The sequence below is a fragment of the Ruminococcus sp. AM43-6 genome (assembly GCF_003461785.1).
GTDB lineage: Bacteria > Bacillota > Clostridia > Oscillospirales > Ruminococcaceae > Hominimerdicola > Hominimerdicola aceti.
This window is the reverse complement of record NZ_QTXU01000012.1, coordinates 1-83,078: the sequence shown is the minus strand read 5'-3', so window position 1 is coordinate 83,078 and position 83,078 is coordinate 1. Positions and strand designations below refer to the sequence as shown.

At 43.3% G+C, this 83,078-nt stretch carries 71 protein-coding genes and 4 tRNA genes; 54 read left to right on the top strand and 21 right to left on the bottom strand.

Translation table 11 applies throughout. From position 1 onward, the window contains the following. The 4 genes from DW938_RS14980 to DW938_RS08255 all read left to right on the top strand — a co-directional run. On the top strand, positions 1-182 hold a 182-nt coding region (locus DW938_RS14980), incomplete at its 5' end, for a hypothetical protein (RefSeq protein WP_207660695.1). 15 nt (positions 183-197) lie between these two features. Next, positions 198-614 (top strand): anti-sigma factor antagonist, encoded by a 417-nt coding sequence (locus DW938_RS08265; RefSeq protein ID WP_117876325.1) that lies wholly within the window; start codon positions 198-200, stop codon positions 612-614. 4 nt (positions 615-618) lie between these two features. Continuing rightward, positions 619-1,035, top strand: a complete 417-nt coding sequence (gene spoIIAB, locus DW938_RS08260) for an anti-sigma F factor (RefSeq protein ID WP_117863155.1) — start codon at positions 619-621, stop codon at positions 1,033-1,035. A 1-nt stretch (position 1,036) separates the two neighbouring features. Further along, positions 1,037-1,702, top strand: coding sequence for a sigma-70 family RNA polymerase sigma factor (locus DW938_RS08255; RefSeq protein ID WP_118124468.1), 666 nt, complete (start codon positions 1,037-1,039; stop codon positions 1,700-1,702). A 36-nt stretch (positions 1,703-1,738) separates the two neighbouring features. On the opposite strand, the gene DW938_RS08250 is transcribed toward DW938_RS08255, so the two are convergent. Next, the gene (locus DW938_RS08250; RefSeq protein WP_181984394.1) at positions 1,739-3,148 is read right to left on the bottom strand and encodes a helix-turn-helix transcriptional regulator; all 1,410 of its coding nucleotides are present in this window, start codon (positions 3,146-3,148) and stop codon (positions 1,739-1,741) included. A gap of 209 nt (positions 3,149-3,357) precedes the next feature. On the opposite strand from DW938_RS08250, the gene DW938_RS08245 reads away from it, so the two are divergent. Beyond that, on the top strand, positions 3,358-4,347 hold the full coding sequence (locus DW938_RS08245) for a 2-hydroxyacid dehydrogenase (RefSeq protein WP_118124466.1): 990 nt from the start codon (positions 3,358-3,360) through the stop codon (positions 4,345-4,347). 96 nt (positions 4,348-4,443) lie between these two features. Here DW938_RS08245 and gdhA read toward each other — a convergent pair whose 3' ends face one another. Continuing rightward, the gene (gdhA, locus tag DW938_RS08240; RefSeq protein ID WP_117876322.1) at positions 4,444-5,796 is read right to left on the bottom strand and encodes an NADP-specific glutamate dehydrogenase; all 1,353 of its coding nucleotides are present in this window, start codon (positions 5,794-5,796) and stop codon (positions 4,444-4,446) included. 410 nt (positions 5,797-6,206) lie between these two features. On the opposite strand from gdhA, the gene nth reads away from it, so the two are divergent. From nth to DW938_RS08215, 5 genes are all read left to right on the top strand, one after another. After that, positions 6,207-6,833 (top strand): endonuclease III, encoded by a 627-nt coding sequence (gene nth / locus DW938_RS08235; protein ID WP_117876321.1) that lies wholly within the window; start codon positions 6,207-6,209, stop codon positions 6,831-6,833. 66 nt (positions 6,834-6,899) lie between these two features. Further along, on the top strand, positions 6,900-7,436 hold the full coding sequence (locus DW938_RS08230; protein WP_118124465.1) for a DUF5662 family protein: 537 nt from the start codon (positions 6,900-6,902) through the stop codon (positions 7,434-7,436). Positions 7,437-7,447: 11 nt separating this feature from the next. Beyond that, positions 7,448-7,651, top strand: a complete 204-nt coding sequence (locus DW938_RS08225; RefSeq protein ID WP_038670658.1) for a hypothetical protein — start codon at positions 7,448-7,450, stop codon at positions 7,649-7,651. Positions 7,652-8,001: 350 nt separating this feature from the next. Next, a complete protein-coding gene (locus DW938_RS08220) occupies positions 8,002-8,277 on the top strand; it encodes an HU family DNA-binding protein (RefSeq protein ID WP_022286828.1) in 276 nt (91 codons plus the stop codon). Positions 8,278-8,309: 32 nt separating this feature from the next. Beyond that, on the top strand, positions 8,310-8,717 hold the full coding sequence (locus DW938_RS08215; RefSeq protein WP_118124464.1) for a DUF6465 family protein: 408 nt from the start codon (positions 8,310-8,312) through the stop codon (positions 8,715-8,717). A 177-nt stretch (positions 8,718-8,894) separates the two neighbouring features. On the opposite strand, the gene DW938_RS08210 is transcribed toward DW938_RS08215, so the two are convergent. Further along, a complete protein-coding gene (locus tag DW938_RS08210) occupies positions 8,895-9,449 on the bottom strand; it encodes an SH3 domain-containing protein (RefSeq protein ID WP_118124463.1) in 555 nt (184 codons plus the stop codon). A 344-nt stretch (positions 9,450-9,793) separates the two neighbouring features. On the opposite strand from DW938_RS08210, the gene DW938_RS08205 reads away from it, so the two are divergent. After that, entirely contained in the window at positions 9,794-10,993 is a 1,200-nt protein-coding gene (locus DW938_RS08205) for a 6-phosphofructokinase (protein WP_118124462.1), read from the top strand. Between the two features lie 363 nt (positions 10,994-11,356). Further along, positions 11,357-13,984 carry a valine--tRNA ligase gene (locus DW938_RS08200; RefSeq protein ID WP_118053647.1) on the top strand — a complete coding sequence of 876 codons (2,628 nt, stop codon included), beginning with the start codon at positions 11,357-11,359 and terminating at the stop codon, positions 13,982-13,984. Between the two features lie 139 nt (positions 13,985-14,123). Here DW938_RS08200 and ileS read toward each other — a convergent pair whose 3' ends face one another. The 4 genes from ileS to DW938_RS08180 all read right to left on the bottom strand — a co-directional run bounded on the left by ileS (position 14,124) and on the right by DW938_RS08180 (position 20,720). Beyond that, a complete protein-coding gene (gene ileS, locus DW938_RS08195; protein WP_118124461.1) occupies positions 14,124-17,273 on the bottom strand; it encodes an isoleucine--tRNA ligase in 3,150 nt (1,049 codons plus the stop codon). Between the two features lie 364 nt (positions 17,274-17,637). After that, entirely contained in the window at positions 17,638-18,411 is a 774-nt protein-coding gene (locus DW938_RS08190) for a putative ABC transporter permease (RefSeq protein WP_207722524.1), read from the bottom strand. 237 nt (positions 18,412-18,648) lie between these two features. Next, the gene (locus tag DW938_RS08185) at positions 18,649-19,839 is read right to left on the bottom strand and encodes a hypothetical protein (protein ID WP_118124460.1); all 1,191 of its coding nucleotides are present in this window, start codon (positions 19,837-19,839) and stop codon (positions 18,649-18,651) included. Between the two features lie 221 nt (positions 19,840-20,060). Continuing rightward, positions 20,061-20,720 carry a Crp/Fnr family transcriptional regulator gene (locus tag DW938_RS08180; protein ID WP_118124459.1) on the bottom strand — a complete coding sequence of 220 codons (660 nt, stop codon included), beginning with the start codon at positions 20,718-20,720 and terminating at the stop codon, positions 20,061-20,063. A 142-nt stretch (positions 20,721-20,862) separates the two neighbouring features. Here DW938_RS08180 and DW938_RS08175 point away from each other — a divergent pair, with 142 nt between their 5' ends. Next, the gene (locus tag DW938_RS08175) at positions 20,863-21,555 is read left to right on the top strand and encodes a 4Fe-4S binding protein (RefSeq protein WP_022286663.1); all 693 of its coding nucleotides are present in this window, start codon (positions 20,863-20,865) and stop codon (positions 21,553-21,555) included. A gap of 94 nt (positions 21,556-21,649) precedes the next feature. On the opposite strand, the gene DW938_RS08170 is transcribed toward DW938_RS08175, so the two are convergent. Beyond that, on the bottom strand, positions 21,650-22,822 hold the full coding sequence (locus DW938_RS08170) for an FprA family A-type flavoprotein (protein ID WP_118124458.1): 1,173 nt from the start codon (positions 22,820-22,822) through the stop codon (positions 21,650-21,652). A gap of 96 nt (positions 22,823-22,918) precedes the next feature. Then, entirely contained in the window at positions 22,919-23,914 is a 996-nt protein-coding gene (locus DW938_RS08165) for an asparaginase domain-containing protein (protein ID WP_118124457.1), read from the bottom strand. 531 nt (positions 23,915-24,445) lie between these two features. Here DW938_RS08165 and DW938_RS08160 point away from each other — a divergent pair. Then, a complete protein-coding gene (locus DW938_RS08160) occupies positions 24,446-25,756 on the top strand; it encodes an alpha-amylase family glycosyl hydrolase (protein ID WP_022286667.1) in 1,311 nt (436 codons plus the stop codon). A gap of 322 nt (positions 25,757-26,078) precedes the next feature. Here DW938_RS08160 and DW938_RS08155 read toward each other — a convergent pair whose 3' ends face one another. Beyond that, a complete protein-coding gene (locus tag DW938_RS08155; RefSeq protein ID WP_118124456.1) occupies positions 26,079-28,235 on the bottom strand; it encodes an Ig-like domain-containing protein in 2,157 nt (718 codons plus the stop codon). A 496-nt stretch (positions 28,236-28,731) separates the two neighbouring features. Between DW938_RS08155 and DW938_RS08150 the strand changes: the two genes are divergently transcribed. Further along, complete coding sequence (locus DW938_RS08150; RefSeq protein WP_118124455.1) at positions 28,732-30,249, top strand: glycoside hydrolase family 43 protein; 1,518 nt, start codon at positions 28,732-28,734, stop codon at positions 30,247-30,249. A gap of 50 nt (positions 30,250-30,299) precedes the next feature. Here DW938_RS08150 and putP read toward each other — a convergent pair whose 3' ends face one another. From putP to DW938_RS08135, 3 genes are all read right to left on the bottom strand, one after another. Further along, positions 30,300-31,850, bottom strand: coding sequence for a sodium/proline symporter PutP (putP, locus tag DW938_RS08145; protein WP_117876309.1), 1,551 nt, complete (start codon positions 31,848-31,850; stop codon positions 30,300-30,302). Positions 31,851-32,125: 275 nt separating this feature from the next. Beyond that, the gene (thrS, locus tag DW938_RS08140; RefSeq protein WP_118124454.1) at positions 32,126-34,072 is read right to left on the bottom strand and encodes a threonine--tRNA ligase; all 1,947 of its coding nucleotides are present in this window, start codon (positions 34,070-34,072) and stop codon (positions 32,126-32,128) included. Between the two features lie 132 nt (positions 34,073-34,204). Continuing rightward, positions 34,205-34,561, bottom strand: a complete 357-nt coding sequence (locus tag DW938_RS08135; protein ID WP_051706305.1) for a hypothetical protein — start codon at positions 34,559-34,561, stop codon at positions 34,205-34,207. Between the two features lie 612 nt (positions 34,562-35,173). Here DW938_RS08135 and rny point away from each other — a divergent pair. The 13 genes from rny to rpiB all read left to right on the top strand — a co-directional run bounded on the left by rny (position 35,174) and on the right by rpiB (position 49,271). Then, a complete protein-coding gene (gene rny / locus DW938_RS08130) occupies positions 35,174-36,739 on the top strand; it encodes a ribonuclease Y (RefSeq protein ID WP_038670686.1) in 1,566 nt (521 codons plus the stop codon). A 160-nt stretch (positions 36,740-36,899) separates the two neighbouring features. Beyond that, positions 36,900-38,399 carry a hypothetical protein gene (locus tag DW938_RS08125; RefSeq protein ID WP_118124453.1) on the top strand — a complete coding sequence of 500 codons (1,500 nt, stop codon included), beginning with the start codon at positions 36,900-36,902 and terminating at the stop codon, positions 38,397-38,399. Positions 38,400-38,806: 407 nt separating this feature from the next. After that, a complete protein-coding gene (locus DW938_RS08120) occupies positions 38,807-39,676 on the top strand; it encodes a prohibitin family protein (RefSeq protein WP_117857446.1) in 870 nt (289 codons plus the stop codon). A gap of 198 nt (positions 39,677-39,874) precedes the next feature. Further along, a complete protein-coding gene (locus tag DW938_RS08115) occupies positions 39,875-40,159 on the top strand; it encodes a hypothetical protein (RefSeq protein WP_022288001.1) in 285 nt (94 codons plus the stop codon). A 15-nt stretch (positions 40,160-40,174) separates the two neighbouring features. Then, positions 40,175-41,275 carry a hypothetical protein gene (locus DW938_RS08110; RefSeq protein ID WP_117927654.1) on the top strand — a complete coding sequence of 367 codons (1,101 nt, stop codon included), beginning with the start codon at positions 40,175-40,177 and terminating at the stop codon, positions 41,273-41,275. 17 nt (positions 41,276-41,292) lie between these two features. Continuing rightward, the gene (locus tag DW938_RS08105) at positions 41,293-42,012 is read left to right on the top strand and encodes a hypothetical protein (RefSeq protein ID WP_118124452.1); all 720 of its coding nucleotides are present in this window, start codon (positions 41,293-41,295) and stop codon (positions 42,010-42,012) included. A 55-nt stretch (positions 42,013-42,067) separates the two neighbouring features. Further along, positions 42,068-43,528: an SPFH domain-containing protein gene (locus DW938_RS08100; protein ID WP_118124451.1), complete on the top strand. Its 1,461-nt coding sequence runs from the start codon at positions 42,068-42,070 to the stop codon at positions 43,526-43,528. Positions 43,529-43,734: 206 nt separating this feature from the next. Beyond that, entirely contained in the window at positions 43,735-45,405 is a 1,671-nt protein-coding gene (locus DW938_RS08095) for a formate--tetrahydrofolate ligase (protein WP_118124450.1), read from the top strand. A 310-nt stretch (positions 45,406-45,715) separates the two neighbouring features. After that, complete coding sequence (locus tag DW938_RS08090; protein WP_242992453.1) at positions 45,716-46,894, top strand: DUF3810 domain-containing protein; 1,179 nt, start codon at positions 45,716-45,718, stop codon at positions 46,892-46,894. Then, entirely contained in the window at positions 46,894-47,691 is a 798-nt protein-coding gene (locus tag DW938_RS08085; protein WP_118124449.1) for a hypothetical protein, read from the top strand. Before DW938_RS08090 ends, DW938_RS08085 begins: the two co-directional genes overlap by 1 nt. A 4-nt stretch (positions 47,692-47,695) precedes the next feature. Beyond that, a complete protein-coding gene (gene tsaE / locus DW938_RS08080) occupies positions 47,696-48,151 on the top strand; it encodes a tRNA (adenosine(37)-N6)-threonylcarbamoyltransferase complex ATPase subunit type 1 TsaE (protein ID WP_118124448.1) in 456 nt (151 codons plus the stop codon). Then, the gene (tsaB, locus tag DW938_RS08075; RefSeq protein WP_118124447.1) at positions 48,132-48,821 is read left to right on the top strand and encodes a tRNA (adenosine(37)-N6)-threonylcarbamoyltransferase complex dimerization subunit type 1 TsaB; all 690 of its coding nucleotides are present in this window, start codon (positions 48,132-48,134) and stop codon (positions 48,819-48,821) included. Before tsaE ends, tsaB begins: the two co-directional genes overlap by 20 nt. 12 nt (positions 48,822-48,833) lie before the next feature. Next, complete coding sequence (gene rpiB, locus DW938_RS08070) at positions 48,834-49,271, top strand: ribose 5-phosphate isomerase B (RefSeq protein ID WP_022287992.1); 438 nt, start codon at positions 48,834-48,836, stop codon at positions 49,269-49,271. A gap of 210 nt (positions 49,272-49,481) precedes the next feature. Here the strand turns inward: rpiB and DW938_RS08065 are convergent, their stop codons facing one another. Continuing rightward, on the bottom strand, positions 49,482-50,780 hold the full coding sequence (locus tag DW938_RS08065; RefSeq protein WP_022287991.1) for an O-acetylhomoserine aminocarboxypropyltransferase/cysteine synthase family protein: 1,299 nt from the start codon (positions 50,778-50,780) through the stop codon (positions 49,482-49,484). 644 nt (positions 50,781-51,424) lie between these two features. Between DW938_RS08065 and DW938_RS08060 the strand changes: the two genes are divergently transcribed. Continuing rightward, positions 51,425-52,000: a biotin transporter BioY gene (locus tag DW938_RS08060; protein WP_118124446.1), complete on the top strand. Its 576-nt coding sequence runs from the start codon at positions 51,425-51,427 to the stop codon at positions 51,998-52,000. After that, complete coding sequence (locus DW938_RS08055) at positions 51,981-52,412, top strand: DUF1284 domain-containing protein (RefSeq protein WP_051706313.1); 432 nt, start codon at positions 51,981-51,983, stop codon at positions 52,410-52,412. The genes DW938_RS08060 and DW938_RS08055 overlap by 20 nt, the downstream gene beginning before the upstream one ends. A gap of 75 nt (positions 52,413-52,487) precedes the next feature. Here DW938_RS08055 and DW938_RS08050 read toward each other — a convergent pair whose 3' ends face one another. The 6 genes from DW938_RS08050 to DW938_RS08025 all read right to left on the bottom strand — a co-directional run bounded on the left by DW938_RS08050 (position 52,488) and on the right by DW938_RS08025 (position 58,093). After that, on the bottom strand, positions 52,488-52,916 hold the full coding sequence (locus DW938_RS08050) for a thioesterase family protein (protein ID WP_038670708.1): 429 nt from the start codon (positions 52,914-52,916) through the stop codon (positions 52,488-52,490). Positions 52,917-52,996: 80 nt separating this feature from the next. Then, complete coding sequence (locus DW938_RS08045) at positions 52,997-54,130, bottom strand: DHHW family protein (protein ID WP_118124445.1); 1,134 nt, start codon at positions 54,128-54,130, stop codon at positions 52,997-52,999. Positions 54,131-54,145: 15 nt separating this feature from the next. Then, positions 54,146-55,561, bottom strand: coding sequence for an MBOAT family protein (locus tag DW938_RS08040; protein ID WP_118124444.1), 1,416 nt, complete (start codon positions 55,559-55,561; stop codon positions 54,146-54,148). Positions 55,562-55,574: 13 nt separating this feature from the next. Further along, the gene (locus DW938_RS08035) at positions 55,575-56,090 is read right to left on the bottom strand and encodes a DUF4358 domain-containing protein (protein WP_118124443.1); all 516 of its coding nucleotides are present in this window, start codon (positions 56,088-56,090) and stop codon (positions 55,575-55,577) included. Between the two features lie 17 nt (positions 56,091-56,107). Next, positions 56,108-56,971 carry a GDSL-type esterase/lipase family protein gene (locus DW938_RS08030; RefSeq protein WP_118124442.1) on the bottom strand — a complete coding sequence of 288 codons (864 nt, stop codon included), beginning with the start codon at positions 56,969-56,971 and terminating at the stop codon, positions 56,108-56,110. A 213-nt stretch (positions 56,972-57,184) separates the two neighbouring features. Beyond that, complete coding sequence (locus DW938_RS08025) at positions 57,185-58,093, bottom strand: nucleotidyltransferase (protein WP_118124441.1); 909 nt, start codon at positions 58,091-58,093, stop codon at positions 57,185-57,187. Positions 58,094-58,343: 250 nt separating this feature from the next. Between DW938_RS08025 and DW938_RS08020 the strand changes: the two genes are divergently transcribed. The 23 genes from DW938_RS08020 to DW938_RS07910 all read left to right on the top strand — a co-directional run bounded on the left by DW938_RS08020 (position 58,344) and on the right by DW938_RS07910 (position 80,475). Further along, the gene (locus DW938_RS08020; RefSeq protein WP_118124440.1) at positions 58,344-59,108 is read left to right on the top strand and encodes an SDR family NAD(P)-dependent oxidoreductase; all 765 of its coding nucleotides are present in this window, start codon (positions 58,344-58,346) and stop codon (positions 59,106-59,108) included. Between the two features lie 195 nt (positions 59,109-59,303). Continuing rightward, positions 59,304-60,239, top strand: coding sequence for an NPXTG-anchored protein (locus tag DW938_RS08015; protein WP_118124439.1), 936 nt, complete (start codon positions 59,304-59,306; stop codon positions 60,237-60,239). Positions 60,240-60,415: 176 nt separating this feature from the next. Next, entirely contained in the window at positions 60,416-60,970 is a 555-nt protein-coding gene (gene rsmD / locus DW938_RS08010) for a 16S rRNA (guanine(966)-N(2))-methyltransferase RsmD (protein ID WP_038670722.1), read from the top strand. After that, the gene (gene coaD / locus DW938_RS08005; protein WP_046441497.1) at positions 60,970-61,473 is read left to right on the top strand and encodes a pantetheine-phosphate adenylyltransferase; all 504 of its coding nucleotides are present in this window, start codon (positions 60,970-60,972) and stop codon (positions 61,471-61,473) included. The genes rsmD and coaD overlap by 1 nt, the downstream gene beginning before the upstream one ends. A 16-nt stretch (positions 61,474-61,489) precedes the next feature. Next, positions 61,490-61,981: a hypothetical protein gene (locus tag DW938_RS08000; RefSeq protein ID WP_022288084.1), complete on the top strand. Its 492-nt coding sequence runs from the start codon at positions 61,490-61,492 to the stop codon at positions 61,979-61,981. Between the two features lie 197 nt (positions 61,982-62,178). After that, on the top strand, positions 62,179-63,531 hold the full coding sequence (locus DW938_RS07995; RefSeq protein WP_117927671.1) for a hemolysin family protein: 1,353 nt from the start codon (positions 62,179-62,181) through the stop codon (positions 63,529-63,531). 48 nt (positions 63,532-63,579) lie between these two features. After that, positions 63,580-64,833, top strand: coding sequence for a transglutaminase domain-containing protein (locus tag DW938_RS07990; protein WP_118124438.1), 1,254 nt, complete (start codon positions 63,580-63,582; stop codon positions 64,831-64,833). Positions 64,834-64,960: 127 nt separating this feature from the next. Next, positions 64,961-65,983 (top strand): hypothetical protein, encoded by a 1,023-nt coding sequence (locus tag DW938_RS07985; RefSeq protein ID WP_118124437.1) that lies wholly within the window; start codon positions 64,961-64,963, stop codon positions 65,981-65,983. A gap of 273 nt (positions 65,984-66,256) precedes the next feature. After that, a tRNA-Val gene (locus DW938_RS07980) sits at positions 66,257-66,332 on the top strand. A 101-nt stretch (positions 66,333-66,433) separates the two neighbouring features. Continuing rightward, positions 66,434-66,510: transfer RNA gene (locus DW938_RS07975), tRNA-Asp, on the top strand. Positions 66,511-66,517: 7 nt separating this feature from the next. Next, positions 66,518-66,593: transfer RNA gene (locus tag DW938_RS07970), tRNA-Phe, on the top strand. Positions 66,594-66,596: 3 nt separating this feature from the next. Beyond that, positions 66,597-66,672 (top strand) — tRNA-Gly (locus DW938_RS07965). Positions 66,673-66,971: 299 nt separating this feature from the next. Further along, a complete protein-coding gene (locus DW938_RS07960; protein ID WP_118124436.1) occupies positions 66,972-67,985 on the top strand; it encodes a helix-turn-helix transcriptional regulator in 1,014 nt (337 codons plus the stop codon). Positions 67,986-68,264: 279 nt separating this feature from the next. Continuing rightward, on the top strand, positions 68,265-68,933 hold the full coding sequence (locus tag DW938_RS07955; RefSeq protein ID WP_118124469.1) for a M23 family metallopeptidase: 669 nt from the start codon (positions 68,265-68,267) through the stop codon (positions 68,931-68,933). 256 nt (positions 68,934-69,189) lie between these two features. Further along, positions 69,190-70,416, top strand: a complete 1,227-nt coding sequence (locus DW938_RS07950) for a class I SAM-dependent rRNA methyltransferase (RefSeq protein WP_046442066.1) — start codon at positions 69,190-69,192, stop codon at positions 70,414-70,416. 590 nt (positions 70,417-71,006) lie between these two features. After that, the gene (ppdK, locus tag DW938_RS07945) at positions 71,007-73,634 is read left to right on the top strand and encodes a pyruvate, phosphate dikinase (RefSeq protein ID WP_117857402.1); all 2,628 of its coding nucleotides are present in this window, start codon (positions 71,007-71,009) and stop codon (positions 73,632-73,634) included. A 339-nt stretch (positions 73,635-73,973) separates the two neighbouring features. Next, complete coding sequence (locus DW938_RS07940) at positions 73,974-74,390, top strand: very short patch repair endonuclease (RefSeq protein ID WP_278278285.1); 417 nt, start codon at positions 73,974-73,976, stop codon at positions 74,388-74,390. After that, positions 74,383-75,333, top strand: a complete 951-nt coding sequence (gene dcm, locus DW938_RS07935; RefSeq protein ID WP_118124434.1) for a DNA (cytosine-5-)-methyltransferase — start codon at positions 74,383-74,385, stop codon at positions 75,331-75,333. The genes DW938_RS07940 and dcm (DW938_RS07935) overlap by 8 nt, the downstream gene beginning before the upstream one ends. Before the next feature lie 6 nt (positions 75,334-75,339). Then, positions 75,340-76,461 (top strand): DNA (cytosine-5-)-methyltransferase, encoded by a 1,122-nt coding sequence (dcm, locus tag DW938_RS07930; protein ID WP_117903922.1) that lies wholly within the window; start codon positions 75,340-75,342, stop codon positions 76,459-76,461. Positions 76,462-76,484: 23 nt separating this feature from the next. Continuing rightward, complete coding sequence (locus tag DW938_RS07925) at positions 76,485-77,099, top strand: hypothetical protein (RefSeq protein WP_117903920.1); 615 nt, start codon at positions 76,485-76,487, stop codon at positions 77,097-77,099. 15 nt (positions 77,100-77,114) lie between these two features. Then, positions 77,115-78,188: an HpaII family restriction endonuclease gene (locus DW938_RS07920; protein WP_118124433.1), complete on the top strand. Its 1,074-nt coding sequence runs from the start codon at positions 77,115-77,117 to the stop codon at positions 78,186-78,188. Positions 78,189-78,215: 27 nt separating this feature from the next. Beyond that, positions 78,216-79,655, top strand: a complete 1,440-nt coding sequence (locus DW938_RS07915; RefSeq protein ID WP_118124432.1) for an ATP-binding protein — start codon at positions 78,216-78,218, stop codon at positions 79,653-79,655. A gap of 88 nt (positions 79,656-79,743) precedes the next feature. Next, positions 79,744-80,475, top strand: a complete 732-nt coding sequence (locus DW938_RS07910) for an HNH endonuclease (protein ID WP_118124431.1) — start codon at positions 79,744-79,746, stop codon at positions 80,473-80,475. A gap of 239 nt (positions 80,476-80,714) precedes the next feature. Here DW938_RS07910 and DW938_RS07905 read toward each other — a convergent pair whose 3' ends face one another. Next, positions 80,715-81,833, bottom strand: coding sequence for a DUF6076 domain-containing protein (locus tag DW938_RS07905; protein WP_118124430.1), 1,119 nt, complete (start codon positions 81,831-81,833; stop codon positions 80,715-80,717). A 399-nt stretch (positions 81,834-82,232) separates the two neighbouring features. Between DW938_RS07905 and DW938_RS07895 the strand changes: the two genes are divergently transcribed. Continuing rightward, positions 82,233-82,547, top strand: a complete 315-nt coding sequence (locus DW938_RS07895) for a helix-turn-helix domain-containing protein (RefSeq protein ID WP_118124428.1) — start codon at positions 82,233-82,235, stop codon at positions 82,545-82,547. The last annotated feature ends 531 nt before the right edge of the window (positions 82,548-83,078 follow it).

Below are 83,078 nucleotides of genomic sequence, written 5' to 3'. Positions count from 1 at the left end.
TAATTATACCACAAAAAAAGACTGCTGTCTTGCTTTTTGGCAAGATCGCAGCCTTTTTTTCTTGGGGACTTTTTTTACAGCCCCGTTTTTTTTTTTACCCTTTTTTCACCCATACGATAATGCGACAAAAAAATCCCACAGTAAGTGATAATATATTTTCAGCGGATAAAACGAAAAGATGAAAGGAATGATAAAGCATGAATGTGGAGATAAAAAACTATCCGTCAGCCAGAACTCTTGTGGCAGAGATATGCGGCGATATCGACCACCATACAGCAAAATATTTCAGGGGAGAGATAGATAAAGCCATTAGAAGCCATAATCCTCTTACCCTTATCCTTGACTATTCTCAGGTGACTTTTATGGATAGCTCAGGTATCGGACTTGTTATGGGCAGATACAAAATAATGTCAGAAATGGGTGGCGAGGTGATAGTGGCGTCGCCTCCTGCTTATATCCGAAAGGTCTTGCAGCTTGCAGGTATGCACAGACTCACAAAGATAGTTATGGATATGACCCCGTACATACAAGAGAAGAAAGCAGCTCAGGAACAGAATGAAAGCCCCGATGACAAAACAAAGGAGAGTGATAAAATTGAAACGAAAACCCCTTAATGAAATGAAAGTCAGTTTTCCCAGCTATTCTGAAAATGAGCGCTTTGCTAGAGTTGCAGTCAGCGGTTTCCTTACTCAGCTTGACCCTCAGATCGACGAGCTTGCAGATGTCAAGACCGCAGTGTCAGAGGGAGTCACAAACGCCATTGTCCACGGATACCGAAACACCCTAGGGGAGATATTCATGCAAATAAGGATATTCGAGAACAGACACGTCTACATAAAAATAAGGGATAAGGGCTGCGGTATCGCTGATATTGAGCAGGCTATGCAGCCGCTTTTCACCACTGCACCTGAGGAGGAAAGAGCAGGCCTTGGCTTTGCGGTCATGGAAAGCTTTATGGATAAAGTGAAGGTGCGCAGCAAGCTTGGAGAAGGAACTACCCTTATCCTTGAAAAAACCTTGAAAGAAAGAGTATAAAATGAGCAGCATAGTCGAGACCCCTCTTGCAGAAGAAAATCTGGGGCTTGTTCACCTGTGCGCAAATCGCTTCCGCAACCGTGGCATAGAGTATGACGACCTCTACGGTGCAGGCTGTATAGGTCTTGTAAAAGCTGCGAAAGCCTTTGACAGCGACCGTGGTGTGAAATTCTCCACCTATGCAGTGCCAGTGATATTAGGGGAGATAAAAAGGCTTTTCCGTGACGGTGGCACGATAAAAGTGTCACGGAGCATAAAAGAGCTTTCCATGCGCCTTGTAAGAGAGCGTGAGCGATTTTCAATACAGCAGGGAAGAGAACCTACAGTAAGCGAGCTTTGTGAGCTGTCAGGAGAAAGCGAAGAAGCCGTTACTCTAGCCATGAATGTCGCCCTGCCCCCTGTTAGTCTTACTGAAAGCTCAGATGAAGACGACCGCCACGGACAAATAGATATCCCTGTTGATGCTCCTGACATAGAAATTGCTGACAGGCTCTCTCTCCGTCAGGTCATAGCTTCCCTTGAAGCGGAGGATAGAAAGCTTATATACCTGAGATATTTTCAGAATAAAACTCAAATGGAAACGGCAAAACAACTTGGTATGTCACAGGTGCAGGTGTCAAGACGTGAAAAAAAGCTGCTCGCTTTAATGCGTGAACAGCTTAAATAATATCATTACAGTGGGCGGCTTTTGGTCGCCCATTTTTTACAAATAAGACCTGAGTATCTCGATAGTTTCTTCATGTGAGCAAACAGCGTCAGAATCTATAAAGTGCTGAAAATAATCCCAGAAAGCCTGAACAAGGCTCGTTTCGCTTATCTTCAAATAAGAAAAATCAGAGAAGCAGTTGTTTCTGGCAACGATGTTAAGACTTGTGTTGTCAGAAATGTTGATACAAAGATTCTTCGACACTGCAAAATAGTCGTCCTTTATTATCCTGTAGTCTGCCATGCCGTTTTCACAAAGCGATATCATTATCTGTAGCATTATCTTGCGTTCTGCAAGAGTGGGAAAAGTATATGAATTTCTCGGAAGCTCAAAAATCTCTCCCGTCGTCATAAACTCTGCAAGACCCTTTTCACTGAACAGATTTACAAATTTGTGTTCAGAAAGAGCCTTCTTGCCCATGGTGAGCTTTGCTTTTACAAATTTCTTTGCGTCAGCCGGCAAAAGTGCATGGGCGTTGTATATATCCTCTGTAAGACAAAGCATGGTGCATGGCTGAAAATCCACGCCGATGAAATTTGCGTTGTCATCGTACCAAAAGTAAACATATTCCAAAATATCCACGGCGTGGTCGAGAAGCTTTGCACATTTTGTCTTGAACTTTTCAAACTGCCGCATATAAAATTCTACCATAGGCTTAGATCTGTATATAACGCCCTCGCAATAATCACTGTCTGTTCTGATCAGAAAATTATTCGTTATCATTATGTTTGGCATGATGTTCGTGGAGTTGAAATACGCCGACGCACCCTCATAATAATAAAAAGCCTCATATTTTTCATGCTTTTGTGCAAGGTGACATATGAACGGAAAAATATCCAGATTGTATTTTGCGGTGTTTTTTTCACCTGAGGTGTTGTCAAAGAAGAACAGATGGTTTATGGCAGACTCGCTGCCTTCTGCGGCAATGGACAGCAGATTGGTAAGAAACTCTGTTGGCTGAGCGATGACCTGAATGTCAGAACCATTATGAACATCGCTGCATATAAGCACCTGCAGGTTTTTTCTAAGTTCACGTTTGTCGGTGTAGATTGATATCTCAGGCACAGAGTCAATATCAACTTCTGTCTTGAAAGTCAGAGCGTCAGGATCTTCCATGTTGGTGTTTGCCATATCGTGTATTATCTTTGACACCTGCTTACGGCGATTGTAGACATCTTCCCCCATCTCAGAAATGTTATAAAGCTCCATGAGCCTGCTTTTATCCTCTGTGGAAAGCATGAGCTGCAAGCTTATATTTTCTACAAAATCTACGCTTGGCACTTTCCTTTCCCCTTTGAGTATCTTATGAAGATATGTTCTGTCGATACCACATTTTTCGGCAAGGGCTTTTATAGTAATATCTTTTTTCTTTATGTATTCTTTGAGAAGTTCCGAAAATTGTGACATTGGCATCATATCCTTTCTGTAGAAAACAGGCATTTAAAGTATATTTAAAGTATATTTTTACATACCGATACCTATATTATATCCTATTTACGCACAATTGTCAACCTTTGATAATTTTATCTTATTAAGGCAAAAACCGTATATTTTTATAAACAGCTGCAAAAAATACAAGCGTAAAATGAAATACTTTAAAATTTGGAGGAGTTTTCATGAAAATAATATTCTATGACGCAAAGCAGTATGATATAGATTCATTTGAAAAGCAGCGAAAAAACTATCCCGATATAGAAAACGTTTACCTTGAAGCCGACTTGACGGAAGACACAGCAAGGCTTGCCGAGGGCTGTGAGGGCGTGTGTGCCTTTGTAAGCTCAACGATAACAGGCTCAGTGCTTAGACGGCTCCATGAACACGGTGTAAAGCTTCTTCTTATGCGATGTGCAGGCTATAATAATGTTGATATAAAAGCCGCCGATAAATACGGCATAACAGTGCTTAGAGTGCCTGGGTATTCTCCGGAAGCCGTGGCAGAACACGCCATGGCACTGGCACTTGCAGTCACAAGAAGAATACACAAGGGCTATATAAAGGTAAGAGAGAACAATTTCAGCCTGAATGGTCTTATGGGACTTGATTTCCATGGCAAGACCGCTGGTATAATAGGCACAGGCAGGATAGGTGCGGCAATGTGCAGGATATGCCACGGCTTTGGTATGCGTGTTATAGCTTATGACGTTTATCAAAACCCTGACCTTGATTTTGTGAAATATTATCCCCTTAGCGAAGTCCTGCGGGAAAGCGACCTTATCTCGCTCCATTGCCCGCTGACCGAGGCAAGCTATCATCTTATCAATACTGAAACTATCTCCCTTATGAAAGAGAATGTTGTTTTCGTAAATACCTCCCGAGGTGCGCTTGTAAATACCGAAGACCTTATAAAAGGTATCAGAAGCAGAAAATTCCACGGAGTGGGTCTTGATGTTTATGAGGAAGAAACAGAGAACGTCTTTGAAAACCGACAGGAGGATATCCTAGAAAGCTCCGTGACCGCAAGGCTTCTGTCTTTTCCTAACGTTATCGTCACCTCTCATCAGGGCTTTTTCACCGAAGAAGCCCTAGCCGCCATAAGCCGCACAACGTTTGAGAATGCTTGTGCTTTTGAGCGTGGCAGGATAATAAAAGAAAATCAGGTCAAATAGACGTGTGGGAACGTTCCATGCGTCTTTGAAATATAACAAAAAACGGACGGCATAAAAACCGTCCGTTTTGTATATAGCTTTGATATTACGCTCTTATTAGTAAGCGATACCCTGCCACTTCATAGCGTCAGCGACCTTCAGGAAGCCTGCGATGTTAGCACCTGCAACGAGGTTGCCTTCAAGACCGTACTCCTTAGCTGCATTGTATGAGTTGTGGAAGATGTTTGTCATGATGTTCTTGAGCTTAGCGTCAACTTCCTCGAATGTCCAAGAAAGTCTCTCGCTGTTCTGTGACATCTCAAGAGCTGATGTAGCAACGCCGCCTGCGTTAGCAGCCTTTGCTGGTCCAAAGAGAACGCCTGCATTCTGGAATACAGCGATAGCCTCTGGAGTTGAAGGCATATTAGCACCCTCAGCAACAGCAAATACACCGTTAGCTACGAGAGCCTTAGCTGACTCTTCGTTGATCTCGTTCTGTGTAGCGCATGGGAGAGCGATGTCGCACTTGATAGTCCAAATGCCGCTGCAGCCCTCGTGATACTCAGCACCCTGTACTCTGTTTACATACTCCTTGATTCTGCCTCTCTCAACTTCCTTGATCTGCTTAACAACATCGAGATTGATGCCGTTTGGATCGTATACATAACCGTTAGAGTCAGAAAGTGCAACTACCTTGCCGCCCAGCTCTGTAGCCTTCTGTGTAGCGTAGATAGCAACGTTACCGGAACCGGAGATAACAACTGTCTTGCCTGCGAATGTTTCATTCTTCATGCACTTGATCATCTCAGCTGTGTAGTAGCAAAGACCATAACCAGTAGCCTCTGTTCTTGCAAGTGATCCGCCGTATGAAAGACCCTTACCTGTAAGAACGCCTGTGAACTCGTTTCTGATTCTCTTGTACTGACCGAACATATAGCCGATCTCTCTTGCACCTGTACCGATATCGCCTGCTGGAACGTCTGTGTCAGCGCCGATATGCTTGCAAAGCTCTGTCATGAAGCTCTGGCAGAATCTCATAACTTCTCCGTCAGACTTGCCCTTAGGATCGAAGTCTGAACCACCCTTACCGCCGCCGATAGGAAGACCTGTAAGGCTGTTCTTGAAGATCTGCTCGAAGCCGAGGAACTTGATTACTGATGCACATACTGAAGGGTGAAGTCTGATACCGCCCTTGTATGGTCCTATAGCAGAGTTGAACTGAACTCTGAAACCTCTGTTTACCTGTACCTTGCCGTTGTCATCTACCCAAGGAACACGGAAAATGATCTGTCTTTCCGGCTCAACTATTCTGTCGATTATACCTGCCTCAACAAGGTCAGGTCTCTTTTCTACAACAGGAATGAGGCTTTCCAGTACCTCATATACTGCCTGGAGGAATTCCTTTTCGCCGGGATTTCTCTTCTCAACCTTCTCATAAACGCTTTCAAGATACGCATTGTTCAAAGCCATTATTAAAACTCCCATCTTATAAATTATAATTTGTGCACGGCTTTTTTTACTCATTCCGCACATCACTTTTTTATTATAGCACACTATTTTGCAATTTGCAAGTAGTAAAATGCAAAATTTCATAATTTTATTGAAATTGTATAAAAATCATAGCCTTTTTTTGAAATGTGAAGTAAAATCACGATTATAAATTCATAATTCGTGTAAAATTTCCGTGAAATGTCGACAAATCATTGCGCTGTGACCAAAGCTGTTTCAGCCTGCAAAAATGACAAAACGCATTTTTATGCCGATATAACGCACAAATCCGCTGAAATATCGTCCCTGATATGAAATTTTGGTTGACGAATCCTGCAAAAAAGTGTACAATATAAAGTAATAAAGCACTTATAAACAAAGGAGCAGTACCGATGACAAAGAAAGAACGTGCACAAATGATAGTGGAAAGGCTGGAGCAGGTCTACCCCGAGGGCATATGCTCCCTTGACTATAAAAAGCCTCACGAGCTTATGATAGCAGGCAGACTTTCTGCGCAGTGTACAGACGCAAGGGTGAATATCGTCACGAAAGAGCTTTTTGCAAAATATAAGACCATTGAGGATTTTGCTAACGCAGATGTTGCTGATATCGAGGAGATAATACGCCCATGCGGTCTGTATAAAACAAAAGCTCGCTCTATCGTAACAATGTGCAGACAGATAATGGATAACTTTGGCGGCGAGATACCTGATACCATAGAAAAGCTCACTACCCTTGCAGGCATAGGCAGAAAGACGGCAAATCTTGTTATGGGAGATGTTTTTCATAAGCCTGCGGTGGTAACTGATACCCACTGTATAAGGATATGCGGCAGACTTGGGCTTACAAAAAATAAAGAGCCTGCAAAGGTGGAAGAGGATCTGAGAAAGATTCTTCCCCCTGAGAGATCCTCTGATTTCTGTCACCGTCTTGTACTGTTCGGACGTGAATACTGCAAGGCAAGGGGAGAACGCTGTAGCGAGTGTCCCCTGCTTGATATCTGCGGCAGCAGAAAATGACCGCAGGCTGTTGAAATAATAAAGCAAAAGTAGTATAATAAGGTCACAAGATGAAATGCAGAGGAGATGAGCGTTTTGATAAAGGCATGGGAGCATTTCAAGACCATTACAAGACATCGCCACGGAGTGATAAAAAACTGCTATAAGGCAGGCATTTTGTGGCAGGGTCTGAGGCATGACCTTTCAAAATATTCCCCGGAGGAGTTTCTCAAGGGCTGTAAATATTATCAAGGCACACGTTCGCCCCATGAAGCAGAGCGTGAAGAATACGGATTTTCTTACGGCTGGATGCATCACAAGGGAAGAAATAAGCATCACTTTGAATATTGGACGGACTATGACCTGCGGACTAAGTTGATGACCCCTGTGAAAATGCCCCTTAAATATGTGAAAGAAATGTTCTGCGACAGAGTTGCCGCAAGCAAGATATATATGAAAGACAAATATGACGACGGTGCACCTCTTGCGTACTTTTTAAGAGCCAAAAAGACAAGAGCCATCCACCCTGAAACATCAAACCTTTTGGAGAAGCTTCTTACAATGCTTCGTGATAAAGGCGAGGACTACACTTTCGCCTATATAAGACATTTGAAAAAATATTAGGGGGAATTTCCGTGGGAATTTTCAAAAAGAAAACTGTCAAGCCCGTCCCTGAGGAGTGCAGGGGAATGGAGATAAAAATAATGTCAAGCACCTGCACAGGCGAGAAAACTATCGGATTTTATAACCGCAACACTCGAGAGATAATGTATCCAGAGCTTGTGAAAAGCGACAGCGATGTTGAGGCTTTTTATGAAAAATACGGATTGAAAAAATGAATTATGTTGCATGAGAGAATATATAAAAAAATGTAAATATTTAATGAACTTTGAAATGAAATATATGTAAGAATATTTTGTGGGTGATTTTTACAGAGCGCGAAAAATAGGCGTTTATAAAAAAATAATGATGTTGATCTAAAGTTAATTATGGCTAAATTATAAATACTATTTCTAACGTGTGAATAAGTACAAAAATCAAGCGGCGACTATGCCTCTTTTTTATGTAAAGCTACAAAGATTGCAAGAAAGCACGCAAAATCGGGCAAATTAATTGACAATAGGGGTCAAATACGTTATAATAACAGCATGAAAACAATGTAAAAAATTATAACGGAGGTAGATTCAAAATGACAAAAAATGATCTGATATCCGCAATAGCAGAAAAGGGCGGCTATTCTAAAAAGGAAGCAGAGCAGGCACTTGCGGCTGTAACAGAAACTATCACAGAGGCACTTGTAAAGGGCGAAAAGGTATCTATCGTAGGTTTTGGTGCATTTGAGGTAAGAGATCGTGCAGCTAAGGATTCTATTAATCCTGCAACAAAGAAGCCTATCCATGTTCCTGCAAAGAAGGTTCCTGCATTCAAGGCAGGCAAGGCTCTTAAAGAGGCTGTGGATAAGTAAATTAGTAACACTTTTAAAGGAGAGATTTCACAATGGCTGAAAAGAAGATCGCCGCTGACAAGAAGGCAGAAGAAGCTGTAAAGGAAGTCAAGGCTGAGGTAAAGTCTGCTGCTGAAAAGACAGGCGCAGCAGTAAAGGAAACAGCAAAGAAAGCTGTCAAGACGGCAGAAAAGGCAGTAAAGACCGCAGCAAAGGCAACAAAGGCAAAGAAGGAAACTGTAAAGAAAGCAGTTGAGGCTGAGATAAAGGACGAGGTATTCGTTCAGTTCGCAGGCGTAGAGGTAAATGTTGAAGCTGTAGTGGCTGCTGCAAAGGCTGACTACAAGGCAAAGGGTCACAGAACACCAAAGACAGTTTCAGTATACATCAAGCCTGAAGAGGGCGTTGCTTACTACACTGTAAAGGGTGTAGGCTCAGAGGATTACAAGGTAGAACTCTAATTGTAACATTTGTGTGTAGGGGCGAACAGCGTTCGCCCACTATTTAACACGTTCTATCTATATGATAAGCTACATCAAGCGGAGGACAACACCTCCGCTTTTTTGCGTATATAAACAGAAAGTGCAGCATATTTCCATGCTGCACTTTCTGCGTTATTTAAGAAATCATAAAACACATTACTGTGGTGGTGTCGAGAAGAATGTCTGCCATGCGTAGCCCTTTGTGCCATTATATTCAACATAATACCAGCCGTTTTCGTTGCGGTAGTATTTGCAGGTCGCACCCGATGGGATAGTAAGAAGATTTTCACTGCTCGATGTAGGCTGTGGGTGGAGATAAACTGCACTTATGCACTGGATATCACCAACAGCGTCACCGTTGTCATCTTTAACACCGTCATATGGATCTTCGTCAGGCTCAGTGGCCTTTTTGGACTTTTTAGATGTTTCCTGCGGCTTTTCCGAAGTGGTGGTGGTCTTTGGCGGAATGTATTCCGTAGAAGTTATCGTACCGGTCTTTTTCGGAGTGGTGTTGGTGTTCACAAAAAGAGTTTTTGCAAATATCATTATTACTATGGCTACCACAAGTACAGTCAGCAGTATCGCTATTATTCCCTTTACAGTAGGAGTGAGCCAAGTGGAGCCTTCCTGCTGCTGAGGTCTGTTCTGACCCTGCGGTCTGCGATCCTGTTCAGGACGATAGTAGCCTTTATTGTTTCTGTTGTCAGGCATTATTTATATTCTTCCTTTCGGTTCATTGACTAGAGTTCGACACATTTCGTGTCTATATCTTTAATTATACAAAATATAAACTGTTCTGTCAATTAAAATTCGGTTACGATTTACATTTACTTTATAACAATATGGTGTAAATCGGGAGGCGTTTTTATGTAATAGATGTGAAAATTATCAAAGTGGATAGATATAACGTTTTCTTGAAGGCTTGTTTTGTTACAAAGGGAAAAAATATGTTAATAAATTTTCATAACCCTTTTATTTGTATATATAATATGCTATAATAATAACAAATATGAGAATTTTAATATTCTCAGTAAGCTGTAAGGAGATTGATGATAATGAATATTGCCGTTGCACAATCAGGAGGACCTACCTGCGCTATCAACGCTTCATTGGTGGGAGTTTTCAAACAGGCTGTGAAAACACCACAGATAGACGCCGTTTTCGGCTCGCTCAATGGTATCGAGGGTATCATAAACGACCAGCTCATAGATCTTAAGCTTGTTATAAAAACAAACGAAGATATGGAGCTTCTAAGACAGACACCGTCAACAGTTCTCGGCTCATGCCGTTATAAACTTCCTGATGTTGAGGAGGGCGGTGAAACATATGAGCGTATCTTGAACTGCCTTGAAAAGCATAGGATAGAAGCTTTCTTTTATATCGGAGGAAACGATTCTATGGATACCGTGGCAAAGCTTTCCGATTATCTTGCGGCAAGAAATTCAAAGATAAGAGTTATAGGCATACCAAAGACTATAGATAACGACCTGCCTGTAACAGACCATACACCAGGCTTCGGCTCTGCCGCAAAGTATGTTGCCGCAACGGTTCAGGAGATAATCCGTGACAGCTCGGTTTATTCTATCGAGTCCGTCACTATCGTTGAGATAATGGGCAGACACGCTGGCTGGCTCACAGCTTCCACCTGCGTACTCAGAGCAAATGACGAGATAGCCCCTCACCTTATCTATCTCCCTGAAAATAACTTCACCGCTGAAAAGTTCCTGGAGGACGTAAGAAATCAAATGGCAAAGCATAAAGCCGTTATCATCGCAGTTTCCGAGGGCGTAAAGCTTAAGGGCGAGGAAAATAAGCCGAGAGTTGTGGATAATTTCGGTCACGAGTATCTCTCTGGCATAGGAAAGACCCTTGAACAGCTCGTTAAAGAGAATATCGGCTGTAAAGTCCGTTCTATTGAGCTTAACGTTATGCAGAGATGTTCTTCTCATATCTGCTCAAAGACGGATATAGACGAAGCCGAGGAAATAGGCTCAGCAGGCGTAAGAGCGGCTCTTGCAGGGAAAACAGGTAAAATGATGATATTCAAGCGTATCAGCGACGTGCCTTATGTTGTGACCGTTGACAGCGTTGATGCCCATGATGCTGCAAATAAGGAAAAATTCTTCCCTGCCCAGTGGTTAAGCGATGACGGCAATGACGTAAATCCGGAAGCCGTAAGATACTTCCTGCCACTTATCCAAGGCGAGGTAAAAATAGCAATGAAAAACGGTATGCCCGTTCATTTCAAGCTGTAAGCGTAAATTCGTTTTTATGCAAGTTGTAGGGGACGGCGCCCTCGATGTCCCGCTTGTTTAAGCCTTTTTCAACATTCTCAGCAGAGCAGTTTCAAGCTGTTCTGCTTTTTTCGTTCCATACCGTCATCAGCCCTTGACAATTCGGTGCAAAAGTGAGATAATATTATAATAGGTGCAGTGATGCCATATCATGCGGAAAGGAAAGAATATAATGTGTGATCTCAAATTCAGCTTTCAAATGAAATTCACAGTTCCGTTTCGCAGACAGCCTAAGACACGAGTCTGACGGCAAAAAGGCAACACCTCTTGGTCTTGCCACGATACTGTGATAGAAAAAATATTTGCGAAAGGAATTGTTTTATAATGAAAAAAGAGCTTTCAAAGCTTTATGAGCCTAATAAGGTAGAAGATAAGATCTACAAATATTGGCTTGACGGCGGATTTTTCCACGCTGAGCCTGATTCCAAGAAAGAGCCATACTGTATAGTTATCCCACCACCGAACATCACAGGACAGCTCCATATGGGTCATGCCCTTGATGAAACTTTGCAGGATATACTTATCCGCTGGAAGAGAATGAGCGGATATGCCGCAGAGTGGATACCTGGTACAGACCACGCTTCTATCGCAACAGAAGCAAAGATAGTTGAGGCTATGCGTAAAGAGGGCCTTACAAAGGACGATATCGGCAGGGACGGTTTCCTTGAAAGAGCATGGGATTGGAAAAAGAAATACGGCGGCAGAATAGTTGAGCAGCTTAAAAAGCTCGGCTCTTCCTGCGATTGGGACAGAGAGCGTTTCACAATGGACGAGGGCTGTTCAAAGGCTGTAAAGGAAGTTTTCATAAACTACTATAATAAGGGACTTATCTATAGAGGCGAAAGAATAATAAACTGGTGCCCGCATTGCCGTACATCTATCTCAAACGCAGAGGTTGAGTATGAAGATCAGGCTGGTCACTTCTGGCATCTGAAATATCCTCTTACAGACGGAAGCGGATATGTAGAGCTTGCCACAACACGTCCTGAAACACTTCTCGGCGATACTGCCGTTGCAGTAAATCCAAAGGACGAAAGATATAAGGATATCGTAGGCAAGACACTCACACTGCCGCTTGTTGGCAGAGAGATACCTGTTGTTGCCGACAGCTATGTTGATATGGAGTTCGGTACAGGCGTCGTAAAGATAACTCCTGCCCATGACCCTAACGACTTTGAAGTTGGTAAAAGACATAACCTGCCTGTTATCAACGTTCTTACTGAGGACGCAAAGATAGTTGACGATTATCCTGAGTATGCAGGCATGGATAGATACGAGGCAAGAAAGAAAATAGTTGAAGACCTTGAAAAGGGCGGCTTCCTTGCTTATGTTGAAGACCACGAGCATAACGTAGGTACTTGCTACCGCTGCGGAACAACTGTCGAGCCAAGAGTATCACTCCAGTGGTTCGTTAAAATGGACGAGCTTGCAAAGCCTGCAATAAAGGCTGTTGAGGACGGCTCTATCAAGTTCGTTCCTGAAAGATTTGAAAAGAACTACCTTAACTGGATGAACGATATCAGAGATTGGTGTATCTCACGTCAGCTTTGGTGGGGTCATCAGATACCGGCTTTCTATTGCGATGATTGCGGCGAAACTGTGGTAACAAAGGAAGACCATGCTTGTTGCCCTAAGTGCGGCAAGGAAATGCGTCAGGACCCTGATACTCTCGATACATGGTTCTCATCAGCACTGTGGCCATTCTCAACTCTCGGCTGGCCTGACAAGACAGAGGAGCTTGAGTATTTCTATCCAACAAACACTCTCGTAACAGGCTATGATATCATTCCATTCTGGGTATCCAGAATGATAGTTGCAGGCATGGAGAACATGAAGCAGAAGCCTTTTGATACTGTTCTTATCCACGGCCTTGTTAGAGATTCACAGGGCAGAAAGATGTCAAAATCTCTCGGCAACGGTATCGACCCGCTTGTTATCATCGACCAGTACGGTGCAGATGCCCTGAGATTTATGCTCGCAACAGGCAACGCACCTGGAAACGATATGAGATTTATCGAGGATAAGGTAAAATCCTCAAGAAACTTTGCCAATAAGATATGGAACGCCGCAAGATTTATCATGATGAATCTTCCTGACGGCTTCAAGGCTGATAAGCTTCCTGAAAACCTCAACGTTGAGGATAAGTGGGTAATATCAAAGTTCAATACTCTTGCAAAGGAAGTAAATGATAATCTTGATAAGTTCGAGCTTGGCGTAGCAGTTTCAAAGCTTTATGACTTTATCTGGGATATCTATTGCGATTGGTATATCGAGCTTACAAAGCCAAGAATAGCCGCAGGCGGTGAAACAGAGGCTACCGCACAGGCTGTTCTCGTGTGGGTAATGAAGGGTATGCTTAAAATGCTCCACCCATTCATGCCTTATATCACCGAGGAGATCTGGCAGGCTCTCGTAAATGACGGCACAGCTATCATGGTTCAGGATTACCCTGTATATGACGAAAAGCTTGAATTTGCCGATGAAGAAGCAACATTCGAGAAGATAATCGCAGGCATAAAGAGCATAAGAAACTGCCGTGGTGAAATGAACGTTCCGCCGTCTGTAAAGGCAAAGCTTTATATTGAAACTGCACAGCCAGAAGTATTCTCACAGGGCGTAATGTTCTTTGAAAGACTTGCTTCTGCGTCTGAGGTCATCATTACAGATAAGTGCGAGGAAAAGGATTGCGCCGCCGCTGTTACAGACAGTGCAAGATTTTTCATTCCGCTTGCGGATATCATAGACGTTGACAAGGAGCTTGCACGTCTTGATAAAGACAGAAAGAATGCACAGAAGGATATAGACTTCCTTAGCAAGAAGCTCAGCAATCAGGGCTTCCTTGCAAAAGCCCCTGAACAGCTTATCGAAGCCGAAAAGGCAAAGCTTGCAAAGGCAGAGGAGAAGATGTCAAAGATAATGGAATCTATCTCCGCTCTTGAAGCAAGAAAGTAATATAAAAAATCAATGGCGAGGTCTTTCACCTCGCCATTTTTTGTGTTTTATGTAGGGGGAGCTGTGCATGGCTTATAACCCAAAACAAAAAAGCAGGACAGCCCGAAAGCTGTCCTGCTTGATTTTTTATATCTCAGAATTAGTTCTTCTTTACGCCGATAGAAACCTTTTCGCCGTTGATATCCCAATCCTTTTCGTTGCCGACATTTTCGCCAAGAACGATATCGTCTGCAAGAACGTCATGAGAAATAGCCTCTCTGTTCTTGTCAACAACAGCCATAACCTTTTCGCTGCCGCTTACAGAAACAGTGATGTGATCCATTACCTCAAAGCCCGAATCCTTTCTCATTGTCTGAACCTTGCTGATAACTTCTCTTACAAAGCCCTCTTCAATAAGCTCAGGAGTGAGAACAGTGCTGATAGCTACAGTTACGCCGTTTTCAGAAAGGGTGTAGAAGCCTTCTTTCTGCTCAGACTCGATAAGAACATCATCCTTGTCAAGTGCTATCTCACCGCTTGAAAGCGTGAGTTTCAGACTGCCTGTTTCATTCAGTTCGCCCATAGCCTTGTGTCCGTCAAGCTGTGAAAGCTGTGTTCTTATCTCACCAAGCTGCTTGCCGTACTTTGGACCAAGGGTCTTGAGCTGTGGCTTGAACTTATAATCAATATATGCAGATACATCATTTGAGAACTGAACGTCCTTGAGGTTAAGCTCATCTCTGATGATGTCGATATAGTAGCTGTCAAGTGGGTGGTCTGCTGCAACGTACATCACGCTCAAAGGCTGACGGTTTTTAAGGCTTGCGCCGTTTCTTGCAGAACGTCCCAGAACAACTATCTCCAGAACTTCTTCCATGTCAGATTCAAGCTTTTCGTCTATCATGTTCTCGTCGCAAACAGGATAATCGCAAAGGTGGATACTCTCAGGAGCGTCCTTGTCAACGCTTCTAACAAGATTCTGATAGATCTCCTCAGTGATGAACGGTACCATAGGTGCTGCACACTTGCAGAGCGTAACGATAGCAGTGTAAAGAGTCATGTAAGCGTTTATCTTGTCCTGTGACATTCCCTGTGCCCAGTATCTCTCTCTGCCTCTTCTTACATACCAGTTGGAAAGATCATCAACAAACTCCTGCATAGCCTTTGCAGCCTCAGGTATCCTGTAGTTGTTAAGGTTATCGTCAGCAGCCTTTATCATAGAGTTCATCTTTGAAAGCAGCCACTTGTCCATTACAGAGAGCTTGTCATATTCTATCTCATGCTTTGTAGGGTCGAACTGGTCTATCTCAGCATAAAGCACATAGAACGCATATGTGTTCCAAAGCGTACCCATGAACTTTCTCTGACCCTCTGTTACGCCCTTGTCATGGAACTTATTAGGCAGCCATGGAGCAGAGTTTGTGTAGAAATACCACCTGATAGCGTCTGCGCCGTATTTAGCCAGTGCCTCGAATGGGTCAACAGCGTTGCCCTTTGACTTTGACATCTTCTGACCGTTCTCGTCCTGAACAAGTCCAAGCACGATAACGTTCTTGTATGGAGCCTTGTCAAATATAAGCGTTGAGATAGCAAGGAGTGAATAGAACCAACCTCTTGTCTGGTCAACAGCTTCTGAAATGAAGTCAGCAGGGAACTGTGACTCGAAAAGCTCCTTGTTCTCAAATGGATAGTGGTGCTGTGCAAAAGGCATTGAGCCTGAGTCGAACCAGCAGTCTATTACCTCTGATACACGGTGCATCTGTTTTCCACACTCAGGGCATTTGATAGTTACAGCGTCGATGTATGGTCTGTGAAGCTCGATATCATCAGGGCAGTTGTCTGACATTGACTTCAGCTCTTCGATAGAGCCGATAGAATGTCTGTGACCGCACTCACATTCCCAAATGTTCAGCGGAGTACCCCAATATCTGTTTCTTGAAATGCCCCAATCCTGAACGTTTTTCAGCCAGTCACCGAAACGTCCCTTACCAATGCTCTCAGGGATCCAGTTGATAGTGTCATTATTAGCGATAAGTCTGTCCTTAACGTCAGTCATCTTGATGAACCATGTATCTCTTGCATAGTAGATAAGAGGTGAGCCGCATCTCCAGCAGTGCGGATAATCATGCTCGAACTTAGGAGCGGCAAAAAGCTTGCCTGACTTGTCAAGGTCTTTGAGTACCTCAGGGTCAGCGTCCTTTACGAACATTCCGGCATATGGAGTTTCAGCAGTCATGTCGCCCTTGCCGTCAACGAACTGAACGAAAGGCAGATCATACTTCTTTCCGACCTTAGAGTCGTCCTCACCGAAAGCAGGCGCAATATGAACGATACCTGTACCGTCTGACATAGTTACATAGCTGTCACAGGTAACAAAGTGACCCTTTTTGCCCTGCTTCTTTGCGCTTTCGCCTGCGCACTCATAAAGCGGCTCGTATTCAATATATTCAAGATCCTTGCCCTTGTAAGTTTCAAGCACCTTGTATGCAGGCTTGTCCTCAGTTGCAAGCTTGCCGAGGACAGTGTCAAGAAGCGCTTCGGCAAGAATATAAGTGTAGCCGTCAGCGGCTTCTACCTTGCAGTAAGTTTCATCTGGGTTTACGCAAAGGGCAACGTTTGAAGGGAGCGTCCAAGGAGTTGTTGTCCATGCAAGGAAGTATTCGTCCTTGCCAACAAGCTTAAAACGAACGATAGCAGAACGCTCTTTAACTGTCTTGTAGCCCTGAGCAACTTCGTGAGAAGAAAGCGGTGTGCCGCAGCGTGGACAGTAAGGAACTATCTTGAAGCCCTTGTAAAGCAAGCCCTTTTCGTATATCTGTTTCAAAGCCCACCATTCAGACTCTATAAAGTTGTTGTCATAGGTAACATAAGGGTGTTCCATGTCAGCCCAGAAGCCAACAGTGCCTGAGAAGTCCTCCCACATACCCTTGTATTTCCATACAGACTCTTTACACTTCTTGATGAACGGCTCAAGACCGTATTCCTCGATCTGCTCCTTGCCGTCAAGCCCCAGCATTTTCTCTACTTCAAGCTCAACAGGCAGACCATGTGTGTCCCAGCCAGCCTTACGAGGTACCTGATAGCCTTTCATAGCACGGTATCTTGGTATCATATCCTTGATAGCACGAGTGAGAACGTGACCGATATGCGGCTTGCCGTTAGCCGTTGGAGGTCCGTCATAGAAAACATAGGACTCGCCCTTTTTACGGCTGTCAATACTTTTTTCAAAGATATTGTTATCGTCCCAGAACTTTTCCACTTCTTTTTCTCTCTGAACGAAGTTCAGATTGGTGTCAACCTTTTTGTACACGAAGATCAATCCTTTCTGATTTTGTAATAAACGATCAGTTACGCATAAAGATAAAATGCAATAAAAAAGGCTTCCGCCCTGAAACAGGACGAAAGCCGTAAAGCCATTCGCAAACCACCTTTTCAGCATACTGACATATGCGTTCCCTTTAACGCAGGAAAAGCGGCGAAGCTTACTTATCATACTGATTTTCAGCCTGCAACTCGGAAGTGATATTCAGCCTGAAGCTAATCATACCGCCCTCTCACTGTCGGCGGCTCGCTGAGATTTTCGCATAAAGCCTACTGTCTTCGTCAACGTTTTTTACATATGAAATCAGTATATCACCATGCTGATGTTTTGTCAATGGTTATTTTGTTAATTTTCATGTATCCGACTTTTTTATTTTTGATATAAAGTCATTGAGCCTGTGCCCACGTTGCTCCTCACGCTGTTTGTCACGATACTTTTTCAAATGCTCGCCAAGCCTTGCACCTGAGCCCATGGAAAGCATAAATCTGTATTTCTCTTTTCTCTCCTCTGAACTTTCCCTGATGTGCCGTTTGAACTCCTCGTATCTGATGACCATATCGTTCTCTTCCGCAAACGTTTTTATCTTCTCTGCCAGCTTCAGGGAATAGAATAGGTCGATAGCAAAAACACCATAGAAAAATCCAATAAAGAACGAGAACGCCAAATTATTCGCAAGCCAGTTGAGTGCGTCAAGAATGTATGGGTGTATAAAGAAATAATAGACCGCGCCCAGTGCTGCCCATATGAGAGAATACAACGGACATATTATGCCTTTATAGTTGAATTTGTTTCCAGTGTAGTCCCACAGCTTGACGTGCATTTTCACAATGAATATCTCGCCTGCAATAAGCTCTATCACTGTCATTGCAATAGCCATAAGCAAAAAAAGTATAAACTTCTGCAAAGCCGTGTTGTCAGTGTGTATAAATTTTTCAAGTCCCGCCAGCAGATAAAGGGTGCAAAGCCCGAAGCCATATAAAGGCAGATAAGGACCAATAAGAAAACCGGGGTTTATCCATTTTCTTGCTTTGTTGCTAGGCTCAAATCGTCTGAAAATAACTTCTATCCCCCAGCCTATCAGACACCCTGCAAAGAACAGGAATGCCAGAATAAGTATATTGCTCATATAAAATATCCTTTCAAGGTTTATAAAAGCATTGTACCATATTTGCCGTTATTTTTCAATACTTTCAGACGAAAAAGTTTGACTTTAATCAAAAAACATCAGCCTGCCACCACCTGTAGGGGAGCGGCGTCCTGCTTCTTTCGTTTATCGTCTGTGCTATTCTCCACTTCATTCCTCGCAAATAAAAAAGGCAGGAAACCGAAGCCTCCTGCCTTATATGATTTGAATAAGACGCTATTACATATAGCTCTTGAATTCGTTGTTTTCTTTTCTAATGCCTTCGATCTCAGCGTTTACCTGACTGATCTGAATATCAGCCTGCTCCTTCTCGGCGTTGAGTGCCTTAGCCTTTTCCTGAAGCTTAACGATCTCCTCGTAGATATCGCTTGCCTGCTTACCGAGATCCAAAGACTTTGCCTCAGTTTCAGCAATGCTTGCCTTAAGCTCGTCGATCTTCTTGTTGTTCATCTCGATCTGCTCCTGCGCAAACATACGCATTTTTTCCATTGGACTCATACCCATATTCTCGCCCTCCTCATTATTATTTGTATTTTCAGCTTCCGCAGCTTTCTTTTCAGCTATCTCGTCTTCTATAGACGGCATAGTGGACTCAGGGGCAGGTGAAACCACCATTGTGTCATCAAGGCTTATAGGCTCGATTGACGGCATCTCGACCTCGTCCATTGTAGGAACTTCCTCAGCCACAGCAGCTTCAGCCTTTGCATTTTCCTCTGCCTTAGCTTTTTCCTCAGCCTCTTTGAGAGCCTCAGGAGTAACAAGGTGAACGCTATTGTCCTCAGGAGGAACAGGAGCGGAAGCAGGTTCAGCCTTTGCAGGTGTTTCGATACCTGTTGCATACATATTGCTCTTTCTCTTTGCAATGCCGCTTGCAAGACTTGCCGCCAGCGGATCAGTTATGTTCTGAGCAGGCTCTTCCTTAGGCTCAGACGCAGGCTCTACCTTTGGGCCCTTGTATGTATTCATTCTTTTGAAATGCTCGTCCATACAGCCCTTAACAGCCTTGATATCCTCAGGATCTTTATTAAAGAATCCTGCAATATCGTTTACGCTTCTGCCTTTCTGAAGCATTGAGGCAATAGCCGCAACACTGTGATCCACAAATCCGTCATCGTCCATAGCCAGATTTACAGTTACCTTTGCAGGCTCAACATTCTCCTGCTTTTTGTTCTTCTTTCCGAAAAGCTCGCTTACAGACATATTGAAAACGCTCTTTTTTCCGTTGCCGTTTTCATCAGCACCCTCTCTTACAGGCTGTTCAAAGCTTGCATAGTCAGGGAAGTGCTTTTCAAGTATTCTCGGAACATTATCCTTAGGCATCTCCATTTCTTTTGCTATCTCAGGAATAGAGTAGCCCTCCTTATACAAACGAACGATCTTGTCGCTTATGCTTTCATTCTTCTTTGCCAAAGCAATCAATCCTTTCAATCAATTTCCCGATACCGTGGTCATTTGTAAATAAATACATTTCCGCAATAAACGTTTAAGTAATTATGAACTGTCACGGCGGCACTATATATATTATACAACACAAAGCAGGTTGTGTCAATATAAAATATGCAATTTTTCTTTAAAAAGAGCAAAAAATGAATATGGTTAAATGACTTATTATTTACATATAAATTAACAAATCACGTTCCACGAGAGCAGTTTTCAGGCAGTATAAACTCCCGACCCTTGAGAACTATCAGCCCCTCGCGGTGCATTTTTCCAAGCTCTGTTGACAGCGCACTGCGGTCAACGCAGAGAAAATCTGCAAGCTGTTGACGGTCAAAATTTGTGGTGACAATGTGTGATCCGCTTTTTTTTGCAAGTGAAGAAAGATAAGCCATAACACGCTCTCTGATAGTCCTGGGGGTTATCACTTGTATCTTTTCGTTGAGCCTGAGATTTTTCATAGCCGTTATCTTTAGAAGCCTAGCCGTCAGCGTCGAACTTTCCTTTATAATAGACTCAGGGGATAAAAACAGCACTGTGCATTGCTCCTTTGCACATACGCTCACCCCAAGCGGTTCACCTGTGCAGGCATAGACCTCTCCGAAAAGCTGTCCTGCCTCTAACGGAGCGATTATGCTCCTGCCGCCCCAAAGCTCGTCACGCTCGATAAGCGCCTTGCCCTCCAGAAGTATGCCAAAATAAGCGGTCTTGTCTCCTGCGTGAAAAATATAGCTGTTCTTGTGAAAGCTTTTTATGCCGCTGCCGTCAGGTCTGAGAAACTGAACTATTTCCTCGTCGCTCATGCCATGGAAAAGGGGAGTGCCTTTTATTATCTTAATGTATTTATTATCCATTTTATCTTCCTCATTTTTACGAAATAATTTTATGCTTTTGTTGTAATTACAACAGACTTTGCGATAAGATTATATTATAATCATAGCATAAAGTCAAGAGCTTTATGCAGAAAAAATACCAAAACTTTACGGAGGTAACCATATGATAAGACGAGTAATACAAATAGACGAGGAAAAGTGCAACGGCTGCGGAGCTTGTGCTAAAGCCTGCCACGAAGGCGCAATAGGCATGGTGAACGGCAAAGCAAAGCTTATGCGTGACGATTATTGCGATGGTCTTGGAGATTGTCTTCCAGCCTGCCCAACGAACGCCATATCCTTTGTTGAGCGAGAAGCTGCCGCCTATGACGAAAAAGCAGTGGAGGAAAACAAAAAGCGCCTTGGCAAGCCTGTTTTCCATGGCTGTCCGGGCTCAATGATGAAAACATTTGCTAAAAAGCCAGCTCCGGTAGATACCCCGTCAGCAAAAACTCCGTCACAGCTTATGCAGTGGCCTGTGCAAATAAAGCTTGTACCTGTGAACGCACCATACTTTGATGGCGCAGACCTGCTTGTCGCTGCGGATTGTACAGCCTATGCCTGCGGAAGCTTCCATTCCGATTTCATGACAGGCAAAATAACCGTCATAGGCTGTCCGAAGCTTGACGCCACAGACTATTCCGAAAAGCTTGGCGAGATAGTGAAAAGAAACAATATCCGCAGCATAACAGTAGCCCGAATGGAAGTTCCATGCTGTGGCGGAATAGAACACGCAGTAAGAAAAGCAGTCACCGACAGCGGCAAAAATATCCCCGTGGCAGTAAGAATAATCACCACAGACGGCAATGTGATATAACACAAAAGGCAGGACAAAACGTCCTGCCTTTTTCATATCTGTAGGGGAAAACAATTCGCCCTCATTTTTTTGTCAGACTTATTCCAAAAATTGCTTACTCCGCCTTAGCCATGACCTCAGCCAGCTCGCCTAAAGCCTTTTCTGAAACCTCGTTAAGCGTAGAGCGTATAGTCACAACAGGCTCAGCAATGGTAACATTCTTGAAGTTTTCCACATATCCCTTCATAACTCTTGCCGCAGTCGGAGCCCATGAGCCGTTCTCCACAAGACCTATCTTTCTGTTCTGATAGTTCTTTGATTTAAGGTGCATAAGGAAATCCTCCATAACAGGGAATACACCGCCGTCATAGCTGCTTGCCATAAGTATTATTCTGTCGTATCTGAAAGCGTCCTCAATATTTTCTGCCATGTCGCTTCTTGAAAGGTCGCTGATAACTACCTTCTCAGCACCCTTTTCTTTAAGCATCTCGCCAAGCTTTTCAGCCGCCTTTGCAGTGTTTCCGTGTATTGAAGCATACGCTACGAATACGCCCTTGCTCTCAGGCTGATAGCTTGACCATGTGTTGTAAAGTCCAAGATAGTAACCAAGATCTTCTTTGAGTATAGGACCATGTAAAGGAAGTATCATCTTTATGTCCAGTGCCGACGCCTTTTTAAGAAGCGCCTGTACCTGTGCACCATATTTGCCCACGATGTTGAAATAGTATCTTCTAGCCTCGCAAGCCCAGTCCTCATCAACATCAAGTGCGCCGAATTTTCCAAATCCGTCAGCAGAGAACAACAGCTTTTCGCTCTGCTCGTATGTCACCATTACCTCAGGCCAGTGTACCATAGGCGCCATTACGAACTGAAGCGTGTGGTTTCCAAGTGAAAGCGTGTCCCCCTCTTTTACCACAACAGACCTATCGTCAAGTCCGTCAATGGTGAAAAACTGCTTCATCATAGGGAACGTCTTTGCGTTTCCCACTATCTTCATTTCAGGATATTTCTCAGCAAGCTTTTTGATGTTTCCTGCATGGTCAGGCTCCATGTGCTGAACAACAAGATAATCAGGCTTTCTGCCGCCCAAAGCCTTTTCAAGATTGTCAAACCAAACGTCCGTTACCCTAGGGTCAGCAGTGTCCATTACCGCTATCTTCTCGTCAATGATAACATAAGAGTTGTACGAAACGCCGTTTGGCACAACATATTGGCTCTCAAAAAGGTCAATGTCATGATCGTCTGCACCAATATAAATAACTGAGTCTGAAATTTTTGTGTCTGCCATTTTTATTACCTCCGTTGTATTTTTTCTAAATATACTATTTTAATATACTTTGATTTTATCACAAGCTCAGCATTTTGTCAATAACTGAAACAATGTTTATGAGAATTTTACCTCCTCAAAGAAAAGGTCTTTCCCCATGACCTCTTTCACAGGCATTTCCTCCTGATTGTAAGCAAGCAGAAGCTTCATATAAGCCGCCACAGCTGAGGTGGTGTATATTGGTATGCTGCCTGCCTTTATTATCTCCGCCACAGTGGAGTATATAGGCACTTTTCTTTTCAGACCGCAAATATACACCATGATGTTCTTTGTTATGCACCGCTTGATAAATTCCGTCAGTGCATAGCTTTTCCCTTCTGAAACGTCAGTGCAAGCCGTCGCACTGTGATAAGGTGAGTAAAGCACCGCCGCCGTGTCCTTGTTTGGCACAAAGCACCCAAAGTCCATTGCAGGATAACCCTCTATAAAAAGAACACGCTTCCCAAATTTGACATCATTATGGAAGATCCGTTCCCTAGGGCGTGACAGCATATTCTCGCTCACTCCGCTGAAAACCGAAAAATCATTGAAGCCGTCATAACCATATACACCAAACTTGTCCCGACAGGTGTCTGCAGGTATCACCCTAGTAGGAAGCATGACCCTCTCGTACAGCGTGAAAACGCCCTTGTATTTTCCCTCTTTTATAAGACCCACCGCCGAGGTGAAGTTGAAAAGCCCGTTTGAACCTTTCTCGCCAATGGGCTTGTTGCTTGCGATAATAAAAAGGGGTATATCAAAATGCCTGAAATACATTCCAAGCAGAGCAGAAGTGTAAGCCAGCGTGTCGCTTCCGTGGGTGAGGATAACTCCTGAGTATAAAGCCGTGTCAATGCTGTTTATCTCGTGTATCATTTTCTCCCACTCCGAAAACCCCATGTTTTCGCTGAGTATATTAAGTACCTGTCGACATTCAAATTCCACATCATCGCCGTATGCACTCTTGTAAGCCTCCACAACAGCGTATTTTCCCTCACGCTCAACATCTATTATGCCGTCAGTAGTAATGCTCCCGATAGTTCCGCCTGTGAAAAGCACAAGTATCTTCTTCATATTTTTATCCCTGCCTTTACCAAAAATCAACCCTTGACATTTGTTATAAATATAATATCATTTCACGATTGATTTGTCAATAGTTGTACAAAATGCACAAAAGTGTGGATTATATTAATGAAAAATGAGTATTGAGAAATATGCCAAAGTTTGATATAATAATAAGGCAACACCGCACAAGGCACGCCTATCGGCTTTGCACGCAATCTGCTTGCAGATTTTCCGTCATATCGCACTAAAGCTCCTTGAAATACGTTAGTATTCCTGCGTCGCTTTAGCACAATCTGACGAAAAATCTGACGGCGCATCTTACGCACAATCCTTGTGCGGTGTTGCCTTTTGTTGTATTTTGTATAGTTTAACTATAGTTTCGCAGATATCTCATAAAATATAAATAAGCTGAGAAATTTAAGGACTAGAAACGTCATGCCACCCCTGTAGGGGCGAACAGCGTTCGCCCGCCCTTTTTCGGCAGATCTATATTACCTGCGAACAACATTTTCTATTAGTATCAGAAAGGAAGATAATATTATGTGGGCATACGAAAGTGTATTTTATCAGATCTATCCTCTTGGATTCTGCGGTGCGCCATTTGAGAATGACGGCAAAGAGGAAAGCAGGATATTAAAGGTAATAGATTGGATACCTCATATCAAAAAGCTTGGTGCCAACGCTATCTATTTTTCACCGGTGTTCGATTCCGACACTCACGGCTACAATACCAGAGATTACCGCAAGATAGATTGCCGTCTTGGCACAAATGAGGACTTTGCAAAGGTCTGCAAAGAGCTTCACGAAAACGGCATAAAGGTTGTTTTGGACGGCGTTTTCAATCACGTCGGCAGAGGCTTCTGGGCTTTTCAGGACGTTCTGAAAAACCGTGAGAACTCACCATATAAAGATTGGTTCCATATCAATTTCGGCGGCAACAGCAACTATAATGACGGACTTTGGTATGAGGGCTGGGAGGGTCACTTTGACCTTGTTAAGCTAAACCTTAACAATCCGCAGGTAGTGGATCATATCTTGGAATGCATAACAAATTGGGTCAAGGAGTTTGATATAGACGGACTCCGCCTTGACGTTGCATATTGCCTTGATAAAAATTTTCTCAAACGCCTCAGACAGCATTGCGATTGGCTCAAGCAGGATTTCGTCCTTATCGGCGAGCTTCTACATGGTGATTACGCTCAGTGGGTAAATCCTGAAATGCTCCATTCCTGCACGAACTACGAGTGTTATAAGGGACTTTATTCAAGCTTCAATTGCATGAATATGTTTGAGATATGCCACTCTCTGAAAAATCAGTTCGGACCTGAGAACTGGTGCAGATACAGAGGAATGCACCTGCTGTGCTTTGTTGATAACCATGACGTATCAAGAATAGCAAGCCAGCTCACAAATGAGCGTCATTTGCCACTTATCTATGGAATGCTCTTTGGTATGCCTGGTATTCCATGTGTATATTACGGCTCTGAGTGGGGAACAAAGGCAAACAAGAGCGAGGGCGATCCTGCTCTCCGTGTAAGCTTTGAAAAGCCTGAGTGGAATGACCTTACAGAGCTTATCTCAAAAATGGCAGAGGCACACAAAAACAGCAAGGCTCTCTGCTATGGCTCTATCAAAATACCTGTTCTTACCAATAAGCAGTGTATAATCGAGCGTGAGTTCGAGGGTGAGCGTGTCCTTGTTGCAATAAACGCTGACGATCAGCCTTTCACAGCCCACTTTGACGCAGGCTGCGGTCAGGCAGAGGAGCTTCTAACAGGCACTATCCATGATTTTGGTGGCGGCAGCGAGCTTAAGCCATACTCTGTAGAGTTCTGGAAAATGGAAAGATAGACCTATATGAATATAGAAAAAGGACAGCATTTTTCCAAAGTGCTGTCCTTTTTTGTGTAGCAATAAAAAATGTAGGGGCGAACATTGTTCGCTCGTTTGGTTTACCTCAATTGTGTAGCGTACCAGTCATGTATCGTAGTGGCGACTGATAGTTCACGCATTGTAGGGGACGGCGCCCTCGACGTCCCGATTTCGGAACATTACCATTTGTAAGATCGCAAAAAACTTGTGTAATTTCGCCATATATCGTAGGGGCGACCTTTGGTCGCCCGCATATCACCTATCGCTTGCTTATTTTATATCATATGTTTCTGTATCCAGCCTACCTAACAATAACCATAACCGCCTGCGAAAAAGCCCCGTAAGAAGTCTTTCCGTTCACAGTTTTGTAAGCCCTTACTTTTACCATTCTAAGTGAGTAAGGCTCAAATCCTGATACGATAGCACTCTTTTGAGAGCCACCCACCTTTGCCGACTTCACATAATCACTGCCATTTGAAGAGGAGTATATCTCATATCCGCTTGCGCCCCCAACAGCTTTCCATGATACCTCAATGCTGCCGCTGCCTGCTGATTTAGCCGTGCATGAAGCCTTCGCAGGCTTTGTGACAGCCTCTACAGCCTTTGAGTAGCTAGCCGAAACGTATTCTTTTCCGCCCGATTTTTTCACGGCCTTTACCTTGTAGCTGTACCCTTTTGCACGAGCAAGTCCGCTGTCAGTGAAGCTCACAGCCTTTACAGTTTTTATTCTCTGCCATTTCTTGCTTGTGTTGTCATATCTGTATATAGCGTAGCTGTCAGCGCCAGTTACCTTTTTCCAAGAAAGCTTAACGCTCTTTTCACCGGTGGAAGAAACTTTTAACTCCGTCACTGTGGCAGGACGAATGTTGAAGTTCACAGTTTTTGTGCCTTTGTATAAACCCTTGCCTGTTATTTTTACGCTTGCCTGACCTATGGCTGTGTTCTTTGAGTAGCTCACAGTGTAGTCAGTGTTCTTTACAAGCTTTTTGCCACCATAAATCACCGTAGGAGCAGGAGAAACTGCCTTTCCTGTGTAGCTTTGCGTCTTTATAGCCGAAATACTGCTGTCACTGATTTTACCCTTTACAGTGACGGTACATTTAACATTTTTTCCTCCTGTTGTGTATGCTGTGATAGTTGCTCTGCCAACCCCTTTTGCAGTGACCTTTCCGTCTGACACAGAAGCAATTTTGCTGTTAGAAGACTTCCAGGAAACAAAGTCCGTCAGACCGCTTCCACCACCCATTTTTGCAGAAATAACACTGCTTTTGCCCTTGTCAAGAGTCAGTGAAGCCTTATCCAATGTTACCGAAGCCGCAGGCTTTATGCTAGCCTTTATAGTTTTTGCTGAGCTGTTTCCGTATTTGTCATAAACCGTTATCTTAACGGTAAATTCACCGCTTTTTACTGAATAGTCCTCGGCAGAAACATAAGCCGAAGCCTTGCCACCCGAAAGCTTTCCGCTTGCGTATTTCTTTGCACTTTCACCATTTTTTGTAGGGTAAGCAGGGAAGACCACCTTTGAAACTCCGCTCTTGTCGCTCACATTGCAAGAAACATCAAAGCCCTTTGCTGTGATGTTCTCCACCTTTGCCCCCGATATGGTCGGCGCAGTTGTGTCAACATAAGTCTTTATGACCTGCTCAGAGCTGTTCCCGGCCTCGTCAGTAGCCGTTATGGTTGTAATATAATATCCGTCCTTGCTCCCAAGGTCAGTTACCTTTACTGAGTGTGAAAGCGAGTTCACCGCCGATGTGTAAACACGGCTTATAGTCTTTGACTTGTTGCCCTCAAAATAAGTGGATACCTTTACCGAAGCCACAGCCCTGTTGTCAGAAATATCCGCTTTAACAGTGTAGCCTTTTCCAGTGATGTTCTCACAGCCTGCGTTTGCGATAACAGGTCTTGTCGTGTCGATGTCAAGACTTTGCGCAACGCCGTTTATGTAAAGTCTGTAGAAATAGTGATTGTTAGTAAGCACCTTTCTGTTTTTCACAGTGTAAACAGTGTCATTCCAAGTCCATTTGTAGTTCTGCTCGATAAGCGTGGCTGTAGTTCCCTGACAGTCCTTTACAATGGCAACATGAGAGTAATCCTTGTCCTGCATTATGTCCCCGGCCTGCGGAGTTTTCACTTCACGAAGCTCCGCCCTTTTGCCGTAGCAGTACACGCTAGGCTTGTCGTCCACCATGTTTATGTTGTATACTGTAACGCCGAACTTTTCTTCATAAAAACGTGAAACATAGCCTGCACAGCAGTAATAACCGGTGTCGGAATAGCCGAGAACGTATTTAGCGTCAACGCCCTCAAAAGAGTCTATGACCTGATAATCATAGTCCACAGTGATGGTCTGTTCGCTGTAGCTCACCGCATTTGTCACCTGACAAAGCATTATCATCATAAAAGCACAAAATACTGCGCCCATAGCCGAAAAAACTTTTTTCAGCCCCTTTTCCATTCCAAACGCCCCCCTAACTGACAGAGTTATCTTATACGTTTTCGTATATCAACTTCATGATATCATAAAGGTTACAATTTGGCAACAGATTTTATCGCTTTTTGCCGAAATGACTAAAATATTTGTTTGTTTTCACAGGGAACACAAGTTCTATATTCAAATATATCCCCAAAATATAGACTGTTATATGCCATACGAACAAACGTTGAAGTAAAAATTACAATTTGTAACTTTTATACTGAACACGCTATCAAAAACGTTTAACTTAACATATATCCCCGCAAAAAACTGTAGGGGCGAACATCGTTCGCCCGTCAAAGCTACTATCCCACTTAGATATCCGTATCAATTGATCGCTTTACCCCAACGCAAAGATCGTAAACTGAAATTTGTTTTTCATTTGCACAAAATTTCACCGATCCTGCACGAGAAGATATTGAAAAGCCTTCTGAAATAGATTATAATGGTTGTAAAATAAAAAAACGGAGGTCACAATATGAAGTACATAAATCCGGTCATATCAGGCTTTTATCCTGACCCTAGCATCTGTAAGGCTGAGGGCAAATATTATCTTGTTTGCAGCTCTTTTCAGTTTTTTCCGGGCGTTCCTCTATATGAAAGCGACGACCTTGTGAACTGGAAGCAGATAGGCCATGTTCTCACAAGAAAAAGTCAGCTCCCATTGGAGGGCGCAGGCTCTTGGGGCGGCATCTATGCCCCAACTATCAGATACAATAACGGCAGATTTTACATGGTAACGACTAACGTCACAAATGGCGGAAACTTCTATGTCTATACTGACGATATCCACGGTGAATGGTCTGAGCCTGTTTATGTTCAGCAGGGCGGTATCGACCCGTCACTGTATTTTGAGAACGGCAAAGCCTACTTTATGTCCAATGGTGAAGACGATGAGGGCAACCATGGCGTTACACAGTGCGAAATAGATATCGAAACAGGCAAAAAGCTCACGCCAAGCAAGACCATATGGACAGGTGCAGGCGGACGTTTCCTTGAAAGCCCGCACCTCTACAAAATAAAGGGCGAATACTATCTTATGGCGGCTGAGGGCGGTACGGAATACGGTCATATGATAGTCTACGCCAAGGGCAAGACCCCTTACGGTCCTTTTGAGAATTATCCTCACAACCCAGTCCTCACAAACAGAAATCTCGGTGGATACGAGATACAAGGGTGCGGTCACGGTGATCTTGTGGAGGACGAAAACGGCAGCTTCTGGTGTGTTCATCTTGCTTTCAGAATGATAAATATGTGGGTGATGCACCACATTACAGGCAGAGAAGTCTATCTCGTACCGGTGACGTTCGACAAGAACGGCTGGTTCACAATGGGTGATAACGGCACAACTCGAAAGGAAGTCGAAACTGACAAACTCAGGGATATCAGGCAGGAGTTTTGGAAGGAATACACTTTTGAGAATACCAAAGTCGGACGTGAGTGGTGCTTTATGCAAAACCCTGACATGGGGCTTTATTATCTTGATGATCACCGTTTTGAGCTTACTCCGAATGAGCATACGATCTTTGAGGCAGACGGCTCGCCTGCTTTTGTCTGCATAAGACAGAAAGAAATGAATTTATCAGTGGAGTGCAAAGTCGAGATAACCGAGGGCGAAGCAGGATTGGTGTTCTACATGACCCCCGATCAGCATTATGAGATAGCATTAAGACGCACGGATAAAGGTGTCGAGCTGTTCCGCAGACTTTGCATAGGCGATATTCGCCATGAGGATCATGTCATAGCATTGCCGCAGGGAGAAAGCTCGGCTATGCTTTGCTGTAATGCCTCCAACTTTACATACAATTTCTCGGCGAAAACGCATTCGGGAGATATAGACTTGGGCGGAGCTCAAACGAAATTTTTGTCTACTGAGCTTGCAGGTAATTTCACGGGAGTTGTTATTGGTCTTTATGCTCAGAAATATGAGGATAAAGGCAATAAAGCGGTGTTTACGGATTTCAGATGCGAAAATAAGGAAAAGTATGATAGCTAAAAGATAAAAAACAAAAGGTCCGTGGGCGTATCCATGGACCTTTTACTTTGTTATGCTTTTTCATCACAACCGCAATTTATACCATTTTTAACATCATCAAATGCCTTCAGCATTTCCTCGGACGGCTTCTTTGTGCAAAGGCTCACAATAATGATAAGTATAAGACTTACCGCAAAACCTACTACCAATGAGTAAAGCCCCGTCTTATCACCTAAAGTCTGTCCACCTGCAAGAGGTATGTAATCCCATATTATTACCGACAGCGCACCGCTGGCAACGCCTGCTGCCGCACCTGCAAGGTTTGTTCTCCTCCAATAAAGTGACATAAGTATTATCGGACCAAACGAAGCTCCAAGTCCTGCCCATGCGTTTGAAACAAGACCCATTATACTGCTGTTAGGGTCAAGTGCTATTATGTATGCCACTACCGCTACAGCAAGAACTGTTATCCTGCTCACAAGCAGTACCTTCTTGCTCTCCGCCTTAGGTGCAATACATGAGTGGTAAATATCCTCCGATACCGATGAGGCAGTTACAAGCAGCTGAGAATCAGCTGTTGACATTATGGCGGCCAGTATTCCGCAAAGGAAAATTCCGCCGACGAATGGCAGACCGATATCGGAGTTGAATACCTTCTGTATCATTTCGATGAAAACATTCTCAGACTTGTTGTTTGCAAGTGCAGGCACAAGATAAGCCCTGCCCACGATAGCTATAAAGCAAGCGAAGCAAAGTGATATAGCACACCATACACAGCCTATGACTCTTGATTTTTTTACCTCTTTTTCAGAGCTTATAGCCATAAATCTTACCAGAATGTGCGGCATACCGAAATAACCAAGCGCCCAGCCGAGCTGAGAGATTATGTCGATGGCTGAAAGGGTCTGACCCTTTTCATCATTGAATATGTTAAGATAGTGATGTGCCTCAACACCGCTTGCAGTGATGTTGTCCATAACGTTTCCTGCTCCAACAAGGAAAAACGCAATGATAGGTATAGTCACAACTCCTGCCAGCATGAGCAGACCCTGAACAAAGTCCGTTACACATACTGCCATAAATCCGCCCATGAAAGTGTATCCCAAAATTACTACCGCACCGATAGTAAGACATATCTTGTAGTCGATACCGAATATAGAGTTGAAAAGCTTTCCGCCTGCCGAAAGAGCAGACGCTGTGTAAACAAGGAAGAATATGACGATTGCCACCGACGATACCAAAAGCATTATCTTGTGCTTGTCCTCAAATCTGTTTTCAAGATACTTAGGAAGCGTCATTGAGTTGTTCGCCCTGATAGTGTATCTTCTCAGTCTGCCCGAAACTATCGCCCAGTTAAGTATAGTGCCGATAAGCAGACCCACAGCTATCCATATCTGACCTGTTCCGAATGCGTAAACAGCGCCAGGCAGACCCATGAGCATCCAGCCTGACATATCAGAAGCCTGAGCAGAAAGTGCCGCTACCCAGCCGTTAAGTCCTCTGCCACCAAGGAAAAAGTCCTCGGAGCTTTTTGTTTTCTTCATATATGCAGCACCTATGAGAAGCATTCCTGCCAAATAGAATGCAAATGCCACAAGCGTCCAGATCATATCTGATTTCATCTATTACCTCTTTCCCGAAGCGGATTTTATCCTGTCCGCCCCATATTTTATAAACGGCAATGCCGCACAAGAGAAACTCCCCCTGTGCGGTATCGCATAAAACGTCTGTATAAAACACATTGACAGCAAAAGCCAACGGGCAAACGAAAATTGTTGTTTGGCAAGGCTCACAACAGTTTTCGCCCATACCTTAATTTGTAGGGGACGGCGCCCTCGACGTCCCGTCTGTTGCCACAGACGTCGTTTTTACGTACCTTTCGATGTTTTGCTACCAATTACTTCGCCTTAGTCTTTATCTCTTCATCAAGCTTAGCGATAAGCTCGTCAACAGGCATTGCAGGAAGCTCGCCCTCTTTTCTTGAACGAACAGTAACCGTGTTGCTGTTTACCTCGTTGTCGCCAATGATGAGCATATAAAGTATCCTCTCAAGTCTTGCAGCCTTGATCTTAGTACCAATGTTCTCATCTCTGTTGTCAACAGTAACTCTCATGCCCATAGCCGTCATTCTGTCGGCTATCTTCTGAGCGTATTCAGCATGACCCTCCTTGATAGGAAGGAGTCTTACCTGCTCAGGAGCGAGCCACAGAGGAAGAACGCCGTTGAAATGCTCAAGCATATAAGCAAGTGTTCTCTCAAAGCAGCCAAGTGAAGTTCTGTGAATGATGTAAGGAAGCTTCTTCTGACCGTCCTTGTCAACATAGTACATACCAAATCTTTCAGCCAAAAGCATATCTATCTGGATAGTAACAAGTGTGTCTTCCTTGCCGTAAACGTTCTTGTACTGAATGTCGAGCTTTGGACCATAGAACGCAGCCTCGTCGATACCGATATCGTAATCAACGCCAAGGTCGTCAAGAATAGTCTTCATTGCAGCCTGTGCGTGCTCCCACTGCTCAGCTGTGCCCTCGTACTTGTTCTTAGGGTTAGCAGGATCCCACTGTGAGAATCTGAATGTGCAGTCATCAAGCAGACCAACAGTGTCAAGGAAATACTTGGCAAGCTCCAAACAGCCCTTGAACTCCTCTTCAAGCTGGTCAGGTCTGAGAATATAGTGACCCTCAGAGATAGTGAACTGTCTTACTCTGATAAGACCGTGCATCTCGCCGCTGTCCTCATTTCTGAACAGCGTAGAAGTCTCTGTCAATCTCATTGGAAGCTCTCTGTATGAACGCTGTCTGTTAAGAAATACCTGATACTGGAATGGACAAGTCATAGGACGAAGTGCGAAGCACTCTTTTTCCTCATCATAAGGGTCGCCAAGAATGAACATTCCGTCAAGATAGTGATCCCAGTGACCTGATATCTTATAAAGATCTCTCTTTGCGAAAAGCGGAGTCTTTGTAAGCAGACAGCCCTTTGCCTGCTCGACATCTTCTACCCAACGCTGAAGAAGTTGGATAACTCTTGCGCCCTTTGGAAGCATAACAGGAAGTCCCTGACCGATACAATCAACAGTTGTGAAATATTCAAGCTCTCTGCCTATCTTGTTGTGGTCACGAAGCTTAGCTTCCTCCTGCTGTTTAAGGAACTCATCGAGCATTGAAGCCTTAGGGAATGCAGTTCCGTAAATTCTTGAAAGCTGCTTGCCGTCCTCTGCCTTGCCCCAATATGCACCTGTGCATGAAAGAAGCTTAACAGCCTTGATAGGCGCAACGCTCATTATGTGCGGACCTGCGCAAAGGTCAACGAAATCACTCTGCTTGTAGAATGAAAGCTTTTCGCCCTTATCGTCATGCTTGTGGATAAGCTCTACCTTGTAATCTTCGTGTCTTTCCTCCATGAGCTTTACAGCCTCGTCAGCAGAAAGCTCAAAACGCTCCAAAGCATAGCCTTCTTTTGCAAGCTTCTTCATTTCAGCCTGAATTTTTTCAAGGTCAGCAGGCGTAAAAGGCTTTTCCACCTCAAAATCATAGTAGAAGCCTGTGTCTGTAGCAGGGCCTCTTGCAAGCTTTGCCTCAGGATAAAGATTTTTTACAGCCTGCGCCATAAGGTGAGAAGCTGTGTGCCAGAAAGTTTCCTTACCAGCCTTTGAGTCAAAAGTCATGACCTCAAAATGGCAGTCATGGTCAACGACAGTTCTCATGTCGAAAACTTCGCCGTCCAGCTTTACACAGCAGGCAGCCTTGTAAAGTCCCATGCCGATATCCTTGATTATCTCGCTTGCAGGCATTGCCTTTTCGATCTCACGGACAGAGCCGTCTTTTAATTTCAGATTGATCATTTTTGATTCCTCCGATTTATATAATATTGTAATTCTTTATTATAACGTGCATAAACACGTTGTTTCTTTTTGTAATGCGTCACATATCACAAGTTTTTTTGTGGGCGACCTCAGGTCACCCCTACAGTCATATTATTTGAAGTTCAGCAGTTCAGTATACTGCGAAACATACACATATATCCAGAAGCAAAGAAGCACTACGCTCAGCACCGTTGAAATGTCGCTCAAAACGTGCCTTGCCCTTTTTTTGATAGCCCATTGCCTGGAGCCGTCTTTTTTCACCCTGCAAACAAGCTGAGAGAAAAATGTGTTGAACCAGTATGATACTATCCATATGGGCAGAAAGGTGAGAAACCCTTGCTTGTCGGATATAGTCCCGTTCCATGATAACCAGCAAACATATCCTGCTGCACCATAAGCGCAAAACCCAATGGTATAGCAAATGATCGCAAGGATACGCCTTGTTTTCATGGCTTTCCTGTCTTTCATAGTATCATCACCCTCTTACATAACAAAAAAGTCCCATAGGATACAAATATCCTATGGGACGATGATATCGTGGTTCCACCCAACTTCATGCGCAGTCTCCTGCACAACTCATTAGCCGCTCCTTTAACGCTGAGCCTGCGGCGTGTATTAAACGCACTCAGGGGCGGTGTCCTCACTCTGCATAGTCCTGCGCCGCTCACAGCCCGTATAAAAACGTGCGGCACTCTCTGAAAAGACCTTTCGCCGAGGGGCTTCCCCGTCAAAGCTTTCAAGTATAACTGCAAAAGACTTTATCTTTTGCTTCGACTAACATTTTAACACCTCTTCACCCGCTTGTCAAGGGGTTTGTTAGAAAATATATAATTTTGTGGATTTAACTAAAAAAATTCTTGACAACAGAGAAGTTTTATTATACAATAATATTATGCATTATAATTTTTATATAACTGAAAGATGAAGTATAGTTTTTTGTATTATTCTGATGTTTTTTATAAAATAAATTTTGCAATTTTGTATCTTTACAATTTAATATCAGGTGGATATCTTTTTTCATGCGTTTTTTACGCACAAAATATGGATATCCATACTTTCTAAGAAGGAGGAAAGCTATACATGGAACCAGGTATTGCTATTCTACTATGTGTAGTTGCTCTTGTTCTTGGTGCCGGTGTGAGCGGATTTATCTGCTTCAAACAGGGTATAAGCTATCGCAAAAAGACAGCCGAAGCTGCTGTAGGCTCTGCGGAAAAGGAAGCGGAGCGTATCGTTGACGACGCAAAGAAAAACGCTGAAACTCTGAAAAAAGAGGCATTGATCGAGGCGAAAGACGAGATCCACAAGTCACGCCAGGAAACGGAAAAAGAGCTTAAAGAGAGAAGGATCGAAGTTTCCAGACAGGAAAGACGTGTTCAGCAGAAAGAGGAGTCTATCGACAGAAAGCTCGATAATTTGGAGAAAAAGGAAGAAACTCTCCAGAACAAGCTGAAAAATGCTGACGAAAAGGTAGCTGAGGCTGACAGGATCAAGAAGTCACAGCTCGATATGCTTGAAAAGATATCTCAGTTCACTGTTGATCAGGCTAAGGATTATCTGCTTTCAAAGCTGGACGAAGATCTGGTGCATGAAAAGGCTGTGAGGGTCACAAACTTTGAAAATCAGGTGAAGGATGACTGTGAGGCTAAGGCCAGACAGTATATCTCGCTTGCTATCTCAAGGTGTGCTGCCGATCAGGTGTCTGAGTCAGCAGTGTCAGTCGTTGCATTGCCTAATGATGAGATGAAGGGCAGGATAATCGGACGTGAGGGAAGAAATATCAGAACTATCGAAACTCTCACAGGCGTTGATCTTATCATTGACGATACACCTGAGGCTATCACCATCTCGTGCTTTGATCAGGTGAGAAGAGAGGTCGCAAGGATCGCACTTGAAAAGCTTATCCAGGACGGACGTATACACCCTACACGCATTGAGGAAATGGTAGAAAAGGCTAAGCGTGAAGTCGAGCTGAAGATCAAGCAGGAGGGCGAGAGAGCTATTCTCGAAACCAATGTTCACGGCGTGAACCACGAGCTTGTTAAGCTTCTTGGCCGTCTGCGCTATAGAACGAGCTATAGACAGAACGTGCTTAACCACTCTATTGAAGTCGCTCACCTTGCAGGAATGATGGCGTCAGAGCTTGGCGTTGACGCAAATCTGGCAAGAAGAGCAGGACTGCTCCACGATATAGGAAAGGCTCTCAGCTATGAGATAGAAGGCTCGCACGTTCAGATAGGTGTTGACGTATGTAAGAAGTACAAGGAAAGCCCTGAAGTTATTCATGCTATCGAGGCTCACCATGGCGACGTTGAAACAAGAACTGTTGTTGCGGCACTTGTTCAGGCGGCAGACGCAATAAGCGCAGCTAGACCGGGAGCAAGAAGCGAGAACTATGAGAACTATATCAAGAGGCTCCAGAAGCTTGAGGAGATCTGCACGTCCTACGAGGGCGTTGAGAAATCCTTTGCTATACAGGCAGGCCGTGAGGTTCGTATCATGGTACAGCCTGAGAAGATCAACGATGAAAAAATGGTGCTCGTTGCTCGTGAGATCGCTAAGAGGATCGAAACTGAAATGGATTATCCGGGACAGATCAAGGTCAATCTTATCCGTGAGAGCAGAGCTATCGAATACGCAAAGTAAATTGTGTAAACAGCGGGCAGACTTTAGGGTTTGCCTGCTTTTTTTATTTCCCGCTCTGTTTTTAATGAGGAATGAGGAATTAAGGTATCGCCTGCGGCGATGTATTTTTAATTTTCAATCATAAAATAATAAAATATCTATGCTTTTTGGGGGATTTTTTATGTCAAAAGCAAAAGAGAAAAAAGAGGTCACTACCAATCAAGGTAAAAAGCACCTTTTCGGCAGTTCGGAAAAGTCGGATTTTATTCTGAATATGTCTGCCGAGTCCGCACAAAAGCTGTGCGGAGTTTACAGCATTATTGCTGTGCTTGTTCTGTGCGTTATCACAATTCCGTATTATTTCACACAGAATATCAAATACGGTATGGACGAAAGCGTCAACCGTACTCTTTATCTAAACGAAAAATTTATATTCTTTATATCTGCCGCTGTGCTTGCGGTCGGCTTTGTGGGATTTATCATTTTCCTTATTGCCAACATGAAAAAGCAGGTGGAGCTTAAAGACAACAAGAGCCTTATCGTACCACTTGCGGTGGTGCTTCTGTCGGTGATATCTTGCTTGCTTTCAGCGGATATCTTCACATCTTTCTACGGCTATCTCGACCGCTCCGAGGGTATGCTCACCATACTTGGCTATTGGGGACTTTTTGCCGCAGGAATGACAGTTACGGCTGACGACCGCAGGATAAAGCTTTCAGACTTTATCGTAGGAATAGGCGCATTTGAAGCTATCGTGGGAATTTTGCAGGCTATACCTGCCACCGCAAAAATAGTTCCAAACTATTTCAAAGAGATATTCTCGGGCTTCTCATCAGGCGGTATGACCTATACAAAGGAATATATCGCAACAGGCTTTTTGTGTACGCCTTTTGCATTGGCGGCAGTGCTTACAGTGATATCTGCCTTTGCACTTAATGGTATGCTCTATGATGATAAAAAGGCAAGAAAGATATTCTATGGTATCTCCCTTGCTCTTATGACAGCGGCTGATATCCTTGCCTGCGTTGTCCCTGCTATCTTGGGGCTTGGTGCGGTTTATGTTATATCTCTTATTATTGCCGCCGTAAAGTCGGGCTTTGCAAAGGATAAGAAGCCTTTTATAGCCTGCCTTGTGGCTTTTATAGTCGCAGGAGGGATCTTTGCCGGACTTTTTGCCTCAAACGAGTTCAGACTTATGGACGAGAAAATAATCTTCCATGACAGTTTCGACAGACTTTCTATCACAGGCACAGGCAGAGGCGATGATACCGAACAGTGGATATATCCTTATCTGTGGGACGACGGAATGTATACTGCCGAGCAAAACCTTATCTGGGGAACCGGTCCAGACAACTGGGGAACGATATTCGAGTCGGGTGCTATAATAGACCGCTCTTATAATGAGTATATCGACCTTTTGCAGTCAAGAGGACTCATCATTTTCGCACTTACAATAGTATTTCTTATTATGACTATAGTAAAAATGTGCAAGCTCGTAGCAGGCTTTATGAAAGGCAAAAACAGCTGGACAGGCTGTGCAGTATCAGCGGCAGTTCTTTGCTATCTGATACAGGCATTTTTCAACATAAGTTCTGTTACCTCATCACCATACTTCTGGATCGCGGCTGGACTTGTGTGGAGTTTCACAGCGGTAAAATCCAGTGCAAAGAAAAAGAGCTAACAAACCTATCTGTAGGGGCGACCTTGGGTCGCTCGCTCTCTCATCAATACATTGATAAAAAATTCGGACGCAGTAAAATGAGTCCGATTTTTTTATGCCTTTTTGCAGACAATGATATAAACATATTAGCTTTTACATATATTGAAATATGGCTATAGACCTGTGTGAAATTTTTCAACCATAAATAACGAGCGGTTTTGAGCGAGCGAGAATAGACAAGATCGCAAGAGATATAGTGAGCTAAATCAAAAAATCTGTTCACTGCTGACTTCCGCTGACTTCCCCGAACTTTGTCGGACTTTGCTAATTTGTAAGGCTTATGATATAATCATATTAAACCAAAGGACAGAAAGCCTTTGGTTAAACGGCGAGTCGAAAGGCTTTGTTTTATATGAAAGGAAAAAATCATGAGCAAAGAAAAGGTCATTGACATTTCAACAAGAAAAACAGGAAAGATCGTTGGCATTTGTGCGGCGGCAGTTGCGGCTATAATAGTGGTCGTATCCTCCGTGTCCATAGTTCCGGCAGGCTGTACGGGCGTTGTGACGACCTTCGGCAAGGTATCAGACACTGCACTCAACGAAGGATTGCATCTGAAAGTGCCTTTTGCACAGCGTGTAACAACAGTGTCAAACAAGATACAAGTTTATCAGGCTGACGCTGACGCAGTTTCAAAGGACTTGCAGACTGTGAACTCTACCATAGCGGTGAACTTCCGAATAAAGTCGGCTTCTTCTGCAAGCATTTTCAAGAATATCGGCTCAGATTACGAGAACGTTATCCTTATGCCAACAGTGCAGGAGTGTATGAAGTCGGTATGTGCAAAATATACGGCTGAACAGCTTATCACTGACAGAGCGCAGGTGGGCGAGGAAATAAAGGAACAGCTCGTTTCAAAGGTGGACGAATACGGTATCGAGATAGAGAAATTCAACATTGTGAATTTTGATTTCTCATCTGAATTTAATGAAGCCATAGAGGCAAAGCAGGTAGCAGAGCAGAATCTTTTGAAAACAAAGACCGAGCAGGAGCAGGCTATAGTTGTAGCTGAGGCGGAGGCTAAGAAAAAGGTTATTGCCGCAGACGCTGAGGCAACTTCCATAAAGACCAAGGCTGAAGCTCAGGCAGAAGCCAACAAGACTATCTCTGAATCTCTTTCAAACGAGCTTATAAAGTATCAGACCATCGATAAGTGGGACGGCGTTCTGCCTAAGGTGGCTAATGACGCAAACCCTCTGATATCTCTTGACCTTGACGAGCAGAAAACCGCTGAATAACGCTGATTCCTGACAGAACGGCTGTCAATCGTTAAAAACACCAATGAAAGGTATAAAAATATGTTTAAATGGACAAAAAAGAATTTTTTTTGAACGTTGTATGACATATTTCTTGACACGAAAAGCGTTTTCTGTTATCATAAATATATGTGAACATATTTTAGTTTTATGTAAAATATGGAGTTGGGAGGAGAAAAAATGTTGAAAAAGCTATACCGCACATTAGGCTTTGCACTTATTTCCTGCAATTTGTTTTTCACCCCTGTCATGGCATATGCCGACAGCAGTGTGAGCGTGGGAACAAATATGTGCTTTGCTATACCGGGAGGACTTATAACAGGCTTTGTGCTTGTTTCAATGAGCCGCACAAAACAGAAAGCTACCAAGGCAGATAAATACATAAAGAGTAATCTTAAACTCACTGGGCGTAACGACACCTATCTGCGTACCACCACTGATAAGACTAAGATAAAAGACGATTGATAGGGGGTACGGAAAATGGCTGTTAATATTTCTTATAAATGCCCTAACTGCGGAGCGGAGCTTTTCTGGAGCGCTGACAAAAACTGCTGGGCATGTGAATACTGCGACGGACAGTTTACTTTGAAAGACCTTGAAGAAGCAGGCGGTGACGCTAAAAAGGCTGAAGAGCTGAACAAGGATAATGTTGAAAAGCATGAAGAGGTCGATAAGGACGAATACAGTATGTCAAATGACGGAACTGTAGGAAATGACCTTGTAAAATATACCTGCTCACACTGCGGAGCGGAGATAATCACCGACCGCTCAACTGCAGCAACAGTTTGCGTTTACTGCGGAAATGCGGTAATAATGGGAGAACAGATAATAGACAATTTCTCCCCTGACTATGTTATACCTTTTAAAGTGCCGAAAAATCAGGTAATGGACGCTTTCCAAAAATTCAGCAAGAAGCCTCTTACACCGAAAGATTTCAACTGCGATAGGGTAGTGGACAAGATGCAGGGCGTTTATATCCCGTTTTGGCTCTATTCAGGAAACTGCGAAGGCTCTATTACTGCGGAGGGCATAAACACTAGAACTTGGACTTCCGGAAACTACAGATACACTGAGAAAAAGTATTATTCAGTTTACAGAAACGGAAACCTCGATTTCAAAGCTGTTCCTGTGGACGCTTCTTCAAAGACTGACGATGACGCTATGGACTCTATCGAGCCTTTTGATTACTCGGAAATGACAGCGTTCAATCCGGGTTATCTTTCGGGATATCTTGCAGAAAGATATGATGATGATAAGGATAAGTGCCTGCCTAGGGCTAAAGAACGTATCGAGAACACAACTCGTGACGAACTTAGAAATACTTGTAACTACAACAGCGTAAACGTTCAGTCATATGAAAAGCACACCGAGATAAAGGACGTTAAATACGCTATGCTTCCAACATGGCTTTTGTATACAACCTATCAGGATAAGCCTTATTTCTTTGCAATGAATGGTCAGACAGGTAAATTTATCGGAAACCTGCCTATAAGCAAGGGAAAGCTTGTGGCTTACTCGCTTCTTGGTGGCGTGGGCGGATATATTATCGGAGCTATACTTCAGATAATGGGAATATTCTAGTAGGGGGTATCAGCTAAATGCCTGAAATATCAACGGCGCTTATAATAAAAATAATAGTTATAGCGGTCGCCATAGGCGGTGGTATAGCGGTGATATATTCTGTGAAAAAAGCGGTATCGAACGCCATTGGCAGACAACTGAGCCGTGCCAACGACCTGCTAAGGACCATAAATGACGCAACTGAGGAAAGACAGAACAACGCCATGCAGTTTACTTATGTTGACCCTAATGTGGTGAACAACATAAAGAGAGATTTTCCTGACTATGATGAAAATATAGCAAGGAGCATAGTGGAAAACACTGTGATGAAATATTTTCTTGTTATAAACGGAGAAGCAAGCGAGAATCAGCTTGAATACTGTACCGAAGCGTTCAGGCAGAGAGCAGCCACGATGGCAAAAGACAACTCCTCAACGGTTACGCCAAAGCATTATGACGATATACATATCCACAAGTCGCAGGTGGCGTCTTATCATAGAGATCATGACGCTGCAACGGCAAAGTTTCAGGTATCTCTTGAATACAAGCTCAACGGGATAAAGGCACAGCACATTTATGAGGCGGATTATTCATACTATCTTTCAATGGGGATAGAGGGCGAAAACGCCAGCCTTATATGTCAGTTCTGCGGAGCGCCTGTGGATACCGCAGGCTCGGTTTGTCCTTACTGCGGTTCTGAGATACACAGCTCTGTAGAGCGCACATGGAAAGTCAGCAGGATATCCATGCTGAGATAGACAAGTTTAAAACCCCTTGGGGTGAAATAATACAGACAACGAAAGGAATTTAACTATGGGACTTATTAAGATGTTTACATCAGCAGTCGGCTCAACATTTGCCGATCAGGTAGTAGAGTACTTCAGATGTGAGGATATGTCAACTAAGATACTCTGTCAGCCGGCTACTCTTGTTAAGAGAGGAAAGACTGTGAACAACGGCACAGAGGGCGTTATCTCAAACGGTTCACGCTTTGACGTTGCGGTAAATCAGGCGGCTTTGCTTATCGAGAACGGCAGAGTACACGATTTTGTTATCGGTACACAGGAAACAGCAGGTCAGTATAAGTATGATTCAACTGTATCTCCGTCACTTCTTGGCGGCGGCTGGGGCGACCTTGGCGCTTCTATCAAGGAGATAGGCAGAAGATTTACAGCAGGCGGTCAGGCTATGAACACCATGCGTCTTATCTACATAAACCTCAGACCTCTGCCTGGAAACAAGATCGGTTTCGGCAAGATACCTTTCAGAGATGGCGAGATGAACCTCACTCTTAACGCACAGGGTCATGGTCAGTATGAGCTTCAGATCATAAACCCTATGAACTTCTATGAGAACGTTGTTCAGAACGTAAATAAGGTACTTACTGTTGACAGCCCTGACGGCGTGGCAGTTCTCGGCCAGCTTAAGGCTGACATGACACCTAAGTTCCAGAAGGCTCTTACAAGGATATCCGCTCAGAAAATACCATACGATCAGCTCGGTCTTTATCCTGATGAGCTTGCTGAAGCAATGAATGCAGAGCTTGAAGAAAAGTGGGCTACAAAGGGTGTTAAGATAACAAGCCTTGCTATTGAGCTGAACGTGGACGAAGAGTCAAAGCAGAGAATCGCAAAATTCCAGGAGGCAAAAACTGTTGGAAGTGATCCTTCAATGCTCTATGCTATGGACAGAATGTCTATCAACAAGGCAAGAGAGGCAGCGGCAAGCAACGCAAACGGTGTTATGGCAGGCTTTATGGGCATGGGCATGGCAGGCGGCATGATGGGTCAGCCAATGGACGCGACTATGTATCAGCAGCAGATGCAGCAGAACATGATGAATCAGCAGGCTGCACAGGCAGCTCCACAGCAGGCAGCTCCAGCAGCTGCACCAACACAGGCTGCACCTGAGAACGGCTGGACTTGTGCTTGCGGAACAACAAACACAGGAAAATTCTGTGCTAACTGCGGACAGCCTAAGCCTGAGCCAAAGCCGGCAGCAGACAGCTGGAAGTGTTCATGCGGCACAGAGAACACAGGAAAGTTCTGTGCAAACTGCGGTTCACCAAAGCCAGAGCAGCCGGTAGGCTGGACTTGCTCATGCGGAGCAGTGAACAAGGGCAAGTTCTGCGCTGAGTGCGGAAAGCCAAAGCCTGCATCAGAGCCGCTTTACAAGTGTGACAAATGCGGCTGGGAGCCTGAAGATCCGAAAAATCCTCCTAAGTTCTGCCCGGAATGTGGAGATCCATTTAACGATAACGATATTCAGAAATAATTCTTATAGTTATTTTGAGCCGTCCTGCGGAATGTGGGGCGGCTATTTTTTGTGGGGCGATGTTCGGAAATGTGTCGGTTTATATAGTTTGTTTACATATGAAATATTGAAATCATCACGGATATGTGATATAATATATAGCGTATGATATTTTATATGGGTCTTTACCGATATACTAAAAATTTTTCTGAAAGGACTTGATCTAAATGCTGTCAGATATCGAAATCGCAAAGCAGGCGAAAATGCTCAAAATTGGGGAGGTCGCTGCTAAGCTCGGCATCTCAGAAGATGAATATGAGCCTTATGGTCACTACAAGGCTAAGCTTTCTGAGTCGCTTTATGCTAAAACTAAAAATGATCCAGATGGTAAGCTTATTCTTGTTACCGCTATAAACCCTACGCCTGCAGGAGAGGGCAAGACCACTATTTCCGTTGGATTGGCTGAGTCTATGAACAAGATAGGCAAGAAAGCTATGCTCGCTCTGAGAGAGCCTTCACTGGGTCCTGTTTTTGGTATCAAGGGCGGTGCGGCTGGCGGCGGATACGCTCAGGTCGTTCCTATGGAAGACATCAATTTGCACTTCACAGGAGATATGCACGCTATAACTGCGGCTAACAACCTGCTCTGCGCCCTTATCGACAACCATATGCAGCAGGGAAACGAGCTTCACATTGACCAGAGAAGGATACTTTTCAAGCGCTGCCTTGACATGAATGACAGAGCGCTGAGAGATATCGTTATCGGTCTTGGCTCAAAGGTGAATGGTATTCCTAGAGAGGATTCTTTCCAGATAACTGTCGCTTCTGAGATAATGGCGATTCTTTGCCTCGCTTCCGATCTGGCTGACCTTAAGGCTAGAATTGAGAAGATACTCGTTGCTTACACAACTGACGGAAAGCCTGTTTATGCTAAGGATATAGGCGGTTGCGGTGCTATGACTGCTTTGCTGAAAGACGCTTTGAAGCCTAACCTTGTTCAGACGCTTGAGAACAATCCTGCTCTTATCCATGGCGGTCCATTCGCTAATATCGCTCACGGCTGTAACTCAGTAAGAGCCACAAAGCTTGCTTTGAAGCTTGCTGACTACACTATCACTGAGGCCGGCTTCGGCTCTGACCTTGGCGCAGAGAAATTCTTTGATATCAAGTGCAGATACGCTGGTCTTAAACCAAGTTGCGTAGTTCTGGTGGCTACTGTAAGGGCATTGAAATACAATGGCGGTGTTCCGAAAACTGAGCTTACTAACGAAAATGTTGAGGCTCTCGAAAAGGGTATCGTAAACCTGAAAACTCATATTGAGAATATGCACAAGTTCGGTGTGCCTGTAGTGGTGGCTATAAATAGATTCCATACTGATACTGAGGCTGAGCTGGCTGTTATCGAGAGAGTTTGCGGTGAAATGGGTGTTGAGTTCTCACTGGCTGAGATATTTGCTAAAGGCTCTGAGGGCGGTATCGACCTTGCGGAAAAGGTTTGCAAGACTATCGAAACAAAGCCGTCTGAGTTCAAGCCACTTTATGACGAGAAGCTCCCTATCAAGGATAAGCTTGATATACTTGCGAAAGAGATATATCGTGCAAACGGCGTGATCTATACAAAGCAGGCTGAAAAGGCTATAAAGGAGATTACTGACCTTGGATTCGGGGATATCCCTGCTTGCGTGGCTAAGACGCAGTATTCACTGTCTGACGACCCGACAAAGCTTGGAAAGCCTGAGAATTATGAGATAACAGTAAGAGATGTAAGGCTTTCAGCCGGTGCAGGATTTGTGGTAGCTTATACGGGCGATATTATGACAATGCCCGGTCTGCCTAAGAAGCCTGCGGCTTATAATATCGATTGCGATAATGAGGGCAATATCTACGGATTGTTCTAAGCCGTTTAAGTGAGGAGTGAGGAGTGAGGAATTGGCATAGCCGACCGAACAAGTCACTTTGATAGAGTAAATACCGAGCGGAGCGATTTTGCGGCGTGGCAAATGTAGGGGACGGCGCCCTCGACGTCCCGTTTTTGGGAGCGACGAGGTTTGAATTTATACAAACCATGTAGGCGACCAAGACGAGCGAACGCTGTTCGCCCCTAAACGATTTGTGCGATAAGATAATTTGTAGGTAAGCAGATAATAAGTCGGGTAAACAGGCGTGTTGAGATAGCAGAGTAAAATACATGAACCGAGGTGAGCGGCAGTGACAGATACAGCGGTGAAAAAGAGTACGGAAAGTGTGAAAATGCCTGAGAACGGCAAGAAAAAACATCTCTCTTGGCAGGTCATTGCCTGCGTTTGCCTTGTGGCAGTCAGCGTGGTGCTGAACGTGGTCGCCTGGAAAAGTACGGCGTTCTGCGACTGGTATACGGCTCACGTTTTTCCAATTTGGGAAAATACATATGGCAGGCTCACTTCGCTGTTGCCGTTTTCTTTCGGGGAATTGCTTATTGCGGTGGCAGTTTTCGGTATTCCGCTTTCGCTGGTGGCTATGCTGGTGCTTGTGATAGTCAGAAAAGGCAAGAGAAAGAAAACTGCAAAAAATTTCGGGCTTGTTTATATGTGGATAGTCACTTTTGTTGTGACGGTGCAGACCTTTAACTGCTTCGTTATTTATCATTGTTCAAGCTTTGCAGAGCTTAACGGCATACCCACTGAACAGCACACTAGGACGGAGCTTGAAGCTCTTGGCAACAAGCTTGTTACGGAGATAAATGCGCTTAGCAAAGAGGTGGAGCGTGACAGCGAGGGAAAATTCGTGCTGACCGCTGACCTTGACAAGACGGCTCAGGAGGCCATGCGTGGGCTTGGAAGCGAATTTAAAAACCTCGGGGGATTTTATGTCACTCCGAAAGCTATAAAATGCTCGTTCTTTATGAGCCAAATGGACCTTATGGGCATCTATTTCCCATTCTCTATGGAGGCGAACTACAATCAGGATATGTACAAGGCAAAACTTCCTGACACTGTTTGCCATGAGCTTGCTCATACGAAAGGCTACATTCAGGAGGACGAGGCGAACTTTATCGCCTTTATGGCGTGCGACAGATCGGATAATGCGGATTACCGCTATTCGGGCTATCTGGCGGCGCTTGGCGAGGTTAGAAACAAGATTTTTGACTACGCTTCTGACGATAAGAAGATAGAATTTGACAGCTCTATCTGCGACGAGGTGTGGGCTGATATGGAAGCAAACTGGGACTACTGGCGGAGCGTTGACGAGGCTAAGGACACTGTTTTCGACAGCGAGGCAGTGGGGGAGATATCTGACAAGGCAATGGAAAAATCTCTGAAGCTCAATGGCGTTGAGGACGGCAAGCAGTCCTATGGCAGAATGGTGGATCTTATGCTCAACTATTTTAAGAGCAAGGGTGAGCTGTGATGAAAATTCTTGCGGTCATTCTGTTTCTCGGGATAATGCTCAGTTCATGCGGAAACAAGGCGGACAGTGAAAGGCTCAATGATTCGGCTTTTACCACTACTGCGGAAAGCTCTGCAGTGGATAGTGACAGCATGGAAGTTGACGAAAGCTCGCAGGTCGGTGATGAGAGCGGTATTCAGAGCGACAGCTCGGAGGACGATATGAAGTGGCGGCTCTTTGAGGACACTTATAAGGAAACTGACAGTGGCAGGGCTGCGGAAAATTATGCTCACAACAAGGGCATAAAGATAGAGGGCTTTGTGAAATGCGGGCAGGAATATCCCCCTGTGTGCGATCTGATACTTGGCAAGAAGAGGTTCGCAGGGGTAGGCTGTGAGGTCATTGCGGCTTATAATTATCTCAAATACGAGGGCTTTGAGCCTGACATGGCAAAGCTTGCTTATGATTTTGAAAAGAATGCTCTTATTGCGGCGGACGGGTCGCTGGGGTCTAATCCTAGAAAAATAAGCGGTCTTTTTAAGGCAATGGGAGTGGGATACAAAAGATTTTATAAGGCTGAGGAGGCTCAGGCGGCTGTTGAAGAGGGCAAGCCTGTGATAGTTTCTTACCATATCGGGTTGAATATTTTCAGCGGTATCCACACGGTTTTCGCTGTTAAAGAGGAGGGCAGGCTGTATGTTTACAACTGCTACAATTCAGCGGCGGATAAGACAGAGGTGGAGAGCATTTATCAGCTTATGAATAAAAACAGCCTTTTTATTGTGGGCTACACGGAAGATGACGGTCAAATGAGGTGATAGGTTGACAAAGGTATACAAAACATCATCTGCGGCGGAAACTATCGCTTTGGGTGAGGAGATAGGCAGACGGCTGAAAGGCGGCGATCTTATCGCTTACAGCGGTGGTCTTGGTGCAGGAAAGACCACTATTACCAGGGGGATCTCCATTGGAATGGGACTTGGCGACGAGGTGACTTCGCCGACCTTTGCGTTGGTGAACGAATACCGTGTGGACAGGCTCAGCCTTATACACTTTGATATGTACCGCATAAATTCGGCGGACGATCTGGAAACTACAGGCTTTTTTGACTACATGGACGAAGACACTGTGCTTGCGGTGGAATGGTCGGAGAATATTGCTGAGGAGCTTCCTGAGGACGCTTTGAGGATAGATATTCAGCGCATTGACGAGGACAGCAGGGAGATAAGCATAACTGCACCTGAGGGAGATGATAGATTTGAAGATATTAGCTATTGACACAAGCGGAAAGGTCGCTTCAGTGGCGGTGACGGACGGAGAGAAGCTTCTTTGGGAGAAATCTGTATACACAAAGCTCACTCATTCCCAGGTGATATTGCCTATGGTGAAGCAGGCACTAGAGGAAACAGGGCTTACTTACGCTGACATTGATTGTGCGGCTATCGCAAAGGGTCCGGGGTCATACACCGGTCTTAGGATAGGCGTGGCGGCTATAAAGGGAATGTGCTTCGGCTGTGAGAGCTTAAAAAGCGCAGGAGTTTCCACTTTGCTTTCGCTGGCGTACAATTGCATAGATTTTGAGGGCAGGATAATTTCTGTTATGAGGGCAAGGCCTAAGATAGTTTACGCAGGCGATTTTGAGTGCAAAAACGGCGTTGTCACGAGGATATCCGCTGACAGAGTTTGCCCTGAGGAGGAAGTTTTTTCGGGAGAGTTTACTGAAAAGACAATGCTTGTGGGTGACTGTGCGACAGAGATAAAGGCGAAATATTTCGCTGACAACGAAAATGTTCAGCTTGCAAGCTATGTGAACAGGCTGCAGAGGGCTTCGTCACTGTGTCTTGCGGTGGAGGCTCAGCCTGAGATAATGGTTTCGGCGGACAGGCTGGAGGTATCATATTTGCAGGCTACAAAGGCAGAAAAGGATAAGGCACATAGGGATAAATAGGAGGAAATTAATATGAAAATTGCTATTGGATGTGACCATGCAGGTCCTGAGCTTAAGGCGGAGATATTGGCACATTTGGACGAAAAGGGTGTGGAATACACTGATTTTGGTATTCAGGCAGGAGAGAAAGTAGACTATCCTGACAAGGCAAAGGAAGTTTGCGAGAAAGTGGCTTCGGGCGAGTACGAAATGGGAATACTCATATGCGGAACTGGTATTGGAATGTCAATGAGTGCAAACAAGATAAAGGGAATAAGAGCGGCTTGCTGTTCGGATTATTTCTCTGCTAAGTATACAAGAGCGCATAATGACGCAAATGTGCTTTGTATTGGTGCGAGAGTGTTGGGTGCAGGCTTGGCTATCGAGCTGGTGGACGTTTTCCTTGAAACGGAGTTTGAGGGTGGCAGACATCAGAGGAGAGTGGATAAGATCTCTGAACTGGAGAAGTAGTGAGGAGTTAGGAGTGAGGAATGAGGAATTATGGTATCGCCTTGTGACGATGGATTTTTTCTGACTTTTTGCTTTATGGAGCAGGGCGGCTTGTTGTTGCCCTGCTTTTTTTATGGGTACAGAAACGGCTGACAAGCTTTTCGCCTGTCAGCCGTTTCTATATTGAGGTCTGTATTTTTAGGTAAAAACCGTAATGGCAAAAGGTTTTTATTAGATAGCGTCGAATGCTTCGCTGAGATCGTAGATGATATCGTCAATATGCTCTGTACCGATAGAAAGTCTGATAGTGTTTGGCTTGATACCCTGATCTGCAAGCTCTGCTTCGTTAAGCTCTGCGTGTGTTGTTGATGCTGGGTGGATAACCAGTGACTTAACGTCTGCTACGTTTGCGAGGAGCGAGAAGAGTTTCAGGTGGTCGATGAAGTTCTGAGCTGTCTTTGCGTCACCCTTTATCTCGAACGTGAAGATAGAACCACCGCCGTTAGGGAAATACTTCTTGTAAAGTGCCTGCTGGCTTGGATCGTCTGATACTGAAGGGTGATTTACCTTTTCTACCTTTGGGTGCTTGTTAAGGAAGTCAACTACCTTAAGTGCGTTCTCAACATGACGTTCAACTCTCAGGGACAGTGTTTCAAGACCCTGGAGGAAGATGAATGCGTGGATAGGTGAAAGTGTTGCACCTGTATCACGGAGAAGGATCGCACGGATACGAGTTACAAATGCTGCGCCGGGCGCTGCGTCTGCAAAGCTTACGCCGTGGTAGCTTGGGTTTGGTTCTGTGAGCTGTGGGAACTTGCCTGACTTCTTCCAGTCAAACTTGCCGCTTTCAACGATAACTCCGCCGATTGTTGTGCCGTGACCGCCGATAAATTTTGTTGCAGAATGGATAACGATATCTGCGCCGTACTCGATAGGTCTTACGAGATATGGAGTAGCGAATGTGCTGTCAACGAGAAGTGGGATATTGTGTGCGTGTGCGATATTTGCGATAGCTTCGATATCAACTACGTCTGAGTTAGGGTTGCCAAGAGTTTCGATATAGAGAGCCTTTGTGTTCTCCTTGATAGCCTTTTCAAAGTTAGCTGGGTCAAGCGGATCGACAAATGTTGTTGTGATGCCGTAATCAACAAGAGTGTGTGCAAGCAGGTTATATGTGCCGCCATAGATGTTCTTTGCAGCTACGATATGATCGCCTGCAAGGGCTACGTTCTCAATAGCGTATGTTACTGCTGCTGCGCCTGATGCAACTGCAAGAGCTGCTGTGCCACCCTCAAGAGCTGCGATACGTCTTTCAAAAACGTCCTCAGTTGGGTTTGTAAGTCTGCCGTAGATGTTGCCTGCGTCCTTAAGAGCGAATCTGTCAGCGGCATGCTGTGAGTTATGGAAAACGTATGATGATGTCTGATAAATAGGAACGGCTCTTGCGTCTGTTACAGAGTCTGCTGTTTCCTGACCAACGTGAAGCTGAAGTGTTTCAAATTTAAGATTTCTTTCGTTTATTGCGCTCATTTTAAATTACCTCTTTCATTAAATTGATGTTTTTTAAATCCGATAAAAATTTTTGTTACTGAACTTTATGCTGATTTTAACAGCAACACATACAGCACATACACATTCGTGAATCGTACGCTGTTTTCAGTTTCAGTATTTTTACACTCATTTTCAACGCCTCATTTCAAATTCATATTAATCCTAGTCGTTTAGTATGTTTTAGCGTATCTATACTATACCACACCCATAGAGGAATGTCAATAGGTTTAAGATGATTTTTCGCATTTTTGTGAAAACTGATATTAATTCTATCAATTTAGTAGGATTTAAGGGCAAAATGCACAAGGGGAAGTGAGAAATGAGGAATGAGGAATTGGCAAAGCTGAACAGAGTTGTGCTCAAGTACGAAGTAAAAGACAGCACCGAGCGGAGCGATTTTGCGGTGGTAGGAAGTTGCCCGAAATATTGTAGGGGGCGACGCCCTCGGTGTCCCGTTCGGAAGGGCAATGCCGTGTTTTCGCTGTTTGTTATTAAATTTGTATAAAACTATCGTTTACCGACGCCTTATAATTGTATACCGAAATAAATATTTTCGGTTGACAATAGGTTCGGTATGTGATACAATATTAATTGTCAAATAAAAAGTAAAGGATAGGTTTACAATGAATAACAATGCTAAAAACAAAACAAAACAAATAGTCGGTATCGGAGTTATGACGGCTATAATCGCTGTGCTTTCGCAGATAACTATTCCGCTTCCTACTCACGTTCCTGTTACGCTCCAGACTTTTGCTGTGGCTCTGGCAGGATATTTTCTCGGCTGGAAGGGCGGTGCTGTGTCTGCTCTGGTCTATGGTCTGCTGGGCGCTATCGGTGTGCCCGTGTTTGCAGGCTGGTCAGGCGGTTTCTCCGTTATCGTAGGGTATACAGGTGGATTCATTTACGGTTTTATCGTTATGGCTCTTCTTTGCGGTCTTGGCGCAAAATTCTGCTCTGACAAGATAAGCGGTAAGGTCATCGCTATCGTGCTTGGTATCGCAGGTCTTGCTTGCGACCACCTGCTCGGTGCTATCCAGTACGCTGTCGTTGCTAATATCTCTATTGGCAAGTCTATCCTTCTTGTTTCTGTTCCTTATCTTGTAAAGGACGTTATCTCTGTTGTTGCTGCTTACCTTATCAGCATCGAGCTTGTAAGCAGACTTGCAAAGACAGGTTGCTATGCTTACAAGAGAGCCTGAGCTTAGATTTCATCATCTGCTGTGCCTGCCGCTTTTTCAGGGAAAAGGCTACAGTGACGGTTTTTCGGTGAATATGCAGTCTGTGAAAGACAGATTGGAGAGCGAGGACACTGCGGTGCGGTTTGTGTGCAGCGGAGATATGATATGTCAGCACTGCCCAAACAGGACGGAGGACGGTTGTTTGCTTGACGGCTGTGGCGGAACGGTGGCACAGAAAGACAGCGAGGTTTGCAGACTTTCTGAGATAGAATGTCACTCAGTGGAGAATTATCGCAGTGCGCTGACAAGGCTGAGAAGCAAAATGGATAAAAAGGCATTTGATATACTATGCTCGGAATGTCGCTGGGCAAAGCTTGGTTTGTGCAGCTTTGAAAAGTGGCGTGAGGGCGTTGATGGATTGCTTTCTTCGTGACAGGTCACGTCTGTCATTTTTTTACACAAAAGTACAGCTCCTGAGAAGAAACTCGGGAGCTTTACATTTTTTTGCTTATTCTTCACTTGCCTGATATGCGGATAGGAATTTCTCGTAGATATCGGGATAATGTTTTTTTAGTCTTACAGGCTTAAGGTCGGAGGTGGTGAAGCAGTGGGAGGTGTGGGCAAGGCAGGCTGTTTTCTGAGTGGTAAGGTCAAAGACCTCGTAGTCAAGTTCATAGGCACAGCCGTTGAACTTTGACAGCTTACAGCGCACTTCAAACTCATCTCCGAAACGGACGGGATATTTATAGTGTGTTTCAACAGAGAGGACAGGGGAAACTATGCCTCTTGCCTCTATCTCGTGGAAAGGGCAGCCAAGCTGTTCCATAAGGTCAACACGGGCTTCCTCAAGCCAGCGGACGTAATTTGAATGGTGGATTATATCCATGCGGTCTGTTTCATAATAAAAGGCTTTTCTTTTGTATGGGGTAAGTGTCATTTTATGTCCTTCTTTCTGTGTGTTGTATGGGTGCGATAAAAATAGCGGGCGACCAATGGCCGCCCCTAATTGTTGCTGAGTTATTCAAGCCATATGAAGTTGTTATCGGTGTTCACAAAGTCCATATTATAAAGGAAAATGACCTTTGTTATACCGTTGTCTTTTACATACTCGCTGACGGTCTTATCCATGATGTGGTAATAACGCATATCTATCATTGTGATGTGCTTATACTTGTCGGCAAAGTATGGCATAACTGTGTTTGCGTAGCTGTCCTTTATAATAAGGACGTGTTCATCGCTTTCACCGTTTGTTTCTATTTCCGTGAGGGCAAAGTTTCCGCCCATGAATGTGGAGTATTTATCCTTTTTGGTCTTGAATGAATCGTCAAAAAGGGTGTCTGTTTGTTTGTTTTCTTCAACATAATTTACCTTTACGCTGTTGTCAGGGTTTGTGTAGAAGTGCATTTCGTCAGCAGCGGAGAAGTCTGTCGGGGCTTTTGAATAGAGTGTGCCATGAAAGTCCTTTACAGTTTCTATATTGTAGGATACCTGTGGGATCTCTTCATTCATGGCGGTCATAAGTGCGTCAAATCCCACTTTTGCTCCCTCGGCTGTCCAGTGGTGGTCGGTCTTATAGAAAACTTGCGTGGACTTTGCGGCGTCTTTGAGCTGGTCATATGGGAAGCAGAGGTTTATCCTGTCGCTGAGGATAGAGCTTATATACTTTTCGCTTTCAAGCTGATCGTCGGTCTGTGTGACCGCAGGGAGCTTGTCTGACATAACGGAAACTGCATTCGGCACAAGAAGAAAGCTTACGTCAACGGATTTATCGAGGCTGTCAGCAAAATCGTTAAGACAGCTTATATTTTTCTCGATAAGAGGTCTGTTTTCCTGATAGTCTTGGAGATAATAGCCGTCCTTGCCGAAATATACACCGTTCTGATAGTTTTTCAGAAGCGTGCGGTCGGTGACTGTTTTAAGACTCACAAGCTGGTCTTTCATGAATATCTGATCGGACATATAGCTTTCGATATCCGATGTGAACTCGCCTTTTTCAAGCTTTTTCCATGAAAATTCAGGGGCTTGCTGGAGATAGCGGTTCTCATTTTCGGAGAACTCACGATCCTCGGAAATAAAGCTTGCCACTGCAAAGCCGAATATGAACAGCAGAAAGCACACTATCATAATATAGTTTTTAAGTTGTTTTTTCATATCTGCCGTCCTCCTTTAAAATCTGAAATACAGGAACGGATTGAATGAATTACCTGCAAGGTAGGCGGTGGAAACTGCCAAAAGTGTTAATGCGAACAGCGGTTGGAGTATACAGCCGCATATCTCAGGACACTTGATCTGAAGCTTCAAGGCGAGCTTTTTAGGAAGCTGTGTTGAAGCTATCACAAGTATTACTATTGTTACTGCATACTGTGCGAGCCAGAACACTGTTTGGTGATTTATGAGAGGAAGTCCCCCTGCGCCGAACATATTTTTGAAGTTCTGTGTGAGCTTGCCGAAATCTTCATAGGAGAATATTCCCCAGCCTATGACTATAAAAAGAAGTGCGTAGAGGTGCTGGAAAAATGCAGGTATCTTTTTCAGGGCTTTGCCCAAGAAAAGCTTTTCACAGAGGAGTATCACACCGAAGTACACGCCCCATAGCATAAAGTTCCAGTTTGCACCGTGCCAGAAGCCTGTGAGAAACCATACTATCATGATGTTAAGGCACTGTCTTGCTTTGCCCTTGCGGTTACCGCCAAGTGGGATATAGACATAATCTCTGAACCAGCTTGAAAGTGACATATGCCAGCGTCTCCAGAAGTCTGTGATAGAGGTGGAGATGTAAGGGTAGTTGAAGTTCTCGAGGAAGTCAAAGCCGAACATTTTGCCAAGACCTATCGCCATATCGGAATAGCCTGAGAAGTCAAAGTATATTTGGAAGGTATAGGCTATTATGCCCAGCCAGCTTGCGGCAACGCTCAGTTCAGATTGTGCCGAGTTTGAGATAGTGTCGAAAAGCTCGCCGATAGTATTTGCGAGAATGACTTTTTTGCCAAGGCCTATGGAAAATCTCCACACGCCCTGTGCAAAATGCTCTATGCTCTCGTTACGCTTTTTGAGCTGTTCCGCAACGTCGATGTATCTTACGATAGGACCTGCGATAAGCTGTGGGAAAAGGGCAACATAGGTGGCAAGGTCAAGGAAGTTCTTCTGACTTCTTACTTCGCCCTTATAAACGTCGATAACGTATGAAAGGGTCTGGAAGCTGTAGAATGAGATACCAATAGGGAGGGCAAGACCCAAGGTCTTTATATGCGTGCCGAAAATGCTGTTTGCCGCACCGATGAAAAAGTCGGTATATTTAAAAAACAGAAGAAGCCCAATGTTCCACACAACCGCTCCTATCATTGCGATGAGCGGAGTGTATTTTTTTGCGTTTTTACGCTGTTTGTCTGCCAATAGTCCTGTTATATATGCAACGATAGTGGAAGCTATCATGAGGACGATATAAACAGGTTCGCCCCATGCGTAAAACACAAGGCTGAAGATAAACAGCACCAGATTGCGTGTTATGCGTGGGACGATATAATACGTTATCAGTACAATAGGCAGGAATGCGAACAGAAATGTTGTACTTGAAAAAAGCATATATTTATTACTCCTAGCCTATTATCTCTTTTGCTTTATCGTTATCGTTTGAAAGACAGAGGTAAACATAATTGCCGTTGGTTACAAGAACAGGGTCATTAAGCTTTGTCATTTCCTCAGGGACATAGTTTTCAAAAACCTTTTTCTGGCTTTCGACTCTTGCTGTAAGTGTATCTGCTATAGCCTTTGCACTGTCTGCGTCCTTGGCTTCAAAGCAGTCTATCTCCTCGGCTGTTCCACCTGACGAGCTTACATAGACCTTAGCCTTTGTATAGCTGTCTGTTGATATGCCGATTATCTTTTCTATCTTTGCTTCGTCAAGCTCTGCGAGCTCGTCCTTGAACTCTATGCCGTCCTTGAGCTTGTCAGCAACGGCTGTTACGTCAACGCTTTCGTTTGTCTGAGCGGCTGCCGCTGAATTTGCGGAGCTTGCTGTGCTGCTGTCGGAGCCTGAACCGCAGCCTGTAAGTGCTGCTGTGCCAATGCACATAACTGCCATAAGAGTGCAGAGTATCTTCTTTGTTTTCATAATTCTTATTTCCTTTCTTATGTGTTGTCGATTATATAGTTGAGCCACTTGTCGCAGTATTCGCTCATAAGGTGTATTCCGTCTGAGGAGGCTTCCTCCGGAAGAGTGCCGTCTGCGCCTGCTACAGCGGAGGTACAGTCAAGGTAATTTATACCTGTCTGCTGTGCCACCTCTGAGATAGCCTGATTGAATGTGGCTACATTTGTGTTATTTATGGCGTCGCCCTGCAAGCTTCTTGAAGCTGTTACAGGGAGGATAGATTCAGCATAGATAACAGCGTCAGGCTGTATCTCCTGAATTTTTGTGATAAGCTGTGTATAACAATCCTTGAAGGTGTCGATATAAGGCCAGCCAAGCTCGTTAGTGCCGAGGTTTATATACACTCTGCCATATTGTCTTTCTCCAAGAGCGTCGATAACAGTGCCTGCATTGCCGTTTGAGAGGGTGATGTTCTGTTCTGTCATAACGGTGTCGATGTGCATTCCCACAGAGCAAAGGAATGTTGCTTTTGGCTTATCGCAGTTGTTTTGCAGACCAACTGTTCGTGAGTCGCCTATGAAAACTGCGTCGGAAAGGTCGTCGGCGTCATCATGGGTAACTGAGCTGTCAGTAAGGCTTTCATCTATGCCGCTCTCATCGACCATGCTTTCTGCCTGAGAAGAGCTGTCTGCATTGCTCTCGGAGCTTTCGCTCTCTCCCACGGAGCTTGAAGCTGACATCTTCTTTGCTTCCACAGCCCTGCTGTTGCCGCTTCCTGCATGGAAGCCCCATATTGCCGCAAATGCTATGCACACAAGACAACTCAATGACACTATGCTTTGCTGTGCTGTGGCTCTTTTTTTTCTTATATTTTTCAAATTGCTACCGTGTTGGCTCTCCATTATACTACCTCTTATATTATCTCTCCTGACCTGCAAAAATGCAGATCCGTTTCAAAGATTATCATAACACATTTTACAGCCTTTTTCAAGTGCTTTTTAGTCGAATTAAGGATTTTCTTCACTTTTTACAAACAGACGCAAAAAAGTCGGGAGAATTTGTTCTGCCCGACTTATTGTTGACAAATTATTCTGTTTTATTTGTTTGAAAAAGTTTTATTTCCAAAGCTTTTCAGGATAAACGTCAGCCTCTATAAGCTTTGCGATATCGGCTTTAACGGTTGGCTTATCCTCTTTATATGTAACGCCGAACCACTTATCGTGAGTTTCCAGAAGCTTGCAGTCTGCAACACCTGTTTTTATCATTGTATCGATACCCGCAGGGAGGAGAAACTCCGCTGTCAGGCTGTCTTTATTTTCTTTCATAAAGTCTGTGAACATACCATTGAGCTTATCTATAAAGCCGTCAGGGCAAGCCCACATATTCATTGACACATAGCAGTTCTCGTCAAGCTCGGCTGTTTCTTCCTTGCCTGAATAGACATTGCCGTCATTCTCACGGCGGATATTGTAGGTTTCAACAACGTCTGTGAGCATAGAGTCTTTCACTTCACAGACGCCTCTGTTCACTGCACCGAAGTCGCTCAGAGTGTTTTTCAGTATGAAGCCTGCCATGCCGAGATGAAGCTTTTTGCGATCTGAGTTTTCATTGCAGAGAAAATCGTGGAGCTTCACAAAAGCTTCCTTGCCGTAAAAATCATCAGCGTTTATTACTGCGAAAGGCTCATTTATAACGCCCTTGCAACAGCAGACTGCGTGACCGTGACCCCACGGCTTAACACGTCCCTCAGGTACGGAATAGCCCTCCGGAAGACAGTCAAGCTCCTGATAAACGTAATCTATCTTGACGTATTTTGAGATACGGTCGCCTATCATTTTATCAAAGGCATCACGGATATCCTTTCTTATAATGAATACGACCTTGTCAAAGCCTGCCTCAACGGCGTCATAGATAGAATAATCCATTATTATCTCGCCGTTTGGTCCGAAAGGTTCAAGCTGTTTTATGCCGCCTTTGAAGCGACTTCCAAGACCTGCGGCAAGTATGCAAAGGGTACAACTCATAATTTTTTATCTCCTTGTTCTTTGTTCTTTGATTTCTCAGTTTAATTTTATTCTATTTCTTAAAATTATATTAACATTATGCCATACTTTAAAGTAAATGTCAAGAGATTTTGACATTTTTATTCAGTTTTTTGCAATGCTTTTCTGCGTATTTTACAACTTTCTTACACTTGACAGGGTGATACTAATGTGATATACTGATATGACAAAAATCAAATAATATCCCTGAAAAGGGCGGAGGATGATATAAATGGCTAAGACGGCTTTGGTAACAGGCGCAAGCTCGGGAATTGGCAGAGAGATAGCGAGAGATCTGTCTGCAAGGGGCTTTCGTGTGATACTCAGCGCAAGACGTGAGGAAAGGCTAAGAGAACTTGCGGAGGAGCTTGGTGACAACACAAGGGTGATAGTTTGCGACGTTTCCGGCAGGGAAGAATGTCTGCGGCTTTATGAGGAAACAAAGAGCGAGAAAATATCGGTGCTTGTTAACTGTGCAGGCTTTGGAGCAGTGGGCAGCTTTGATGAGCTTCCTCTGGACACTGAGCTTAAAATGATAGACACCAACATTACAGCGGTGCATATGCTTACAAAGCTGTTTTTGAAAGACTTTGTTGCCGCTGACAGGGGTTATATAATGAATATAGCTTCCTCGGCAGGGCTTATGTATGGTGGCCCTATGATGGCAACATACTATGCTTCAAAGGCTTATGTTGTGAGCCTTACCAGCGCAATATATGAGGAGTTGAGGGCGAGAAACAGCAGGGTACACGTTTGTGCGGTATGCCCGGGTCCTGTGGATACGGAGTTCAATGACGTTGCAAACTGCAAGTTCGGCGTAAGCTCCATAACACCACAGTTTTGTGCAAAAAAGGCTCTTGAGGGAATGTTCGGCAGAAAGCTCATCATTATCCCTGAGAGGTCTATAAAGGCGCTTTATGCAGGGGCTAAATTTGCTCCTAGAGGTATCGTGCTGAAAGTGACTGGAAAGGTGCAGAAGAAAAAGCTTGATAAATGACGGTTTAGTATTTTTACATAAGATAAAAAAGTTTTGTAAAATGCGAAAATTGGGCTATACTTCTAAAAATCAATAGTATAAATTGTTATGATTGCATAAGAAAACGTTATCATATTTGGTAAATCGGCCGATTGAATTTTTTCGGAAAATAAAGTACAATGTAAGTAAAGTTATTTAAGAAAGGAAGTTTTAGAAATGAAACTTACAAAGATTTTCGCAGGCATGGCTGCAGCAGCTATAGCTGCAACAGCTATGGCAGTAACAGCTTTCGCTGCTGATTCAACAGCTTACAACTATCTGTTCATCGCTACAGATATCCCATGTGAGTACAACGATAACGATGAGGCTCTTGTAAATGGTCAGGTCGTTACTTGTAAGGATCTTAAGGTAAAGATCGGTTCACAGGAGTTTAACGTAAGTGCTGCTCCTGGCAAGTCTGATTCAGACAAGCTCTGCTTCCAGATCATCAACAAGTGGAACAGCAAGTTCACATCAGAGATCACTGACTACACTGTAGCAGGCGCTGGTGAGTACATCACTATTGACTTCACAATTGAAGGTCTTGGTGACACAACAGGCAATGCTGGTGTATCTTTCCAAGCTGACGGCACTTGGGATTTCAGAAATCCAGATGACAAAGAAAAGGATAAGGTTGCACAGCCAGCTTACTTCCCTAACAAGTGCGTAGGTATCGCAGGTGGCGCAGGTGGATTCGACACAAACGTTGACTGCCAGGATACTGCTATCAACGGCGACGGCTCTTACACAATTTCTATCGCTCAGTCAGGTACTGTAAACGCTGAGGCTCAGAAGTTCGATGACGGCTCAACAAACGAGGGCTGGATATGGGCTGCTAACGCTGTTCCTGTTGCTCCTGCTACTTCTGGCACAGATTCAAACAGCAAAAAGGATGATTCCAAGACAGATTCTAAGTCTGACAGCAAGACTGATTCAAAGGCTAACAGCACAGCCGCAACAACTTCTTCAAAGACTGGTACAACAGGCACAACAACTGCTACATCTTCAAATGCAGCTTCTGACAAAACAGCAGCTACAGGCGCAACAGCAGGTATCGCTCTTGCAGGTATCGCTCTCGCAGGTGCAGCTATCGTAGTTTCTAAGAGAAAGTAATCTTAACTGAGGACTTGTTTCTTAGAGTACGTAATTAAAATAACTAAAGGGACTTCCACTGTGAAGTCCCTTTTTGTGTGTGGTATAAAAAATAAAAAAATATCGGCGAATAGTCTAGACAAATGGTAATTAATATAGTATAATGATTGTATACTTTTATTTTGGAGTTATTTTTTATGAGAGTTATTACAGGTTCATGCAGAGGAAAAAAGCTTAAAACTTTGGAGTCGTTGGATACAAGACCAACTACAGATATGGTAAAAGAGGCTGTTTTTTCCATTATTCAGTTTGATGTACCAGCAAGTTCTGTGCTTGACCTTTTTGCAGGCAGCGGTCAAATGGGTATAGAGGCTCTCAGCCGTGGGGCTAGTCACTGCGTTTTCGTGGACAGCAATCCTGAGGCTGTGGCTATCGTCAAGGATAATGTGGATTCATGCGGTTTCAATAAGGAATCCCGTGTGCTTTGCATGGATAGTCTGGAATATCTTAAAGTTGCCAAAGCCGGGCTTGATATAGTTTTTATCGACCCACCTTACAGAATGGGCATAGTTGAAAAGGCTTTGGAGCTTGTGGAGAGCAAGCTCAATGATGGTGCTATCATTGTGTGCGAGCATGAAAAGGAGCTTGAGCTTGGAGAAAGCTACGGCAGACTTAAGCTTCATAAGAGATATAAATACGGTAAGACCGCTTTGACGGTCTATAAGATACCAATGAAAGAAGTGGACTATTGATGCGTATCGCTGTTTGCCCGGGAAGCTTTGACCCTGTTACGCTGGGTCATCTGGATATAATCGACAGAGCTTCAAAGCTTTTCGATAAGGTGATAGTACTGGTGTCCTTTAATGCTAATAAATCAAGGGCTGCTTTCACACCTACAGAAAGAATGGAAATGATAATTGAAGCCACGAAGCACCTTGATAATGTGGTGGTGGATTGTTATAACGGTCTGCTGGCGGATTATCTGCAAAAAACAGGAGCTAATGCTATCGTAAAGGGCCTTAGGGCTGTGTCTGACTTTGAGTATGAGTTTCAGATGGCTCTTGCAAATAAAAAGCTTTACAATGACGCTGAAACGGTGTTTCTCACCACTACGGGAGAAAATATGTTCCTTTCGTCAAGCGTTGTAAAGGAGATCGCAAGCTTCGGCGGAGATATCACAGGCTTCGTGCCGAAACAGATACAGAGCAAGATCACTGACAGGCTCTATAAGCCTGCCAATAATATAGATCAGTAATGAAAGGGTGTTTAAAATGACGGTAGAGGAAATACTTGAACTTATGGACGAACTGCTTGACAAGTCTTCAAGCGTACCGTTTTCACAGAAAAAAATGATCGATGTTGAGCAGATGCGTGAATACATCGACAGCATAAGACTTAACCTTCCAGGTGAGATAAAGCGTGCAAAGGATATGACAAGAGATAAGAAAAATATCCTTACTGAGGCCAACAAGGAAGCCGAGGAGATCGTAAAGAAGGCTAAGGACGAGGCTAAGAAGCTTGTGGCTCAGGAGGAGATCATCAAGCAGGCGGCTGACTATGCAAAGCAGATAGCTGCAGAGGCTAACAAGCAGGCGGCTGATATCGTTGAGCAGGCTAAGGCTAAGGACAAGGCTATCCGTGAGGCACTTTCTGAAAATCTTAACAAGTCGCTTTCTGAGGCGGCTGAGGTGCTTACAAAGAGTCTTAAGGACGTAAACACTACTAGGGACGCAGTTTCCAAGATAGGTGCGGCAGAGAAATAATATTGTTTGATGTAAGCAGATGGGCTTTGCGGCTTGTCTGCTTTTTTCATAACTAAAATTGCCCATATGAAATTCAGGCAGAATGTGAAAAATTGTGACAATATCTATTGACAAAGAAGCATATGTTGCCTATAATAAATAGTATATGATTAAAAGGCGAGCTTTTTCGCCTATGTGAAAGGGACGGTATTTTTTTTATGGACGATGTCGGGCGACTGTGGACGGGAATAGGTGTTTGTGCGGCGGTAATATTGCTTATGGCTTTTCTTACCTTGTGCGAAAATGCGGCTGTGGAGTTCAATGACGCTAAGCTAAAGAAAATGGCTGAGGAGGACAAAGACCCGAAAGCTATAAAACTTGCGGCTTTGCTGAAAAGAACGGGCAGGGTAGTTGCAACAAACCTCATTGCACGTTCTATTATGATAATCGTAGTTTCGGTGGTGGGAGTCATATTCTTCTACGAGCCGATTTCTGACGGGCTTTATACGCTTTTTAACTATCAGGCACCGTATTATGTTAGCGGCATATGTTCATTTGTTATAATAAGCTGTCTGCTTGCCCTTGTTATATGCACTTTTGGCATAGGCATACCGAAAAAGCTTTGCATTTCAGGCAAGGTGGGCGAGAAGTTTATTTTAAACAACTGCGGCGTATACAAAGTGTTTCTTGCGGTATTCAGCCCATTGGCTGCTGTGAGCGGAGCGGTTTCGGCAGGAATTTTAAGGCTGTTCGGCATTAAGTCCACAAACAAGGCAGACTCTGTCACTGAGCAAGAGATACTCATGATGGTGGACGCTGTAAACGAAACGGGCGGTATCGAGGAAAGTCAGGCGGAAATGATAAGCAACATTTTTGATTTTGACGATATTGAAGTTCGTGAAGTTATGACACACCGCACAGAAATGGTTGCCATAGAAGAAAATTCCACGCTTTCGGAGGCTGTGAAGCTTGTTATAGGCGAGGGCTTTTCGAGAATACCTGTTTACTGCGACAATGCCGACAACATAAGTGGTGTTATATTCGCAAAGGACTTGCTCAGGCTGGTTTTTGAAGAGGATAAAAAAGAACGTCCTGTAAAGGAGTTTATGAGAGATATAACCTTTGTGCCTGAAAGCAACAAGTGTGGTGAGCTTTTCAAAGAGTTCACTGAAGATAAGACACAGATAGCAGTTGTGGTGGACGATTACGGCGGAACAGCCGGTATCATTACTATGGAGGATCTGCTTGAAACTATCGTGGGTAGTATTCAGGACGAATATGATGATGAAACAGAGGAGATACAGAAGGTATCTTCTGACTGCTATGATATGGTAGGCACAGCAGCGTTTGACGACGTTATGGAGGCTCTTGGCAAGGAGTATCACGGCGAGGTGGATTATGACACTATAGGCGGATTCGTTATGGACCTGCTGGGTCATGTGCCTGAGGATAACGAAAAGGTGACAGTGCATTGGGAAAACGTGGAGTTCAAAGTGCTGTCGATACATGAAAAGAAAATAGAACGGCTCAGGGCAGTGATAAAAAGAGATAATGAAGAGGTCACTGACTAAGGGCTGAAAGATACAGACAGAATTTTGTGTAAAAATCGAGGACAAAAATTGAAAAAAAAGAAAATGGTCGCCGCACTCACAGCGGCAGTGCTTATCTGCACATCTGGGTGCAGCTTAGGCGGAACGGGAGAGAAAAATAAAAACCGTTCAAAAAATACTTTTGTGAACACTCATGCGTATGTTGAAGCCAGTTCGGAAAGACATACTGAAACAGGGCTTGACAGCAGAAATGAGAGTTTTACGGCACTTGAGATACCTGACACGGCAGAGTATATCGCCGATTTTCTTTGTGCTGACGAAAAACGCGTGTTTTCACAGCTTTACAAAGGGCTGAGCGAATTTGAAAGCTCTGTGGAGCTGGCTGAGGGAGTTATAAGCAAGGACGATATCGGCGCATTTATCTCCATGCTTACCTCGGCGTGTCCTTATATCGATTATATAGGTTCACAGTATACTATCTGCATTGACGGAGATGGATATGTGACATCTGTGGAGGTCACATATGACAAGACCGCTGAGGAAGCGCAGGCTGAGAAAGAAAAGCTGGATAAAAAGGTCGGGGAGATACTTGCAGGCATTGAGCAGGGCTGGTCGGATTATGACAAGGTGCTGTATTTCCACGACAGCATAATTCTTGAGTGTAACTATGACGATACAGCAAAAAATTGCTATTCTGCATATGGCTGTCTTGTAGAGGGTAAGGCTGTGTGCGAGGGGTATGCAAAGGCTATGCAGATACTTTGCACTAAGGCAGGTATAAAGTGCATACCTGTGGCAGGCAAAGCCTATGACGGCGGAGCTGTTCAGCCACATTTGTGGAACAAGGTCATGATAGACGGTGAATGGACGAATGTTGACCTCACTTGGGACGATCCTGTGACAGACGCAGGGGAGGACTATATCCGCTATGACTATTTTGGCATCACTGACGCCGAGTGTGCAAAAGACCATACAGCGGACGACAACAAGTTTTTGAACTATCCTGAGGCATTTTCCACGGGGGCAAATTATTACAGAAGAAACGGTCTGTATGCTCAAAGCGGTGATGATGTCGTTCAGATGATGTGCCGTTCTGTGGCGGAAGCAATGACTGACAGTGGATATGCAAGACTAAAATGTGCTGACAGTGAAATGTATGACAAGGCTGTGGATACTCTCTTTGATGAGAATAGCGGTGTTATCTTTGACGTGCTGAGGCGTGCGTACAGTCAGGCTGGGGGAGATTGGTCTACCTCGAAATATGCAGTGATAAAAAATGATGAACTGTATACTATCACAATAATACTTTACAAAAATGAATAATTTTCTCAAAAGCAAAAAATATGCTCAAATGTGTTGAAATTTGCGGCGCTTTGTGATATAATGAATGTATTAATGCGATAAAATATGATATTTTGGATATATCTCGGAAAGGAATGTTATTTTTAGTATGAGCAGTGCTACTAAGCAGAAGTCATCAGCAGGCAAGAACGTGCTGATATTCTTTATTGTTTTTATTATTCTGGAAATGCTTATAGTTGTGGGAGTGGGACGTGTTTTCAAAAACAAGAACGTTACACCGAGCATTGCAGGCTACAGCCTGTACATAATGAATGGTGACGGCATGGGTGACAGAGTTCCTGACGGCGCACTTGTTATCACATCGAACATGACCCCTAGCACTGACAAGATAGGCGAGGCGGTTGTGTGCGAGAACGTGCCTGATATTGGAACAAGCGTGTTCTGGCTTTATGACATCACTTCAACTGACGATAACAACGGCGTTGTTTACACTGTTTATCAGGAAAAAGACCCTGCAAAGCTTTATGAGATAAGCTCAAAGAACGTTGTGGGCGTAGCTTCTACATATTACATGACAGCAGGCAAGGTGCTTACGTTCATGTCGTCAACATTCGGCATGATAGTGTGCGCTGTTGTTCCTATATTCCTGCTCGTTGTTATCGAGCTTATAATTGCTATCGCTACTCATTCTTCAGATGATGAGGAAGAGGACGATGACGAGGAAGAACCTGCAGAGAGCGTTACTCTTGACGATTTCCTGTTCGGCGGCGAGAACGAGGGCGAGCAGATCGCAAAACATCGCAAGCACGTTGACGACGAGATAGCTTCTCACCACAAGGCTGAGCCTGAGGGCGAAGAGAAGGCTGAAACGGAGGAAGTTATCGAGGAAGTAGAAGAGGTAGAGGAAACTATATTTGAAAGACCTGCGGAAAAGGAAGAGCGTGCTGAGATAGACCGTTCTTACTACGAGAGAGCTTCACAGCTTCTTGACGAGGCGGCTTCAACTGAGGGTACTGTAGCCCCTGAGCCTGAGAAAAAACCTGTGCCAAAGGCAAAACCTGCGGCAAAGCCTGCACAGCAGACAAAGACAGCGTCAGCTTCCTTGGAGGAACTTATGAAGCTTATGGAGCAGGAGCAGGAAAAGCTCAAAAAACAGCTTGATAAAAAATAATTCTTGAAAAAAATTTATCCGTCGGGCGTGTGGCTCGGCGGATTTTTTTGAGGGGAAGCCTGATGAAAAAAGCCCATTTCAAGGCAAAAAATGCGGTTTTGATGTTGCAAATGCACATAAGTTTTTAAAAATATCGGACTAGCATTGTAAAATGATACAAAACATAAAAAATATCAAAAAAAGTGTTGACAAACAGGGTGGGATAGTGTATAATAGATACTGTTGTGAGGGACACAACAAAACAAAGTCCTGAAAACAACAAACCAGCTAAAAGGGAGCATAGCTCAGCTGGGAGAGCATCTGCCTTACAAGCAGAGGGTCACAGGTTCGAGCCCTGTTGTTCCCACCAATTATTTCGTGACAGGTAAAGAGATTTGCCTGTCAACGATAATAATTATTCTTCATTCTCGGAGAGCTGAACTCGAAAAGTTTGAAGTTATTTTTTTCAATGGCCGGGTAGTTCAGCTGGTTAGAACGCTAGCCTGTCACGCTAGAGGTCGTGGGTTCGAGCCCCATTCCGGTCGCCATTGTTTTGCTTCTGTAGCTCAGTCGGTAGAGCAGAGGACTGAAAATCCTCGTGTCGATGGTTCGATTCCGTCCGGAAGCACCAAATGCGGATTTAGCTCATCTGGTAGAGCGCCACCTTGCCAAGGTGGAGGTAGCGAGTTCGAGCCTCGTAATCCGCTCCAAAAAAAGTCCTTACGATGAGTAAGGACTTCATATTTTTTGCGGGTTTATTTCAATTACCAGAATACTTTTCTTCCTGAAAGGAGATGGAGGTGCGACCCCTCTGACCCGCTCCAGTAACGCCTTGCTTTTTAGCAGGGCGATTTTTTATGTCTGCGTGTTGGCGGAGGTGCTGCAAAGTGCGTAAATAGGCGGCTTGACTGACAGTCCAGCTCGATTTTGTTGACTTTTTCAAAGCCGTGGGCTATAATGTTGACCATAGAGAGCGCACTCTGAATTATGCTGAAAGGTGACGATGAAAATGGAAGATAAATCTACACTGGGGAAATTTATTCAGACAAAAAGGAAAGAACTTGGCTTATCACAGAAAGAGCTTGCAAAGGCGCTTTATGTTACAGAGTCGGCTGTGTCAAAGTGGGAACGTGGTATATCTTATCCTGACATAACCATGATATCAGGCATATGCGAGGTCTTGCACATTTCTGAGCATGAGCTTTGCACTGCAAGCGAGGATCGTCAGCAGAGGGAAGCCGACCTTATGGTGAAAAGCTATAAACGCTTCGTTCGTGGGTATACTATCATAACAGGACTTTGCTATCTTGGAGCGATAATACCGAGCTTTATTTATAATGTGGCACATGGGGGCATTGGCTGGTTTATGGTGCTTATCACGTCGCTTATGCTGACGTTTTCTATTATAAATGTGCCTGTGCTTGTTAGGGAGAATAGGGCATTGTGGACGCTTGGGGCTTCAACAGTTTCGCTTATGCTTCTTTATGCCGCAGGCTGCGTTTATTCACACGGGGATTGGTTTGTTATGGCGGTTCTTGGAACTCTTCTGGGGGAAGCTGTCGTGTTTCTGCCTTTCGTACTGAGGAGTGATGTGTTTGAAAAGTATGCAGGAAACTGCAAGGGGTTTATTTGCATGGCAGCGGATTCTGTGCTGACCTTTGCTTGCGTTATTTATGGTACTCTGAAAAATGGTGACGTGGCAGACCTTCGTGACGGCATGGTCGCTACGGTAGCTTGCGTGGCATTGGTGTGGGCAGTGTTCCTTATCATAAGGTATCTAAAAGTGAATGGCTTTTTCAAGGGGGCGCTTTGCTTTGCGGCATCTGCGGTTTGGGTAGCGGTGATGACTGTGCTGAGCAATGCGTGGAACGGCATGGAACTGTCTGACATAATTTCACTGAAAGGTGCTGATAACAATCGCTATGATGTTATAGTCTGTATTTGTCTGATAGGCGTTGCAGCGGTGCTTGCTATTGCAGGGGCAGTGTTTAAGTTTGCGAGAAAGAGGTCGCAGGATAGGTAGTGCTGAGGAGATAAAAGAAAGATACAAAACGGATAGGGATAATTGCAACTATACAGAGATATTGGGACGTCGAGGGCGCCGTCCCCTACATAAATGTGATCGGAAATAGGAAATACTGCACTTGGGTGAAAGCTTGGGTGCGGTATTTTTATTTTGCTGTGAATATTTTACCCGTATATGTCAAAAATAATGCCAGAGGACTTATGCCGCCGATAGCATAAGACTGCCGTGGGCGCAACAGTGGCTGCGGAAATCATATCGGAGAAAGGTTTTGTGTGTATGAAAAAATTCAGTATCAGAAATTCACACGCAGGCAAGGCTCTGGGAGCGAAGGGTGTTTACATTACACTTGCGGCGTGCCTGTTGGCTCTTGGCGGTGCGGGTATAGCTGCATATAACAAGGCTATGGAGGATATCACCGACAATCTGACTATTTCGAGCGTTGACAGCACTGCGCCAAAGCAGGCTGATAACAAGAAAACGGACGTTAAAAAGGACGAAAGCTCCAAGCCGGATGTTGACATTCAGACGCAGCCAAATGTTATGCCTGTGAACGGTGAGATATTAGAGCCGTTTTCTAATGGCGAGCTTGTTAAGTCGGAAACTCTCGGCTACTGGAAAACCCATGATGGCGTTGATATCAAAGCTGACCTTGGCGGGCCTGTCAAGGCGATGAACAAGGGCACTGTTACAAAGATATGGGACGACCCTCTGTGGGGCAACTGCATGACTATCGACCATGGAAACGGCATTGTAGGACATTACTACAATCTGTCAAAGGAAATGTCCGTCAAGGAGGGCGACGAGGTGAATGCAGGGGAGGTCATAGGTGCTGTGGGCGACACTGCTCAGGCGGAAGCGGCAGAGCTTTCTCATTTGCACTTTGGCTTGAAAAAGAACGGTCAGTGGATAGACCCTATCGAGTTTATTGACCCTGCTGACAAATAAGCTTTCTTCATTTTGGTGCTTTGTAATACAAAGTGCTGATGTTATAATCCCCCATATAACGCCGCATCTGAAAATTTTCGGGTGCGGCGATACATATGTATTGCAGAATAGAGAGAATTGTGCTATAATTATACTTTAAGGCAATATTGCTGATGTTTTTACACAGAACATAGAGTGGTGGGACGCCGAGGGCGTCGTCCCCTACGGTCTGTTTTATATTGTGTGGATAATGTATAAATTATTGTGAGGTATAATAATGAAAAGCAAAAGAATCTATCCTGCGTTCACTATATCGAAAAAAGGGGAAATGTCCCTGAAAAACGGTCACCCATGGGTGTATTGTGACGAATTGAGAAACGAGCCTGAGGGCTTGAAAAACGGCGAGCTTTGCGATGTTTTCTCTGAAAAAGGCTCTTATCTTGGAACTGGTTTTCTCAGCCTTAACAGCAAGATAAGGATAAGGATCTTATCTGACAACGCAAATGAAAATTTCTCGGAAAACTTTTTCCGCAGACGTATCCGCTATGCTATAGATTACAGAAAAACTGTTATGGGCGATGATTTTTCGGCTTGCAGGCTTATTTTTGGTGAGGCTGACGGCATGCCGGGGCTTACTATCGACAAGTATGGAGATATACTTGTTTCGCAGGTGCTTTCCTACGGCATGGATATGATAAAGGATATGATATTCAGGCTTCTTGTTGAAGAGCTTGAAAAGGACGGAGTTAAAGTTTCGGGCATAATGGAGCGTAACGATGTCGCTATCAGAAAGCTGGAGGGCTTGGAGCAGTACAAGGGCTGGTATAGGGCTGAATTTCTCCCTGAGCCACCGTCAAATATCACTGAGATAACGGAAAATGGCATACGCTATGAGGTCGATGTTGAGAACGGTCAGAAAACTGGATTTTTCCTTGACCAGAAATATAACCGCCTTGCGGTGTCGAAGATAGCAAAGGGCAAGAAGGTCCTTGACTGCTTTACCCATACAGGTTCGTTCGCACTCAATGCGGCAATGGGCGGTGCAAGACACGTTACGGCGGTGGACGTTTCACAGTTCGCTGTTGATACGGCCAGGGAGAATGCTGAGAGAAACGGTTTGACGGACAGAATGGATTTTCTTTGCGCGGACGTTTTCGACCTGCTCCCGAAGCTTCTTGAGGAAAAGGCTGATTATGACATGATAATCCTTGACCCGCCTGCTTTCACAAAGAGCAGAAAGACAGTTGGAAGCGCTGAGAGGGGATACAAGGAGATAAACTACAGGGCAATGAGACTTCTGCCAAGGGGCGGATATCTTGCGACCTGCTCATGTTCGCATTTTATGGAGAACAGGCTGTTTGTGAAAATGGTAATGAGTGCTGCAAAGGACGCAGGCGTTCAGCTCAAGCTTATTGAAGCAAGACAGCAAGCCCCTGATCACCCGATACTTCTCAATGTGCCTGAAACAGATTATCTGAAATTTTATCTTTTTCAGGTGGTGTAGGTGTTGACAAATGCTTGCGGATATGCTATAATATAGTTGTTTAATAAACCTGATATATTTCAGCGAGTCTGCTGAGTTCGGACATAAGTAGCTTATTTTTCCGCAGTAATGCGGCTGCTTCCAGCCGACAAAATAGACATTTCAGCCCTGCTTTTTTCAGCAGGGCTTTTTATTTTACATTTTGCTGTTGACAAATGCTTGCGGATATGGTATGATATAGGTGGCTTAGAAATAAGCGTGGCGCACCCCGTTCAGCGCATTATAAATGTACGGCTTATGATATATTGCCGTTTGTCTGCGGTATCGGACATAAGTAGGTATTTTCTGCAGAGGCAGCTGCTTCCACCGACAAAATAGACATTTCAGCCCTGTTGTTTTTCAGCAGGGCTTTTTTATGTGTTGATATTTAAAAACTGTCATATTGCACATAAAAAGTGAGCAAATATTGTATAAGATTTTATGTATAAAAGTGAGAAAAACCTATGGTAATTTGGCTTTAAATCTGTTATAATATATATGTAACCGTGGGCGACGGGATAATTGTGTCCGCACGCTTCGGAATTCAAAAAATTTTTGGAGGTAAAAAACCAATGGCAAAGAAGTATTGTTATCTTTTCTCTGAGGGTAATGCCAACATGAGAGAGCTTCTCGGCGGTAAGGGTGCTAACCTTGCTGAGATGACAAATATCGGTCTCCCTGTTCCTCAGGGCTTTACGATCACAACGGAAGCTTGTACTCAGTATTATGAGGACAACCGTGAGATCAATCCTGAAATCATGGCAGAGATCAACGAGTACATTGTAAAGATGGAAGAGATCACAGGCAAGAAGTTCGGTGACAAGGAGAACCCACTCCTCGTTTCTGTACGTTCAGGTGCTAGAGCATCAATGCCTGGTATGATGGATACAATCCTTAACCTCGGTCTTAACGAAGAAGTTGTTGAGACTATCGCTGCTCAGTCTGGTAACCCAAGATGGGCTTGGGACTGCTACAGAAGATTCATTCAGATGTATTCTGACGTAGTTATGGAAGTTGGTAAGAAGTATTTTGAAGAGCTTATCGACGAGATGAAGGCTAAGAAGGGCGTTAAGCAGGACGTTGAGCTGAACGCTGAGGATCTTAAGGAACTGGCTAACCAGTTCAAGGCTGAGTACAAGTCTAAGATCGGTTCTGACTTCCCAACTGATCCTAAGGAGCAGCTCATGGGCGCTATCAAGGCTGTATTCCGTTCATGGGATAACCCAAGAGCTAACGTATACAGAAGAGATAACGATATCCCTTATTCATGGGGTACAGCAGTAAACGTTCAGTCCATGGCATTCGGTAACATGGGTGACGACTGCGGTACAGGTGTTGCATTCACAAGAGACCCAGCTACAGGTGCTAAGGGTCTGTTCGGTGAGTTCCTTACAAACGCACAGGGCGAGGACGTTGTTGCCGGTGTTCGTACACCAATGCACATCTCTGAAATGGAGCAGAAGTTCCCAGAGGCATTCGCTGAGTTCAACAAGGTTTGTAAGACACTTGAAGATCACTACAGAGATATGCAGGATATGGAGTTCACTGTTGAGCACGGTAAGCTTTATATGCTTCAGACAAGAAATGGTAAGAGAACTGCACAGGCTGCTCTTAAGATCGCTTGTGACCTCGTTGATGAGGGCATGAGAACTGAGGAAGAGGCTGTTGCAATGATCGACCCAAGAAACCTCGATACACTTCTTCACCCACAGTTTGACGCAAAGGCACTCAAGGCTGCTACTCCTATGGGCAAGGGTCTTGGCGCTTCTCCTGGAGCTGCTTGTGGTAAGATCGTATTCACAGCTGATGACGCTGAGGCTTGGAACGAGAGAGGCGAGAAGGTCGTTCTCGTAAGACTTGAGACATCACCTGAGGACATCACAGGTATGAAGGCTTCACAGGGTATCCTTACAGTTAGAGGCGGTATGACATCACACGCTGCCGTTGTTGCTCGTGGTATGGGTACATGCTGCGTATCTGGCTGCTCAGATATCGTTATGGACGAGGCTAACAAGAAGTTCACACTCGCAGGCAAGGAGTTCCACGAGGGTGACTATATTTCAATCGACGGTTCAACAGGTAACATCTATGATGGTATCATTCCAACTGTTGACGCTACGATCGCCGGCGAGTTCGGCAGAATCATGGGCTGGGCTGACAAGTTCAGAACAATGAAGGTTAGAACAAACGCAGATACTCCTGCTGACGCTAAGAAGGCAAGAGAGCTGGGTGCTGAGGGTATCGGTCTTTGCCGTACAGAGCACATGTTCTTTGATCCTGAGAGAATCGCTGCATTCAGAGAGATGATCTGCTCAGACACAGTTGAAGAGAGAGAAGCTGCTCTTGCTAAGATCGAGCCAATGCAGCAGGCTGACTTCGAGGCTCTTTATGAGGCACTTGAGGGTAACCCTGTTACTATCAGATTCCTTGACCCACCACTTCACGAGTTCGTACCAACAGAAGAGGCTGATATCGAGGCTCTTGCTAAGGCACAGAACAAGCCTGTTGAGACTATCAAGGCTATCATCGCTTCACTCCACGAGTTCAACCCAATGATGGGTCACCGTGGCTGCCGTCTTGCAGTAACATATCCTGAGATCGCTAAGATGCAGACAAAGGCTGTTATCAAGGCTGCAATCAACGTTAAGAAGAATCACCCAGACTGGACAGTTAAGCCTGAGATCATGATCCCACTGGTAAATGATATCAAGGAACTTAAGTATGTTAAGAAGTTCGTTGTTGAGACTGCTGACGCTGAGATCAAGGCTGCTGGTTCTGACCTTGAGTACGAGGTTGGTACAATGATCGAGATCCCAAGAGCTGCTCTTACAGCTGACGAGATCGCTAAGGAAGCTGACTTCTTCTGCTTCGGTACAAACGACCTTACACAGATGACATTCGGTTTCTCAAGAGATGACGCTGGTAAGTTCCTCAATGCTTACTATGATGCAAAGATCTACGAGAACGATCCATTTGCTAAGCTCGACCAGAACGGCGTAGGCAAGCTTATGGAAATGGCTCTTGAACTTGGTAAGCCAGTTAATCCAAAGCTCCACTGCGGTATCTGCGGTGAGCACGGCGGCGACCCAACATCTGTTGAGTTCTGCAACAAGATCGGTCTTGACTATGTATCTTGCTCACCATTCAGAGTTCCAATTGCTAGACTTGCTGCTGCACAGGCTGCTATTGCACAGAAATAAGCGAAATTTACAACTGCCCTTATATGAGTACACCTTTGGCTTTGAGGAAACTCAGCACTACCGAAAAGCACAGGGATCGTATCTCAGACGAAACCAATGGGAAGATTTGACCATTAAGGTTTGGGTGAATGTATAAATATGCTGATAAAACCTCCGTAGTTTAACTGCGGAGGTTTTGTGTTGTGATATAAGCAAAAACAATCATCAATTGTATAAGTCCTATCATTTTCAATAAGACCTTTAAATCCTTTAAATTTGCCGTTTGAGCGGATTTTTGAGTTGACTTGCGGTATTTTTGGTTGTATAATATAAATATATATCATAAAAGCGGTGATGTTTGTGGGCAAGAAAACACCCGAGCAAATCAGCTACAATATGAAACAAGTAAAAAGTAAAGGCTCGAAAATAGAAGTTATGCTGATGAAAGAACTGTGGTCGAGAGGATTGCGTTACCGTAAGAATGTCAAATCGGTTTATGGTAAACCCGACATTGCTTTTATTTGCAAGAAAGTAGCTGTGTTTTGCGACAGCGAATTTTGGCACGGATATAATTGGGAAGAACGCAAGCACGATTTCAAATCAAATCAAGAGTTCTGGATTTCAAAGATTGAGAGGAATATTGAACGTGACCGTGAGGTGACAGCAAAACTTGAGTTGGACGGCTGGACGGTCTTGCGATTTTGGGGCAAAGATATAAAAAAGAACTTGACCGAGTGTGCGGATATTGTGGAAAAAGCGGTAAGAAATAATGGGTAAACCTACGGTAGTAAGCTTGTTTTCGGGTATCGGTGGGATAGACCTTGCCTTTAAGCAGGTAGGATTTGAAATAATTTGGGCGAATGATATTGATAAGTTTGCCTGCGTCACATACCTAAACAACTTTGCCGATACCGATATTGTCTGTGCCGATATTTCACAGATCAGTGCAGAAAGAATTCCTAAAGCTGATGTTTTGGTTGCGGGGTTCCCCTGCCAAAGTTTTTCCCTTATGGGATATCAGCGTGGTTTTAAAGACCCAAGAGGTAATCTGTTCTTTGAAATTGCACGTGTTGCTGATGCAATAAAACCGAAAGTGATTTTCCTTGAAAATGTTCGTAACTTGATTTACCATGACAATGGTCGGACGTTTATAACGATTTTCAATACGCTTGCCGAACTCGGATATGAAGTCAAATATGATGTAGAAAATGCCTGCACGCATGGAAACATTCCGCAGGAACGCAGACGAACATTTATAGTTGCTTTTCTCAATCTTGAAATGCTTGATAGGTTTTCATTCCCCAAAGAAATAGAATTAACCAAAAGCATAGATAGTATTATCAACCGTTCAATTAAGCATAATGATATTTATTACTATAGTTTGGACAGCAAGTATTACACTTTGCTAAATAGCCGAATTATTGATAAAACAGGAATATACCGCATTGATGACAGCGGTGTGGCCAAAAAGAAATATGATATATCACCCACGCTCAAAGCAAATATGGGGACATATCATGACAGAGTTCCGATTATCAGAGATGACTACGGAATAAGAAAGTTGACACCATATGAATGTTTGGCATTACAAGGTTTCTCGGATGATTTTAAGTTTTCGGGTGTTCCGATAGAGCAAGCATATAAGCAGTGCGGAAATACGGTATGTGTTCCCGTTGTAAAAAGGATTGTCGACCATATTTACAAAGCATTAAAGGAGTAATTTAAAATGAGCAGAAAATACAAAACAATAGATTTATGTGCCGGTATCGGAGGTATTCGCAGAGGTTTCGAACTGGCAGGATGTTTTAAAAATGTATTGTCTGCTGAGATAGATAAGAATGCTTGCCTTACATACGAGCATCTGTATGGCGAAAATCCTATGCATGATATTACAACCGAAGAATTCAAGCAAAAGGTTGTCAACACGTCTTATGATGTGCTCCTCGCAGGATTTCCTTGCCAAGCATTCAGCCGTGCCGGTAAGCAGGAAGGTTTCCTTGATAAGACAAGAGGAACTCTTTTCTTTGATATTGCCGAAATAATAAAGCGTTCCAACCCAAAAGCTTTTATGCTTGAGAATGTGGATAACCTCATAACTCATCAAAAAGGACAGACATTTGCAACGATTATTGATGTTCTCGTAAACGGTTTGAATTATAAAGTTATCGGAGTGGTTAAGGACGAGCAGACAGGAAAGCTTGTATATGTTCCAAAAAATTTTGTTAGGAACTCAAGAAATTTCGGAGTTCCACAAAACAGACCTAGAGTTTACATAATGGGATTCAGCAGAGATTATTATGGAGATGCCGTTGATAATCTTCCAAACGAACTTCCGATTTGCAGAAAAAAGCCTATATATGAAGACCTTCGCAACTTACTGGAAATGGATGCCGATGACAAGTATTTTCTGTCTTCGGGTTATGTGGAAACACTTGAACGTCATAAGGCAAGACACGAAAGCAAGGGAAACGGCTTCGGATATAAAATCGTAAACCTTCCCGAGATTGAACACCCTGTTTCCAATGCTATTCTTGCGACAGGCGGCTCTGGTAAAGAACGAAATCTCGTTATTGACCCCAAAGAAGGTGTTGCAGGTAAGGTTGTTACTTCAAAGCAGACTCCACTCAATGACAAAGGTATCAGAGCTATGACACCGAGAGAATGGGGAAAGTTGCAAGGCTTTGTGAATTACGCTTTCATTGACAAAAAAACGGGAGAAGATAAGTTCAGTTTCCCCGAGAAACTTGCCGACGGTCCAAAATACAAGCAGTTTGGCAATGCTGTTACAATTCCGGCTGTCGAGGAAATGGCTAAGTTTATGAAGAAGTGTTTGAAACAGCTGGAATAAATTCAATAAGGGAGATAAGTTTTATGGCAACCAAAAACAAATTACGAGAATATCATATAGTAAAAGCAAAATCTAAATCAAGTGTCATATTTACTGAACATATTTCTGATGATTTTACAACAATATCGGCAGCAAGCCCATCAAAGTATGTTAAATATTGTTGGGCGAAATATGAGTCATACGCTTCGACTCAAAAGCAGAATAATGCCATGAACGGAAAGGTATTTGAATTAATTATCGAAACTTGTCTGTTTAGAGAAAAGATTACACCAATGTTTTTGCAAGCAAAGGTTACTTTTGTTCCAAATGTCGATTTTGATGTGATATGTTTTACAGAAGAACAATATCCTATTGCAATAAGTTTGAAAACAAGTTTAAGAGAAAGATATAAACAAGCCGACTTGGAGGCTATAGCACTGAAATATGTACACAGAAATGCCAAAAATTACTTGATTATGTTAAAGTCGGATGAAACAGCATCTTTGAAACAAAAGCTTAAAAAAGGGGAACTTTTGGGAATCAATGAGGTAATTGCCGCCGATGATGTTGAATTTGATGAATTTGTTGATAATATGAAGAAAAACAAATATATCAATCCTGGGAAAGTAGATATCATCACTGGAAATCTTGTGAAATAATGGAGGTGACAACGGATGACAGGAAATATCGGCGAATGGAGCGAACTTTACACTTTGTTTAAACTGCTTGCGGACGGAAAGTTATATGCTGCAGATGCAAATACAAATAAGATACCCGAAATATATTATGATGTTCTGAAAGTAATACGTGCACAGAAAAGCGACAAACTTGAATATTGTCGTGAATCTGAAGTAAAGATTGTTAACGCTGAAAATGGCAAAGTCATTTGTTCTGTTCCTATTGAAAAATTCATTGAACAGACGGATATTCTGCTAAATGGATTAAAGGGTCAAAAGAAAGCCAAAGGGGCATTTGAATTACCCGAGGTATGGAGTTTTGCGGAATCAATAAAGTGCAAAACTTTGAAAGCCAAATCACAGGATAAAGCGGATATTGTGCTTATGGTACATGACATTATGTGTGGCAGAGACGATACTTTTGGCTTCAGCATTAAATCACAGCTTGGAAGTCCGTCAACCTTGTTTAATGCTTCGGGAGCTACAAACTTTATATTTAAATTGAATGGACATATGATGACCGAAGAGGAAAAATCTATTTTCCATGGATACAAGTATTTTAAGGATAAGTTTGATTATCTTAAATCACTGGGTGGCAGTGTTGAATTTTTCAATACCGAAAACGAAATTCTTAACTTCAATCTGAAAATGGTTATGCCGGAAATGCCGAAAGTTTTTGCGGAAATGATGAAAGTTTACTTTGAAGGACAAACAAGTTCAGTTTCCGAGTTAACCGACATTGTGGCTGGATCTAATGTTGTTCACACGCTTGACAACAAGGTCTTTCTGCGTCACAAAGTAAAAGAATTACTCACAAATATAGCACTCGGAATGGTACCAAATACCCTGTGGACTGGAGATTATGAGGCTACAGGAGGATATATCATTGTTAAAGAAGACGGAGATGTTGTATGTTACCACATTTACAATCATAATGCCTTTAAAAATTATCTTTACGCCAATACTAGATTTGATACGCCGAGCAAAAGCAAACATGGATTCGGTACGATTTATGAGAAGGACGGAGAACAGTATTTAAAGCTAAATGTGCAGATTAGATTTTTGAAATAGATAATATGATTCTTGGGAGGTATTAAAATGTTCAATTCGATTGAAATCAATTCTGATAGTCAATATAAACTATTAAACATAGAAGAAAGTCAATATTGTGATGTTAAATCAGAAATGATAGACCCCTCAAAATTATCTCAAACTATATCCGCATTTGCGAATGCAAGCGGAGGAGATATTTATGTTGGAATAAACGAAAACACTCATACCAAGGAACGTTATTTCGGTGGATTTATTAGTATAGAAGAAACTAATAAATATATACAAGTTATGGAGTCACTTGAGGGATTAAACGCAAATTATGACATAACATATCTGCATATCAAAAACAATCATTATCTTATGCAGATAACAGTATTTAAGACAAATTCAATAGTAAAATCCTCGGATAGTACAATCTATATAAGAAAAGGTGCACAAAACATTAAAATAAATGACCCTGATAAAATTAAACGATTGGAAATTGATAAGGGAATATTTCCTTATGAAAATGAGACAGTCCCAGAATCGGATATCCAAGATGCTATAGGTTCAAAGATATATGACATATTTTATCATGCTGTTATTCCTAATATAGAAAAATACACTTGGTTAAGAACACAAAAATTATGTATAGATTCTAATTTAAACATAGCTGGTGTTATGTTATTTACCGACGAACCACAAATCGTGTTACCAAAACGTTCAGCCATAAAAATATTTAGATATAAAACAACTAAAACAGGTAGCAGAGATACACTTGACGGCAATCCAATAACAATTGAAGGAAGTGCATATGATCAAATATACGCTTCGGTACAAAAAGTTAAATCAATTATCGAATCAATAAAGAAGTTTGATACTACTTTTAGTGATATATCATATCCTGAAACTACTATTCACGAAATCATAACCAATGCTGTTCTTCACAGAGATTACAGCATTGCCAAAGATATTCAAGTCAGAATATATGATAACAGAGTCGAAGTGGAAAGTCCTGGAAAGTTAGCAGGTCATATCACATTAAAGAATATATTGTTTGAGCAATTTGCAAGAAATCCAAAAATTGTAAGACTCATAAACAAATTTCCTAATCCGCCAAACAAAGATGTTGGAGAAGGTCTTAATACGGCTTTTAAAGCAATGAAGGAATTAAGACTAAAGCAGCCGGAAATCATTGAAACCGAAACATCTGTTATTGTAATAATAAAACACGAAAAGCTTTCTTCGCCAGAAGAAACAATTATGAATTACATGAAAAGTCATAGTGAAATCACCAATAAAATTGGCAGAGAAATAACAGGAATTGAATCTGAAAACGTTATGAAACGGGTTTTCTGGAAATTGAGAGATGCCCAAATGTTAGAAATGATACCAAATCGAAAAGGAAGTAAGTCAGCTTGGCAATTAGTTCAAGGAGCTAATGTAGATGAGTATATAGAACGAGAGCAATTGGAGTATGAACAATTGTCATTATTCGAAGAATGATTATTGTGATTTTTAGGTAAATGCATTTTATATAACTCAAATTAATTGGTAGATTCACTATAAAAACATAAACTAAGAAGGTGTTTTTTTGTATAAGCAAAGTGATTTTTCCAATTGGATGAAGCAAACGACAAAGTTATCCGATGCTTCAATATACAAATACATGCTTGCAGTCGGAAACATTTCCAAGGATATGCAATCAGAAAATGTTATAACAAAAGAATTGATTGAAATGAATCTTGCAGAACTTGATACAGTTATACCGATAATTCTGAACAATAAATATTTTATCGAGAAAAATACTCGTGGAAATAATATGTATAGCAACGCTTTAAAGCAATTTAGAGGTTTTGTTGCAACAATTGATGACAGAGAAATCAGCTATAAATCAATTATAGACAGCATAGAAAAGGATAACCGTTTGTCTGTTACCGAACGTGATTCATTGATACATTCAAGAATTGGACAGGGTCAATTTCGTGACAACCTTTTGAAAAAGTATTCTTCTTCGTGTATTGTAACAGGAATTAACCTTAAGAGAGTGCTCGTTGCAAGTCATATTAAACCGTGGTCAGTCAGTAACAATCAAGAACGTTTGAGCTGTGAAAACGGATTTCTATTGAGTGCAACGTTTGACCGTCTTTTTGATAGTGGATTTATTTCGTTTAAAGATGATGGTACTATGATTATTTCTCATTATGTCGATTATTCAAATAGGTCACGACTGCATATTTCAAATGATACTAAGGTGAATTTATTGGCTTCATCTGAATTGTTACATAATCTTGAATATCATAGAGATGTAATTTTTATAAGGTAGCCATAAAACAAGGTTTTATAAGCCAAAGCTACTTTTGTCAATAAAAAACTGAGTGCTTGTCTGTCAACTGCATCTAATATGAAGTTTCAATGATAGCATATTTAAATTAATAGGAGAGGTTTGTATATGTAACTACAAGGGACTGCTGCAGCTGTAACAGTCCCTGTTTTTAAATCCGTATAATTGAGATTTGACTAATTCGGATTATAATATTAGTTTTCTTGTAATGAAACTGTTCATCACTTCCCCTCAAAACTGTTATCCAACCATATTTTAAACTCTTCAAAAGTAATCTGACCATCAATGCACTCGTCACGTTTCAGCATAGCTTGATATTTCCACTTTTTAAAAGCAGCCGGTTTCATACTTCCGGTTTTGCTTCTTGCATAAAACCTTTTGTAATACCTTGAGTAAAGCTTAACAGCATCATTACTGTGAGTTTTCTCAAGGTATTTTTTTCGTGACGCAAGCGTCTGACAATTGAACGTTTCTCCGTCGGGAATTCTGTTACAATACTGTGTGTTGTAATTGCCTTTGATAATAAAATATTTTCCGCAGTAACCGCATCGTTTGATTTTAGCATTTGCCACCAGCATTTCCTTGAAGGCGAGCATTAACAAATCCTCTACTGTACTGCAAAGATAGACAACCTCAACACCTCGTCCTACGACATCGGGTAACAGCGATGTTAATGCATCAAGACCGTAATCTTTTTCAAACGGACTTGCAAATTCATTTGTGATTTTCATTATTACAGAATTGTCTCCATGCTCCTTCGCCAGTACCATTGCATCGCTTACTTCCTCGGAACTGTATTTTGCATAAACTTGTTCACCGATTCTTCTTGCCATAGCTACTGTATGTTTTGACAGCGTATCTAAATAATTATTCTTGATATGTTCAAAAGCAAATTTTTGTGTAAGCGTTTGTGGGAACGGTCTTTCAGGATAGATTTCATTGAAAAGCATCAGTCTTTGTGCCGCAGTATACTGACTGAATTCATCGGGATAAAAATCCTTGTCAAAGCAAAACATTGATAACTTTTGAAACTGCCGCTGAACGTCATACAGATATGTATGATATTGAACAGAACCTTGTTCGTCAAATATACTGGGCTCTGTCATCTTGCAGTAAGCGTGACTTTCAAGTTCGTCAACAGGCATTTCTATAAACTTCAAAAACTCTTCTACATATTCACTCTTTCTCTGATCATCAATCGTGAACTTAATATTAAACTGCAGCTCGTCTGTATTAACGCTCACTTCAAGTTTTTGTTCACTGAAAGCAATACTGCGATTGCTTTTGCGAATGTCATAATATTTATCCGCATTTTCAAAATCAAATTCTTCGTATTTCATAGCGTACCTCGATAAATCCTTTTTATTTATTATATATCCGCATTCAGGTTTTGTCAACTGTATTTTAGAAAATCAATATTTTCTAAAATCCGATAAGTAACATCATTCGACAGAAAATGCGACCAAAGTCTTTACAAACATATTTCGAGGTGTTATTATATATATGCATCAATGGAAAATATTCGGTTTAAGAATAACATTTTCTATAGTATCTTGAAAATTGAATCTCACGCATGAGAGATACCAAGCAGCGAAGTCCAGCGAAGATCGTGCAGGAGGAGCAGGAGCGTACCAAGCATGGAAAAACGTCCTTAAATCAAACAAGGCTTTCTGACAGGAACTGTACTGTTGTGGGGCAGAAGAAAAAAATAAAAATGAAAAAACGAAAGGAAGATGCATATGAAAACCGTCAACAATAAATTCTACAGAAGATATATTGAACCGACATTTCCGGCAGCAATATACGATGACATCACACCTCAGGAGTTCATGGTGATGACTGTACTTTACAGCGACTACGATTACGATGAAAAGTGTGCGACGGTAAGTCGCAGAGATATTGCCCAGACCTGTAATATGTCCGTGAGAAACATCGACCGCATACTTAGTCAGCTTGTAAAGAAAGATCTCATAAGAGTGCAGAAACGTTATGCGCCAAGCGGCAGGCAGATAGAAAATTCCTACAAGCTGATATATCGTGATTACAGATCATGAATTGCGATACCCTCTGTGTCACTGTGCTATACCTTTAAGGATTAATACTAACTAATATTAATAATGGCAGAAGAAAGAATGATATGAAGTTATCAAAGATTGATTGATGATGCATGACGAATAGAATCGGCGGATTGATTTGCTGATTAACAGTCCGCCTTTTCTCTTTTGCAAATTAAAAAGGAGATGTGCAAAAGAGAAAAAAGTGTAATTAATTTAATCGCAACATAACGGCGATTTGTGCCCTCCTAGCTCACACTAGAGTAAACATACCACCGTAAACGGTATAAGCTCACACAAGCGATTTGTGAGCGGTTTACGAGGGGAAAAACGAGAGGTTCGGAAATCAGTTAAAAAGCACATCGGAAACCGGATATGTTGGTTATGCACAAATTTCCGATTTGCCGCATGACGATGAAAGTGAAATATTTCATTGCAGGTTAAAGTCATGGCGTCTGAAGCCGCCATGACCCTCACAGCGGACAGCAAAGCTGACCGCAAATGTGCCGTAAATACGCAGTCTTCACACAG

Bases quoted from the DNA above. Each gene is read 5' to 3' on its own strand.
- DW938_RS08035 (WP_118124443.1), bottom strand. From the start codon at position 56,090: ATGAAAACAAAGAAGATACTCTGCACTCTTATGGCAGTTATGTGCATT.
- DW938_RS07905 (WP_118124430.1), bottom strand. From the start codon at position 81,833: ATGAAATACGAAGAATTTGATTTTGAAAATGCGGATAAATATTATGAC.
- DW938_RS08200 (WP_118053647.1), top strand. From the start codon at position 11,357: ATGAAAAAAGAGCTTTCAAAGCTTTATGAGCCTAATAAGGTAGAAGAT.
- DW938_RS08210 (WP_118124463.1), bottom strand. From the start codon at position 9,449: ATGCCTGACAACAGAAACAATAAAGGCTACTATCGTCCTGAACAGGAT.
- ppdK (WP_117857402.1), top strand. From the start codon at position 71,007: ATGGCAAAGAAGTATTGTTATCTTTTCTCTGAGGGTAATGCCAACATG.
- DW938_RS07960 (WP_118124436.1), top strand. From the start codon at position 66,972: ATGGAAGATAAATCTACACTGGGGAAATTTATTCAGACAAAAAGGAAA.
- DW938_RS07985 (WP_118124437.1), top strand. From the start codon at position 64,961: ATGAGCAGTGCTACTAAGCAGAAGTCATCAGCAGGCAAGAACGTGCTG.
- DW938_RS08180 (WP_118124459.1), bottom strand. From the start codon at position 20,720: ATGGATAATAAATACATTAAGATAATAAAAGGCACTCCCCTTTTCCAT.
- DW938_RS07920 (WP_118124433.1), top strand. From the start codon at position 77,115: ATGACAGGAAATATCGGCGAATGGAGCGAACTTTACACTTTGTTTAAA.
- DW938_RS08220 (WP_022286828.1), top strand. From the start codon at position 8,002: ATGACAAAAAATGATCTGATATCCGCAATAGCAGAAAAGGGCGGCTAT.
- DW938_RS08230 (WP_118124465.1), top strand. From the start codon at position 6,900: ATGAGCGTTTTGATAAAGGCATGGGAGCATTTCAAGACCATTACAAGA.
- DW938_RS08125 (WP_118124453.1), top strand. From the start codon at position 36,900: ATGTCAAAAGCAAAAGAGAAAAAAGAGGTCACTACCAATCAAGGTAAA.
- DW938_RS08205 (WP_118124462.1), top strand. From the start codon at position 9,794: ATGAATATTGCCGTTGCACAATCAGGAGGACCTACCTGCGCTATCAAC.
- rsmD (WP_038670722.1), top strand. From the start codon at position 60,416: ATGAGAGTTATTACAGGTTCATGCAGAGGAAAAAAGCTTAAAACTTTG.
- DW938_RS08105 (WP_118124452.1), top strand. From the start codon at position 41,293: ATGCCTGAAATATCAACGGCGCTTATAATAAAAATAATAGTTATAGCG.
- DW938_RS08065 (WP_022287991.1), bottom strand. From the start codon at position 50,780: ATGAGCGCAATAAACGAAAGAAATCTTAAATTTGAAACACTTCAGCTT.
- DW938_RS08025 (WP_118124441.1), bottom strand. From the start codon at position 58,093: ATGAGTTGTACCCTTTGCATACTTGCCGCAGGTCTTGGAAGTCGCTTC.
- DW938_RS08110 (WP_117927654.1), top strand. From the start codon at position 40,175: ATGGCTGTTAATATTTCTTATAAATGCCCTAACTGCGGAGCGGAGCTT.
- DW938_RS08095 (WP_118124450.1), top strand. From the start codon at position 43,735: ATGCTGTCAGATATCGAAATCGCAAAGCAGGCGAAAATGCTCAAAATT.
- DW938_RS08000 (WP_022288084.1), top strand. From the start codon at position 61,490: ATGACGGTAGAGGAAATACTTGAACTTATGGACGAACTGCTTGACAAG.
- nth (WP_117876321.1), top strand. From the start codon at position 6,207: ATGACAAAGAAAGAACGTGCACAAATGATAGTGGAAAGGCTGGAGCAG.
- DW938_RS08255 (WP_118124468.1), top strand. From the start codon at position 1,037: ATGAGCAGCATAGTCGAGACCCCTCTTGCAGAAGAAAATCTGGGGCTT.
- DW938_RS08175 (WP_022286663.1), top strand. From the start codon at position 20,863: ATGATAAGACGAGTAATACAAATAGACGAGGAAAAGTGCAACGGCTGC.
- DW938_RS08040 (WP_118124444.1), bottom strand. From the start codon at position 55,561: ATGCTTTTTTCAAGTACAACATTTCTGTTCGCATTCCTGCCTATTGTA.
- DW938_RS08160 (WP_022286667.1), top strand. From the start codon at position 24,446: ATGTGGGCATACGAAAGTGTATTTTATCAGATCTATCCTCTTGGATTC.
- gdhA (WP_117876322.1), bottom strand. From the start codon at position 5,796: ATGGCTTTGAACAATGCGTATCTTGAAAGCGTTTATGAGAAGGTTGAG.
- spoIIAB (WP_117863155.1), top strand. From the start codon at position 619: ATGAAAGTCAGTTTTCCCAGCTATTCTGAAAATGAGCGCTTTGCTAGA.
- DW938_RS07915 (WP_118124432.1), top strand. From the start codon at position 78,216: ATGTTCAATTCGATTGAAATCAATTCTGATAGTCAATATAAACTATTA.
- dcm (WP_118124434.1), top strand. From the start codon at position 74,383: ATGGGTAAACCTACGGTAGTAAGCTTGTTTTCGGGTATCGGTGGGATA.
- DW938_RS08115 (WP_022288001.1), top strand. From the start codon at position 39,875: ATGTTGAAAAAGCTATACCGCACATTAGGCTTTGCACTTATTTCCTGC.
- rpiB (WP_022287992.1), top strand. From the start codon at position 48,834: ATGAAAATTGCTATTGGATGTGACCATGCAGGTCCTGAGCTTAAGGCG.
- DW938_RS07925 (WP_117903920.1), top strand. From the start codon at position 76,485: ATGGCAACCAAAAACAAATTACGAGAATATCATATAGTAAAAGCAAAA.
- DW938_RS08155 (WP_118124456.1), bottom strand. From the start codon at position 28,235: ATGGAAAAGGGGCTGAAAAAAGTTTTTTCGGCTATGGGCGCAGTATTT.
- coaD (WP_046441497.1), top strand. From the start codon at position 60,970: ATGCGTATCGCTGTTTGCCCGGGAAGCTTTGACCCTGTTACGCTGGGT.
- DW938_RS08165 (WP_118124457.1), bottom strand. From the start codon at position 23,914: ATGAAGAAGATACTTGTGCTTTTCACAGGCGGAACTATCGGGAGCATT.
- DW938_RS08120 (WP_117857446.1), top strand. From the start codon at position 38,807: ATGAGCAAAGAAAAGGTCATTGACATTTCAACAAGAAAAACAGGAAAG.
- DW938_RS07955 (WP_118124469.1), top strand. From the start codon at position 68,265: ATGAAAAAATTCAGTATCAGAAATTCACACGCAGGCAAGGCTCTGGGA.
- DW938_RS08050 (WP_038670708.1), bottom strand. From the start codon at position 52,916: ATGACACTTACCCCATACAAAAGAAAAGCCTTTTATTATGAAACAGAC.
- DW938_RS08045 (WP_118124445.1), bottom strand. From the start codon at position 54,130: ATGAAAAAACAACTTAAAAACTATATTATGATAGTGTGCTTTCTGCTG.
- DW938_RS08055 (WP_051706313.1), top strand. From the start codon at position 51,981: ATGCTTACAAGAGAGCCTGAGCTTAGATTTCATCATCTGCTGTGCCTG.
- thrS (WP_118124454.1), bottom strand. From the start codon at position 34,072: ATGATCAATCTGAAATTAAAAGACGGCTCTGTCCGTGAGATCGAAAAG.
- DW938_RS08250 (WP_181984394.1), bottom strand. From the start codon at position 3,148: ATGTCACAATTTTCGGAACTTCTCAAAGAATACATAAAGAAAAAAGAT.
- DW938_RS08060 (WP_118124446.1), top strand. From the start codon at position 51,425: ATGAATAACAATGCTAAAAACAAAACAAAACAAATAGTCGGTATCGGA.
- DW938_RS08150 (WP_118124455.1), top strand. From the start codon at position 28,732: ATGAAGTACATAAATCCGGTCATATCAGGCTTTTATCCTGACCCTAGC.
- DW938_RS08015 (WP_118124439.1), top strand. From the start codon at position 59,304: ATGAAACTTACAAAGATTTTCGCAGGCATGGCTGCAGCAGCTATAGCT.
- putP (WP_117876309.1), bottom strand. From the start codon at position 31,850: ATGAAATCAGATATGATCTGGACGCTTGTGGCATTTGCATTCTATTTG.
- DW938_RS08170 (WP_118124458.1), bottom strand. From the start codon at position 22,822: ATGGCAGACACAAAAATTTCAGACTCAGTTATTTATATTGGTGCAGAC.
- DW938_RS08030 (WP_118124442.1), bottom strand. From the start codon at position 56,971: ATGGAGAGCCAACACGGTAGCAATTTGAAAAATATAAGAAAAAAAAGA.
- DW938_RS08265 (WP_117876325.1), top strand. From the start codon at position 198: ATGAATGTGGAGATAAAAAACTATCCGTCAGCCAGAACTCTTGTGGCA.
- DW938_RS08020 (WP_118124440.1), top strand. From the start codon at position 58,344: ATGGCTAAGACGGCTTTGGTAACAGGCGCAAGCTCGGGAATTGGCAGA.
- DW938_RS07995 (WP_117927671.1), top strand. From the start codon at position 62,179: ATGGACGATGTCGGGCGACTGTGGACGGGAATAGGTGTTTGTGCGGCG.
- DW938_RS08190 (WP_207722524.1), bottom strand. From the start codon at position 18,411: ATGAGCAATATACTTATTCTGGCATTCCTGTTCTTTGCAGGGTGTCTG.
- DW938_RS08245 (WP_118124466.1), top strand. From the start codon at position 3,358: ATGAAAATAATATTCTATGACGCAAAGCAGTATGATATAGATTCATTT.
- DW938_RS07950 (WP_046442066.1), top strand. From the start codon at position 69,190: ATGAAAAGCAAAAGAATCTATCCTGCGTTCACTATATCGAAAAAAGGG.
- DW938_RS08215 (WP_118124464.1), top strand. From the start codon at position 8,310: ATGGCTGAAAAGAAGATCGCCGCTGACAAGAAGGCAGAAGAAGCTGTA.
- DW938_RS08085 (WP_118124449.1), top strand. From the start codon at position 46,894: ATGAAAATTCTTGCGGTCATTCTGTTTCTCGGGATAATGCTCAGTTCA.
- DW938_RS08135 (WP_051706305.1), bottom strand. From the start codon at position 34,561: ATGAAAGACAGGAAAGCCATGAAAACAAGGCGTATCCTTGCGATCATT.
- DW938_RS08100 (WP_118124451.1), top strand. From the start codon at position 42,068: ATGGGACTTATTAAGATGTTTACATCAGCAGTCGGCTCAACATTTGCC.
- dcm (WP_117903922.1), top strand. From the start codon at position 75,340: ATGAGCAGAAAATACAAAACAATAGATTTATGTGCCGGTATCGGAGGT.
- DW938_RS07895 (WP_118124428.1), top strand. From the start codon at position 82,233: ATGAAAACCGTCAACAATAAATTCTACAGAAGATATATTGAACCGACA.
- rny (WP_038670686.1), top strand. From the start codon at position 35,174: ATGGAACCAGGTATTGCTATTCTACTATGTGTAGTTGCTCTTGTTCTT.